The organism is Bacteroidota bacterium (genome assembly GCA_016699695.1).
Classification (GTDB): Bacteria; Bacteroidota; Bacteroidia; order Bacteroidales; family UBA10428; genus UBA10428.
The window spans coordinates 2,710,557-2,825,899 of the sequence record CP065006.1 but is presented as its reverse complement, the minus strand read 5'-3'; the positions used below and the strand labels follow the sequence as shown (position 1 = coordinate 2,825,899).

83 protein-coding genes, 5 tRNA genes, 2 other RNA genes and 1 pseudogene (2 of these 91 cut by a window edge) are annotated in these 115,343 nt (G+C 41.0%); 33 read left to right on the top strand and 58 right to left on the bottom strand.

Going from position 1 to position 115,343, the window contains the following annotated elements; all coding sequences use genetic code 11:
- From IPM71_11910 to fbaA, 23 genes are all read right to left on the bottom strand, one after another.
- Nucleotides 1-1,663, bottom strand: partial view of an acyl-CoA dehydrogenase family protein gene (locus IPM71_11910; protein ID QQS50281.1) — the 5' portion only. The gene continues 44 nt to the left of window position 1, outside the view; the window shows 1,663 of its 1,707 coding nt (coding positions 1-1,663); it begins with the start codon at nucleotides 1,661-1,663; its stop codon lies off the left edge, out of view.
- A gap of 39 nt (nucleotides 1,664-1,702) precedes the next feature.
- Entirely contained in the window at nucleotides 1,703-2,722 is a 1,020-nt protein-coding gene (locus IPM71_11905) for an electron transfer flavoprotein subunit alpha/FixB family protein (GenBank protein QQS50280.1), read from the bottom strand.
- Nucleotides 2,723-2,770: 48 nt separating this feature from the next.
- Complete coding sequence (locus IPM71_11900; GenBank protein ID QQS52833.1) at nucleotides 2,771-3,646, bottom strand: electron transfer flavoprotein subunit beta/FixA family protein; 876 nt, start codon at nucleotides 3,644-3,646, stop codon at nucleotides 2,771-2,773.
- A gap of 149 nt (nucleotides 3,647-3,795) precedes the next feature.
- On the bottom strand, nucleotides 3,796-4,113 hold the full coding sequence (locus tag IPM71_11895; protein ID QQS50279.1) for a DUF3467 domain-containing protein: 318 nt from the start codon (nucleotides 4,111-4,113) through the stop codon (nucleotides 3,796-3,798).
- Between the two features lie 26 nt (nucleotides 4,114-4,139).
- Entirely contained in the window at nucleotides 4,140-8,405 is a 4,266-nt protein-coding gene (rpoC, locus tag IPM71_11890; GenBank protein QQS50278.1) for a DNA-directed RNA polymerase subunit beta', read from the bottom strand.
- A gap of 42 nt (nucleotides 8,406-8,447) precedes the next feature.
- Complete coding sequence (gene rpoB, locus IPM71_11885; protein QQS50277.1) at nucleotides 8,448-12,263, bottom strand: DNA-directed RNA polymerase subunit beta; 3,816 nt, start codon at nucleotides 12,261-12,263, stop codon at nucleotides 8,448-8,450.
- A 123-nt stretch (nucleotides 12,264-12,386) separates the two neighbouring features.
- Nucleotides 12,387-12,764, bottom strand: a complete 378-nt coding sequence (rplL, locus tag IPM71_11880; protein QQS50276.1) for a 50S ribosomal protein L7/L12 — start codon at nucleotides 12,762-12,764, stop codon at nucleotides 12,387-12,389.
- Between the two features lie 26 nt (nucleotides 12,765-12,790).
- Nucleotides 12,791-13,312, bottom strand: a complete 522-nt coding sequence (locus IPM71_11875; GenBank protein QQS50275.1) for a 50S ribosomal protein L10 — start codon at nucleotides 13,310-13,312, stop codon at nucleotides 12,791-12,793.
- Between the two features lie 21 nt (nucleotides 13,313-13,333).
- Nucleotides 13,334-14,029 carry a 50S ribosomal protein L1 gene (locus IPM71_11870; protein ID QQS50274.1) on the bottom strand — a complete coding sequence of 232 codons (696 nt, stop codon included), beginning with the start codon at nucleotides 14,027-14,029 and terminating at the stop codon, nucleotides 13,334-13,336.
- A gap of 22 nt (nucleotides 14,030-14,051) precedes the next feature.
- Nucleotides 14,052-14,492 carry a 50S ribosomal protein L11 gene (rplK, locus tag IPM71_11865; protein QQS50273.1) on the bottom strand — a complete coding sequence of 147 codons (441 nt, stop codon included), beginning with the start codon at nucleotides 14,490-14,492 and terminating at the stop codon, nucleotides 14,052-14,054.
- Between the two features lie 86 nt (nucleotides 14,493-14,578).
- Nucleotides 14,579-15,124 carry a transcription termination/antitermination factor NusG gene (gene nusG / locus IPM71_11860; GenBank protein QQS50272.1) on the bottom strand — a complete coding sequence of 182 codons (546 nt, stop codon included), beginning with the start codon at nucleotides 15,122-15,124 and terminating at the stop codon, nucleotides 14,579-14,581.
- Between the two features lie 18 nt (nucleotides 15,125-15,142).
- Complete coding sequence (gene secE / locus IPM71_11855; protein QQS50271.1) at nucleotides 15,143-15,340, bottom strand: preprotein translocase subunit SecE; 198 nt, start codon at nucleotides 15,338-15,340, stop codon at nucleotides 15,143-15,145.
- Between the two features lie 14 nt (nucleotides 15,341-15,354).
- Nucleotides 15,355-15,427, bottom strand: a tRNA-Trp gene (locus IPM71_11850).
- Between the two features lie 104 nt (nucleotides 15,428-15,531).
- Complete coding sequence (tuf, locus tag IPM71_11845; GenBank protein QQS50270.1) at nucleotides 15,532-16,719, bottom strand: elongation factor Tu; 1,188 nt, start codon at nucleotides 16,717-16,719, stop codon at nucleotides 15,532-15,534.
- A gap of 50 nt (nucleotides 16,720-16,769) precedes the next feature.
- Nucleotides 16,770-16,841 (bottom strand) — tRNA-Thr (locus IPM71_11840).
- Between the two features lie 5 nt (nucleotides 16,842-16,846).
- Nucleotides 16,847-16,919: transfer RNA gene (locus IPM71_11835), tRNA-Gly, on the bottom strand.
- A 257-nt stretch (nucleotides 16,920-17,176) separates the two neighbouring features.
- Nucleotides 17,177-17,259, bottom strand: a tRNA-Tyr gene (locus IPM71_11830).
- A gap of 6 nt (nucleotides 17,260-17,265) precedes the next feature.
- A tRNA-Thr gene (locus tag IPM71_11825) sits at nucleotides 17,266-17,342 on the bottom strand.
- A 120-nt stretch (nucleotides 17,343-17,462) separates the two neighbouring features.
- Nucleotides 17,463-17,762: a ribosome-associated translation inhibitor RaiA gene (gene raiA / locus IPM71_11820; protein QQS50269.1), complete on the bottom strand. Its 300-nt coding sequence runs from the start codon at nucleotides 17,760-17,762 to the stop codon at nucleotides 17,463-17,465.
- Nucleotides 17,763-17,783: 21 nt separating this feature from the next.
- Nucleotides 17,784-18,668 (bottom strand): tyrosine-type recombinase/integrase, encoded by an 885-nt coding sequence (locus tag IPM71_11815; protein ID QQS50268.1) that lies wholly within the window; start codon nucleotides 18,666-18,668, stop codon nucleotides 17,784-17,786.
- A gap of 65 nt (nucleotides 18,669-18,733) precedes the next feature.
- The gene (locus IPM71_11810) at nucleotides 18,734-18,925 is read right to left on the bottom strand and encodes a 30S ribosomal protein S21 (GenBank protein QQS50267.1); all 192 of its coding nucleotides are present in this window, start codon (nucleotides 18,923-18,925) and stop codon (nucleotides 18,734-18,736) included.
- Nucleotides 18,926-19,128: 203 nt separating this feature from the next.
- On the bottom strand, nucleotides 19,129-20,007 hold the full coding sequence (locus IPM71_11805; GenBank protein ID QQS50266.1) for a helix-hairpin-helix domain-containing protein: 879 nt from the start codon (nucleotides 20,005-20,007) through the stop codon (nucleotides 19,129-19,131).
- An 81-nt stretch (nucleotides 20,008-20,088) separates the two neighbouring features.
- A complete protein-coding gene (fbaA, locus tag IPM71_11800) occupies nucleotides 20,089-21,153 on the bottom strand; it encodes a class II fructose-bisphosphate aldolase (GenBank protein QQS50265.1) in 1,065 nt (354 codons plus the stop codon).
- Nucleotides 21,154-21,184: 31 nt separating this feature from the next.
- Here fbaA and IPM71_11795 point away from each other — a divergent pair, with 31 nt between their 5' ends.
- Both IPM71_11795 and IPM71_11790 read left to right on the top strand, forming a co-directional pair.
- Nucleotides 21,185-21,370 (top strand): hypothetical protein, encoded by a 186-nt coding sequence (locus IPM71_11795; GenBank protein QQS50264.1) that lies wholly within the window; start codon nucleotides 21,185-21,187, stop codon nucleotides 21,368-21,370.
- Between the two features lie 282 nt (nucleotides 21,371-21,652).
- Nucleotides 21,653-22,867 (top strand): IS701 family transposase, encoded by a 1,215-nt coding sequence (locus IPM71_11790; protein ID QQS52832.1) that lies wholly within the window; start codon nucleotides 21,653-21,655, stop codon nucleotides 22,865-22,867.
- Nucleotides 22,868-22,883: 16 nt separating this feature from the next.
- Here the strand turns inward: IPM71_11790 and IPM71_11785 are convergent, their stop codons facing one another.
- The gene (locus IPM71_11785) at nucleotides 22,884-25,052 is read right to left on the bottom strand and encodes a BamA/TamA family outer membrane protein (protein QQS50263.1); all 2,169 of its coding nucleotides are present in this window, start codon (nucleotides 25,050-25,052) and stop codon (nucleotides 22,884-22,886) included.
- Between the two features lie 380 nt (nucleotides 25,053-25,432).
- Between IPM71_11785 and IPM71_11780 the strand changes: the two genes are divergently transcribed.
- On the top strand, nucleotides 25,433-26,107 hold the full coding sequence (locus IPM71_11780) for an RNA methyltransferase (protein ID QQS50262.1): 675 nt from the start codon (nucleotides 25,433-25,435) through the stop codon (nucleotides 26,105-26,107).
- Here IPM71_11780 and IPM71_11775 read toward each other — a convergent pair.
- The gene (locus tag IPM71_11775; protein ID QQS50261.1) at nucleotides 26,095-26,841 is read right to left on the bottom strand and encodes a PorT family protein; all 747 of its coding nucleotides are present in this window, start codon (nucleotides 26,839-26,841) and stop codon (nucleotides 26,095-26,097) included. The two genes, IPM71_11780 and IPM71_11775, sit on opposite strands and share 13 nt — an antisense overlap.
- Before the next feature lie 140 nt (nucleotides 26,842-26,981).
- On the opposite strand from IPM71_11775, the gene IPM71_11770 reads away from it, so the two are divergent.
- The 3 genes from IPM71_11770 to IPM71_11760 all read left to right on the top strand — a co-directional run bounded on the left by IPM71_11770 (nucleotide 26,982) and on the right by IPM71_11760 (nucleotide 35,064).
- Complete coding sequence (locus IPM71_11770; protein QQS50260.1) at nucleotides 26,982-28,058, top strand: Ldh family oxidoreductase; 1,077 nt, start codon at nucleotides 26,982-26,984, stop codon at nucleotides 28,056-28,058.
- A 183-nt stretch (nucleotides 28,059-28,241) separates the two neighbouring features.
- Nucleotides 28,242-31,613: a T9SS type A sorting domain-containing protein gene (locus tag IPM71_11765; protein ID QQS50259.1), complete on the top strand. Its 3,372-nt coding sequence runs from the start codon at nucleotides 28,242-28,244 to the stop codon at nucleotides 31,611-31,613.
- A gap of 88 nt (nucleotides 31,614-31,701) precedes the next feature.
- Nucleotides 31,702-35,064, top strand: coding sequence for a T9SS type A sorting domain-containing protein (locus tag IPM71_11760; GenBank protein ID QQS50258.1), 3,363 nt, complete (start codon nucleotides 31,702-31,704; stop codon nucleotides 35,062-35,064).
- Nucleotides 35,065-35,110: 46 nt separating this feature from the next.
- On the opposite strand, the gene IPM71_11755 is transcribed toward IPM71_11760, so the two are convergent.
- A complete protein-coding gene (locus IPM71_11755; protein ID QQS52831.1) occupies nucleotides 35,111-35,863 on the bottom strand; it encodes a nitroreductase family protein in 753 nt (250 codons plus the stop codon).
- A 482-nt stretch (nucleotides 35,864-36,345) separates the two neighbouring features.
- Here IPM71_11755 and IPM71_11750 point away from each other — a divergent pair, with 482 nt between their 5' ends.
- On the top strand, nucleotides 36,346-37,125 hold the full coding sequence (locus tag IPM71_11750) for a hypothetical protein (protein QQS50257.1): 780 nt from the start codon (nucleotides 36,346-36,348) through the stop codon (nucleotides 37,123-37,125).
- 167 nt (nucleotides 37,126-37,292) lie between these two features.
- The gene (gap, locus tag IPM71_11745; protein ID QQS50256.1) at nucleotides 37,293-38,300 is read left to right on the top strand and encodes a type I glyceraldehyde-3-phosphate dehydrogenase; all 1,008 of its coding nucleotides are present in this window, start codon (nucleotides 37,293-37,295) and stop codon (nucleotides 38,298-38,300) included.
- Between the two features lie 121 nt (nucleotides 38,301-38,421).
- Here gap and IPM71_11740 read toward each other — a convergent pair whose 3' ends face one another.
- Nucleotides 38,422-38,799: a DUF1987 domain-containing protein gene (locus IPM71_11740; GenBank protein ID QQS50255.1), complete on the bottom strand. Its 378-nt coding sequence runs from the start codon at nucleotides 38,797-38,799 to the stop codon at nucleotides 38,422-38,424.
- A gap of 192 nt (nucleotides 38,800-38,991) precedes the next feature.
- On the opposite strand from IPM71_11740, the gene IPM71_11735 reads away from it, so the two are divergent.
- The 5 genes from IPM71_11735 to IPM71_11715 all read left to right on the top strand — a co-directional run bounded on the left by IPM71_11735 (nucleotide 38,992) and on the right by IPM71_11715 (nucleotide 45,340).
- Nucleotides 38,992-41,253 carry an aconitate hydratase gene (locus IPM71_11735; protein QQS50254.1) on the top strand — a complete coding sequence of 754 codons (2,262 nt, stop codon included), beginning with the start codon at nucleotides 38,992-38,994 and terminating at the stop codon, nucleotides 41,251-41,253.
- A 166-nt stretch (nucleotides 41,254-41,419) separates the two neighbouring features.
- On the top strand, nucleotides 41,420-42,331 hold the full coding sequence (miaA, locus tag IPM71_11730; protein QQS50253.1) for a tRNA (adenosine(37)-N6)-dimethylallyltransferase MiaA: 912 nt from the start codon (nucleotides 41,420-41,422) through the stop codon (nucleotides 42,329-42,331).
- Between the two features lies 1 nt (nucleotide 42,332).
- Complete coding sequence (locus IPM71_11725) at nucleotides 42,333-42,785, top strand: NUDIX domain-containing protein (protein QQS50252.1); 453 nt, start codon at nucleotides 42,333-42,335, stop codon at nucleotides 42,783-42,785.
- Nucleotides 42,786-42,833: 48 nt separating this feature from the next.
- The gene (locus IPM71_11720) at nucleotides 42,834-43,928 is read left to right on the top strand and encodes an HAD-IIIA family hydrolase (protein QQS50251.1); all 1,095 of its coding nucleotides are present in this window, start codon (nucleotides 42,834-42,836) and stop codon (nucleotides 43,926-43,928) included.
- Between the two features lie 125 nt (nucleotides 43,929-44,053).
- The gene (locus tag IPM71_11715) at nucleotides 44,054-45,340 is read left to right on the top strand and encodes a carboxypeptidase-like regulatory domain-containing protein (protein QQS50250.1); all 1,287 of its coding nucleotides are present in this window, start codon (nucleotides 44,054-44,056) and stop codon (nucleotides 45,338-45,340) included.
- A gap of 37 nt (nucleotides 45,341-45,377) precedes the next feature.
- Here the strand turns inward: IPM71_11715 and IPM71_11710 are convergent, their stop codons facing one another.
- Nucleotides 45,378-45,806: a hypothetical protein gene (locus IPM71_11710; protein QQS50249.1), complete on the bottom strand. Its 429-nt coding sequence runs from the start codon at nucleotides 45,804-45,806 to the stop codon at nucleotides 45,378-45,380.
- 133 nt (nucleotides 45,807-45,939) lie between these two features.
- Here IPM71_11710 and IPM71_11705 point away from each other — a divergent pair, with 133 nt between their 5' ends.
- Nucleotides 45,940-48,225: an NADP-dependent malic enzyme gene (locus tag IPM71_11705; protein QQS50248.1), complete on the top strand. Its 2,286-nt coding sequence runs from the start codon at nucleotides 45,940-45,942 to the stop codon at nucleotides 48,223-48,225.
- Between the two features lie 89 nt (nucleotides 48,226-48,314).
- On the opposite strand, the gene IPM71_11700 is transcribed toward IPM71_11705, so the two are convergent.
- Nucleotides 48,315-50,204, bottom strand: a complete 1,890-nt coding sequence (locus IPM71_11700) for a PKD domain-containing protein (GenBank protein QQS50247.1) — start codon at nucleotides 50,202-50,204, stop codon at nucleotides 48,315-48,317.
- A 295-nt stretch (nucleotides 50,205-50,499) separates the two neighbouring features.
- Here IPM71_11700 and IPM71_11695 point away from each other — a divergent pair, with 295 nt between their 5' ends.
- A complete protein-coding gene (locus IPM71_11695) occupies nucleotides 50,500-51,453 on the top strand; it encodes a PorP/SprF family type IX secretion system membrane protein (protein ID QQS50246.1) in 954 nt (317 codons plus the stop codon).
- A complete protein-coding gene (locus IPM71_11690; protein ID QQS50245.1) occupies nucleotides 51,440-53,563 on the top strand; it encodes an OmpA family protein in 2,124 nt (707 codons plus the stop codon). Before IPM71_11695 ends, IPM71_11690 begins: the two co-directional genes overlap by 14 nt.
- An 85-nt stretch (nucleotides 53,564-53,648) precedes the next feature.
- Here the strand turns inward: IPM71_11690 and IPM71_11685 are convergent, their stop codons facing one another.
- Entirely contained in the window at nucleotides 53,649-54,659 is a 1,011-nt protein-coding gene (locus tag IPM71_11685) for a dihydroorotate dehydrogenase-like protein (protein QQS52830.1), read from the bottom strand.
- Nucleotides 54,660-54,806: 147 nt separating this feature from the next.
- Here IPM71_11685 and IPM71_11680 point away from each other — a divergent pair, with 147 nt between their 5' ends.
- The 3 genes from IPM71_11680 to IPM71_11670 all read left to right on the top strand — a co-directional run bounded on the left by IPM71_11680 (nucleotide 54,807) and on the right by IPM71_11670 (nucleotide 59,769).
- A complete protein-coding gene (locus tag IPM71_11680) occupies nucleotides 54,807-56,834 on the top strand; it encodes a ComEC/Rec2 family competence protein (protein ID QQS50244.1) in 2,028 nt (675 codons plus the stop codon).
- Nucleotides 56,835-56,968: 134 nt separating this feature from the next.
- Nucleotides 56,969-58,309, top strand: a complete 1,341-nt coding sequence (trkA, locus tag IPM71_11675) for a Trk system potassium transporter TrkA (protein ID QQS50243.1) — start codon at nucleotides 56,969-56,971, stop codon at nucleotides 58,307-58,309.
- A gap of 32 nt (nucleotides 58,310-58,341) precedes the next feature.
- Complete coding sequence (locus tag IPM71_11670; GenBank protein QQS52829.1) at nucleotides 58,342-59,769, top strand: TrkH family potassium uptake protein; 1,428 nt, start codon at nucleotides 58,342-58,344, stop codon at nucleotides 59,767-59,769.
- Between the two features lie 172 nt (nucleotides 59,770-59,941).
- On the opposite strand, the gene IPM71_11665 is transcribed toward IPM71_11670, so the two are convergent.
- From IPM71_11665 to IPM71_11655, 3 genes are all read right to left on the bottom strand, one after another.
- On the bottom strand, nucleotides 59,942-60,559 hold the full coding sequence (locus tag IPM71_11665) for a threonylcarbamoyl-AMP synthase (GenBank protein QQS50242.1): 618 nt from the start codon (nucleotides 60,557-60,559) through the stop codon (nucleotides 59,942-59,944).
- 16 nt (nucleotides 60,560-60,575) lie between these two features.
- The gene (locus IPM71_11660; GenBank protein QQS50241.1) at nucleotides 60,576-61,532 is read right to left on the bottom strand and encodes a hypothetical protein; all 957 of its coding nucleotides are present in this window, start codon (nucleotides 61,530-61,532) and stop codon (nucleotides 60,576-60,578) included.
- Between the two features lie 110 nt (nucleotides 61,533-61,642).
- Complete coding sequence (locus tag IPM71_11655; protein QQS50240.1) at nucleotides 61,643-62,302, bottom strand: rhomboid family intramembrane serine protease; 660 nt, start codon at nucleotides 62,300-62,302, stop codon at nucleotides 61,643-61,645.
- Between the two features lie 289 nt (nucleotides 62,303-62,591).
- On the opposite strand from IPM71_11655, the gene IPM71_11650 reads away from it, so the two are divergent.
- Both IPM71_11650 and ilvC read left to right on the top strand, forming a co-directional pair.
- The gene (locus IPM71_11650; GenBank protein ID QQS50239.1) at nucleotides 62,592-63,482 is read left to right on the top strand and encodes a helix-turn-helix domain-containing protein; all 891 of its coding nucleotides are present in this window, start codon (nucleotides 62,592-62,594) and stop codon (nucleotides 63,480-63,482) included.
- 125 nt (nucleotides 63,483-63,607) lie between these two features.
- Nucleotides 63,608-65,086 carry a ketol-acid reductoisomerase gene (gene ilvC / locus IPM71_11645; GenBank protein ID QQS50238.1) on the top strand — a complete coding sequence of 493 codons (1,479 nt, stop codon included), beginning with the start codon at nucleotides 63,608-63,610 and terminating at the stop codon, nucleotides 65,084-65,086.
- Between the two features lie 162 nt (nucleotides 65,087-65,248).
- On the opposite strand, the gene ilvN is transcribed toward ilvC, so the two are convergent.
- From ilvN to IPM71_11615, 6 genes are all read right to left on the bottom strand, one after another.
- A complete protein-coding gene (gene ilvN, locus IPM71_11640; protein ID QQS50237.1) occupies nucleotides 65,249-65,815 on the bottom strand; it encodes an acetolactate synthase small subunit in 567 nt (188 codons plus the stop codon).
- A gap of 19 nt (nucleotides 65,816-65,834) precedes the next feature.
- Nucleotides 65,835-67,532 carry a biosynthetic-type acetolactate synthase large subunit gene (gene ilvB, locus IPM71_11635; GenBank protein QQS50236.1) on the bottom strand — a complete coding sequence of 566 codons (1,698 nt, stop codon included), beginning with the start codon at nucleotides 67,530-67,532 and terminating at the stop codon, nucleotides 65,835-65,837.
- A gap of 90 nt (nucleotides 67,533-67,622) precedes the next feature.
- A complete protein-coding gene (gene ilvD / locus IPM71_11630; protein QQS50235.1) occupies nucleotides 67,623-69,449 on the bottom strand; it encodes a dihydroxy-acid dehydratase in 1,827 nt (608 codons plus the stop codon).
- 388 nt (nucleotides 69,450-69,837) lie between these two features.
- A complete protein-coding gene (locus IPM71_11625) occupies nucleotides 69,838-70,155 on the bottom strand; it encodes a nucleotidyltransferase domain-containing protein (protein QQS50234.1) in 318 nt (105 codons plus the stop codon).
- A complete protein-coding gene (locus IPM71_11620) occupies nucleotides 70,134-70,520 on the bottom strand; it encodes a HEPN domain-containing protein (protein ID QQS52828.1) in 387 nt (128 codons plus the stop codon). Before IPM71_11620 ends, IPM71_11625 begins: the two co-directional genes overlap by 22 nt.
- 134 nt (nucleotides 70,521-70,654) lie before the next feature.
- The gene (locus IPM71_11615; protein ID QQS50233.1) at nucleotides 70,655-71,416 is read right to left on the bottom strand and encodes a methyltransferase domain-containing protein; all 762 of its coding nucleotides are present in this window, start codon (nucleotides 71,414-71,416) and stop codon (nucleotides 70,655-70,657) included.
- A gap of 198 nt (nucleotides 71,417-71,614) precedes the next feature.
- Here IPM71_11615 and IPM71_11610 point away from each other — a divergent pair, with 198 nt between their 5' ends.
- Entirely contained in the window at nucleotides 71,615-72,073 is a 459-nt protein-coding gene (locus tag IPM71_11610) for a VOC family protein (protein QQS50232.1), read from the top strand.
- 3 nt (nucleotides 72,074-72,076) lie between these two features.
- Here the strand turns inward: IPM71_11610 and ffs are convergent.
- Nucleotides 72,077-72,176, bottom strand: an RNA gene (ffs, locus tag IPM71_11605) — signal recognition particle sRNA small type.
- 81 nt (nucleotides 72,177-72,257) lie between these two features.
- Here ffs and IPM71_11600 point away from each other — a divergent pair.
- Both IPM71_11600 and IPM71_11595 read left to right on the top strand, forming a co-directional pair.
- The gene (locus IPM71_11600) at nucleotides 72,258-72,770 is read left to right on the top strand and encodes a DUF4199 domain-containing protein (protein QQS50231.1); all 513 of its coding nucleotides are present in this window, start codon (nucleotides 72,258-72,260) and stop codon (nucleotides 72,768-72,770) included.
- Between the two features lie 12 nt (nucleotides 72,771-72,782).
- Nucleotides 72,783-73,733, top strand: coding sequence for a glycosyltransferase family 2 protein (locus IPM71_11595; protein ID QQS50230.1), 951 nt, complete (start codon nucleotides 72,783-72,785; stop codon nucleotides 73,731-73,733).
- A gap of 23 nt (nucleotides 73,734-73,756) precedes the next feature.
- On the opposite strand, the gene def is transcribed toward IPM71_11595, so the two are convergent.
- The 4 genes from def to rho form a co-directional block, all read right to left on the bottom strand.
- On the bottom strand, nucleotides 73,757-74,311 hold the full coding sequence (gene def / locus IPM71_11590; protein ID QQS50229.1) for a peptide deformylase: 555 nt from the start codon (nucleotides 74,309-74,311) through the stop codon (nucleotides 73,757-73,759).
- A gap of 4 nt (nucleotides 74,312-74,315) precedes the next feature.
- Nucleotides 74,316-74,744: a Holliday junction resolvase RuvX gene (gene ruvX / locus IPM71_11585; protein QQS50228.1), complete on the bottom strand. Its 429-nt coding sequence runs from the start codon at nucleotides 74,742-74,744 to the stop codon at nucleotides 74,316-74,318.
- Between the two features lie 78 nt (nucleotides 74,745-74,822).
- Nucleotides 74,823-78,365, bottom strand: coding sequence for a pyruvate:ferredoxin (flavodoxin) oxidoreductase (nifJ, locus tag IPM71_11580; protein QQS50227.1), 3,543 nt, complete (start codon nucleotides 78,363-78,365; stop codon nucleotides 74,823-74,825).
- Nucleotides 78,366-78,611: 246 nt separating this feature from the next.
- The gene (gene rho, locus IPM71_11575; GenBank protein ID QQS50226.1) at nucleotides 78,612-80,384 is read right to left on the bottom strand and encodes a transcription termination factor Rho; all 1,773 of its coding nucleotides are present in this window, start codon (nucleotides 80,382-80,384) and stop codon (nucleotides 78,612-78,614) included.
- Between the two features lie 312 nt (nucleotides 80,385-80,696).
- Here rho and IPM71_11570 point away from each other — a divergent pair, with 312 nt between their 5' ends.
- A complete protein-coding gene (locus IPM71_11570; protein ID QQS50225.1) occupies nucleotides 80,697-81,560 on the top strand; it encodes an RNA polymerase sigma factor RpoD/SigA in 864 nt (287 codons plus the stop codon).
- A gap of 236 nt (nucleotides 81,561-81,796) precedes the next feature.
- Nucleotides 81,797-82,447: a ribulose-phosphate 3-epimerase gene (rpe, locus tag IPM71_11565; GenBank protein QQS50224.1), complete on the top strand. Its 651-nt coding sequence runs from the start codon at nucleotides 81,797-81,799 to the stop codon at nucleotides 82,445-82,447.
- Between the two features lie 98 nt (nucleotides 82,448-82,545).
- Here the strand turns inward: rpe and IPM71_11560 are convergent, their stop codons facing one another.
- The 3 genes from IPM71_11560 to IPM71_11550 form a co-directional block, all read right to left on the bottom strand.
- On the bottom strand, nucleotides 82,546-85,281 hold the full coding sequence (locus IPM71_11560; protein ID QQS50223.1) for a cellulase family glycosylhydrolase: 2,736 nt from the start codon (nucleotides 85,279-85,281) through the stop codon (nucleotides 82,546-82,548).
- Nucleotides 85,282-85,301: 20 nt separating this feature from the next.
- Nucleotides 85,302-86,792, bottom strand: a complete 1,491-nt coding sequence (locus IPM71_11555) for a glycoside hydrolase family 30 protein (GenBank protein ID QQS50222.1) — start codon at nucleotides 86,790-86,792, stop codon at nucleotides 85,302-85,304.
- A gap of 145 nt (nucleotides 86,793-86,937) precedes the next feature.
- Entirely contained in the window at nucleotides 86,938-87,819 is an 882-nt protein-coding gene (locus IPM71_11550; GenBank protein ID QQS50221.1) for a T9SS type A sorting domain-containing protein, read from the bottom strand.
- A 396-nt stretch (nucleotides 87,820-88,215) separates the two neighbouring features.
- Between IPM71_11550 and IPM71_11545 the strand changes: the two genes are divergently transcribed.
- The gene (locus IPM71_11545; protein ID QQS50220.1) at nucleotides 88,216-89,655 is read left to right on the top strand and encodes a glucosylceramidase; all 1,440 of its coding nucleotides are present in this window, start codon (nucleotides 88,216-88,218) and stop codon (nucleotides 89,653-89,655) included.
- Nucleotides 89,656-89,730: 75 nt separating this feature from the next.
- Entirely contained in the window at nucleotides 89,731-91,593 is a 1,863-nt protein-coding gene (locus IPM71_11540; protein ID QQS50219.1) for a glycoside hydrolase family 3 C-terminal domain-containing protein, read from the top strand.
- 51 nt (nucleotides 91,594-91,644) lie between these two features.
- Here IPM71_11540 and IPM71_11535 read toward each other — a convergent pair whose 3' ends face one another.
- From IPM71_11535 to IPM71_11525, 3 genes are all read right to left on the bottom strand, one after another.
- Nucleotides 91,645-94,614, bottom strand: coding sequence for a hypothetical protein (locus tag IPM71_11535; protein ID QQS50218.1), 2,970 nt, complete (start codon nucleotides 94,612-94,614; stop codon nucleotides 91,645-91,647).
- Between the two features lie 216 nt (nucleotides 94,615-94,830).
- Entirely contained in the window at nucleotides 94,831-96,432 is a 1,602-nt protein-coding gene (locus IPM71_11530) for a RagB/SusD family nutrient uptake outer membrane protein (protein ID QQS50217.1), read from the bottom strand.
- Nucleotides 96,433-96,544: 112 nt separating this feature from the next.
- Nucleotides 96,545-99,616 (bottom strand): TonB-dependent receptor, encoded by a 3,072-nt coding sequence (locus tag IPM71_11525; GenBank protein ID QQS50216.1) that lies wholly within the window; start codon nucleotides 99,614-99,616, stop codon nucleotides 96,545-96,547.
- A 459-nt stretch (nucleotides 99,617-100,075) separates the two neighbouring features.
- On the opposite strand from IPM71_11525, the gene IPM71_11520 reads away from it, so the two are divergent.
- Nucleotides 100,076-101,344 (top strand): sugar MFS transporter, encoded by a 1,269-nt coding sequence (locus tag IPM71_11520; GenBank protein QQS50215.1) that lies wholly within the window; start codon nucleotides 100,076-100,078, stop codon nucleotides 101,342-101,344.
- A 132-nt stretch (nucleotides 101,345-101,476) separates the two neighbouring features.
- Nucleotides 101,477-101,877: a transfer-messenger RNA gene (gene ssrA, locus IPM71_11515) on the top strand.
- A gap of 316 nt (nucleotides 101,878-102,193) precedes the next feature.
- Here the strand turns inward: ssrA and IPM71_11510 are convergent.
- From IPM71_11510 to IPM71_11490, 5 genes are all read right to left on the bottom strand, one after another.
- A complete protein-coding gene (locus tag IPM71_11510) occupies nucleotides 102,194-102,499 on the bottom strand; it encodes a type II toxin-antitoxin system RelE/ParE family toxin (protein ID QQS50214.1) in 306 nt (101 codons plus the stop codon).
- Nucleotides 102,499-102,720: a hypothetical protein gene (locus IPM71_11505; protein QQS50213.1), complete on the bottom strand. Its 222-nt coding sequence runs from the start codon at nucleotides 102,718-102,720 to the stop codon at nucleotides 102,499-102,501. Before IPM71_11505 ends, IPM71_11510 begins: the two co-directional genes overlap by 1 nt.
- Nucleotides 102,721-102,827: 107 nt before the next feature.
- Complete coding sequence (locus IPM71_11500) at nucleotides 102,828-103,949, bottom strand: acyl-CoA desaturase (protein ID QQS50212.1); 1,122 nt, start codon at nucleotides 103,947-103,949, stop codon at nucleotides 102,828-102,830.
- A 152-nt stretch (nucleotides 103,950-104,101) separates the two neighbouring features.
- A complete protein-coding gene (locus IPM71_11495) occupies nucleotides 104,102-105,595 on the bottom strand; it encodes a B12-binding domain-containing radical SAM protein (protein ID QQS50211.1) in 1,494 nt (497 codons plus the stop codon).
- Between the two features lie 151 nt (nucleotides 105,596-105,746).
- Nucleotides 105,747-106,592 (bottom strand): LytTR family transcriptional regulator, encoded by an 846-nt coding sequence (locus IPM71_11490; protein ID QQS50210.1) that lies wholly within the window; start codon nucleotides 106,590-106,592, stop codon nucleotides 105,747-105,749.
- 485 nt (nucleotides 106,593-107,077) lie between these two features.
- Between IPM71_11490 and IPM71_11485 the strand changes: the two genes are divergently transcribed.
- The 3 genes and pseudogenes from IPM71_11485 (at nucleotide 107,078) to IPM71_11475 (ending at nucleotide 112,722) form a co-directional block, all read left to right on the top strand.
- A complete protein-coding gene (locus tag IPM71_11485) occupies nucleotides 107,078-108,883 on the top strand; it encodes an SLC13 family permease (GenBank protein ID QQS50209.1) in 1,806 nt (601 codons plus the stop codon).
- A gap of 167 nt (nucleotides 108,884-109,050) precedes the next feature.
- Nucleotides 109,051-111,817, top strand: a pseudogene (locus IPM71_11480) (phosphoenolpyruvate carboxylase).
- A 65-nt stretch (nucleotides 111,818-111,882) separates the two neighbouring features.
- Nucleotides 111,883-112,722 (top strand): class I SAM-dependent methyltransferase, encoded by an 840-nt coding sequence (locus IPM71_11475; protein ID QQS50208.1) that lies wholly within the window; start codon nucleotides 111,883-111,885, stop codon nucleotides 112,720-112,722.
- On the opposite strand, the gene IPM71_11470 is transcribed toward IPM71_11475, so the two are convergent.
- From IPM71_11470 to IPM71_11460, 3 genes are all read right to left on the bottom strand, one after another.
- On the bottom strand, nucleotides 112,723-113,781 hold the full coding sequence (locus IPM71_11470; protein ID QQS50207.1) for a carbohydrate porin: 1,059 nt from the start codon (nucleotides 113,779-113,781) through the stop codon (nucleotides 112,723-112,725).
- Nucleotides 113,782-114,044: 263 nt separating this feature from the next.
- Entirely contained in the window at nucleotides 114,045-114,470 is a 426-nt protein-coding gene (locus IPM71_11465; GenBank protein QQS50206.1) for a hemerythrin family protein, read from the bottom strand.
- 42 nt (nucleotides 114,471-114,512) lie between these two features.
- Nucleotides 114,513-115,343: the 3' portion of a HAMP domain-containing protein gene (locus IPM71_11460; protein ID QQS50205.1), read on the bottom strand. Its footprint extends 804 nt past the window's final position; only the last 831 of its 1,635 coding nucleotides appear in the window; the start codon falls outside the window, past its right edge — the gene reads right to left on this strand; its stop codon occupies nucleotides 114,513-114,515.

The following is a 115,343-nucleotide window of genomic DNA, read 5'->3' as shown; positions in this document are numbered from 1 at the left end:
GAATTACTTCAGCATTTGATTTATTCTCAGCCCTGGCTACTTTCAGGAATACTTCCAGCGACCGCCAGTATTTGGCATCACGGTTGGTATCGAGCACCAGCAGGTAACCCATTATAATGTTACCAGCCATTTCAACCATGCGACGGGCATGAAAATCGACATATTCGTTGTCGTTTAAGGAAGTAACCCTTTCAACGGCTTCTTCAAATTCTTCGGTCATTTGAATAAGGTTACGGCGATAGGTGTGTAATTCAGGTTTAATCTCAGTAAGCTCGTATTCGCGAATTTGTTTGAGGTAACCACCTGTTGTTACGCCACGAATAGCAGCTACCACCTGTAACTGGGTAGTACCCTCGTAAATGGAGGTGATACGCGCATCGCGGTAGATACGTTCGATGGGGTAATCTTTCATAAAACCTGAACCACCATGAATCTGTAACGAATCGTAAGCAAGCTGGTTGCAAACCTCCGATGACAAACCTTTTACCAGGGGAGTGTAAAAATCGGCCAGCTTCTGGTAGTGTTTCATTTCCTCGCGCTCTTCTTTCTCGAGGGTGCGCTCTTTGGCAATATGCTCATAAGCTTTGTACATATCAACAAAACGGGCTGTTTCATACAGAAGGGTACGGGTGGCATCGAGTTTGGCTTTGGAGCGCGAAATCATTTCGTACACTGCCGGGAATTTGATGATAGGCTTACCAAACTGTTCGCGCTCTTTGGCATAGTTTAAACCTTCGCGGTAAGCTGCTTCGGCAATACCTACCGATTGAGCTGCAATGCCCAGGCGAGCACCATTCATCAGCGACATTACATATTTAATAAGCCCAAGTTTGCGCTGACCAACCAGTTCGGCTGGTGCGTTTTTAAACACAAGCTCGCAAGTAGGAGAACCAATAATACCCAATTTATGTTCGATACGACGTACGCTAACACCACCACTTTTACGGTCGTAGATAAACATCGAAAGTCCTCGACCATCGTGGGTTCCTTCTTCAGAACGGGCAAGTACCAGAGAGATATGGCCATCGCCATTGGTAATAAAACGTTTTACTCCGTTTAAGTACCATTTACCATCTTTTTCGTTATAAGTAGCTTTCAGCTGCACAGCCTGCAAGTCAGATCCCGCATCGGGCTCAGTTAAGTCCATAGCCATGGTCTCGCCAGCCGATACACGAGTCAGGTAATGCATTTTCTGTGCATCGTCGGCAAATTCATGAATGGTTTCGGCACAATCCTGCAGACCCCACACATTCACGAAGCTGGCATCGGCACGCGAAACCATATCGGCTGCCATGGTATAGGGTACAATTGAAAAATTAAGTCCGTTGTATTCGCGCGGAAGGGTAATACCCATTAGGCCTGCCTTGATCAGGGCATCGAGGTTTTCCTGGGTGCCCCGGGCATAGATTACCTCACCATTTACCAGTTGGGGTCCTTCGGCATCGACACTTTCAGCATTAGGCCCAACAATATTGGCACAAATATCACCAACTATTTCAAGCACCTTGTCATAACTGTCCATCGCATCTTCGAAGTCGACGGGGGCATAATCGAATTTTTCTTTGTCCACAAAATTGCGCTCTTTCAGAGCTACAATTTTTTTCATCAGTGGATGGGTCAGGTGAAACTTCAAGTCGGGGTTATCTAGATAGAAATTATCCATTTTTTTGTTCTTTTAAAATTTTACTTTTCTGCCGGATACTTATTTGCTGTTCTTTTTGTAATATTTTATCATTTTGGGCACCACCTCATCGATGCTCCCGGTAATGATGTAATCAGCAATTTTGTTGATGGGCGCTTCCGGATCGTTGTTGATGGAAATAATCATCGACGATTCCTGCATACCTGCAAGGTGTTGCACCTGGCCGGAGATTCCGCAGGCTATGTATAACTTTGGACGCACAGTAACCCCAGTCTGACCGATCTGGCGGTCGTGGCTTGCAAAACCGGCATCAACTGCAGCACGCGAGGCACCTACTTCGGCATTGATCAGGTGGGCCAATTCGAAAAGAAGGTTAAAATTTTCTTTCGAACCAACACCATAGCCTCCGGCCACAATGATAGACGAGTTTTTAATGTTTACTTTCGAACTTTCCATGTGCCGCTCAATCACTTTTACCACGTAGTCGGCTTCTGAAGTGTATTTGTTCACATCGAGCTTAACCAACTCACCTTTGTAATTGGGGTCGAAAACTTCCTTTTTCATTACGCCCTCGCGCACCGTTGCCATTTGCGGCCTGTTGTCGGGGTTAATAATAGTGGCTATGATATTACCACCAAAGGCGGGCCTTATCTGATACAGCAGATTTTTATAATCCTTTCCGGCTTTTTTATCTTCGTGATCGCCAATTTCAAGCGAGGTACAATCGGCAGTTAAGCCGCTTACCAGTTGCGACGATACACGGGGCCCCAGGTCGCGGCCAAAAGTGCTGGCCCCTAAAAGGGCAATCTGAGGTTTTTCTTCCTGAAAAACTTTTACTGCAATGGCATTGTAAGGCAGGGTGGTATATACTTCGAGACGTGGATCGTCTGCTACCCATACCTTATCGGCTCCAAAAGGATACAATTCTTTCTCAATGCCCGATAGTTTGTGACCAATTACGAGTGCCTCCAGTTTGCATTTAAGCTCGTTGGCCAGTGAGCGGCCTTTGGTCATCAGTTCTAGGCTGACGTCGGCAATTTTGCCTTTTTCTATTTCGCAGATGACAAATATATTATTCACAATTTTCTGTTTTATTGTTTACACTTGGTTTGATAAATGTCCCCGCCATTAACCCAGGGTATGGTTGCTGATAAGTTCCTTCATCAGGGAGTCGATCTGGTCGTCGGCAGCGGTGATCACTTTGGATTCTTTAGCCTGAAAAACAACATTTTCAATCTTCTTAACCTTGGTAGGCGATCCGCTAAGTCCCAGTTGGTTAATATCTACTTCGATGTCGTTTACACTTAATTCACGAAGATTAAGATAGGGGCGTTCCGTAACCATGTCGATATAATCTTCCGAAGCCTCTTGTCTTTCGGTGGCAGTGCGGGCGTGTTTGAATTTCATGAGCGATTTGGCATTGCGAGGACGGCATTCAGGTGCAGAAGCATTTACTGTAATGACGCATGGAAGAGGACATTCCACAATTTCTATTCCGTTCTCCAGACGGCGCTTAATAACCAGGGATTTCTTTTTTATTTCCAGAATTTCCTCGGCATAGGTAACCTGAGGAAGACCAAGTTTTTCAGCAACTTGCGGACCTACCTGGGCGGTATCGCCATCGATTGCCTGCCGGCCTGCAATAATTATGTCAAACTCTTTTATTTTACGAATGGCGCAAGAAAGGGCATAGGAAGTAGCCAGGGTATCAGCACCAGCAAATGCCCTGTCAGTTAACAAATACCCACTGTCAGCGCCACGATACAATCCTTCACGAATGATTTCAGCAGCACGGCCTGGTCCCATGGTAAGCAAACTAACTGTGCTACCTTCAACCTTATCTTTTAATCGAAGAGCCTGCTCGAGTGCATTCAAATCTTCAGGATTAAAAATAGCAGGCAGGGCAGCCCTGTTCACCGTTCCATCGGCTTTCATGGCATCTTTGCCCACATTGCGTGTATCCGGCACCTGCTTGGCTAATACAATGATCTTTAAACCCTTCATCATAATATGTTTATTGTGTTTAAAATTACGGGGAGCAAATATAAGAGAAAATAGCTTTTACCAAAGGCACTGTGCTTATATAGAAAGATTTTAAAGAAGCATGGCAAGACAAAAAAAGGGTGCCTCATACGAAGCACCCTTTAACTTTTTTATGCCTGGGCTGTAGGTCCGCCAAAATTAAGTGGCAGTGTAGTTCCTCCACCTTCCAGGTCTTTTATACGGCCATGTACGGCCTCGTATTTAGCAAGATTGTCCTGTAGCGCCAATAAAAGTCGCTTGGCATGCTCGGGGGTTAAAATAATCCTCGATTTTACTTCGGCTTTTGGTACCCCAGGCATTACGCGCACAAAGTCAAGTACAAACTCAGAAGCCGAATGGGTAATAATAGCAAGGTTCGAATAAATGCCCTGTGCAATATCTTCCTTTAGCTCAATGTTTATCTTTCCTTTGTTTTTCTGATCGTCCATAATATACTTTTTCTATTTGCTGAATATTATTCCGGAAGCTCCAGCTTTTCGTAATCTTCCACCGGAGCAACTGTTATTTTATGGTATTTGCGTATACCTGTTCCCGCAGGAATAAGGTGACCCACAATCACATTCTCTTTCAAGCCTTCGAGTAAGTCAATTTTGCCTGAAATTGCTGCTTCGTTAAGTACCTTGGTTGTTTCCTGGAACGAAGCCGCAGACATGAAGCTTTTGGTTTGAAGGGCTGCTTTTGTAATCCCCTGCAAAATCTGCGACGATGTAGCAGGAATCGCATCGCGGGCTTCAACCAGTTTCATATCCTTACGTTTAAGCATGGAGTTTTCGTCGCGAAGTTTACGAGCGGTAATAATCTGGCCAGGACGTAGGTTTTGCGAATCGCCCTCATCCATGATCACTTTTTTACCATAAATCCAGTCGTTTTCATCCATAAACACCCATTTATCCACGATTTGTTTTTCGAGGAATTTGGTATCACCCGGATCGACAATTTCCACCTTACGCATCATTTGGCGCACGATAATTTCGAAGTGTTTGTCGTTGATTTTTACACCCTGCATCCGGTAAACCTCCTGAACTTCGTTCACGATATATTCCTGAACTTTGGTAGGTCCTTTGATATTCAAAATATCGGATGGGGTAATGGCACCATCAGAGAGAGGAATTCCTGCGCGTACATAATCGCTTTCCTGCACAAGTATTTGTTTCGAAAGCGGCACTAGGTATTTCTTCACCTGGCCTGTTTTGGAGGTAATCACAATTTCGCGGTTACCTCTTTTAATTTTACCAAACGATACCTCACCATCAATTTCCGATACTACTGCAGGGTTCGAAGGGTTACGTGCTTCGAATAATTCAGTAACACGTGGCAAACCACCGGTGATATCGCCCGATTTACCCACAGCACGTGGGATTTTCACAAGAATATCTCCGGTATTGATATTTTCTCCTTCGGTTACAGTAATATGCGCACCAACCGGAAGGTTATATACTTTTAATACATCGCCATCCACCGAAAGCACTTTGATGGTAGGGTTTTTGGTTTTATCACGCGTTTCGATAATTACTTTTTCGCGATAACCGGTTTGTTCGTCACTTTCTTCTTTAAAGGTTACACCTTCAATTACACTATCAAAAGCCACACTACCGGCCATTTCGGATATAATTACTGCGTTGTATGGATCCCAGTCGCATACAACAGTTCCTTTCTTCACATCTGCTTTGTCCTTCACATAAAGACGGGCACCATATGGTATGCTGTGTGTGGTAAGGGTAATTCCGGTGTTTTTATCGATTATTCTTAATTCGGCTAAACGTCCGATAACTACATCTACTTTTTGACCCGATTCTTCCTTACGGGTTACTGTCCGCAGTTCTTCAAATTCTGCTACACCATCGTATTTTGTTACTACGCTGGAGTCGGCAGTGATGTTCGAAGCAGTACCCCCTACGTGGAATGTACGGAGTGTAAGCTGCGTACCAGGTTCGCCGATTGATTGGGCAGCAATTACGCCAACAGCCTCACCATTTTGAACCATACGGTTTGTAGCCAGGTTGCGGCCATAACATTTGGCGCATATACCTTTTTTCGATTCGCAGGTTAATACCGAACGAATTTCGAGTTGTTCGATAGGCGAATCTTCAATCACTTTGGCAACTTCTTCGGTAATTTCTTCACCTGAGTGAATGATCAGCTTGCCTGTAAGCGGATGATACACATCGTGCACTGCTGTGCGGCCGAGTATACGTTCGAAGAGCGATTCAACCACCTCTTCGTTGTTTTTAATGGCATTGGCTACCAGACCTCTTAAGGTACCACAGTCTTCTTCCGATACAATCACATCTTGTGATACATCCACCAATCTACGGGTCAGATAACCCGCATCAGCTGTTTTAAGGGCTGTATCGGCTAGACCCTTGCGGGCACCGTGGGTAGAGATAAAATATTCCAGAACCGAAAGACCTTCTTTAAAATTCGAAAGAATTGGGTTCTCAATAATTTCTGATCCGACAGAACCTGATTTTTGTGGTTTTGCCATCAGACCCCTCATACCCGAAAGCTGGCGAATCTGTTCTTTCGAACCCCTTGCACCTGAATCAAGCATCATGTAAACGGCATTAAAACCTTGTCTGTCATTGATCAGCTTGGTCATTAATGTTTGGGTCAAACGGGCATTCGTATGCGTCCAGATATCGATAATCTGGTTGTAACGTTCGTTGTTGGTAATGAAACCCATGTTGTAGTTGTTCATTACTTCATCTACCTGGGCATAACCATCGGCTACAAGCTGTTCCTTATCATCAGGAACAATTACATCGTCGAGGTTAAAAGACAGTCCGCCTTTGAAAGCCATGTAATAGCCAAGATCTTTAATGTCATCAAGAAATTTGGCTGTTTTAGCTACCCCGGTTACTTTTAAAACACGACCGATAATTTCGCGAAGTGATTTTTTTGTTAGTACCTCGTTGATATAGCCTACCTCTTCAGGAACTGTTTCGTTGAAAAGGACCCTACCTACGGTGGTTTCTATAATTTTTACTACAGGATTTCCATCAACCCTGTCTTTTGTTCTTACTTTGATTTCGGCATGCAGATCAACCCGCTTTTCGTTATAGGCAATCTGCACTTCCTCTGGTGAATAGAAGGTCATTCCTTCGCCACGAACAGGAAATTCTTTGGTGCTTTTACGAGCCTTGGTAGTATAATACAGACCCAAAACCATATCCTGTGAGGGAACATTGATAGGTGCCCCGTTAGCAGGGTTCAGAATGTTATGGGCTGCCAGCATCAGAATCTGTGCCTCCAATACTGCTGCATGTCCTAAGGGAAGGTGAACAGCCATCTGGTCACCATCAAAGTCGGCGTTAAAAGCGGTACAAACCAATGGGTGCAACTGTATTGCCTTACCTTCGATTAGTTTTGGCTGAAAAGACTGTATACCCAGCCTGTGTAGCGTGGGGGCGCGGTTAAGCAATACGGGGTGTCCTTTCAGTACATTTTCCAGAATATCCCATACGACAGGGTCTTTCCTGTCGACAATTTTTTTGGCGGATTTTACTGTTTTCACAATACCTCTTTCGATAAGCTTGCGAATCACAAAAGGTTTGTAAAGTTCGGCGGCCATATCTTTTGGCAGACCACACTCGTGCAATTTCAACTCAGGACCCACCACAATTACCGAACGTGCCGAGTAGTCAACCCTTTTACCAAGCAAATTCTGACGGAAACGTCCCTGCTTTCCTTTCAAACTGTCGGAAAGCGATTTGAGAGGTCTGTTGGCATCGGTTTTTACTGCGTTCGATTTGCGTGAGTTATCGAATAAAGAATCGACCGCTTCCTGAAGCATGCGTTTTTCGTTACGCAAAATAACTTCAGGAGCCTTTATTTCAATCAGTCTTTTCAGACGGTTATTACGAATAATCACCCTGCGGTAAAGATCATTCAGGTCGGAAGTAGCAAACCTGCCACCATCAAGCGGAACAAGAGGACGCAATTCAGGTGGTATTACCGGTACGGTTTTCACAATCATCCATTCAGGTTTATTCACCCCTTTGGATGCCCTGAAGGCTTCTACCACCTGTAAGCGTTTGAGCGCTTCGCTCTTACGTTGTTGAGAGGTTTCGGTGCTGGCTTTGTAGCGCAATTGGAAAGAAAGCTCGTCGAGTTCGAGGCGTCCAAGCAATTTATAAAGTGCGTCGGCACCCATGTCCGCGATAAATTTATCCGGGTCGTTTTCGTCGAGAAACTGGTTTTCTTTTGGAAGGGTATCGAGAATATCGAGGTATTCCTCTTCGGTAAGAAAATCGAGGTACTTCACACCGTCTGCGGCTTTCACACCTGGGTTAATTACCACATAGCGCTCGTAATAAATAATCGAATCGAGTTTTTTCGAAGGCAAACCAAGCAGGTAACCTATTTTATTCGGAAGCGATTTAAAATACCAAATATGCGCTACAGGAACCACTAATGAGATGTGTCCCATGCGCTCGCGGCGTACTTTTTTCTCGGTTACCTCTACACCACAGCGATCGCAAACGATACCCTTGTAACGGATACGTTTGTACTTTCCACAGTGGCATTCATAATCCTTTACAGGTCCAAAAATGCGTTCGCAAAACAGTCCATCGCGTTCGGGTTTGTAGGTACGGTAGTTAATTGTTTCAGGTTTTAACACCTCCCCACTCGAATTTTCCAGAACCTCTTCCGGAGAAGCAAGACCGATGGCAATTTTGGTAAAACTGCTTTTTTGTTTTGTGTCTTTTCTGAATGACATATGCCGAATATATTTCTATCGTTAAGAAAAAAATTATAACTATTAAATCAGGTTCACGCTCAGTCCAAGACCTCTTAATTCGTGAAGCAATACGTTGAGAGATTCAGGAATACCTGGTTCGGGCATCGGTTCACCTTTCACAATTGCTTCATAAGTTTTGGCACGACCATTTACATCGTCTGATTTAACTGTGAGTATCTCCTGCAGAATGTGTGCAGCTCCAAAGGCCTCAAGTGCCCATACCTCCATCTCACCAAAACGCTGACCACCAAACTGGGCTTTACCACCAAGGGGTTGCTGGGTAATGAGTGAATAGGGTCCAATCGAACGGGCATGCATCTTGTCGTCGACCATGTGGCCCAGTTTAAGCATATAAATAATACCTACAGTGGCGGGTTGGTCGAAACGATCGCCTGTACCACCATCGCAAAGGTATGTTTTACCAAAACGGGGCACCCCAGCCTTTTCGGTATATTCATTGATTTCGTCGATTGTAGCACCATCGAAAATTGGGGTAGCAAACTTGATACCCATCTCCTTGCCTGCCCAACCCAATACAGTTTCATAAATCTGACCAAGGTTCATCCTTGATGGCACACCAAGTGGGTTCAGCACTATATCAACCGGGGTACCATCTTCGAGGAAAGGCATGTCTTCCTGGCGAACAATTTTGGCAACAATACCTTTGTTACCGTGACGTCCGGCCATTTTATCGCCCACCTTAAGTTTACGTTTCTGTGCAATATACACTTTTGCTAACTGCACAATACCTGCTGGGAGTTCATCGCCAATGGTAACGTTGTATTTTTTACGCTTGTAAATGGCATCCACTTCTTTGTACTTCAGAATGAAATTGTTGATCAATTGCTTGATCATGTCATTCTTAGGCTTTTCGGTAGTCCAGCGCAAGGGATTCACATTCATGTAATCGATATCCTGCAGCACACGAAGTGAGAATTTGGCACCTTTAGGAATCACATCGATACTCAGGTAGTCTTTCACACCCTGAGATGTTTTGCCATTAGTAAGAATAAAGAGTTTATCGATCAGTTTGGCTTTAAGCTGTGCTGAGTTGCGCTCAAATTCTTCTTCGATTTTATCGAGAATAGGCTTTGTAGCCGCTTTCAGTTTTCTGTCTTTCACCGAACGCGAGAAAAGTTTCTTGTCGATGACAGTACCAAACAGCGAAGGAGAAGCCTTGAGAGAGGCATCTTTGACATCGCCGGCTTTGTCGCCGAAAATAGCGCGAAGCAGTTTTTCTTCGGGTGATGGATCCGATTCACCTTTTGGGGTAATCTTACCAATTAAAATATCCCCCGGCACAATGTTGGCACCGATGCGGATAAGACCGTTTTCGTCGAGGTTTTTAGTAGCTTCTTCACTTACGTTTGGAATATCAGAAGTAAGTTCTTCGAGTCCGCGTTTGGTATCACGTACTTCAAGCATATGCTCGTCGATATGTATAGAAGTAAACACATCTTCGCGCACAACCTTGTCAGAGATCACAATCGCATCTTCAAAGTTGTAACCTTTCCATGGCATAAAAGCCACCATGAGGTTACGTCCAAGGGCTAATTCGCCGCTTTCGGTACCATAACCTTCGGTAAGTATTTGACCTTTTACAACTTTTTGTCCTTTACGCACAATGGGCTGCAAGTTGATACAAGTACCCTGGTTTGTTTTACGGTATTTCGGTAATTTATAACGTTTCGATTCTCCTTCGAAGCTCACGAATTTCTCGTCTTCTGTAAGCTCGTAGTGAACCACAATTTCGTTACTATCTACATATTCTATTACGCCATCGCCTTCGGCAACAACCAAAAGGCGGGAATGCTGAACGACCATTTGCTCTATGCCTGTGCCCACAATCGGAGCTTCAGGTTTCATTAGCGGAACAGCCTGGCGCATCATGTTCGAGCCCATCAAGGCACGGTTTGCATCATCATGTTCCAAAAAGGGAATAAGGGAGGCAGCAATGGAGGCAATCTGGTTTGGAGCAACGTCCATGAGGTGAACCTCTTTGGGGCCCACTACCGGATAATCGGCTTCGAGACGGGTTTTTACTCGTGTACGAACAAACTTCCCATTCGAATCAAGAGGGGCATTGGCTTGAGCTATGATAACGCCTTCTTCTTCCTCTGCAGAAAGGTATTTAATTCCCTCAAAAGTAAGATCTACCACACCATCAGCTACCTTGCGGTAAGGTGTTTCAATAAATCCAAGTTCATTGATTTTAGCAAATACGCAAAGCGAGGATATAAGTCCAATGTTTGGTCCTTCCGGCGTTTCTATAGGGCAAAGGCGGCCATAGTGGGTATAATGTACGTCGCGTACCTCAAAACCAGCGCGCTCACGCGAAAGTCCACCAGGTCCGAGTGCTGAAAGACGACGTTTATGGGTCATCTCCGAGAGCGGATTGGTCTGGTCCATAAACTGCGACAGCTGGTTGGTACCAAAAAATGAATTGATAACCGATGAAAGCGTTTTCGAATTGATCAGATCAATAGGTGTAAACACCTCATTGTCGCGCACATTCATACGCTCACGAATGGTGCGGGCCATACGTGCCAAACCAACTCCAAACTGGTTGTAGAGCTGCTCGCCTACGGTGCGCACACGACGGTTACTCAAGTGATCGATATCGTCAACATCCGTTTTGGAGTTGATGAGTTCGATCAGGTATTTTATAATCTCAATGATGTCTTCTTTGGTAAGAACCTTTACATCACTTGAGGTGTTGAGTTTCAATTTTTTGTTAATCCTGTAACGTCCAACCTCGCCGAGGTCGTAGCGTTTATCGGAAAAGAAAAGCTTGTCGATCACATCGCGGGCTGTAGCCTCATCGGGTGGTTCAGAATTCCGCAATTGACGATAGATGTACAATACCGCTTCTTTCTCCGAGTTACAAGGGTCTTTCTGAAGGGTGTTGTAGATGATCTCGTGATCAATCTGATTCAGGTTTTCTTTGTGCAAAAGAATGGTTTTCGCACCGGCATCGACAATTTCGTCGACATGGTCTTTCTCAAGCACAGTTTCGCGGTCGATAATGACTTCGTTCCGTTCAATCGATACCACTTCACCGGTATCTTCGTCCACAAAGTCTTCGACCCATGTTTTTAACACGCGGGCGGCAAGCCTGCGGCCAATTAATTTTTTTAGTACTGCTTTCGATACTTTAATCTCGTCAGCCAGATCAAAAATCTCAAGAATATCTTTATCGCTTTCGTAACCAATTGAGCGCAACAGAGTAGTCACGGGCAACTTTTTCTTACGATCGATGTAGGCATACATCACGTTGTTGATATCGGTAGCAAACTCAATCCACGAACCACGGAAAGGAATAATCCGCGCCGAGTAGAGTTTTGTGCCGTTGGCGTGAAGGCTTTGACCAAAGAAAACTCCGGGAGACCGGTGCAATTGGGAGACCACTACCCTTTCGGCACCATTGATAACGAATAACCCGCGTTCAGTCATGTAAGGAATAGTTCCCAGGTACACATCCTGAATTACAGTATCGAAATCTTCGTGTTCGGGGTCGGTGCAATAAAGCTTTAACTTTGCTTTAAGAGGCACGCTGTAGGTAAGGCCACGCTCTATACACTCGTCAATGGAGTATCGTGGTGGATCGATGAAATAATCGATAAATTCCAACACAAAATTGTTGCGTGTATCGGAAATGGGGAAATTCTCGTGAAATACTTTGCATAATCCTTCATTCCCTCGGTCTTCGGGGGTTGTATCGAGTTGGAAAAACTCTTTAAAAGATTTTAACTGTATTTCAAGAAAATCGGGGTATTCGAGTTGACTTTTGAGTGAAGCGAAAGATATCCTTTCGTTTACTGAATTTTTCGCTGACATTATCTGAAGAATAAAATTTCGGAACTTAAATTACTTTAAATGACAAAAGGGCTTAATCCCGATGTCCCGAAAAACTCGGGATCGGGACTAAACCACTAAGAGCTATATGTGTATCTTAATGTCTTATTTAAGTTCAACTTCAGCTCCTGCTTCTTCTAATTGTGCTTTTAATGCGTTAGCTTCATCTTTTGTAACACCTTCTTTGATGGGTGCAGGTGCCTTGTCAACTACTTCTTTAGCCTCTTTTAAGCCAAGGCCGGTAAGTTCTTTTACCAGTTTAACAATTTGTAATTTGGCTCCACCTGGCGATTTCAGAATTACATCGAAGGATGTTTTTTCTTCCACAGCAGCAGCGCCACCGCCTGCCGCAGGTGCAGCAACAGCTACAGCAGCAGCTGCAGGTTCGATACCGTACTCTTTTTTAAGAATTTCAGCTAGTTCGTTAACTTCTTTAACAGTAAGATTTACGAGCTGTTCAGCAAAAGCTTTCAAATCTGCCATTTTCGTATTATTTTTTACTATTTAAATTATGATTCTTTTTCTTGTAAAGTTTTTACAATTCCAGCGAGTTTGTTACCACCCGACTGTAGAGCAGAAATAACATTTTTGGTGGGCGATTGAAGCAGAGCCACAATGTCACCAATAAGTTCTTCCTTAGATTTAATGCTAGCAAGAGCATCCAATTGATTGTCGCCAATATATACCGATTCTTCTACATAAGCTCCTTTGAGAATGGGTTTCTCCCATTCGCGACGCAGCTCTTTAATAAGCTTGGCAGGTATGCTGCTTTGTTGAGTCAGCAAAATTGAGGTATTCTTTTTCAGAATTGGGAACAATTCTTCATAGTTACCTTCAGTTTTCTCCAGAGCTTTCTTAAGAAGGGTATTTTTAACAACGATCAATTTAATCTCTTTCTCAAAACATTTTCTCCTTAGCCTGCTTGATTGCTCAGCATTGAGCGCCTCAATATCGGCAAGGTAAAAGTGTTTCGACTCAGATAATTGTTGAGCAAGGTTATCTATTATCTGTTGTTTTTCGTCCCGTGTCATAAAAGTCTTCGATTTTTAAAATTAATCATCTATTCTTTTTGCATCGACTCGAACACCAGGACTCATGGTACTTGAAAGAGCGATGCTCCTGATATAAGTACCTTTTGCCGATGTGGGTTTAAGTTTTACGATCGTATGAATAAATTCGCGGGCATTTTCGGCGAGCTTTTCCGGGGTAAACGATGCCTTACCAATAGTGGTATGAACAATTCCGTATTTATCAACTTTGAAATCGATTTTACCGGCTTTTACTTCTTTCACAGCCTTACCAATTTCTACGGTAACGGTTCCACTTTTGGGGTTGGGCATCAAACCACGTGGACCTAGAATACGTCCAAGTTTACCTACTTTTCCCATTACAGATGGCATGGTGATGATTACATCCACATCAGTCCATCCTTTCTCGATTTTTTCAATAAAATCATCTAAACCTACATGGTCGGCACCAGCTTCTTTAGCCTCAGATTCCTTATCTGGAGTACACAATACCAATACCCGAGTGTCTTTACCAGTACCGTGGGGAAGTGTTACTACTCCACGAACCATCTGGTTTGCTTTACGGGGGTCTACACCCAAACGGATGTCGATGTCTACCGAAGCGTCAAATTTGGTAAAGGTAACTTCCTTCACCAGCGATGCAGCTTCCATTAGATGGTATTGCTTACCAGGCTCAATTTTCTCTAATGCAATCTTTTGATTTTTAGTCAATCTAGCCATTGTTGTTCCGACGTATTAAGTTTTAAAGTGTTGGAAATTGTCCTTTGACAGTTATTCCCATACTTCTCGCAGTGCCTGCTACCATTTGCATAGCCGATTTGACAGTAAATGCATTTAAATCTGGCATTTTGTCTTCAGCAATTGCTTTCACCTGATCCCAGGTTACCGATGCTACTTTAATCCGGTTTGGTTCGGCTGAACCACTTTTGATTTTAGCAACTTCGAGTAACTGTACCGCTACCGGAGGGGTTTTTACAATAAAGTCGAATGATTTATCCGCATATACTGTAATCACCACGGGCAGCAGTTTGCCAGCTTTATCTTGGGTACGGGCGTTGAACTGTTTACAGAACTCCATAATGTTCACGCCTTTAGAACCTAAGGCTGGTCCTACCGGGGGCGAAGGATTGGCAGCACCTCCACGAATCTGTAATTTGATTAATGCAGCAACTTCTTTTGCCATTTTACAGGTATTTCCGATTTATATATATTAATTACAAGATGTCGCCCAGGAAGCATTATTGGTTGTCGCGTACATCTGTCGTGTAACTACTCTTTTTCTACTTGCATAAAGCTTAATTCCAAAGGTGTTTTTCTACCGAAAATTTTCACCATTACTTTAAGCTTTTTCTTTTCTTCGTTTATTTCTTCAATCACACCAGTGAAACTATTAAAGGGTCCATCGATTACTTTTACCGACTCACCCACATAAAAAGGTGTGTTAAGTTCTTCGTCGCTGGCAACCAGTTCGTCGACTTTACCAAGTATCCGGTTTACTTCTGAAATACGCAGAGGTGTTGGTTCTTCTTCTCCTTGTTGTCCCAGAAAACCTATTACGTTTGGGATATTTTTTAATATATGAGGTATCTCTCCCACCAGGGCAGCTTCAATAAGCACATATCCTGGAAAATAGCTTCGCTCTTTGCTAATTTTTTTTCCATTTCGGATTTGGTAAACCTTTTCGGTTGGAATAAGTACCTGCGAAATATAATCCTGCAGGTTTAACCTGGCAACTTCATTTTCGATGTACTCCTGTGCTTTTTTTTCTTTACCACCAATTGCTCTAAGCACATACCACTTTTTTTCCTGCTCCATTTTCGACTTCTCCTTTGCTTATGCGTTATAAAAAAGTCCGTAAATTCCTTCCATAAGGTTTTTGAAAGAAACATCCATCAGTGCTATAACCAAAGCAAAAATTAAAGAGGCTATCATTACAACAATTGCACTTTCCTGCAGTTCATCCCAGGAAGGCCAGCTTACTTTGTTGATCAGCTCGTTGTAAGTATCTTTTAAGTAGGCTATAAATTTCATACGTACGTTGTTTGCACGGGAGGAGCGACTCGAACGCCCGACACCTGGTTTTGGAGACCAGTGCTCTACCAACTGAGCTACACCCGTATTTTAATTCAGTATTCCCTTATTGTAGGGGAAAATGCACCTATTAATGCCAGAAAAAAGGTAAGCCCTTCAGAGCTTACCTTTTTATCTTATTTTTAATTCAATTAGGAAACAATTTCAGTTACCTGACCAGCTCCTACTGTACGTCCACCTTCGCGGATAGCGAAACGAAGACCTTTATCCATAGCTACCGGAGTAATCAACTGAACAGTGATGGTGATATTATCACCTGGCATAATCATTTCAGTACCTTCTGGTAAAGTAATCTCGCCAGTTACATCCAATGTTCTGAGGTAAAACTGCGGACGGTATTTATTGTGAAATGGAGTGTGACGTCCACCTTCTTCTTTTTTCAGAATATATACCTCGGCTTTGAATGTAGTATGTGGAGTAATTGAACCTGGTTTAGCCAGTACCATACCCCTTTTGATTTCATTTTTATCTACACCACGAAGCAGCAAACCTACGTTATCGCCAGCTTCTCCTCTATCAAGAATTTTGCGGAACATCTCAACTCCTGTACATACAGTTTTACGGGCAGCGTCTCCAAGACCAATGATGGCAAGTTCATCACCAGTGTTTACCACACCAGTTTCGATACGGCCAGTAGCCACAGTACCACGTCCGGTAATTGAGAATACGTCTTCAACTGGCATCAGGAATGGTTTTTCCCTTTCGCGTGGAGGAATCGGAATCCAGGTATCCACAGCGTTCATCAAATCCATAATTTTATCAGTCCAATTGGGATCGCCATTCAAACCACCTAAGGCAGAACCTTGAATAACTGGGGTGTTGCTACCATCGAATTCGTAGAAGTCGAGCAATTCGCGTACTTCCATTTCAACGAGTTCGAGAAGTTCTGCATCATCCACCATATCAACCTTATTCAGGAAAACTACAATTTTAGGTACGTTTACCTGACGTGCCAGAAGAATGTGCTCGCGTGTTTGTGGCATAGGACCATCCGTAGCAGCAACTACCAGGATAGCACCGTCCATTTGCGCAGCACCTGTGATCATGTTTTTTACATAATCCGCGTGACCTGGACAGTCAACGTGTGCATAGTGACGACTTTCTGTTTGATATTCAACGTGGGCAGTATTAATTGTTATACCACGTTCTTTTTCTTCTGGTGCATTATCGATAGAATCAAAGTCTCTGATTTCAGATAGACCTTTTTCTGCCAATACTTTTGTGATTGCAGCAGTTAATGTAGTTTTACCGTGGTCAACATGGCCAATTGTACCAATGTTAACGTGTGGTTTCGACCTGTCAAATTTTTCCTTAGCCATAGTTAACTATTAATTAAATATTTACTTGTAATTTACTATCTTCTATTTTGAGCCAATGATGGGAATTGAACCCATGACCTCTTCCTTACCAAGGAAACGCTCTACCCCTGAGCTACATCGGCTTTTGAGCGGGAGACGAGGCTCGAACTCGCGACCCTAACCTTGGAAGGGTTATGCTCTACCAACTGAGCTACTCCCGCTTGATATACAAGCTTTTTGATTTTTTCAAAGCAGAAATATTTTCTGCCCTGAATAAATAAAAACTGCTTTCCAATTTCTTAGCCTAAGCAACAAAAGAACCTTTTTCAATTACCAGAAATCATTTTTGTAAATGATATCCCATAATCCTTTTTGTAAACCTTTGGTTAGGAGCAAAATCTATTATGGACCAGTAATCTGTTGTTCTATTTCATAAGAATAGAGCGTAGTATAAACTACTCGCTCACACAAAAAAAAGTGGGGAGAGCAGGATTCGAACCTACGAAGTCATTCGACAGCAGATTTACAGTCTGCCCCAGTTGGCCGCTTTGGTATCTCCCCTATTTTTGGAGCCGATGGAGGGATTCGAACCCCCGACCAGCTGATTACAAATCAGCTGCTCTGGCCAACTGAGCTACATCGGCATACTTATGAAAGAACAACCGATTTCGGCAGGTAAATTACCTTTCGAAATCGGTTCGCAAATGTATAAATATTTTATTTACCGCAAAACAAATTTTACATTTTTTTTATTGCGGTTAAAATCATTGTCCCCGGCGCTTTTCCTTGAATTTTGTAAGCTGCCGTTTCAAGGAGTCAACCGCCAGATCAGTGGCTTCTTCAAAGGTTTTACTTTGTTTTTTAATAAAAAGGTCATTCCCTGGAATATCCATCCGGATTTCTACTACCTTATTGTCCATTTCCTGCGCATTCTCGATTTTTAGAAAAACTTCTGCCCCAATAATCTCATCAGAATATTGACCAAGTTTCTTTACTTTTTCCTGAACAAAAGCTTCGAGTTTGCTGGTGGGAGAAACTCTTACAGAGTTAATTTTAATGTTCATAACATTTCCTCCTTGTTTAATTTAAGCCCTAGGATGGGCCTGGTTATAAATACTCTTCAATTTTTCGTAGGTATTGTGGGTGTAAATCTCGGTAGCAGCCAGATTGGCGTGCCCTAGTAGTTCCTTCACTGCATTGAGATCGGCTCCATGATTGAGCATGTGGGTGGCAAAACTGTGACGTAATTTATGCGGATGCTTCTTGTCGGCAGTAGTTACCTGTTCGAAATATTTGCTTACTATCCGTTGCACCATTCGGGCATACACAGGTGTTGCTTTGCTTGTGAGCATCAAATAACCCTGTGGATCGCCAGGTGAAAAGGCATCGCGCACAGTTAAATAGTGCTGAAGTTCTGCTAAAAAATTGTCGCTGAGGGGAATTTGCCGCTGCTTGTTTCGTTTGCCTGTTACTTTTATTTGTTTCAGGCCAAAATCAACATCCACAATGCGAAGGTTGACCAATTCAGACAACCTCATTCCTGTATAATAAAACAGATTTAAAATTATTTTATCACGTTGTCCTTCGTAGGTACTTTCGAAAAGAACAAAATCGAATAGATTAGTTAAATCACGTTCTGTAAAGAAATCTGGCAGCGAGTGCCGAGATTTGGGGGCAATTACACCTGCCACTGGATTTTTTGTCAGATAATTTTCGCGTAGCAAAAACTTATAAAAAGCCTTAAGGGATGAAATCTTACGCTTGATGGATCGGGCACCTACCTTATTTTCAGCAAGATAATGCATCCACTTTCTGACATCCGATGAGTTTGCTGAAAGTACAGCCTCGTCTGTATCAATTTTTCGAAAAATATAAAACGAACGAATATCGTCTCTGTATGCACGCTGAGTGTGAACAGAAAAACGCTTTTCGTTCGTTATATATTCAATAAAGAGTTGAAATGCATCCATGTACAGGGATTGATTGTTGAACAGGTTGGCACCTCAATAAATTTCAGACAATCCCTGATTAAGACTTACTCGTCGTTTTGCTGCATCTTTTGAACGTAAATAGCTTTTTTAACTTCCTCGCGGCGCACTACCGAAGGTTTTTCAAAAGCCTGACGCCCACGGAGTTCTTTTACAACTCCGGTTTTTTCAAATTTTCTCTTAAATTTTTTAAGAGCTCTTTCAATGTTTTCGCCTTCTTTTACAGGTACTATAATCATTATCCGTTTGAGTTAAATGAAACGAGGCGCAAATTTATTACTATAAATCTAAAACGCAAAAAATTAAATGATAAAATCTTAATTAGTCCAAAATTTATTTGTCAAGTGCCAACTACTAACAAATTCTATGCTTGTTCTGTTTACTTTAAATATAGGATTTTTATTCTAAAAGTTTTAGTGTTTTTTCTCTTATTTTTAAAATATTACCAATTCAGATATACCCTCAATTTATCAAGCTGGCGGGAACTAAGAATGCGATTGTCGACAAGTGTCTCAGGCCTAGTTATCGGCCCATCCAATTCGCGGAATTTTACAATTCCCTTTGCCTGGTAAGTGGTGATATAGGGATGTAAATCGAGTTCTTTTTCTGTACTCTTATTCAGGTTTATTTTCCTGATTAAGCTGGTATCGATAGAGATGTATTCTTTAAGATTGCTGTAACAACTCGAATCGATGCCATATACTTCTTTTAATTGATCTTGAGCGTAAAATCCACCCAACTTATCGCGATAAAGCAAAATTCTTTCACTTAAGGTCGGTCCAATGCAGGGTATTTTTTCCAACTCAATGGAAAGCGCATTGTTGATTTCTATTTTTGAAAGTGAAGCTGTTTTTTTTGTCTGAATAGTTTCAGGAGCAGGATATACCAGGTAATTACGTGCTAAAACCACAAAACTAGAATCAACGCCATATATCTTCATCAAATCGGCTTCCGATTCAAACCTCCCTCCCCTTTTTCTGTATTTCTCAACATTTCTTGCAGAAAATTCAGAAAAACCTAATTGAGTAAGCTCTGCCTGCGTGGCACTATTCGGATCAAGTTTGCCTTTAAATTGAATGTTAGGGGCTGTTGATTCTTTTGTCCACTCGTTCTTTTTCTGTGCAATACCTGAGGGGACCTCTTGCTCAGAATCAGGTTTGATTTGTTCGATTGTAATGACCATCGGCTCCTCCTCTGCCGTCTGAAAAACTGGCCAAAATATTTTGAGCAATACACTCAGAAATATCAGGATTATGAGCACCACCATACCCCGTTGCTCTTGCGGAGTAAATTCGAAATAGGGTTTTATTTTACCGAGCATTGTCATGGGCTCAAGTTAATAAAAAAACAAAAAGAGGTGGGTAAAATACCCACCTCGTAATTATTTCGGAGATCTTGTTTACTAGTTTCCGCAATTCAAGTCTTCATAGGCTTCTTTCAGCCTGGCAATCATCGCTTCTTCAGCTTTCCTGAGCCAAACGCGCGGATCGTACTTTTTCTTGTTCGGTTTGTCTTCACCTTCCGGATTACCAATTTGACCTTGCAGGTAACCACGGTTGGCTGCTTCATATTTACGAATACCATCCCAGAAAGCCCATTGCGTATCGGTATCGATGTTCATTTTAATTACTCCGTACGAAATGGCTTCGCGAATTTCCTCACGCGATGATCCCGAGCCACCATGGAATACAAAGTAAACGGGTTGTGGTCCTGTTTTATATTTATCCTGAATGTATTTCTGGCTGTTGTCGAGAATCTTAGGAGTCAATTTCACATTTCCTGGTTTGTATACGCCATGCACGTTGCCAAAAGAAGCAGCAATGGTAAAGCGATGACTAACTTTCGAAAGCTCCTCGTAAGCATAAGCTACTTCGCTGGGTTGTGTATAGAGAAGTGCATTGTCGACATCGGAGTTATCTACGCCATCTTCTTCGCCACCGGTAACGCCTAATTCAATTTCCAGAGTCATCTTCATTTTGCTCATGCGCTCGAGGTATTTTTTACATATCTCGATGTTTTCTTTGAGTGGCTCCTCAGAAAGATCTAACATATGCGAGCTGAAAAGCGGTTTTCCGTTGGCTTTGAAGAATTTCTCGCCTGCATCGAGCAAACCGTCGATCCAAGGAAGAAGACTTTTTGCGGCATGGTCGGTATGAAGTATAACGCGCACACCATAGAGCTCGGCCAATTTATGCACACCTTCGGCACCAATTACAGCACCCACAATGGCAGATGCCTGGTTGGCTGAAGGAGCTCCTTTTCCGGCATTAAAAACTGCACCGCCGTTTGAAAACTGAATAATGATGGGGTAATTCTGATTTTTGGCTGCTTCGAGCACAGCATTAATCGAGTTCGATCCCACCACATTCACTGCGGGAATTGCAAACTGGTTCTTTTTAGCGATATCAAACAGCAACTGAAGATCATCTCCGGTTACAACACCTGGTTTAATTTGATCGAAATTCATTCTATAAAGTTTAAGTTAATCAATCTGAAACATGGTATTTACTCCTGCATTTTATAGTTCAAGGTTGAAAGGACAAATGCAAAATTGTTTTGAAAACAAAGTGCAAAAAAACAAAAAAAATAGTTCAGCGCCTAATGAACCAAACAGAAAAGTGAATTTTTCAGTAGAAATCGTTCCGAAAAAAAATGATTGGCAGGAAACCAACCCAACACTTTAATTAAGATATACTTTAGTTCTACTTTAACAGATTAAACAAAACCCTTGTAAACATTGATATTTCAAGGAAATTCAGTATCTTCAATGCACAGAAAAACAGGCTTATCGTTCCGAAAAATGTTTAATACAACGTAAAAATAATAATCGATATGGAAAAACACTGACCTCTGTAATAGAGCGAGTTAGTGTTCACCTTAATGATTATCAGCATGTATTTTGTAATTCAACAAAGAAGTTCTTTGACAAAGCACAGCAATATTCATTAGGAATAATACAAAGTCAGATGCGCAATATTGAAAGAATAAGCGAAGATTTGGGAGCTAACTACCATCAAATGCAGCACTTTATAACTGAGTCTAACTGGGATCATCGAGTTTTGATAAATCAAGTAGCCCAGGAAGTAAGCCAGGTTTTACCCAAAAGAAAACTTACAGGATTGATTATTGATGAAAGTGGTTGGGTAAAAAAAGGCGACCATAGCGTAGGCGTTGGACATCAATATTGTGGGAATGTAGGGAAACTATCAAATAGTCAGGTTGCGGTATTTGCTTGTTTAAGTAATGGGGATTTTGCATCAATGGTTGATGCCCGACTATACCTTCCCAAGGCTTGGTGTGACGACAAGACAAGATGCGAAAAAGCAGGCGTTCCTGTAAAGCACCGAACATTTAAAACTAAGCTCGAACTGGCATTAGAAATTATTCGCCAGCAAGTAACCAATGGCATCATCTTCGATTTTATTGGAGGCGATGGTTATTATGGTAACGATGTGGATTTTGCCAGCAGCATAGATTTGCTTGGTTATCTGTACATGCTGGATATCCATAAAGACCAAAAAATATATTTGGAACGTCCTGACTTGGCTATTCCCGAGCGAAAAAGCAATAAGGGTCGTGAACCCAAGAAATTAAAAGCAACTACAGACGAATTAAGTGTATCAAAATATTTACAGACTTTAAATGACGAAAATTGGCAGCGTATTAGTGTTCGTAATACAGCCAAAGGAGTTCTTGTAGCTGACTATCATTTTATAAAGCTTTGGATAATCAATAACAGTAAAATGCAAGTAGAGCAAAGGTTACTGGTTATCCGTAAAACGAAAACCAAAGAAGGCAAGGACGAAATAAAATATTCTTTTACCAATGCTAATCTTGAACAATACACTAAGAAAGCTATAGCCTATATGCAAGCACAACGGTACTTTGTAGAACATTGCATAAAAGAATCAAAACAGATACTCGGGCTAGACCAGTTTCAGACACGAAAATGGCTTGCATGGCAACACCAGGTTGCATTAAACTTTTTGGTCTCGTCATTTATTTTAAAAGAAAAATTGCATTGCTTTGATGATTTACCTTTACTATCGGCTCGTGATATTAAAGAATTTATCACTTTTAAACTTTATAAACAGATGACCGAAGAACAAATGATTGATAGAATTTATGACCGGCATTTAAAACGACAGCGTGATATAAATTACTCATATTCAAAATTGTAAATCTGTTAAAGTAGAATTAGAAGGGATAACCAATTCCAAACTGAAAGGTGCTTTGCCAGAAATTTCTTTCAGGATTGCGGATCACCCATCGCGTGCCGGATGTAATGGATGGATCGTACATTTTAAAACCAATATCGACCCGAAGTAATACAAAAGAAAAATCAAAACGGGTTCCGAAACCAACTCCCAGTGCAATATCTTTATAAAAAGTATCAAGATGAAATCCAGATCCTGGATATTCCGGAATATCAGTGAGCAACCAGATATTTCCAGCATCGGCAAATAAGGCTCCCTCCAGCTTCCAGAACAACTTAAAACGATACTCAATGTTTCCTTCTAATTTAATGTCGCCCAGAGGTTCAGGTTTTTCTTCACCCGACTGATTTTTACCTCCATAACCAAAATAAGGACCTGGCCCCAGTGTGCGCTCGCCCCATGCACGGATACCATAGGGCCCACCTGCCCAATACATTTTTTCGAAAGGCATAGCATCAGAGTTGCCATACGGTAGACCGATTCCTGCAAAAATTCGATATACCACGCGGTTACGGGGTGTAATAATGTTGTAATTTCTGAAATCGATGTCTGTTTTGATATATTGAAAATAACCCACACCAAAAAATAAGGAGTCGCTACTCCAGTTTCCTAACTGGTTTGCCACATTCAACAAGAGGCCGGCCGATTCTATATTGTAACGCAGGTATACAAAACTATTGCCTCGTTTTAACTGCTGATTGTTAAATTCGAAACTGTAATTAATACCCAATATGGTGTGGTTAATGAAGCTGTTCTCTAACCTTGTATTACCGTAAACCGAGTCGATGTATTCCTGATTAATCCGGGGTAACTTCACCAGATAAAAATCGAAGGGCTTAAGCACATGCCGGTTGTACACATTGCCTTTCCAGTTGTAACCAAAAGAAGCATTCACGATGGTACGAATGTAGTTTGGCTGATTCTGATAATTGTAAGATGACTGTAATTGTGTGCGTGGTTTATATTTACGTTCGAAGTCTTCGGCATTAAAAGGTAGCAGAAACCGGGGTGTTTCGAACAAACCTGCCAGACCTATTTCGCGCATGGGTTCTGTTACATTCTGCCGGTTTTCAAGCGACTCCACAGAGCCTGTAGTACGTATCTGAAGATGCTCGCCATTTCTGAACAGATTGTAATTATTATAGGTAATACCTCCACTAATGCCGAAGTCGTAAGATGAATTGGTTACGTTAAACTCGAGGGCATACGACTGTTTTTTTCGCATATCGAGGTCGATGCGACAATCTAACAGGCCATATTGCCCTCTCGAATCGGATTCTTTCATACTCACATTCATGTATCGAAACAAACCCAAAGCAGTGAGATCGTTGTAGGTGCGTTCTACATTTTTCAGGCTATAAATACTGCCCGGTAAAATGTTATTGGCTGCCACAAGGGTTGGTGCCCTGAGCACAGGTCGGTTAAAATATACAATCTGATGCTGCTGATAAAACAGTGTATCGCTGCTAATTGCCTTCTCGGCCAATGAATAAGAGGGGTAAATTTCAACCGAGTTTACTTTAAATTGTCTGTGCTTTCTTACCTTGCTTACCGGATCGAAAGGACTGTCAATATCTTGCTTCACCACAAGCATTACAGAAACTTCATTGGGATTGGACAAAGGTTTAACTTCGTAATAAACATGTTCGCGTGTAAACCGATAATAGCCAAGGTTCTTCATTTGGGTCTCTATCCTAAGCCTTTCCTGCATCATCATAATCTTATCAAAGGGTTCATTCAACCTGATAAGTGAATTAAGAGTATCAGATAAAAAATGCTTTGCAACAGAGGTATCTTCGAGACGATATTGTAGCGATTTTATAAGTGTGGGCTCACCAGGATCAATTCGGTATACTGCCTTTACCTTCTTTTTTCGGCTTTTCATTTCACTTTCCACTTCTACCTGGCTATAACCTTTGTCGCTCAGGTAACTGGCAAAGTTTTTCCGCGTACTTGCTACCAAGGCTGAGTCGTATAATACCGGAGGCTCACCGATTTTTCTTAACCATGCATGAGGCCAGGTTTCCTTCCCGGGCTTGGCTATACTGTATAAGTAAAGGTGGAACCTTACACCCAGCACTGTTTTATTGGGCAACATGCGCTCGTATTTTCGCAAGGTAGTTTGATCCGTTACTTCTTTGTCTATCAAAACTTTACTCCGAATAAAGAGTTGCTCATCCTCTGCCAAACGACGGGTTGGTGCACAAGAAAAACAAATGAATAAACAGCAAAGGATGGCCGCCTGAGTGAAGGATGATTTTATATTTCTTCGGAAGGTGTTCAACAATATGGTATATTTGAATTTTTACGGAAGAAGTGTATGCCATTGAACCCTTCTGCCAGATTTTTCAGGTGAGCTCAAAAATAATACAGTGGCTTTGATTTATTGCTTTAAGAATGAAAAATAATTGAAGTTAACCTATTGCGATAATGCTGTCGACAAATAAAATAAAATTATATCGCTCTTTGCAGGAAAAAAAGTACCGCGATTTGGAGGGCCTATATATTGCGGAAGGAGCAAAAATGGTTTTGGAAGCAATCAAAAACAATTCGCAACAAATTTCTGCCATAATTTGCACCGATGCACAAGCAGAAAAGTATTCCTCTCTTTTGCCCGACAAAACATTTATAACCGACTATTCCAACCTCAAAAAAATATCGAGCCTTAAAACCCCACAGGAAGTGCTGGCTGTTTTAAATAAACCTGTGCATCCTGTAATGAATTTTAAAGGTATTGACACTTTGGTGCTTGCGCTTGAAGATATCAGAGATCCCGGAAACATGGGCACCATAATAAGATTGGCCGATTGGTTTGGTGTTAAGGACATCATTTGTTCCCAGCAATGTGTAGATTGTTTTAACCCAAAAAGTGTGCAGGCCACCATGGGCAGCATTTTTAGGGTGAGGATACATTATCTTGATTTGCCCTTGTATTTGAACCAACTGGACAGTAAAGTCGCCAAAATTTATGGAACTGCATTGGACGGCGAAAACATCTACACTCAAAAGCTTCAACAAGCTTCCATTGTAATAATGGGAAACGAATCAACTGGCCTTTCTGAGGATATCAGGAAAAAACTAAACGCACGTCTTTTAATTCCTCATGCCTCGACCAATAGCGATTTTAGCGAATCGTTAAATGTGTCGGTTGCTACTGCGCTGGTTTTAGGAGAATTTCGTCGACAGCAATTTTATTCGAAGTGAAAGGAAATTGTAAAAATATGCGACTTTAATTCGCTGAGCATATCGGTATAAACAGCATTTTCTTTCGGAGGAACTCCTGAAGGATTCGTACTTCTGAACAAGTTCGTCATGCCAACAGAGTATTTTAGTTCAAGCCCAAATTTGAAATAAGTAAGGTAAAAATCGAAACCAGTTCCTACTTCGAGGTAAAAATCCATGGGTTTTACCATAAAAAGCTGCTCTTTATAATCGTACTCTTTTTTAACTGCAAGGTCGTAGCGCAAATTGCCTCCGCCAATAAAATAGGGGCGGAAATTATTCATCCTTTTGGCTTTATACTTAAAAAGCAAAGGCAATTCAATAAAAGAAGATTCCATGCGGTAAGGCAAACCACCATACATCATACTATCTTCACGCCCATCGGGAGTATTGACTCCTAGCTTATAAAAATAAAAATTTCTTTCGCCAAAAGATATGCCGGGCAATGCACGGAAATCCCAATTTTCGGCCAGCCTAAGGTTGGATATAGCCTGAATGTTGATGCCTGGCTGCACACTTTTTATGCCTGCATAATAAGGCCCCGATAAAGCTTCGGGTGACTGATAAACCGAAAAATCCATAAAATTCAACCCCAGCGAAAAACCAAAATGTATGAGTTTATCGTCGTGAGTCGGATCGTTCTTCACACGCGGCTTTTGAGCTGAAAGCTCTGAAAGGCTCATCAAAAAGAAGAGAAAGAAAATAAAATTCTTCACGTCGAATAGGTTTTAGCTTAAAAACGCAATGTCCTCAAAAATAGTATTTTTTAGCGTACCGAAAAGACACATGACAGGATATACTAAACATATTGTTATTTTTGGTCGGCAAAAAAACAAACGATCCTAAACTTTAACTTATGTATACTTACGATTACCTGCTGAATTTTACTGCCGAAGTTTTTAAAAAAATGGGCTGCAGTGCCGACGATTCCATGAAAACAGCTAAAGTATTCATGGCAGCTGAGATGCGAGGTCTGCCCTCACACGGTATGATTCGCATCAAAGACTATTACGAATTATGGAAAGCCAACCGAATCAACATCCGGCCGAATATTCGTATAGTACACGAAACACCCAGCACAGCAGTGGTCGATGGAGATGGCGCTGTGGGCATGATAGCAGCCACCCGTTCTATGGAAATTGCCATGGAAAAAGCTGAAAAAGCAGGTACTGGCTGGGTTTCTACCCGGGGCTCTAACCACTATGGAATAGCTGGTTATTATGCCATGATGGCTCTCGAAAAAGACATGATTGGTATGTCGATGACCAATGCCAACCCACTGGTAGCCCCTGCCGGTTCAGTCAGCAAAATGATGGGTACCAACCCAATTGCCGTAGCAGTGCCTGCAGGCAGGTATCCTGCTTATGTAGCCGATTTTGCAACTACTCCAATTGCCCGTGGAAAACTTGCCGTGGCCGAGAAAAAGGGCGAAAAAGTATCGTTTGGCTATGTGCAGGATAAAGATGGAATGCCGAGCAACGACCCCACCATCTTAAAATCAGGCGGGTCGATGGTAACCCTGGGTGGCGACCTCGAACATGGAAGCCATAAAGGCTATTGCATGAGTACCATTGTCGATATTTTTTCATGCGTCTTCTCGGGTGCTAATTTTGGCCCTTTTTGTCCACCTTCTGTGGCCTATCTGCCGGTTCTCGATGAGAAGGTGGGCGAAGGCACCGGCCATTTCTTCGGTGCCATGCGCATCGATGCCTGGCAACCTAAACAAACTTTTTTAAACCAAATGGACAAATGGATTGAAACCTATAAAAGTGCCAAACCTGCGACAGGTGTTGATCGGGTGCGCATTCCGGGTGAACCCGAACGGGAAAAAGAAGAAAAGATTATGAAAGATGGCATCCCGATTATCCCTGCTATAGCTGCTGACCTTAAAGAAATTGCACTGGCACTAAAGATTGAATTCGATCTTAAATAAGCATTTTTTGTCCAAACTAATAAAGTCCTCGTCATAGATTTGCCGGGGACTTTTTTATTTCTATCAATTTTAAACCAACTTTCTTCAAAAAGCTATTGGTAATGGCAAAAAACATTTTTAACTTTCTGAAAATGCAGAAAAGTTGAATCATCTCTTTTAATCCATTAACAAAAATTATATCCTATGAAAAAAATCTACTTTTGTTCGGTATTCCTCATTATCATGCTATTAGGAGTACTTAACCCGAAAATCTATGCCCAGAATCTGGTGCCTGTTGATGTGTATCAGCAAGATTCTACTGTTTTTGCGGAAGATTTTGAAACCGGTGGTGCCGGATGGACGCTTACCGGAGAATTTGAAATTGGTACACCCACTTATGGCTGGGGCCCAATTCAGGGAAACAATTCGGCTGTAACCGACCTTGACAGTTACATCGATTGGGCAAGCAGTTACCTTTACTCACCTTTCTTTACCCTGCCTGCCGATGTGCAAGACATCAACCTGTCGTTTATCGAAAATTATTATTTTTATGGAGCCGACCTCTATATTTACATCGACAACGGATCGGGGTGGAATACACTCTCCTACCGTTCTCTTTATTACTGGCAAAGTATCTATAACAACAACCTGAATTTTGACCTATCTGCCTATGCCGGCCAATCTGTCAGGATAATTATTTATGTGTCTAGTTACAACCCTGGCCCGTATGGTGTTTATGGCTATTATGCCGATGTGTTTGAAGTCACCTGCAAGGCACCAATTGCCGAACCTGCCCCTACTGCAGTATTGCTCGATCCGGAAGGCAATTATGTACCCTCTGGTCAGGTAGTAACTGATTATTACTCCACTATAGAACCAGTAATCTACAATACTACCCTTGCCAATTTTGGGGTGGACACACTGTTGGTTATTGATTCAATTGTATCTGAATTTGGTTTTGTTACTGCTAGTTTCCTTGAAGATAGCATCCCTTATGCCTTCGGAACTCCTGTAACAGTAACTGTATTACCTACAGCAGTTGGTTTGTTCAGCGATACATTAAGGGTATTTAGTAACGACCCCAATTCGCCGTGGTACGTAGTCTTTAACGGAAGTGCAGCACCTGCAGCATTGGAACCTATGCCTGAGCTTTCTTACATGGGTGCCATTCAAAACCCCGACAACTTCTTTAACCCGTTAGTGGTGATTGATACATCATTGATACCCGAAACATCTACCAACGTATACTTCGACCTGCACCTCACTAATAAGGGCGCATCGCCACTCGATATTAACAATTACTATTTTAAATATGGTGGTGGACAGGCCTTTTGGATTGACAGCTGGTCTGACGATTTTATAGAATACGGCGATACCGCCATAATCACCATAGGGTTTGAAGCACAGCGCAGCCGTCAACAGGTATTTGCCCTGACCTACGAGTTTGAAACCCGCGATAACGACCTTGCACGCTGGTCGCATTGGTTTGCTGCCAACAGCAGTTTCGATGGCACCTACCTCGAAATCGATGGCCCCTGGTACTCTGCCGGTCCCGACAGCCTGGTGGTAGATTTTGGAACCGTAACCGTTGGTTCATCGGACTATCAGAACTACATCTGGCTCAAAAACCTGGGCAGTGTTCCACTAAACATTACTATGGAAATTGTTGGAAGTGACTTTAGCTTCATGGGAGAAAACCCCATCAACCTGAATCCCGGACAAGGCAACTATGAAGGGGAAGAAGGCATCCTCTTTACCCCTTCCGATTCTACCGGAATTATACAAGGCTTGCTGATCTTCCACCACAACGATACCACTACCGGCCAGATAGATACTGTTTACCTGCGTGGTAAAGGATATATTCCTGAGATACTTCAACCTGCCAGTTTTGTGATCTATTACGAAGGAACTGAAATTAACAGGGAAGATTATCTGAATATTGATCTTGGAACTGCCATAATTTATAACGAAACTAAAGAAGTTTCATTCAGCATCGTCAACACAGGAGAATCCGGAGGATATATCGACTGGAATTACCTGGGTAGTTATTTCTATTGGATCGACGAAAACGGATCAACCTGGAATTCGAGAAATAACATCTTCATTCCTGCCGGTGATACACTGAATTTCGGCATCATGTTCGATCCAGATTATGGCTATGTTTTCCAATATTCTACATCGATTTACCTCGAAGATGAATACAACTATTTAAACTTCCAGGTCAATGGTTTGGGTATCGAACGCCATGCCTTTAACCTGCGCGACAATTATGGATATGATGTAGATGAATACGATACTTATTATACCTACACATACGATGGCTACCTGGAAACCAGATTTTACACCTATACCAACCTGCACGAAAGCGCGGTTACACTCGATTCAGTAACCATGAGCGACAATGATCCCACCACTATGCTTCATGCAACAGGTCTGCCAGTTACCCTTGAACCCGGTGAGTCTTTTGAATACAATGTTACGTTTGACCCCAGTATACCTGATGGTCTACACGAAGCTACCATCAGGGTGTATAGCACTAACCTCATCGAACCGATTTATGTGTATTACCTCGAAAATATTGCGAATGGACAAGGTAATTTCGAGCTAGAGTTGCTAAATGAGGAAGATGAACTGGCCTTTTACGGCGATGAAATCGATTTCTGGACTGTTTCCTCTATTGATGGAACAAAAACTGCCAACATGCGCCTCTACTCAACCAATGGTTACAATGTTGAAATTGATTCGCTGCAGATCGAAGAACAGCCTACCTTCTTCAACATAGATGGAATTACCAATAATCTCGTTATACCTGCCGGTGATTCAGTTGATTTCGATGTAACATACGAGCCAAGGGGAAGCGAAGGAAATGAATACAACAATATATACCTGTTCTACTCCTACTCCGACTATCCTAATTTGTATGCAGAGTATTTTGACTTATACCTCGAAGGTGAGGCTGAACCTGATTATCCTCAGGCTGCTGTCTTGTCAGTTGTTGCCGGCAGCACCATCATCCCGAACGATGGAACCATTAGCTTTGGATCTGCACCAGCCAACGGTGGAGTGAAGAATCTTATAGTAAGTCTTAAAAACTCTGGTGTAGATTTAATTATGGTAGACACCATTACCTTTAGCAATCCTGCTTTCAGCATGATGGAATGGGAAGATATGTACAGCAATTTCTACGTATGGTATGAATATACCTCCGATCTTTTACTGTACTTCAACCCTGACGAAGCCGTGATTACGGATGGTACAATGACCATTGAGTCTAACGATCCAACTCATCCGACGTATGTTGTGAACCTTACTGGTACAGGTACAACCGGCATTGGAGAAGCCGAAATAGGCGCAACTGGTGTGTTCCCGAACCCTGCAACAGAGATAGTACGCATACTTACAGGAACCGATATGCTTTCGAAAGTATTGATCTATAATGCTGCAGGAGCAATTGTTTACAACGAAATGGTTGAGAATAACCAGTCAATTGACATTTCGGCATTCGAAAGCGGAATATATGTAGTAAACATTCAGAACGAACAAGGTAACTCAGTGTTAAAACTGATAAAACAATAAGACAACGGTAAGGTGGCAGTCAGACTGCCACTTTACCTTTTGGTTTATCATTTTTTTCGTTCAAAGAATAACAAAAAATAACAAATTTATGAAACACTACATACTTTTTTTACTCATCTCTTTTCTGCTGCCAATCAGCCAGACAGCCTTTTCGCAGGCACTGGTGCCTGTAGATACAATGGGCAGCGGAACCATTCTTTTCGAAGATTTCGAAACAGGAGCCCCCGGCTGGACAGCTTCGCCAGGATTTCAAATTGGAATTCCTACCTCCGGGCCCGGATTTGCCTATGCCGGAAGCAATGTGGCTGCCACCATATTAAATGGCAATTATTCCAATTCAATGACTTATTCATTAACTTCCGGTACGGTTGCCCTACCCTCTACGGCAAGCAGCATTACTCTTTCTTTTTATGAATACCATTACACCGAAAGTAATTATGACTATAGCTATGTTCAGGTATCGACCGATGGCACTAACTGGACAACCCTCCTGGGGGGTAGAAGCGGCAACTTTGGGGGATATAATCTACAAAACATTTCGCTCAATGCCTATGCCGGCCAAACCATTCAGGTAAGGTTTTATTTTACTACCGATGGATCTGTGGTGTATCCGGGATGGTATCTCGACAATGTAGCCATTGATGTGGTTGGCTTACCCAATCTGACAAGGGATGTGCCTACCTTGTACCTGTATGATGAAACAGAATTACTCAGAAACGACACGACCCTTTATAACAGATATTACTCAACCCTTCAATCCATTAGCGGTGATTTTGTATTAGCAAACTTCGGTCGCGATACACTCTTAATTATCGATACCATTTATACTTCAACAGCCGGTCTGGTAGTGAGTCAGGCTGCAGAAGACAGCATCCCAACAGCTTTTGGTACACCTATAAGTTATACCTATCAACCTTTGGCGGTAGGGTTGGTAAGCGATACCTTATTCATCGTATCGAACGACACAGCCTCGCCCTTCATGATTGTATTCGAAGGTGAAGCCGTTGATGCCCCGCTTGAAGTTATCCCTGAATTGTCGCTAGATGGAGTGATAATAGGTACCGATAATTTCTTTAATCCAAGAATGATCGTTGATACTTCCCTCATCCCGGAAACCTCCGCTAATGTTTACATCGATCTGGCACTTACCAATAAAGGTATGGTACCACTCGACGTCAGCAACTACTATTTTAAATACGGAGGAAATAATGCCTTCTGGGTTTATAGCTGGTCAAGTACGCTAATTGAATACGGCGATACTGCTATTGTAACCATTGGCTTCGGAGCAAATAGAAGTCGTCAGCAGGTTTTTGGTTTAACCTATGAGTTTGATAACCGCGATGGTGAAAACGTATCGCAAACACACTGGATGGCTGCTCAAAGCATGTTCGACGGTACTTATCTCGAAATCGATGGTCCCTGGTTTTCTGCCGGACCCGACAGCCTGGTGGTAGATTTTGGAACCATAAATGTTGGAACAACAGCCTATCAGAACTACATCTGGCTGAAAAACCTGGGTAGTGTTCCGCTGAACATCACCATGGAAATTGTTGGAAATGATTTTAGTTTCGTGGGCGAAAACCCCATCAACCTGAATCCCGGACAGGGTAATAGCGAAGGCGAAGAAGGTATCATCTTTACCCCTTCCGATTCTACCGGGATCACCCATGGATTGCTGATTTTCCACCACAACGATACCACAGCCGGCCGGACAGACACAATTTACTTGCGTGGTAAAGGTTTTATACCGGAAGTGGTCAATCCTCCGGTTTTCACTCTTTACTACCAGGGTGTGCCCGTAGATCGCGATGTATATCTTGAAATTGATATGGGCACTGCCATACGCAATAACGATTTTACAGAGGTAGATTTAATGGTCGTGAACAGTGGCGAAACAGGTGGCTATATCGATTGGAATTATGTAGGTAATTACTTTTACTGGATTGATGATGAAGGTGCAACTTATAGTTCACTTTCGAATATTTACATACCAGCAGGTGATACCCTTAATTTTGGAATAATGTTCGATCCCGATTATGGTTATCTGTTCGAAGAGTGGACCGAAATTTACTTTGAGGATGTTTATAATTGGGCTTATATTCATTTGCAAGGTGCTGGAATTGAAAGGCATGCATTTAACCTTCGCTACTATGGTTCGAACGATGTAAACGAGTATAATAATTACTATTTCTATAATTATGAGGGTTATTCCGAATCTGTGACTTTCGAATACACCAACCTGCACGAAAGCGCTGTTACCATCGATTCTGTTACCATAAGCGACAACGATGCAACCACAATGCTTAATGCTGCTGGGCTTCCGGTAACCCTGGCACCTGGAGAAAGTTATGCCTATAATACAATATTCGATCCTACCTTACCTGACGGTAGTCACGATGCAACCATCAAAATTTACAGCACCAATATGTTAGAGCCTATATTTGTGTATTACCTGGCCAATATTGCCGATGGAAATGCCGAATTTGAGGTTGAATTTGTAGAAGGTGAAGCCAATTTTAATTATGGCAATTTGAATTTCGGGGATGTATCGATGTTGGATGGCTCTAAAACTGCCACCTTGCAAATCGTATCGCAAAATGGTTATAACGTTGTGATTGATTCTTCGAGGTTCTACTTAAACACACCTGGATTCTTCACCGACCTTCCGGATAACCTGATTATACCAGCTGGCGATTCAGCCGACTTTTCGATAAGCTTTACACCACGCACAGATCCTGGTTATTTATCGGATGAGCTATATATGTATAATAAGTATAGTAATTATCCATTCATCGATACCTATATTTATGATCTCTACATCACCGGAATGGCTATTCCAGGAAGAAATCAGGCGGCTAACCTTATGGTTGTAGCTGGCACCGAGCATATTTCTTCCAGCGGACTGCTTGACTTTGGCGAAATTCCTCTGAATAATGGTCTCGTAAACATATTGCTTAGTCTTGAGAATACAGGCGTACAATACGTTACCATAGACAGTATAGTCTTCTCCAATTCTGCATTCAGTTTGCTCGAATGGGATGAAATGTACGATGAATTTGAAATCTGGTACGATGAGCCCGGCATGCTGGTAGTTTATTTTAACCCTACTATAGCCGATGTTGAAACAGGTACCATGACCATCTATTCCGATGATCCAGTTAATCCAGCTTACCTAGTCAACCTGAATGGCACAGGTACAACGGGAACCAGCAATACATCGATTACCCAATCCAGAGTATTTCCGAACCCGGGTTCCGAAACCATTTTTGTTGTAACTGCATTCGAAGATCCATCGATGGTGCAGATTTTCAATTCTGCCGGAAAATTAGTTTACCATTACTGGAATACCAATGGACAGGCTATTGATATATCTACCTTCGAAAAAGGATTCTACCTGGTAAGGGTCTCAAATAACTCAGAAACACAACAGCACAAGCTGATTGTAGAATAACCCTTTAAAATCAATAAAAAAAGGCAGCCCGAACAGCTGCCTTTTTTTATTCCTCATAATTCATAAACCCTTGCTTTTCGAGCACCCTGAGCAAGGCTTTGGAAAAAAAGACATTGTCTTTTTTGGTATAACGATTATCTGTAAAAACCTGCGCAAGGGTTTGCTTATTGTTCTCGGCCAGAAGCCTATGAGTAAGCTCTAAAGCCTCTTTTTCTTTATAAATGGTATCGATATCGACTGAAGTGTAATCCCGATAGGTTTCGAAATGAACTACACCCTGAAGAGGTAAGCGATCGGTTAATTCAGGCCATTTTTCCGGATAGCCAATCACAAGAGTAGTTACAGGTACCACAAACTTTGGAAGTTGCAGAATATCGATAATTTTTTCGGCCTGGTAGGTGGTAGTCCCAAGGTAGCAAATTCCAAGTCCTTCACTCTCAGCAGCAATAGCAACGTTTTGTGCCACAAGCAGTGCATCGATTGCCGCAGTAAAAAAGGATAAAAAATTATCGTAACCTGGCAATGCCTGGCGATGTTGGCACCATGTATTAAATCGATTAAAGTCGGCACAAAAGGTAATTACAATAGGAGCTTGTTTTACCATATTTTGTTTAAAATGCACCTCCCAAAGCCTTTCTTTCAGGGTTTCATTGCGGGTTACCACCATGCTGTAAACCTGCATATTACCAGTGGTAGAAGCCCTGGTTCCTGCTGTTAAAATATTTTGTAATGTTTCATCAGGTATTTCTTCCGCGCGATAATTTCGCACCGAACGATGCTGAAGAATAGAATCAGGTATCATGAATACTATTGTTAAAGTTTATCCGTTCAAATATACACAGAATGAATTTTGCAATCCATCAATTATTTTTATACTTTTATCAAAGCAAACTGAATGATTGCAAACTAAAAAGCATCTTTTGCGTACAAAATTTTAGATTTACTAACTAACTTCAAAAATAAGATGAAAAGGGTATCGATAATAATTGCTGCCGTTGTTGTATTAGCAGTTTTAAGTGTGTCTTGCAACAATTATGTGTGTCCGGCATATGCTGATAGCTCGGCAGATCAAGAACAGAACGACGATTCGAACAGCTAGTTTCTTCTTTAAGGAACTGCCTTCACATAACAATTTGTCATTGGGGCACACAATCAGGTGCGAGATTTTAATTTCACCTGGTTGTGTGCCTTTCTATTAGAATAAACTCCACTTTTTTTTCGAAAGAATTAAAACCTTTGTTCTCACTTAACTCGCTTGTTTTGTCTATTTTTGTTCAAAACATGAAGTTTTCTCTACTCATATGGTTACTAGTATGCTCAAGCCTAGCTTTTGCTCAGGGCGAGCTGGACGATCAGGATAAAATATTTTATCGAAACGAAAAGACCTATGCCTTTCTTTTAAATTCCAATGGTATTGGTGGTAACTACCGATATGCCAAGCGCATTGATGCTTTTAGAAAAACCCTTTATGAAATCGAATTCAACTACCTCAAACACCCCAAAGAAGCAAAAATAAGCACCTACAACAACCGAAACATTGTCTATGGTAAGCTAAACGCAGTGTACACCCTCAAAGGGGCCATAGGTTTCCAGAATGAAATGTTTCAGAAACGCGACCAGGGTGGTATATCGATACGTTTCTTCTACAATTTCGGCCCCAGCTTAGCTATCCTTAAACCCATTTATTACGAGTATATTATTAATGATGAGGTTGTTTACGATGTTTTTCAATTGCACACTTCGCCAAACATCATAGGCAAAGCACCTTTTGTGTATGGAATAGAAAATTTGAAAGTTCAGCCTGGTATCTTTGGAAAAATTGGTTATACTTTCGAATACAGTAAACTTGACGATGTTTTTCATGCCCTCGAACTTGGTCTTGCTTTCGATGCCTATATTGGAAAAGTTCCCATAATGGAAACAGAATCGAACAAATTACTGTTTGTATTGCCCGACGACCAATTTTACCTTACCTTATTTATAAGCTACCGTTTCGGAAAAGTTATCAGCACACCCTACGAGCAGAAAAAAACAAAAATCGATCAAATGCTTGCCGAATAGTAGGCATTGTTAAACAAAACAATCAGCACGAGTGGTTATTGTTATTTTTTTCACAATTAAAATCAAAAGCAAACCCACAAGGTTGTTCATTTTCAATTTATTTCTTAAATTCGCACCTCAATTTACAAACGAACAAGGAATTATTAATTTTTATAAACTTAAGTAATATGGGAAAAATTAAAATCGGGATTAACGGCTTCGGAAGAATTGGTCGCTTCGTGTTCCGCATCGCTATGGCTGACTCAAGTGTTGAGGTAGTTGCAGTCAATGACCTCATTGATGTTGATTACATGGCTTATATGTTGAAATACGATTCAACCCACGGACAATACAAAGGTACAGTAGCCGTAAAAGACGGTCAGCTGATTGTAGACGGTAAAACTATTCGCGTTACTGCAGAAAAAAATCCGGCTGACATTAAATGGGGAGCTGTAGGTGCTGACTATGTGGTAGAATCAACAGGTTTATTCCTTGAAAAAGCAAAATGTCAGGGTCATATCGATGCTGGTGCAAAAAAAGTGATCATGTCTGCTCCTTCTAAGGATGATACCCCCATGTTTGTAATGGGTGTAAACCACAAATCGTATACAAAAGACATGAACTTCGTGTCAAATGCTTCCTGCACAACAAACTGTCTTGCTCCAATTGCAAAAGTTCTTCACGATAACTTTGGCATTGTAGAAGGCTTAATGACTACCGTACATGCCACTACAGCTACTCAAAAAACTGTAGATGGTCCATCTGCAAAAGACTGGAGAGGTGGCCGTGGTGCTGGTCAGAACATTATTCCATCGTCGACTGGCGCTGCTAAAGCTGTTGGAAAAGTTATTCCTTCGCTGAACGGCAAACTTACAGGTATGGCTTTCCGTGTGCCAACTCCTGACGTTTCAGTGGTTGACTTAACCTGCCGCCTGGAAAAAGGTGCTTCGTATGCCGATATTTGCGCTGCCATGAAAAAAGCTTCTGAAGGCGAATTAAAAGGAATCTTGGGATACACTGAAGATGCAGTAGTTTCGAACGATTTTGTAGGTGATTTCCGCACTTCGATTTTCGATGCTGGAGCAGGTATTTCTTTATCTCCTAACTTTGTAAAAGTAGTATCATGGTACGACAACGAAATGGGTTATTCTGCAAAAGTTGTTGACCTGATTAAACACATGGATACTGTAAAATAATAGTGTACATCTTATAAAAAGAAAAAGCTGTTCTGGTTTCCCGAACAGCTTTTTTATTTTGACAAATTTACAAGTTAGTATCCTGTTTAATCGCTGATAAAGATTTACTTGAAAGCAAAGACTAAATGTATTGTACCAGGCGAAAAGGAATTCCGCTAGTAGTTTTATAATGCTCACCAAGACTTTCAATGGCTTCATCGTCTTCTTCGAAATACCAGGTAATCTCAATTTTGTGTCCGCGAAGGGTTGCTTCTCTTAATACTCTGAATAAGGTAAGCAAATATTTTGCAGAGCCACTGTTGACATATTCCAGATTAATGGCAAGGATAGTTAAAGGCAAGGGGTCTTTAAAATATTCCTTAAGCCACACAACAGGCTCATTAAAAAACTCGCTTGGATTTTCTGGAATTGCTCTGCCTTCGATTTTAAAAACACCTTCAGAGGGGTCAAAAACAACCTTGGGAGTACTGGAAGATGCCGCAATTTCAAGCTTATTCATTCGACTTAAGATTTAAATAAGAGTTCAGATAACGGATTTGGTATATCAAAAATAAAAGAAACGAACAAACCATCAAAAAACATGTTTAAACAATTCTAAAATTAGCTTCAATAGTAGTAGAAATGTATACAAACTTATTAACCGACAAAAGGTCAAAAATCGTAAATTAGGCCTACAAAAAAATACATTACCATGATATTCGATCTCGACATGATTAAAAAAGTCTATTCAGAATTAACAAAACGAATAGACCTAGCCAGAAAGGTAACCGGAAGGCCATTGAGCTTATCGGAAAAAATTTTGTATGCACACCTCGATCAACCAGTCGCAAAAGAATTTAAGAGGGGGACAGACTATGTTAATTTCAATCCCGACCGTGTAGCCATGCAGGATGCTACTGCCCAGATGGCATTGTTACAGTTTATGCAGGCCGGAAGGAATAAAACAGTAGTTCCGACCACAGTGCATTGCGATCACCTGATTCTTGCAAAAGAAGGCGCTTCGAAAGACTTATTGTCAGCCAAACAAACGAATGAGGAAGTATTTGACTTTTTAAGTTCTGTATCGAATAAATATGGCATTGGTTTCTGGAAACCAGGAGCAGGAATTATCCATCAGGTAGTGCTTGAGAATTATGCCTTCCCGGGAGGTATGATGATTGGAACCGACTCGCATACGGTAAATGCCGGAGGGCTGGGCATGATTGCAATTGGTGTGGGTGGTGCCGATGCGGTAGATGTAATGGTAGGTATGCCCTGGGAACTGAAATTTCCGAGATTAATAGGTGTAAAACTTACCGGCAAGCTTAACGGCTGGACTTCCGCGAAAGATGTTATACTTAGGGTAGCCGGCATTCTTACGGTGAAAGGTGGAACCGGTTGCATTGTAGAATATTTTGGGGAGGGAGCCAAAAATCTTTCAGCTACCGGCAAAGGCACCATTTGCAACATGGGTGCCGAAATTGGTGCCACCACTTCTACTTTTGGTTATGACGATTCGATGCGGAGATACCTTCATGCTACCGGTCGCAAAGAAGTAGCTGACCTGGCCGACAAAATTGCCTCTTACCTTACCGGCGATGAAGAAGTTTATGACCAACCTGAAAAATATTTCGATCAGCTTATTGAAATTAACCTTTCGGAACTGGAACCTCATCTCAATGGACCATTCTCTCCTGATATTGCAACCCCAATCGGAAAAATGAAAGAGATGGCTACAAAGAACGGCTGGCCTACCCATATTGAAGTTGGTCTGATAGGTTCGTGCACCAATTCATCTTACGAAGATATTTCACGGGCTGCATCTATTGCAAACGATGCTGTGAAAAAAAACCTGGTTGCCAAATCGGAATTTACTATCACACCCGGCTCGGAGCAAGTGCGTTATACCATAGAACGAGATGGTTTTATAGATACATTTAGTAAAATAGGCGGAAAGGTGTTTGCCAACGCCTGCGGCCCTTGCATCGGACAATGGTCGCGCATTGGAGCTGAGCAGCAGAAGAAAAATACCATTGTGCACTCATTCAACCGGAATTTCGCCAAAAGAGCCGATGGAAACCCCAATACCTATGCTTTTGTAGCATCGCCCGAATTGGTCACTGCTCTGGTCATTGCTGGCGATCTGACCTTCAACCCAATCACCGATACCCTGCTGAATAAAAAAGGTGAAAAAGTAAAACTCGAGGCCCCTGTTGGAGATGAATTGCCCATAAAAGGCTTTGATGTAGAAGATGCCGGTTACCAGGCTCCTGCTGCCGAAGGATCGAAAGTGCAAATATCTGTAAAACCAGGCTCAGACCGCCTTCAAGTGCTTGAGCCATTCAAAGCCTGGAATGGAAAAGACCTTACAGGACTCAAGCTACTTATTAAGGCTAAAGGGAAATGCACCACAGACCATATTTCGATGGCAGGCCCATGGCTAAAATACCGTGGCCACCTCGATAACATCTCGAACAATCTGCTCATTGGAGCCATGAACTTCTTTAACGAAAAAACCAACCAGGTAAGGAACCAGCTCACAGGCGAAATTATGGAAGTACCTGCAGCACAAAGAGCCTATCAGGCTGCTGGTATCAGCACCCTTATAGTTGGCGACGAGAATTATGGCGAGGGAAGCTCGCGCGAACATGCCGCCATGGAGCCTCGCCACCTTGGAGTAAAAGCGGTTTTGGTAAAATCATTTGCCCGTATCCACGAAACCAACCTCAAAAAACAGGGAATGCTGGCCTTGACCTTCAGCAATAAAGCCGATTATGACAAGATTCGTGAGGATGATACCATAGATATACTTGGACTAGAAAGTTTTGATCCTGAAAAAGCTTTTAGAGTAAGACTTTCTCATGCCGATGGCACAAAGGAGGAATTTGCAGTAAACCATACCTACAATCAAAACCAGTTTGAATGGTTTAAAGCAGGTTCGGCCCTTAACCTTATTAAAATTCAGCAGAAGTAGACTATTGCCCAATTGATTAATCTGGTCAGCACACCTGCTGGCCAGTTTTTTCCTTCACTATCTCATAAAATTCCTATGATAAAGCTGTATTTCCCTATCCAATGACAGGGTATTTCATTTTAGCGAATAAAGTATATTTGCATGAGCTGAAATATTAATATATCCTATGAAACCTTTGCTTGTTGTTATTGGTGGCCCCACAGGTATTGGAAAAACTCCGGTTTCAATTGCATTGGCACAGCATTTTAAAACCGAAATTGTCTCGGCCGACAGCCGTCAGTTTTTCAAGGAAATGACAATTGGTACTGCAGTTCCCTCGCCCTCTGATCTTGCAAAAGTAAAACACCACCTGGTACAAAACCTTAGTATAGATGAAGCCTACAACGCAAGCCGGTACGAAAGCGATGCACTGGCTTGCCTGGATGGTATTTTCAAACAAAACAATATCGCATTTCTGGTAGGTGGATCCGGTTTATATATCGATGCCATCTGCAAAGGAATTGATGATTTGCCCAGCATCAGTGCGGAAGTCAGGCAAAAACTCAATTGCTTTTTCGAAATCGAAGGTCTTGAAAGGCTCCAGGAAGAAGTGAACCGAATTGATCCTGAATACTTCGAAGTAGTGGATAAAAACAATCCCAAACGTTTGCTCAAAGCACTTGAAGTATTTGAAATGACCGGACTTCCCTATTCCCGTTTCCTGCTCAGAACCAGCAAGGAAAGGTCTTTTCATGTGATCAATCTCTTTCTTGATACCAACAGAACTGTATTGTACAACAGAATTAACCAGAGGGTCGACAAGATGGTTCAAGCTGGTTTGGTGGAAGAAGCTCGGAGTTTATGGCCAAAGAAGGGCCTTACCCCATTAAAAACCGTCGGCTATTCAGAGCTTTTTAGTTATTTCGAAGGAAATTTAAAGCTTGAAGAAGCCATTGAACAAATAAAAAACCATAGCCGCGCTTATGCCCGCAGGCAGCTCACTTGGTTCAGGCGATACAGTGAAAGCCATTGGTTTGATCCAGTTCAGTTGGAGGAAGTGAAAGCACTAATCCAAAGTAATATTGAATTTAGAAACTGATATGGCAGGTACTTTTAACATCAGGGTTTATGGACTAAGGTTGAACGAAAAAAAGGAAATATTGCTTTCGGACGAATTTGTATTAAATACTTACATGACCAAATTTCCCGGAGGCGGACTGAATTATGGCGAAGGCCCTGCCGATTGTTTGATGCGCGAAGCCATCGAAGAATATGGACAGGAAATCGTCCTTACAGGACATTTCTATACTACCCACTATTTTCAGCCTGCCATGTTTTATAAGAATGTGCAGCTAATCAGTATCTATTATTTTTTCGATTTTAAAGAAGAAATACGGTTTAAAATTTCTGAGAAGAAATTCGATTTTGAACCTCTGACCGAGGGCAGCCAATCATTTCGTTGGCAAAGTCTTGATACACTTACAAACGATGACCTTAGTTTTCCGGTTGACCGCTATGTTTTGCAGATGTTAAAAGAAAAAGTTTTGGAATGATTATCTTTCGGCCTTCACCCTTATACCATACCTGATAATATGAGTATCATGAATGTTTCTGCGCAAAAATCAATAGCTGTTTTCCTCGACCGCGACGGTGTGATGAACACAGAACGCAGTTACATTATTAAGCCCGAAGACCTTGAACTCTTCTGGTATACACCCAAAGCATTGAGCCTAATTGGCAATGCGGGGTATAAAACCATAGTGGTAACCAATCAATCGGCCATTGCGCGTGGCATGTTTACGCTTACCGACCTGGAAAACATCCATGAGCGCATGAGAATGGAATTAGAGAAAAAGGGTGCAAACCTCGATGCAATTTATTTATGTCCTCACATGCCGGTTGAAGCCAATACCACTCCTGAGAACGAATTCCAGACAGATTGTTCCTGCAGAAAACCCAAACCAGGCATGTTGTTGCAGGCTGCCCGCGATTGGAATATCGACCTAAAAAAATCCATTATGATTGGCGATACTGCCAGAGACATGGAAGCCGGAAAACAAGCAGGCTGCTACACCATAGGAGTAAGAACGGGTTATGGATTAAAGGATTATAAGCATACTCCAGACTTTCTAGCAGACAATCTGCTGGATGCAGCCCTGATAGTCACCAGCAAGGAATATGCAAATCTTTTTGATCACCTGCAGATTGAGCTCAACAAAATCGAAAAACCACTTATTATAGGAATTGGTGGAAATTCCCGCACAGGTAAAAGTAGCCTGGCCGCTTACCTGAAAATGCATTTTGAACTGCATGGAAATAAGACATTACTTATTCAGTCCGATCAAGGCACTAAAGTAAGTGAAGCACAAGCTTATGTTGAATTCAATCCGAAGTCCCATACGCCTGAATTCATGGTTTGCACATTGGCAGAAATACTGGATAAGACTGATCTGCCTGACATAATTTTGATAGAAGGAAAAACTGTTCTTACCCATGAGCCACTTTTGAAATTATTGCACTTAAAAATTCTTCTGGAAACCACTGAGAAAAAGCGTAAGCAGCGATTTAAAGAATACTTCTCCTGGCAAGAAATACCAGAGGATGAGCAGGAACTGCTTTTGAAACAAATAATTGAACAGGAATTTCTACTGGAAATATTGCCCGGCAACCATGCCGATTTTGTTATCCAAACATAATGCTCTCAGCATTAAATACCCATGTTGAACTTCAAAAAAGCCCTCCGTCGAATTAGCTTTTATTAACTTTTTATTCTTTAGGCACTTTCGTACTTTTCGTCTATTGCTAAAACAATAAAAAATCAATGAGAATTTTTCGGAAGATTCAGATCCTAACCATACTACTTGCATTAAATGTTCACTCCATATTTGCTCAAAACCAGCTGGTGATAGAGGGAGAAATCAAAGACGCATTAACAAAAAATTCCTTACCCTATGGTTCAATTGCTGTGGTAAATCAATACACAGGCACAGTTTCCAATTCAGAGGGCTTTTTTCGCCTATACCTGCCAGATTCCTTGCTGCGAGATAGCATTCAAATCAATTATCTTGGATACCATTCCTACAAAGCATCAGTAGCTGAGTTGCAAGGAAAAAAAACAACTTTTAGCCTAAAGCCTGCCCTTACACCAATTGAGGCTGTAACCATCAAACCATATAGTCCCGAAGAACTAATCAGGCTTGTAATGGAAAACCTTGAACAAAATTATTCTCAGGAGGCATTTATTACAAAAGGTTTTTACTTGCAGGAACTGGTTGAAAATGATCAATACATCGACTTTGTAGAAGCCTTCATCGATTTGTATACACCTCCCTTCCAGGATACTTCGCAATGCAAGGCACGACTAATACAAGGACGCAGCCGTGATGACTTGGGAGAGATTCAATTCATGAAAAGATTTGCCGAAAAGAAATCAAATAAAGAGCAAAAAAAAGCAACGCGAAAAGGTAAAGATCCTGATAGTGTAGCTGTTCAGGCAATACAGGTTAACTTTTCGGGACCCAATAGCCTGACTTCGATTGACAACATCAGGCAATTCCAGAAATACTATCAGCAAGGTTATTTGAAAAAGTTTAACCTTAAATTTGAGAAAAACACCAGCATCGGCGGACGTGAAACTTATGTTGTACGATGCATCAGCAAAAGACCCATTGATCATGTAAACGCCGATGTAAGGCTTTATATCGATAAAGCAAGTTATGCCCTTGTGATGTACAATTCAGAACTGGTTCCTGAAATACCAGTCATACTTAAACCCGTTTTTAAACTATATCGTCTAAGTGTAGAGGATTTGCGTGTTTTTGAAGAGACCGAATACAGACTAGTAAAAAATAAATGGTATCCAGCTAAAACCATTGTACAAGCCGAAGGTGAGGCCACTAAAAAATACAGTGGAAATTATACCGAGCATTCGAAGGGTTATGTGCGAAAAGCATTTGTAGTTACCGATGTAGAAACCAAAGACATTAAGCCATTTTCCAAGGAAGAATGCCTCACCAACGAACCATTCGATAAGCAACTGGGCGAATACAATCCGGAATTCTGGCAGAACCGAAACAAGATTGAATATGGTTCATTTGAGGCTAATTAGATGAAGAAAGCGTCAAGTTTCAACCAAGAATCCGGGCTTAATTAACAGATGGCAACTGTTTAAATACTAATGGAATATTATTGATTGATCTGATCATTTCTTCAGCTATTTCTTTTGAATCGACCCGATACACTTTGTAATTGGTACCGGCATTCTTATATGCCCGCTCAAACACCATGGCAGCAGAATAAGCATCAACAACCCGGAAAATTGCCTGTGGCTCATAAGAATCTATAAGTTTCATTATCCGCTGCAACATGATCCGTGAACTCCGGGGTCCACTTTGTAAACGAGAAATATCGCACACTATAAAAGAACCTTTCCCAAGTGTGGCCATTTTAACCCAAAAATCCTTTGCTGCTTCAAGCGTATCGTCCTGATTAAAAACATCTTCCAGTTCAACGTAAAGAATTTTCCTTTCCTTATCAATCTTCGATTTATACATCCCCTCTCTATCCTTTCTCACAAAACAAACTACTTTACGGGAAATGAATTGACTGGTTACATGAAAAATGTCACAAAAGGGTATATTAAACAATTGTCATATTTTTTCCCGCCAAATCGTAATAACTTTTACACTCAACTAAACACCTGTTATCATGGCTACATTTACACGCGAAGATGCATTGCGGTACCACTCCGAGGGACGTGCTGGTAAAATTGAGGTTGTTCCTACCAAACCATATAGCACACAGCTTGATTTATCGCTGGCTTATTCTCCTGGCGTAGCGGAACCGTGTAAAGAAATCGAAAAAAACCCCGACGATGCCTACTTGTATACAGCCAAAAACAACCTGGTGGCAGTGATGTCAAACGGAACAGCAGTGCTGGGCTTAGGAGATATAGGCGCCCTCGCAGGTAAACCTGTAATGGAAGGAAAAGGACTACTGTTTAAGGTATTTGCCGATGTAGATGTATTCGATATTGAAATTGACAAGCACACTATAGAAGAATTTGTGGATGTAGCCAAGGCAATTTCACCCACATTCGGAGGTATTAACCTAGAAGATATCAAAGCACCGGAATGTTTTGAAATTGAGGAGATACTTAAAAAAGAACTGAATATCCCTGTATTTCATGACGACCAGCATGGTACCGCCATTATTTCTTCGGCGGGTTTGCTCAATGCCCTCGAGATTACCGGAAAAGACATAAAAAAGATTAAAGTTGTAGTAAACGGAGCAGGTGCTTCGGCTATTTCATGTTCCAAATTGTATGTTCAGTTAGGTGTTAAAATACAGAATATCTATATGCTCGATACCAAGGGGCTTATTACCAAGTCCCGAACCGACCTGAACAAATACAAGAAGGACTTTGCACAGGATTCCAATCTAAATACCCTCGAAGAAGTTATCAAGGGAGCCGATGTATTCCTGGGCCTCTCGAAAGGAAATATCATGACCAAGGAAATGGTAAAATCGATGGCACCGGAAGCCATAGTATTTGCAATGGCCAATCCTGTGCCGGAAATTTCTTACGAGGATGCCATAACAGCGCGCAAAGATGTAATTGTGGCAACAGGTCGTTCCGATTATCCAAATCAAATTAACAACGTACTGGGTTTTCCGTTTATCTTCAGAGGTGCTCTTGATGTAAAAGCAAAACAGATAAACGAAGAAATGAAGATTGCCGCTGTTTATGCTCTGGCCAATCTGGCCAAACAGGAAGTGCCTGAAAAGGTGAATGCTGCCTACAAAACCAAAAATCTTTCCTTTGGCCGCGATTATATCATTCCAAAACCGCTCGATCCAAGACTTATCACTGAAGTGGCTCCTGCAGTAGCAAAAGCCGCAATGGATAGCGGAGTAGCACGCACCCCAATAACCGACTGGGAAGCCTATAAAATTAGCCTGATGAAACGTATGGGCCTTTACAACCAGCTGATTAACGATGTACACCTTAAAGCCAAACAAGTTAAAAAAAGAATATTGTTTGCCGATGCCGAACAATACCGGATACTAAAGGCGGTGTTGGTTGTTAAAGGCGAAGGCATTGCTGAACCTGTGCTTCTGGGGAATAAAAAGGAAATTGAACTTACTGCCAAGCAAAACCATTTGAACATCAATGGAATTGAAATAATCGATTTTCGCGATGGGCACGAGACAGACCGCAAGAAGAAATTTACTCAAATGGTTTTCGAACGTAGAAAACGCAAAGGTTTGACTTTAGAAGAAGCCACAAAAAAAATTGATGATCCCAACTATTTTGGTGCAATGATGGTAGACAATGGCGATGTAGATGGATTCCTGGCAGGATTCTCCACAAGCTATGCCAATACCATCAGACCCGCAATACAGTTGATAGGTACCAACAACAGCCAGCGCACCATTGCTGGTATGTACATTGTGCAAACGAAAAAGGGACCTTACTTTTTTGCCGACACCACAGTAAACATTGAACCCAATGGACGAACGCTTGCCGATATCACTTTGCTAACTGCACACGAAGTAAGAAAGTTTAATATTGAACCGGTAATTGCCATGGTTTCCTATTCTAATTTTGGAACTACACGCGATGGAAGCCCAAAAAAGGTGCAGGAAGCCATTGAAATTCTACATCAGGAGCACCCCAATTTACTTGTGGATGGTGAAATGCAGGCCAATTATGCTTTCGATAAGGAACTAAGGCAAAAGAAATTTCCATTCACCAAACTAGCAAACCGCGATGTGAATACCATCATCTTCCCGGGCTTAAGCTCAGGCAACATAGCCTATAAAATGATGAGTGAACTGGGTGACGCCGATATCATTGGCCCAATTTTGCTGGGAATGAAAAAACCCATACACATTTTACAAATGGAAAGTACCGTGCGGCAGATTATCAACATGGCCGCTATAACTGCTGTGGATGCTCAAACCAGCAGCGACAAGCTGATAAATCTGTGATTAGCAAGTGTAAACAATTAAAAATTACCGAAAAAGGATTCGAATCCTTTTTCGGTCTTTCACTTTATTAATCTCTTTGTCTGCTATGTTTAGCGGAAAAGACCAAAACTACCGCGCTTTTCAATAACCGTATCATTCAACATCTCGGCCTTTATAAAGTAGGTATAAGTATCAACCTTTTGAGGTTTTCCTTCGAAAGTGCCATCCCATCCCAAGTCCTCAAGATTATCGGTGGTAAACATTTTTTGGCCCCAGCGGTTGTAGACGCTGAATTCGACCAAACGACTAATTCCCCAACCATCAACCATAATGGTTTCATTAATCCCATCACCATTGGGTGTAAAGGCTTCGGAAAGGCCAATGCTATACAACTCTTCTGAAATTACTCGAACGGTGGTATCGATCGAAGCACATCCGATTTTATCCCAGACTGTAAGGGTATAGATGTAATCGCCTGGTACAAGTGGCTTGATAATCGGACTGGTACAGCTGGTGCAACTAATGTATTGGTCGGGAGACCAGAGGTAATTAAAATTAGGGTTTGAGTCGACCTGAATCGTAACACTTGCGCCCAGATAAATAGTAGTATCCACTACGTTGATGGTGGTTAAAATAGCTTCCGGAATAAGTACGGTAACGGTTTGAGCCACCGAACCCTGCACACTTCTACAATTGGTTATTGTATCGGTTACTACAGGTTCGTAGCGTGTGAGGGTATCGGGCGAAGCCAATGGCGTATAACTTTGGAAATTATTCAGGCCCGTAACAGGAGACCACACAATGGTATTCCCTCCGCTGGCAAAAAGTTGTGCCGTGCCTCCCTGGCAAATGGAAGTATCATTTCCTACTACAATGCTTGGTAGCGGATTGATTGTAAATTCTTCGGAAGCACTATCGGCACAACCAATCGAATTGTTCACCAGGAGTTTCACAGTATATTCACCTGCACTGTATGATTCCGTGGGCACATAACTAGTATCAAATTGTCCATTTCCCAGATCCCACAGGTAGGTTAATGCCGTATCGTCGCTCGAGGTAAGGTTTTTAAACGTAACATTGAGCCCATCGCAAAACACATTGCTTTGGTAACCTATACCAGCATCCACGTAATAAATGCGCAAGGTACTATCGGTAAGCTCGCAGGAACCATCCGGGCCACTTACCTGCAAAAGGGGCAGATAACTACTGGCAACATTATAGGGATGGCTATAAGGGTTGATGTTGGATACTTCCAGCCCTCCAATACCCTCTGGAAGCCATTTAAAACTTGTAATGTCCGCAGTATCGCCAAGTGCAAATACTACTGAATCACCTAAACAACCCTCATAGGTACTCATGGTAAAGTTGGCAAGTACACTTTTTACCGTAACAGTGTGGGTGATGGTATCGGCACATTGGCCAAGAAAAGCATATAAAATTACATCGTAAGTATCTCCCTCTGTATAGGTATGAAAAACAGGATTTTCTAGCGTACTTATTTGTGTTCCATCTCCAAAATCCCATCGCAAACTATCCAGTCGGGCATCAGAAGGGGTAAACTCAAAACGTACCGGCTCGCTGCGGCAAAACGATGGTTTGTTCACTGAAAAATCAACCTCAGGGGTTTCATCCACTTCTATGTCATGCGTAACGGCATCGGTTTCCATGGTTACCGTATTAGTTACGGTAAGAGTTACTGAGTATACTCCCCGCACCGAAAAAGTCTTCACAGGGTTCACAGCATTGCTGGTATCGGCAAATCCAAGTCCAAAATCCCAATAATAATAAAGATTCGAACCGGTGCTGCTGTTTTGGAATTCAACCGTAAGTGGAGAACAACCTCCTGTAGGTACAGCATCAAATATCGCTTCCACCTGAGCAAAACTCGAAGCAAGCGGAAAAAAAATAAAAGTTATAAACGCATAAAATATTTTCTTCCGGTTAATGATTCCAGAAAGTTGAAGCATTAGCTTATTGTGGGCACAAATTCGTATGAGCATATACTATGTTTTTATTGAATTCAAATAACAATAAATCAAGAACTTAATTAATGCTTTAAAAAACCGGAATGAACAAACTCAACCGATTGCACTTCTAAAAATATTATTTATTGAGTAATATTAAAAGAAAATTAGCGAAAGGCCGCAGCTTATTGTCAATAAATATGTTTCATATCCCATAAATAATGCTTATTTTTTGTGAAGTTTTTCATATTTACAACTTATGAAATTGTTCATAACTTTTCAATGCCAGTCAGCTAAGAGCTTATGCCTCAAAATCTTTTTCCTGATTCTGATGGCAGGATATATCCCAGCTAGTGCACAGGATACCAAACTTAGCACCTACAATTACAACCCATTGTTTTTAAACCCTGCTCATACAGGCAATTTCTATGGAAATTGGCGTGCTGCCATTAGTTATAGAAATCAATGGAAGGCCACCGGAGATGCCTTCACCACAGCAGTGGCCGCAGTGGATGTTCCCATGCAATTCAGAAACCATAATTATGGCTTAGGACTTCTGTTGGTCGACGATTATTCGAAAAATATTACACGAGATAAAATTGCCCTTTCGGCGAGTTATTTCTATAAGTTGAGCGACAACTTCTTTTCAGGTGGCCTACAAGTTGGATATGTTAGTAATACTTCAGGCAATGCCAACTGGAGAAACTACAACCCTCTTACAGACAAGCCCGATCTGCCGAGTGGCGAACCCGGTGCCATGGCTGAGCCTGGATACATCGACCTAGATCTGGGAATAATCTGGCGACGCACCTTTGGTAAATTAGAACCTGAGGTTGGTGTTTCATTTTCACATTTAAACCAACCCAATCAATCGTTTTACGGAGCTACCGAAAAAGTTCCTGTAAACACCACCCTTCATGGTTTGGTAAAAGCCAACCTCAACGACGAAATATATGTCCTTCCTACTTTTTTAATCAGTAGCAACAATAGCAATACCCTCACCATTCTAGGGGCACAAGCCGGTTACAGACTTCTTGGTAACCGTTCGAGCCTGAAAGAAGTGTTTGGAGGCCTTACAGTTCGTAATGGAATTAGTAGTCCACTCAGCGACATATCGATGTTAATTGGCGCCACAGTAGGCCGCCTCGATGTAGCATTGAGTTACGATATCAATGTAACCGGAATGAGCCAAAGCGCCAATGTATCGACCTTCGAAATTTCGTTGATATACAAAAGTATAAGTACAGTATTAAACAGTTATTCTATTCCCTGTGAAAGGTTTTAAACATACCATAGCCCTTTGTGCCATTCTATTGCTGGTGAGTTTATCCAGTAGCCAGGCGCAAATCAACAACATCGATCAGCTGTCGCCCGCGCAGCTTAAGAAGTTTGCAAAAACAGCAATTCGTTCCAACGATGCCTTCACTGCCATTGTGTTTCTCGAACGCTATCATAACCTGAAACCAAACGATCAGGAAGTAAACTATCAGTTGGCCGGATTGCATCGGAATGTCAGGAACTATCTTCAGGCACAGGAGCTTTATGCAGTCGTTTCGAAAGAAGCATTGGGAAAATATCCTTTATCGCAATTTTATTATGCCCAGATGCTTAAAGCAACTGGCAATTATGAAGAAGCTATTGCTGAGTTTAAAAAATTTAAGCGCGACTATCAGGGAAAAGACGAGCCGGTTTACAGCAAAATTGTGAAAAACGAGATTTCCGGTTGCGACAGTGCTAAGTTTATCATCGCTAATCCACTGGATATAAACATCGAAAAGCTTAATTCGAGCATCAACAGTCCGCATATCGAATTGTCGCCCATTCCGGTAAACGACAATGCTTTTATTTATGCCTCCCTGCGTATCGATTCTCTTGTGTTCTTTAGCGAAAGAAATGCCGATTCGGCTATGCCTGTGAGGCAGTTTTATATTGCCAAAAAAGAAGGAATGGACTGGAATGGCGGCGAACCACTACCAGGTACCATTAACATTCCCGGTGTGGAGACAGGCAATGGTGTAATTTCGCGCGACGGAAAGCGATTTTATTTCACACGGTCTACCCGAAACTGGCAGGGTCAGGTGATTAGTGCTATTTACCGTAGCACACGCGAAGGTGACCAATGGACAAGAATTGAAAAGCTACCACCAATTATCAACGATCCGAACTATACATCAACCCAGCCTGCCCTGGGAAGAACAGCCCAAAGTGACCGGGAGATTATTTTTTATGTATCGAACCAGCCGGAGGGAAAAGGTGGTCTGGATATCTGGTATACCGTATGGGACGATGAAAAAGACAGTTATAGTAAGCCTCAGAACTTAGGCAGCAGAATTAATACAGTAGGCGATGAAATGACTCCTTTCTATGACCTTACCACCCGCACATTGTATTTTAGTTCGACTGGACTTCCGGGTATTGGCGGGCTCGATATCTTTAGCGCCTTTGGCGAAAGAAGGAAATGGTCGAATGTGGTAAATGCGGGCTACCCGATTAACTCGAGCTATGACGATTTGTATTTTACCTTAAGTAGAAAAGGAGACAATGGCTTTCTGGTATCAAACCGCCCTGAATCAGATGATATAAATACCTGCTGTGATGATATTTTCTCTTACCGATGGAATGATTTTATCAGCATTACAGTAACAGGTACCATTTACCCATTTGAGCAAGACCGCTTTGGACGTAAAAAAGATATGTCGAATTTCGATTTCATGAACCCCGATGAATCGATGGAGCCGATGAAAGACGCAATCATTGCTCTTTATAAGCTCGACAAGGAGAATAATGAGTATGTGTTTATGGACAGGTATACAACTTCTGAAGACGGAAATTACTATTTCGCCCTGCAACCTAATCAGGAATATGAGTTTAAAATGGAAGGATTTCAATATTTCGATGAAAAAATGTTCCTCTCCACTGAATTTTTCAACTTTTCCGATACCATTACCATGCCGCCGACATGGGTTAATGTATTAACAGACAAACCAATTGTATTAGCAGATATTTACTACGAATTTAACAGCGCCGATTTGTCTGGAAGGGCTAAAAGTATTCTCGACACCACCCTTTTGGTATTGTTGAAAGAAGCCCCTGAATTTGTGGTAGAAATCGGATCGCATACGGATAGCGTGGGCGGTGAACAATACAACCTCGAATTGTCGCAAAAACGTGCCAACAGTGTAGTAACCTACCTTATAAGTAAAGGCATCCCTACCGATCGTCTTGTAGCAAAAGGTTATGGCAGCACCAATCCGGTGGCTCCTAACTCCAAACCAGATGGATCGGATAACCCCGAAGGCAGGGAAAAGAACCGTCGGACCGAATTTAGAATTGTTGGCACTGTAGGAGGTGCTGAAGAAGATGAAGTATTTATAGAAACGAATAAGCGCAAATAGCCAGAAAAAAAAGGGTCCTTTCGGGACCCTTTTTTATCTAGTTCAATTTTAACTATAAACCATGTTCTGCTCTAAAAAAGCTGATTTATAATACCGGGTATTTTTTAAAGATATCGTCCGATTTGAGAAGCAGGTCGATATATTGTGCCCTTTTATAAACGAATGGATCGTTTGTGTTTTTGTGTGAAAGCTTACCCTGGAAGTCTTTAATTGATTTATAGGATTTCTTTTCCATCCAGGCGGTAATATCTTCAAGCATGGTGCTAACATACTCTATTTTGTTCTTGTAAAGTGTGCTTACTACCTGCACACAATCTGCACCAGCAAGAATCATTTTAACTACATCGGCTCCGGTATAAATGCCTGTGTTGCTGCAAATGCTTGCCTTTACATTGCCATACAACAAACCGGCAAAGCGAAGCGGCAAACGATGGTCATCCGGGCTACTCAAGGTCAGGCTGGCAAGGTGAGACTCTTTTTCGATATCGATATCGGGCTGAAACAACCGGTTCAACAATACAAAACCATTGGCACCAGCTTTCTCGAGCATTGAAATAATGTGCAAGGGATTGGCGTAAAATGGACTCAATTTAACACTCACTGGTATTTTTACACTACTTTTTATTGCTTTTAATATCTCTACTTGTTCCTGCACAACCAAATGGCCATCGAGGTCGGATTTTTTCGGAACATAAAAGAAGTTAATTTCAATGGCATCCACACCTGTTTTTTCCATCTGCTGGGCATAATCAATCCACGACTCTTTTAATATAGCATTCAGGCTGGCAATTACAGGAATTTTAACATTTTGCTTTACACGGGCCAGGTTAAAAAGGTGCTCTTCTGGTCCGGCATGCTCGATATTCGGGAAGATACTGGTCATTTCTGCACCACGTTCGGCATACTCCTCAAGCTGATCATCCAACTGAGCGCGTTCGAGTTGAATCTGCTCTTCGAATAAAGATTTATATACAATGGCAGCCACACCACTTGCCTCTGCTCGTTTTACATTATCAAGGTTATTAACCAAATTACTTGCTCCCAATACAATAGGGTTCTTTAGCTCAATACCAAGGTAATTTGTTTTTAAATCGATCATTTTCTTATGTTTTTTATTTATTGTTTTAAATTACATTTTTTTTCAAAGCTATAAAAATTCCCTTTTAGTCATCTTTTCATTCAAATGAAAAGCAAATTGTATTTACGTAGAACACCTCTGGTCAGAGTACTAATTGCTTATATCATGGGCATCCTGCTCGCATTTTATGCCGGCAAATATCTTTCTGATCCTTCTGTAATCTTGTTTGTGAGCATTTCTACAGGTATTTTCATCATCATAGTTCAGCAAAATAAAACAAACCATCGCCTAATTTCCAGTACTATTTTATTCTTGCTGATAATGACAATTGCAATGTGCAACACGTTTTACAGCGTAAAAATACCTACAAAATTTGAAAATGAAGGTATCTGGCAAGGTATAATTTGCGAAAAGCCTCAACGAAAAAGCAATTCGACATTACTGCCTGTTTTGCTGATTAACGATAAGCAAGCTTCTTTTTTAAAAACAAGACCGGTAAAGGCGCTTCTCTATACCAACAAAGATAGTCTGCTTGCCGATACCACTCAAATAGGATCGAGGGTTTTCTTTAAAGCCACTTTAAAACCTATTAAGAACAATGGGAATCCCAACGAATGGAATGCAAGCCTCTATCAGGCACAAAGAGGCTATTTTTGCAAAGGATATGTATCGAAGGACTTTTTGGTCATAAAATCGGGGAAAAGATTCCCTGTCAAACGTCTGGCCACCAACATACAAGCAAGAGCCATGCAACAATTTGCCTCGATGTTGGAGGAGCCAAATGCCTTGGCCGTAGTAACAGCATTAACCCTTGGCAACCGCGATCTACTTTCGGACGAAATTGAAAAAAGCTATGCTAACACAGGCGTAATTCATGTTCTGGCGGTATCTGGCCTACATGTTGGAATACTCTACCTTTTTCTGAATTTTTTACTGGCAATATTGGATAAAAATCCTTGGACTAGACAAATAAAAACTGTTGTAATAGTTCTAATCATTTGGTTTTATGCACTCATCACCGGCCTTTCGCCTTCGGTAATCAGGGCAGCCATCATGTTTACAGTTTTCGCTTTAGGAAGATCGATTAAGCGCGAAATAAATATGTTTAATCTGTTAGCCCTGGCTGCTTTAATTATGCTTCTTATTAATCCGTTAATTTTGTTTCATGTTGGTTTTCAGTTGTCTTTTCTGGCCGTTGGCGGGATAGTGTTTTTTCAACCTCATTTTTATAAGTTGTTCGAGTTTAAATCTTATCTGGCCGATTATGTGTTCAAATTACTTACCGTTACTTTTGCCGCACAATTAATTACAGCTCCAGTTACCTTATATTATTTTAACCAGTTTCCTGTTTATTTCTGGTTAGCCAACCTGGTGTTGATCCCTTTGTTTGCTTTCGCTCTTGTTTTGGCAATAGCAGCTCTGGTTATTGCGGAAATACCCTTGTTGAGGGAAATTGTATCGTGGATACTGGAATTTTGCCTTCAAGTCGCTAATAAGTGGATAATATTTGTTGAGAAGTTACCTGGTTCTGTGATAGAGAATATACACTTTGACAGACCTGCTATACTGTTTTCCTTTGCGATTTTAATTTTGCTTTCCAAATGGCTTTTGGAAGCCAGGAATAAATTGCTACTAATGGCTTTGGCTATGTTTCTGCTTTGGTCAGGATATGCGTTTTACCAAACCCAAACACATAATCAGAATCGGAAACTCATTGCCTATGCCCAACCGGGTGCCGAAATGATTGGCATTTATGGTGACAATAAAAACTTCCTGATTGTAAGTAGCAGTGAGTCAAGGTTTGAAAGTTTGAAAAAATATTACCTGAAGAAACATTGGTTAAAAATGCGTATTCACGAACCTGTAGAAACTTTTCGCCTTTACAGCAGACATGAAAAGGACGGAACCACAGAGGCCCAAAATGGCTATACCCTTATCAGTGCTAACGATGAAATTGAACTGATAATGACAGAAAAATATCTGCCTTCAAAATTCACAAGTAATCACAAAAGCTACCTTTATGTCTTTGGAAAAGTTATGCCAAGTGCAAATTTTGAATGGACAGGCCCCATTATCCTTGGCAATACTTTAAGCAATTATGCGCGCGATAAGTGGGTAAAATTTGCCTTAACCAAAGAACTTGAAACAATAGATTTAGCCCAAAACGGTGCATTTACCATTCCCTTGTACTAACCAACACTTAACTTCAACAAAAAAGCCTTGCGAATTAAATTACACAGGAAGGGCAATTCATTGAAAAATGTCGGTTGTCATTGCGAATTAACCCGTAAACATGTTTATTTTGCAGCTTGAATTAATCACTAATAATGAAAATTGTAATTGCAGGAGCAGGGGCTGTAGGTTCTCATTTGGCAAAGATGCTAAGTGAAGAGAAACACGACATCATCCTGCTCGATCCGGATGAGGCAAAATTAAGGCAAGTAGGTTCGAATCTCGATGTAATGACACGCACAGGTTCTGCTATCTCCATTCCTGATTTATTGGACACAAACATCAAAAAAGTAGACCTATTTATATCCGTAGCGAAAACAGAAGAAATCAATATTACTGCTGCTATATTAAGCAAACGTTTAGGAGCAAAGAAAACCATTGCCCGTATCGACAACCAGGAATATTTGTATGCCAAATACCGTGATCATTTTGTAGAAATGGGTATCGATTACATGATCTATCCCGAAAAAATAGCAGCACGCGAAATAATTGGACTACTGGAACAAACAGGCAGCAAAGACATAGCAGACTTCTCCAAAGGTATGCTCGCGCTTTTTGCTATAAAACTCGAAGAAGATTCGCCGGTAATAGGCAAAAGCCTTAGCAGGATAATGAAGGAAACCAAAACCGACGATTACCGGGCAGTGGCCGTTACCCGAAGTGGGAAAACGATTATTCCAAATGGCAATCATGTATTCGAAGCAGGAGATCTGGTTTATGTGATTTCCACTGAAAAAGACAACAATGACCTTCTGGCCTACGCCGGAAAAGAACAATACGAAGTTCGGGATATCATGATTTTAGGCGGAAGCAAAATCGGAGCCCTTGCAGCCCACGAGCTTGGAAGTCATCATAATGTGAAGCTTATTGAAAAGGACCGCGAAAAAAGTTATACGCTTTCGAATCAGCTCAACAACACCCTGGTTATTAATGGCGATGGACGCGACTACAACCTGCTTATGGAGGAAGGTCTCAACAAAATGGATGCCTTTATTGCTGTTACCGGCGACAGCGAAGTAAATATTCTGGCCGCGATGTTAGCTAAAAGACTGGGGGTAAAAAAAACCATTGCCGAAGTTGAAAACATTGAATACATAGCCCTGGCAGAAAATATGGGAATTGACACCATTATCAATAAAAAAATCATTACGGCAAGCCGTATATTCAGGTTTACGACAAGTGAAAATGTAACAGCTGTACGCTGCCTGACAGGTACAGACGCTGAAGTGTTGGAGTTTATGGTTCCAATTGGGGCGAAGATTACTCAATCAATCCTGCAAAAGGTTGATTTTCCGAAAGATTGTATTATCGGAGGCATCATACGCGATGACAAAAGTTTTATTGGCAAAGGTTCTACCCAATTGCAGGAAGGCGATAAAGTAATAGTATTTGCCATGCCATCGGCCATAAGCAAAGCGGCAAAATTTTTTAGCTAAAAATGGTAAACATTAAAGTTGTTGGATATATCATGGGTATTTTACTCATCATTGAAGGTATATTCATCGCAACCGCCGTATCTGTCTCCCTAATCTATCACGAAGCTACCTGGAAATCAATTTTGTTATCTGCATTTATCACTTCTTTCTCTGGCACAGTAGTTTGGTGGTTCTTCAGAGATAAAAAGAAAAAATTGGGAAAAAGAGAAGGTTATCTGATTGTTACCTTTGGTTGGCTGCTTTTTTCAGCATTTGGTGCTCTTCCATTTGTTATTTCCGGCAGTATAGGGTCGTATACTGATGCCTTTTTTGAAACCATATCAGGTTTCACCACTACAGGTGCCTCCATACTATCGGCTCAGGAAATTGACCAATTACCATTGGGGCTGCATTTTTGGCGGAGCCTAATTCAATGGCTTGGTGGTATGGGAATCATTGTGTTGTCACTGGTTGTTTTGCCCACGTTAGGTATTGGTGGCATGCAACTATTTGTAGCAGAAGTTCCTGGCCCCACTCCTGATAAATTGCATCCACGTGTAAAAGAAACCGCCAAGATACTCTGGGGAGTTTATGCTGCAATTACACTCATTCAGGTTTTGCTGCTATGGGCAGGCGAAATGAACCTTTTCGATGCAGTTACCCATTCGTTTACAACCATGTCAACAGGGGGTTTCTCAACTAAAGGAGAAAACATCGCTTTCTTTCAGACAGGTTACACCCATTACATTATTTCTATTTTTATGATAATTGCCGGAATGAACTTCACACTGGCATATTTTGGTTTTCAGCTAAAATTCAGACCAATCTGGAAAAACGAAGAGTTACGGTGGTATCTGGGAATAATTTTGACATTTACAATTATAATTACTTCATTATTAATACTTTCAAATAATTCTTATTCTACCGAATCAGCCTTCAGGCATTCTCTTTTTCAAGTAGCCAGCATCATTACTACCACTGGATTCGCCACTCAGGATTACTTGAAATGGGTTCCTATAGCATGGGTTTTGCTCATGGTTTTGATGTTCATTGGAGGTTCAGCAGGTTCCACAGCCAGTAGTATTAAAGTCGTGCGCATAGTTCTATTAATTAAGAACGGGCTGCTGGAGCTTAAGAGAATTATTCACCCCAATGCGATCATCCCGGTGCGATTGGACAATCAAGCCATGCATCCAAAAATAATTTCCAGTGTACTGTCGTTTGTTACCGTATACATACTCACAGTGATTATAGGTATAGTGGTAATTTCGTTTTTAGGGTATGACCTCGAAACCTCGATAGGAGCTGTTGCTGCGACACTTGGAAATATTGGACCGGGTTTGGGCGAAGTAGGACCGGCAGGTAATTTTGGCCATTTTAGCATTTTTGGAAAATGGTTTTTCTCCTTTTTAATGCTAATTGGTCGTTTAGAACTCTTTACCGCTTTGATAATCCTTTCGCCAGCATTCTGGAAAAAATGAAGCTCCCCGCAGCAAGCTGACGGTTTATCTGCACAGGATTTTATTTTATTCGCCTCAAGAGGCGGGGTATTTACCCGCGCACCCGCTTTCAGTCCCGATGGATTTAAATCGGGATTCGACTATAAAATTTCATTTCGTGAACTCATGAAATTTAAGTCTCACGAATAAATCGCTAGATAAAATCGACATCACCAAGACCCTGACGAACCAGAATAACTTCATCGGTAGTACAATCTAATACGGTTGAAGGTACATTGTGACCAAATCCACCATCGAGCACTGCATCGACCAGGTGGCCAAAATTCTCCTGAATAAGCTGCGGATCGGTAGTATAATCGATAATTGTATCGCTATCGTGGATAGAAGTGGTGAGTATGGGGTTGCCTAATTCCTGAACAATAGCAAGAGGTATGTTATGCTTTGGAACGCGAATACCGATAGTCTTTTTCTTGTTCTTAAACGAACCTGGCAAGTTGTTATTGGCAGGAAGAATAAAAGTGTAAGGACCGGGCAGGCACTTCTTAAGCAGCCTGAAAATATTGTTGTTAATGGCGCGGGTAAAGTCCGAAAGATGACTGAGATCGGAGCAGATTATAGAAAAATTCGCCTTTTCAGGTTTTACGCCCTTGATGCGGGCAACCTTTTCTACTGCTTTTTGGTTGAAAATATCACACCCAAGTCCATACACTGTATCGGTTGGGTAAATAATTACGCCACCGGCCTTTAAAATTTCCACAACCTGTTTTATCTGACGTGGACCGGGGTTATCCGAATGAATGGGAATTAGCATGAATGATAAAAAGAGTCTAATAGAAGGTATACTCGTACCTGGTCATGAGTTTGTAGTTGGTTTTTGGATAATTCGTGTATTCTTCTACACAAACTCCTGAAGAACCATAAGTATACTTTTTCAGGTTATAGTCAGTTTCGGTTTTTCGCTTCCATTTATATACCGATACCCGACCCTGGGTGTCGTATTCGTAAAGTTTTTTGTCGTACTTATCGTTAGCCCCGGTATCTTCTGAAAGTTTAATCAAATCTCCATTTGCATTGTAAATATATTCCAGGCGATTGTTAAGTTTGCCGAGACGATATTTTTCCTCAAGCAAAACCTGACCCTTTGCATTGTACTGCAGTACGCGTCTTTCAAGCTCGGTTCCATCCAGACCTAATGTAGTTTCCTTTAAAATCTGACCTTTATCGTCAAATATCAACTGTATGGTCGATTTAGGGTCTTTTCCTTTGTGCAATACAGATACATTAGCATTTTTTCCGCTATAGCTATATACCCTTTTTTCATCCAGAAGATTATCTACATAGTACTTTATTTCCATTACCTTCCCACCCTTTTCGTAGGTATAGACAGTTTTAAACGAAGCAGATCCGTCATATCCGGCTTCCAGTATAATATTATCAACCATATCATACTCCGAAGTTTTTTTATATTCGCCAGATACGCTGTAGCGCTCATACAAAACACGGTTTCCGCGGGCATCATAGCCATAATATTCTTTGACAGTTGTATCACCTTTTGCATTAAAAGTAAAAGTCATCACCACTAGACCACTTCGGTTGTATTTACTCATGGAGGTTTTCACACCTTGTTTTTCCATTACACCATCTTTGTAGGGAAAATCATAGCTTATTCGCTCTTTCACCTGATACTTCTTAAACAACTCCCGTTCTTGTTCTTCTATAGTTTGTGCAGCAATAAAAGAAAAAGTAGTTGTGAGTAAAAGAAGAAAACTAAATATTTTTTTCATCTGTTTAAAACAATTTCGCAGTTGTTAAGTACTAATTTATCTACTTTTTTTATTTAATCAATGATATGGTGATCTAATAATGAATAGAAGTTCGAATTATTTATCTGTTATCAGGAAGCTTTTTCCTCCCCTTCCTGGTATTCTTCGAATTCAAAATCAGATTCTTCATCCTCCAAGTCATTTTCCTGAGTGGGTAAAACAGGTCCGGAATCTTTATAATAAACGGCAAGTATTATGCCAGCAATTAGTCCCATCAGATGCCCTTCCCACGAAACCTTCTCATCAACAGGTAAAATACCCCACACCATGCTTCCATACAAAAAGGCAACTAACAACGAAATAGCAAGCAAATGGCGATGCTTTAATAGAATTCCACTCACAAAAACAAAGGAGCCATAGCCATAGATTAACCCGCTGGCCCCAATATGGTATGCTTCGCGTGCAAAAAACCAAAGCCAGAATTGTGAGATGAAATAAATAAGAAAAAAAGCTTTCCATGCCACTTTGTGGTAAAAATAAAATACAGCCCAGCTTAAAAAGAACAAGGAAAAAGTATTGTTAAACAAATGTTTCCAGTCGCCATGCAACAAAGGACCAAATACAATTCCAGGAAGACCTTTGGCTTTTAAAGGATACAACCCCAATTGCACAAAACTTGTATCGGAGAGTGTTTCGATAAGTTTGACTACCCAAAGCAAAGCCACAAACAAGAGGGGAAATACCATGCTTACAAGCAATCGCCTTTTATCAATATCTTCAGCCAAGCTCATTTGTTGAATTTAAGTTTTGCGTAAAAAAAACAGGCCGCAAAAAAAGGAATAAAAAACCAGCTCTATAACCCGTAATTCTCCATTCGTATTTTCAGCCTGATAAAGATAAACACAAAGCCCCGAAACTGAAAGAGAAAAAAAAGGAAGAACCTATCAGCAATGCTTTGGATTTATTTGACCCACATTATACAAGTCCGCATTGATTTTTTAATCTAAAAATGCGATAAGCTTCGAACCAGTTATTTCAGATATTCGAAGGAACTATTGGTTTTTTTGTAATATTGCCCTTATGGTGTGGAACAAAAATATTCCGGTATACAGCCTCGATAAATTTCGTAAGGTCGATAAGCTAAATCAACTATTTCAGGTTGAAGTATTCGATGCCAACCGGCATTTTAATGTAAGCTATCCGCACCGACACGATTTTTACGAGATCCTTTATCTGAATAAAGGTTCCGGATTTCATATTATCGACCAAGAGAAATACGAGATAAGGCCTCCATGTGTATTTTTCTTATCACCAGGACAAACACACGCCCTCGAACTCTCACATGATATCGAAGGGTATATCTTACTTTTCACTGCTGAATTCTACCTGCTAGAGCAAAAAAATAAAAACAGGCTGCTGGAATATCCTTTTTTCTTCTCGGCAGAACAAAAGAATCCACCTCTTTATCTCTCAGACCATAGCGACAAAAGTTTTATTGAAACATTGTTTGTTCGGGCCTGCGAAGAAATAGCACTAAAAGAAAAATGTTCGAGCGAACTGATTCGTTCCATACTCGATCTTATTCTGCTTACCTGCGACAAGCATTACCCTGAGCAACTAAGAACTATTCTAATGAGCAAAGGGCACCTGCTTGTGAAGCGATTTCTGTTTCTTATCGAGGAAAATTACCAGAATAATTTGCGGGTAAACGATTATGCCCACATGCTGGCAATTACTCCAAACCACCTCACACAAATGGTGAAGCAGGTTACAGGCAAAACTTCCCTTGAACTGCTTCAAGATAAAATTACTGTTGAGGTTAAGCGACTTCTGATACACACCAACCTTTCCGTTTCGGAGATAGCCGAGAAAATGAAATTCCCCGATCAAAGTTATTTTACCAAATATTTCAAAAAAAGCACAGGAATTACCCCGCTTCAATATAGAAGAGAATCTATGAAAATTACCTAAAATACCTTTATTTTTTACAGGCACTTCAGAAATAAATGTTGTTCCTTTGTATCATAGAGTTATGCTCTGTTCAATTGTCTTAATTGCTTTCAGTACAAAACATATTCAAACTAAAAAATAAGAAAATGGCAAATTATTTTAATTCACTTCCTTTTCGTCTTCAGGTAGAAGAACTAGGCAAATGCGAATTTATGGACAGTTCGGAATTTGCAGATGGAGTTACCAAATTAAAAGGAAAAAAAATTGTAATTGTTGGTTGTGGCGCCCAGGGACTTGCCCAAGGTCTTAACATGCGCGATAGTGGTCTTGATGTGGCATATGCTTTACGTAAAGTGGAGATTGACGAAAACCAAATTTCTTATCAAAACGCTAAAAACGAAAAATTTACAATAGGCACTATTGAAGAAATGGTTCCGAAAGGTGACCTTGTTTTAAACCTGACACCAGACAAATACCACACTCCGGTAGTGAATCATATAATGCCCCTAATGAAAAAAGGTGCATGTCTTTCATATTCACACGGATTTAATATCGTCGAAGAAGGCATGCAAATCCGCAAGGACCTTACAGTAATTATGGTTGCTCCTAAATCGCCGGCCTCAGAAGTACGTGCTGAATTCCTTCGTGGCTTTGGTGTTCCTACCCTGATTGCTGTTCACCGCGAAAACGACCCCAATGGCGATGGCCTCGAAATTGCCAAAGCCTATTGCGTAGGTACTGGTGGTCATAAAGCAGGCGTGTTGCATTCAAGTTTTGTGGCTGAAGTAAAATCTGATCTTATGGGCGAGCAAACCATATTGTGCGGATTGCTTCAAACAGGCTCTATTCTCTCATTCAACAAAATGATTGAGAAAGGTATTGAGCCAGGATATGCCTCAAAATTGATTCAATATGGCTGGGAAGTTATTACCGAAGCACTCAAACTGGGTGGTATTACCCACATGATGGACCGCCTTTCGAATCCGGCAAAAGTTGAAGCTTTTAAACTGGCCGAAGAACTAAAAAGAATTATGCGCCCCTTGTTTCAAAAACACCAGGACGATATTCTTTCAGGTGAGTTCTCTAAAACCATGATGGTTGACTGGGCCAATGGCGATAAAAACCTGCTTACCTGGAGAGCAGCCACCGGTGAAACCGCTTTTGAAAAAACACCCGCAACCTCTGCTCCTATTGCCGAACAGGAATATTTTGATAACGGAACCCTTTTGGTTGCTTTTGTAAAGGCTGGCGTAGAACTGGCTTATGAAGTAATGACAGAGGCAGGCATGAAACCCGAATCAGCCTATTACGAATCGCTTCATGAAACTCCACTGATTGCCAATACCATTGCCCGCAAAAAGTTATTCGAAATGAATCGTGTAATTTCTGATACAGCCGAGTATGGTTGTTATTTGTTCGATCATGCCTGTAAGCCTCTGCTGGCAAACTTTATGAGCAAAATAGACACCAATGTAATTGGTAAAAATTACAATGCAAGTTTAAAAGACATGCATGTGGACAATTACGAATTAATTCAGATTAACGAAGAAATTCGTTACCACGACATTGAGATGGTTGGTGCCGAATTGCGCGAAGCAATGACCAACATGAAGGCTATAATTTAAGCTTTCGAATATTTCTGGATTGAACTGTATTATCAATTCAGTCTAAAATAACAAAGCCATTCTGCTAATGAAGTATCATTTTGCAGAATGGTTTTTTTTTTGTCTTTTATTTTTTACCCTAAATAGGGCATCAGGCAATCCTTGATAAGAACTTCGAATAAACTATTGTGAAGTTTCGTGTAATTGAGTCACCAGCTGAAGTTCCTTTTCGTCGAGTTCCTTCAGGTAGTTGGTTAGTAATTCTTCACTCAGGCGGGTAACAGCCACACGTCCTGAACGGGTAAACTGCCTTACACCAAATTCGGTAAGAATTTCGAATAGTTCTTGTGTTTCTTCGCAGTGCCCTGTTTTTTCAATCACCGTGTACTCGGGCATTACTTCGAGAATACGTGCATTGTGTTTGCGAATTATGCTTTCGAGGTTGTTGCTGGCCAACAAAGCTTCGGTGGGTACCTTGTAGAGAGCAATTTCCTGATAAACAATTTCTTCATTCGGATGGTAAAAAGCTTTTAGAACTTCTACCAGTTTATCGATCTGTTTTACAACCTTTTCTACCTTTTCCTGGGTTTCGATTACAACAATTGTAAACTTGGAGATGCCACGAATAGCCGATTCAGAAACTGTTAAACTATGAATATTCACATTGCGTCGGGTAAATATGATGGTAATGCGGTTTAGCAACCCGATATGGTTTTCAGAAAAAGCTGTAATGGTGTATGTATTTGTCATGATTGCAGTTTTTTTTCAGTTATTTTTTTGCCGGTTCCAGTATTACCTCTGCTACTGATGCACCAGTAGGAACCATTGGAAATACGTTATCTTCCTTCTCAATCGATACTTCTAAAAGGTAGGCTCCCGAGTGAGCCAACATCTCTTCCACCCCACCCACAAGATTGGGTCGGTCAAGAATCTTTTTACCCTTGATACCAAAAGCCTCTGCAAGTTTTATAAAATCAGGATTCATCATATAGGTTTGAGAGTACCTGCTATCGAAAAAGAGCTGTTGCCATTGCCTTACCATACCGAGGTATTTATTGTTCAGCAATACTATTTTTACAGCTGCCTCCGATTGCATGATTGTTCCCAGCTCCTGTATGGTCATTTGCAAACCTCCATCACCTACAATTAAGACTACTTCCTTTTCCGGGGCACCCATTTTAGCTCCAAAAGCAGCGGGAAGTCCAAAACCCATGGTTCCAAGCCCACCAGAAGTAATGAAAGAACGGCGCGACTGCCTTTTACAATAGCGTGAGGCAAACATCTGGTGCTGACCTACATCGGTAACGTAAACAACGTTATCTTTTGTTTTTTCATTTAATATTCTGATTACTTCGGCCATGGTAATGCCCTCCTTAGTCGGATACATCTCCAAGTCGATTACTTTCTCCTTTTCAATTTTATCGAGTTCTCTAAATTTAGCAACCCAGGCCGAATGGTCTCTTTTCTCGACCAGTTTAGTCAACATAGGTAGGGTATCCTTCACATCTCCGTGTATCGCTACATCGGCCTTTTTAATTTTATTTATTTCAGCCGAATCAATTTCGAGGTGTATAATTCTGGCTTGATTGGCATAACGCTTCAAATCGCCGGTTACGCGGTCATCGAAGCGCATTCCAACAGCGATAATCGTATCGCAATCGTTGGTTAAAATGTTGGTTGAGTAGTTGCCATGCATTCCGAGCATACCCATATTCAGAGGATGGTTTGTATCGAGTGCTGTTACACCCAATATAGTCCAGGCAGCAGGAATACCAGACTTCTCGACAAATGCCTTAAACTCCTCTTCGGCATTGCCAAGCACAATTCCTTGTCCAAAAAGTATGTATGGCTTCTTCGATTCATTAATCAGTTTAGCAGCCTCCGATACTGCCTCTTCATTAATAGTAGGCTTAGGAACATAGCTTCGTATATAGCTGCACTTTTTATAATGAAAATCAAGTGGTCCAAATTGGGCATCTTTGGCTATGTCAATAAGTACAGGTCCTGGACGCCCGGTGCTGGCAATGTAAAAGGCTTTGGCAATTGCCCATGGAATCTCTTCTGATTTGGTAACCAGGTAATTCCATTTAGTAACAGGCATTGAAATACCTACCACGTCTGTTTCCTGAAAGGCATCGGTGCCCAATAAGGGCGAACCCACCTGACCTGTGATGCATACCAAAGGGGTTGAATCAATCATGGCATCGGCAATGCCAGTAATCAGGTTGGTTGCACCAGGTCCGGAAGTAGCCATGCACACTCCTACCCTTCCGGTAACTCGTGCATAACCTTGAGCTGCATGAATGGCACCTTGCTCATGACGGGTTAGAATGTGTTTTATCTGATCCTGGTATTGCATCATGGCATCATAAACCGGCATGATTGCACCTCCGGGATATCCAAAAATGAACTCTGTTCCTTCTTCGATTAGCGATAGCAATACCGCCTGCGATCCAGTAATTTTCATAAGTCTGAAAGATGTTTATTGATACTAAACCTTTTTTACAATTTATCTAAGTCCTAAAAACAAGCACTTGTATTAGTAATTTTGAAGTCATTATAATTTTCGCACAGCACCCGTATCGGCAGATGTAACCATACTGGCATAGGCCTGCAGGGCTTTGGAAATAACCCGTTTGCGTGTTTTTGGTGTAAAAGCCTTTTCGCCACGTTGCTTTTCCTCGTTCCGTCGTTTCTCCATCTCATCTTTGGAAATAAGCACGTCGATTGAACGTTTGGGAATATTAATTTCGATGATATCCCCGTCATGTACCAGTCCGATTTCACCTCCTGCTGCTGCTTCCGGAGATACATGTCCTATGGATAGACCCGAAGTACCTCCTGAAAACCGACCATCGGTAACCAGGGCACATGCCTTGCCTAAACCTTTAGATTTAATATAAGATGTAGGATAAAGCATTTCCTGCATACCCGGACCACCTTTCGGGCCTTCGTAGCGGATAATGACAACCTCACCAGATTTTACCTTATCTCCCAGAATACCTTCAATGGCTGCGTCCTGCGATTCAAACACACGGGCAGGACCTTTAAAAAGGAAAATTGATTCATCTACCCCGGCAGTTTTTACCACGCATCCGTTTGTAGCAATGTTGCCAAACAATACAGCCAATCCACCTTCTTTGGTATAGCATTTTTCAATACTCCGGATACAACCTTTTTCGCGGTCGGAGTCGAATTCTTTGAAAAATACAGCCTGGCTGCCCATTTTAAGGTTTTTAATCCCGGCAGGGGCACTTTTATAAATATTCTCCGCTTCAGCATCGACCTTGTTTGAGGTGACTGAGTATTTCTGAATAGCTTCGCCCAGGCTAAGCCCATCCACCCGATGAACATCGAGTTTTAGCAAGTTGCCTTTGGCTAACTCGCCCAGAATGCCCAGAATACCTCCGGCACGGTTCACGTCTTCGATATGGTACAAAGGAGAATTGGGAGATACCTTGCAAAGCACTGGTACTTTTCGTGACAGTTCGTCGATGTCTTTCATGTTAAACTTCACTTCTGCCTCATGGGCAATTGCCAGTATATGCAGAATGGTATTGGTAGAGCCGCCCATAGCTATATCGAGCGCCATGGCATTTAAAAAAGCATCGCGAGTGGCTATATTGCGAGGCAAAACTTTGTTGTTACCCTCGAAATAATATTCATTGGTAATTTGAACAATGCGGGCAGCAGCTGTTTCGAAAAGACCCATACGGTTTTTGTGAGTAGCTACAATGGTTCCGTTACCAGGTAAAGCAAGGCCTATGGCCTCGTTGAGGCAGTTCATGGAATTGGCTGTAAACATACCCGAGCAGGAACCACAAGTGGGACAAGCCTCCTGCTCGACCAGTGCTATCTCTTTATCTGAAACTTTATCGTCAGCAGCCATTACCATGGCATCGACCAGGTCGTACTTCTTGTTTCCTACTTTTCCGGCCTCCATAGGACCACCTGATACAAAAACAGTAGGTATATTTAGACGCATGGCAGCCATGAGCATTCCGGGGGTGATTTTATCGCAATTGCTAATGCAGATCATGGCATCGGCCTTATGGGCATTTACCATATACTCTACACTGTCGGCAATTAAATCGCGCGAGGGCAAAGAATAAAGCATTCCATCGTGCCCCATGGCAATACCATCGTCAATGGCTATGGTATTAAACTCAGCTGCAAAACATCCGTGAGACTCGATAATAGCTTTTACCTGTTGGCCAATTGCGTGCAAGTGAGTATGACCAGGCACAAACTGAGTAAACGAGTTGACCACCGCAATAATGGGTTTGCCAATTTGTTCCTCTTTCATTCCCGATGCTCTCCAGAGGCTTCGTGCCCCTGCCATCAGACGACCTTGGGTAGTGGTGTTGCTGCGTAATGTTGGCATATTAAGTGTTTTAAAAAATTAACAAATGAAAAGAGCCATTCTCTGTGGTAAGAATGGCTCTACTATTTTTTATTAAGTACTATCCACTCTTACCTCACCGTGTACACGACGATAAGCACAAGAACTGATAGTATGACTAAGCTGATATTTATCATCCTTTTATGAATGTGAAGCAAATATAGCCAATATCTTGAAAAAGCTTATAAAATGAAGAATTTTTTTTACCCTTTTTAACTTATCGGTTGATGGTAAGGTTTCATGCGGGATTTCGAAGCTATTTCCTATCAGTTTACTACCTGCCTTTTTTACGAGCCACAAACGCCCTAAATCCTCTGAACCGACCAAAGGGAGTTCAGCGAAGCTAAACCCGCATGAAATCTACCATTTGTTAGGCCAGGTTGATTTTTATATCTTGCCCGTATTTAATAATCTCGTTTACTAATGGATTTGTTATATCAAAATCCTTTTCTCTAAATGGATGTGGCTCAATCCGACTATCAATTTTCCTTCTCAATCTCATCAAATCCACTTGTATGTCAATCAGATTATTATAGTCTTTTAAAATCACTGCAATATCAATGTCGCTATCCTCATTGTAGTTGCCTTTTGCGTAAGAACCAAAAAGTATTATTTTCACAAAATCATATTTTGATTTTACTGCATTTGCATATTTTACGGCTAAATCTAAAGCATCTCCTTTATCCATGTCCGAATAATTTTAATTTTCTCTATCCAGTTTTTGGTATAATCAGGAGTGCTCAGCTTGTAAAACTCCTTTTTATAATCATCATATCTGGCATTTAAGTTAAATGATGTAATTTCATCTAGCCAGTCAGAATATTCTTCTGACAGTTCTAATCCAATTAATTCTCCTAATCTGTATAAATTATGAATAAAAGGAGCATGCTCTTTAAATTTCTTTACATAGAGAGCTTTGAGTAATTTCTCAGTTGAGATGTGTCCAAGAAATAAAGACCAACCGAATGATTGTGAATTATATAAAGTCAGCATGGTATTGAAGTCATCATCCGATGTCTCAATCCAATGTTTTATAACCTTGTCAACATCAATATTTGATTTATTATCACTCATTAATCAGTTTTTTCAGTCTCAAAGATAGCAATTTAAAATCGGTAAATTATTGCCATTGTAGCTGTCGCTCAATGTGGCATAACTTTTTTATATACAGAATATTACAGGAGTAATTAAAGTGCTTTTTTACATGCAAACATAAATTCACTTACCTTCACACTATACCGTTCTTTCAATTCATCGCTTAACTCGTGGGTATAGCTTTCTTCGTCGATAATAAACCCTGCCCTGCGTAATAAATCCGGATAATCCCGCCCATAAACCCTCACATGGTCGTACTGACCAAAAATGCGGGCACGTTCCCTGGGGTCTGTAATACTCATATCTTCAAAAGTATGCTCGCGCGAAAAATTCACTGGTACCTGAAGTATGGCATATCCGCCGGGTTTGAGTACTCTTAGTATTTCAGACATTGCCAACTGATCATTATCGACATGCTCCAACACATGGTTGCAAATAACCAGGTCAAAATTTTCCTTTTCGAAAGGCAACTTTTGCACATCGCAACGGTAATCGGCCAAAGGAGAGAAGAGGTCGGCAGTAGAATAATCAAGGTTCTTCATCTTCCGGAAGCGCTTTAAAAACGATTGTTCTGGTGCAATATGCAATACTTTTTGTTTTTGACTAAAGAACTGCGTTTTGTTTTGCAGGTACAGCCACATCAGCCGGTGCCGCTCTAGCGACAAACAGCCAGGACACAAGGCATTGGCACGCAGGTTTCCATAGCCATAGGGCAGAAACTTACGAAATGTTCCCTTGCATACCGGACACTCGTATCTTTTGCCATAATAAAATAGTCGCGAAAAAGGTATGAACAGATAGCTCATCCGAATAAGCCATGGACGTGGTATAGTATTTAAAATTTGTTTAATCATGATTCATTGAAAAAATTGGGTTGGCAAGCAACAACATTACAGCCATTCCGAAACCTGATTCTATTCATTGGTATTGAAGCCAAAAGTAATAAAAACCCCTTTCGTAAATTAATTCCCCGTAAAGTTGAATTTATTTTTCTAAAAGCAATTTGATTTTTTTACATTCGCAGAGCTATTCAACAAATCACAATACACGCTATGAGACCCTTTAAAGTTTTAGGCATACAGCAAATTGCAATAGGCGGCGAAGATAAGAACAAACTTGCCAAATTCTGGATCGAAATTATGGGCTTATCAAAGGTTAAAACCTTTGTCAGTGAGCGCGAAAATGTCGACGAAGACGTGTTACAAATGGGCAAAGGAGTTTATGCCGTAGAAGTAGACATTATGCAACCCATCGATGTCAATAAAAAACCCCGTGTTGACGAACCAAAACTGAACCATATCGGCTTGTGGATCGACAACCTTCCAAAAGCAGTAGAATGGTTAACCGAGCAGGGAGTACGTTTTACACCCGGAGGTATAAGGCCTGGTGCAAGCGGACATGACATAGTATTTATTCATCCGAAAGGAAACGAAGAATTTCCTTTGTGCAGCGAAGGTGTATTGGTAGAATTGGTTCAGGCTCCTGAGGAAGTAATCAAAGCCCTCTCATAAAAAAGCGGGTAAGCTACTTACATCGCACCGCTACAACCGTCTACCCTTGCTACCTTCCGGTCCTGGGGGGGTTCAACAGGAGCTGGCCGTGTAAGACTTACCCGGGGCGACAAAAGTATAAACTTTATTTAATACTGCAAACAAAATAATTAAGTCCACAGATATCAAACTCATTTCTACACATATGAAGCCAATTTATAAACACGCTCTCACTTTTGGACTAAGTCTGGGAATCACCCTAAGCCTTTTTGAACTGCTAGGTTACTTCCTGGGAATAGTTATCAAGCCCATTATGTCGTTAATTTATATTGCCGTGGTGGTGTCGATGCTCATTATCGCCATTCGTAAATTTCGCGACCAAGCCGAGGGAGGTTTTCTCTCTTTTGGCAATGCCTTTTTGGTAAGTTTTTTTACCTGCCTCATTGCCGGTGCAATTTGGGCTGTTTACCGATTTGCCGAATATACCCTGGCTCCGGGCATCATCGAAGAAACACTTCTGACTTTGGAAGAGGAATTTCTGAAAAACAACATGAGCGAAGACCAGATTGAATCGATCATGAAACTTTACACCTTGTTTTTCACACCTGCTGTGGTAGCTGTAACCACTTTCGTTTTTAATATGGGGTTTGGTGGTGCTATTTTAAGCCTTATTTTTGCTGCCATCTACAAACGTGAAAAGAATCCGCTTACTGCCTGAAAAAAACACACTATGGATGTTTCTGTTGTAATACCCTTGTATAACGAGGCCGAATCGCTTCCTGAACTGGTAAGCTGGATTAAGCGAGTAATGGACGAAAACCATTACGCCTACGAGATAATCCTTATCGACGATGGCAGTACAGACGAATCATGGGAAGTAATTCAGCAACAGAAGCTTTCAAACTCCAATATCAGGGGTATTCGGTTTAGACGCAATTATGGAAAATCGGCTGCCCTCCAGACTGGCTTTTCGCATGCCAAAGGGCAGGTGGTAATGACTATGGATGCCGACCTGCAGGATAACCCCGAAGAAATTCCAGATTTCTATCAGATGATAACTCAAGAAGGCTACGACCTGGTATCGGGATGGAAAAAGAAACGCTACGATCCGGTTTTTTCGAAAAATCTGCCAAGTAAGTTTTTCAACTGGACAGCCAGACGGATGAGTGGAATTAGACTTCACGACTTTAATTGCGGCATCAAAGCCTATCGGTTGAAGGTAGTAAAGAGCATAGAAGTTTATGGCGACATGCATCGCTACATTCCTGTACTTGCTAAATGGGCCGGATTTAAAAAGATAGGAGAAAAGGTGGTTCAGCATCAAGAACGTAAATACGGAAACACCAAATTTGGCATCGAGCGCTTTATTCGCGGTCCACTGGATTTATTATCGGTGATGTTTATTTCCAAATTCAGTAAACGACCCATGCACCTTTTTGGAATTTGGGGAGCACTGATGTTCATTATAGGATTTGGCCTGGCAATATACCTTGGAATAAATAAATTATTTGCATTACTCCATCATATTCCTGCACGATTGGTAACCGACAGCCCGTTTTTTTACATTGCCCTTTCGTGCATGATACTCGGCACACAGCTGTTCCTTGCCGGTTTTCTTGGCGAGCTCATTTCACGAAGTGCTACGGACCGAAACAAATATTTAATCGAGGAAGAATTGTAAAATTACAAGATCTCGAATTTGCCTTACTTCAGCAATTTGGTCTTGTAAGCTGCCTGCACCTTACCTTTGGCGATATTTCCCAATTTACCTTTGATCAGTTTCTTTTTTAGAGGCGATACCTTATCGACAAAGAGCACCCCATCGAGGTGATCGTATTCGTGTTGAATGATACGGGCTTTCACCCCATCGTATGTTTCCTTATGATAAGTAAAATTTTCATCGTAGTATTCGAGGGTAACAATACCTGGCCTTAACACCTCTTCGCGCAACTCAGGTATACTCAGGCAACCTTCTACAAAAAGCCATTTGTCGCCCTTTTCTTCCAGAATACGGGGATTGATAAACACTTTACGGAAATCAGCCAGCGATGGATTCTCATCGGCCATAGGTGATGCATCGATGACAAACAAACGAATGGATTTTCCGATTTGCGGTGCTGCAAGCCCTACTCCATCTGAAACAACCATGGTTTCGAACATATCGCCAATAAGCTGACCGAGGTCAGGATAATCGGGACTAATATCTTCCGAAATCCTACGCAACAGAGGCGAACCATATACAACAATTGGATAAACCATAACTTTAACCCTGAGAATTTTTGCTTTTACTTTCTAAATACGACTGAAGTATAATTGTTGCGCTTACCTTATCGATAAGTGCTTTGTTTTTTCGCTGTGTCCTGGTAGCTCCTGCATCAATCATGGCCTGAAAAGCCATTTTCGAAGTAAAGCGCTCGTCGAACTTTACCAGGTCTTTTCCCGGGAAGGTTTTTAAAAACTTAACAATAAACCGATCAATGTGAGGAACAATCTCCGAAGGCTGATTGTTCATTTGAAGCGGATAGCCGATAACCACTTTATCGACAGGTTCCTTTACAAAATACCCTGAAAGAAATTCAAACAACCCTGCGGTAGGCAATGTATCCATGCCATTGGCAATCAATTGCAAGGTATCGGTTACAGCTATACCAGTGCGTTTGAGTCCATAATCGATTGCCAGTATTCTTCCCATTGAAAAAATTTCGACAAAGATAAATAAAAAAAGGTAGCCGAAACGACTACCTTTTCTATCTATCGCAAAGCTATTTTACTAGACGCTGGTGTAATCCATCAGGGAGCGACGCTTGTAGCTTTCATACCTCCATTTGGCATTCTTCTCAGCCGCCTCGAAAAGACGTGCCGCTTCGGCTGGGAATGCTTTAATAAGTGAAGTGTAACGTACTTCGCTTCGCAGAAAATCCTGAAATTTGGAAAAATCAGGTTCTTTTGAATCGAGCTGGAAGGGATTTTGACCTTCATTTTCGAGCATCGGGTTGAAACGATACAAATGCCAGTATCCTGAATCAACAGCTTTTTTCTCCTGTTCAATCGATTTACCCATTCCACCTTTTAAACCATGGTTGATACAAGGCGAGTAAGTAATAATAAGAGAAGGACCAGGATAGGCTTCAGCCTCTTTCAGGGCTTTCATATACTGATTCATGTTGGCTCCCATTGCAACCTGCGCCACATAGACATAACCATAAGTCATGGCCATGGCACCCAAATCTTTCTTACGGATTTGCTTACCTGCTGCGGCAAATTTTGCTACTGCCCCTACCGGTGTGGCTTTTGATGCCTGACCACCTGTATTGGAGTATACCTCGGTATCCATTACCAACACATTGATATCTTCGCCGGAAGCCAGCACATGGTCAAGACCTCCATAACCGATGTCATAGGCCCATCCGTCGCCACCAAATACCCAAATCGATTTTTTAATCAGGTATTGTTGCAGATCGAGTATTTCTTTTGCTACCGGAGACTTTTCTTTTTTCAATGATTCAATAACCTTTGCTGAGGCTTCTTTAGAGGCATCGCCATCTTCTCTTACCTCAATCCAGGTCTTAAATACCTCGATGGTGGCAGCCGATACCGATTGCTCAGCAATGGCAGCTTTCATGCGAAGTTCAATTCTGTCGCGCATTTTGTTCACTCCAGTAACCATACCGAAACCATATTCGGCATTGTCCTCGAAAAGAGAATTAGCCCAAGCGGGGCCTTTGCCTAAAGCATTCGTGGTATAGGGAGTTGATGGTGCAGAACCACCATAAATAGAGCTACATCCAGTAGCATTGGCTACCATCATGCGGTCGCCATAAAGTTGAGTAATAAGCTTGATATAGGCTGTTTCGCCACAACCGGCGCAAGCACCTGAAAATTCAAACAATGGCTGAGCAAACTGACTGTTTTTTATCGATGCCTTGGCATCAACAACGTCGGTCTTGTAACTTACATTCTTCGCCAGGTAGTTCCAATTGCTCTCTTCTACTTTTTGACTCTCCAGAGCACGCATGATAAGCGATTTTTCCTTCGAAGGACAAACCTCTACGCACACATTACAACCTGTACAATCGAGTGGGCTAACCTGAATACGGTATTTCAAAGTTTCAAAACCCTTACCCTTGGCCTCAACAAGTGTTGCTCCGTTGGGCATGCCGGCTGCTTCTTTTTCGTTTAATAAGAAAGGACGAATACAGGCATGTGGACACACGTAGGCACACTGGTTACACTGTATGCAATGCTCTGATTGCCACTCAGGTATATTGACAGCAATACCCCTTTTTTCGTACTGGGTTGTACCTGCAGGAAAAGTTCCGTCTTCGCGACCCAAAAAGGCGCTTACGGGCAGATCGTCACCCAAAAGGTTATTGATGGGTTGAACCACATTGCGAATGAATTCTGGAATGGAAGTATCTTCTGTGATCTTAGATTCAGGTTTTAATTTCGCCCATTCGGCCGGAACTGCAACTTTTTCTACTTCCCCGCCACGTTCCACAGCCAGGTGGTTCATCTTCACAATTTCTTCACCTTTTTTAGAGAAGTCTTTTGTGATGGCTTTTTTCATTTCGGCTACTGCTGTTTCGTAAGGAATTACGTTGCCAATTTTGAAAAATGAAGATTGCATGATGAAGTTGATACGGTTACCCAAACCAATTTCGCGGGCCAATTTAGTGGCATTAATGATATAGAAATTAATTTCTTTTTCAGCCAACACTTTTTTCACCGAGTTGGGAAGGTGGTTTATTGTTTCCTTTGCATCCCAGATACTGTTGAGTAGAAAAGTTCCTCCCTTTTTAATACCCCTAAGCATTTCATATTTACCCAAATAAGAAGGCACATGGCAAGCCACAAAATCGGGGGTATTTACGAGGTAAGATGAACGAATAGGCTTGTCGCCAAAACGTAAATGGGAGGTGGTAACACCACCTGATTTTTTTGAGTCGTAAGCAAAATAGGCCTGGGCATATTTTTCGGTGGTATCGCCAATAATTTTAATCGAGTTTTTATTGGCTCCCACAGTACCATCGGCACCAATACCATAAAATTTACCTTCGAAGGTACCTTTTTGCGAAATACTGACCTCTTCTTTAAGAGGTAGTGATTTGAATGTTACATCGTCAACAATACCCAGTGTAAAACCATTTTTAGGTTCTACCTGCTCAAGGTTTTCGTAAACGCTGATTATCTGTGTGGGGGTAGTATCTTTCGAGCTTAGTCCATAACGGCCACCCACAATCATAGGGGCATTCGGTTTTCCATAGAAAACCTCGCAAATGTCGAGGTAAAGAGGATCGCCATTGGCACCTGGTTCTTTTGTTCTATCAAGCACAGTGATTCTTTTCACCGACTTGGGCAATACCTTTAAAAGATATTTAGCGGAGAACGGGCGATAAAGGTGCACGGAAATTAATCCCACTTTTTTGCCCTGAGTGGCAAGGTAATCAATTGTTTCCTGAATGGTTGATGTTACTGAACCCATTGCCACGATGATATTTTCGGCGTCGGGTGCTCCGTAATAGGTAAACGGATGGTATTCTCTACCTGTAATTTTCGATAATTGCTGCATATAATCGTTTACCATGTCTGGAATGACATCGTAAAACTTGTTGGCAGCTTCGCGCGATTGGAAATAAATATCGGGGTTCTGGGCTGTACCTCTTGTAACAGGATGCTCCGGGTTCAGGGCCCGGTCGCGGAAATCCTGAAGAGCTTTCCAGTCGAGGAGTTCTTTCATTTGCTCAATAGAAGGAGCTTCTACTTTTTGTATTTCGTGCGAGGTGCGGAAACCGTCAAAGAAATGAAGAAATGGTACACGCGATTTGATGGCTGTAAGGTGAGCTACGGCTCCAATGTCCATAATTTCCTGCACACTTCCCGAAGCCAGCATAGCAAAACCTGTCTGGCGGGCACTCATCACATCGCTATGATCGCCAAAGATTGAAAGTGCCTGGGCTGCAAGACTTCTGGCAGAAACGTGAAATACGGCAGGAAGTAATTCACCTGCAATTTTGTACATATTCGGAATCATCAGCAGCAATCCCTGAGAAGCTGTATAAGTTGTGGTAAGAGCACCTGACTGCAGCGAACCATGAACGGCACCAGCTGCACCACCCTCTGATTGCATTTCAGTTACCTTCACTACTTCACCAAAAATATTCTTTCTTCCCTGAGCCGACCATTCATCGATGTATTCAGCCATTGTTGAGGAAGGTGTGATAGGATAAATGGCAGAGACCTCGCTAAACATGTATGCAATGTGCGAAGCTGCATAATTACCATCACAGGTTACAAATTTTTTGTCTTTAGCCATACTAATTCGCTTATAATAAAGATTTTACGTGATTTATTCTATCGAAAGCACAAAAATAATATAAAATTATCTATTTCTGAACCAAATAGCGTTCAGGTTCCTTATTCATTTTTATTACAAATAAGCATGAATATTGTCTGAGCCTGACTCATGCTTTGGTTTCTACTGTAGTTCAATACTTTGCTAAACAGCGGGTCGAACTTCGGTCCATACAAGAAAAAAAAGCGGATAAAAATCCGCCTTTCATTAATCACCATTCATGGTAAGTAAAAATTCTTCGTTTGTTTGAGATTTCAGCAAACGGTCTCGCAAAAACTCCATAGCTTCCACCGAGTTCATATCGGTTAAGTATTTGCGTAAAATCCAAATACGGCTTAACATATCTTTGTCTAAAAGCAGGTCTTCGCGGCGTGTGCTTGAGGCTGTAATGTCCACTGCAGGATAAATACGTCGGTTCGAAAGTTTGCGGTCGAGCTGAAGTTCCATGTTACCAGTGCCCTTAAATTCTTCGAAAATAACTTCGTCCATTTTAGAACCAGTTTCGGTAAGAGCTGTGGCAATAATGGTAAGGGAACCTCCATCTTCTATATTACGGGCTGCACCAAAAAAGCGTTTTGGTTTGTGCAACGCATTGGCATCCACACCCCCTGAGAGTACTTTTCCGGAGGCAGGAGAAACGGTGTTATAAGCTCTGGCCAAACGGGTAATGGAATCGAGCAAAATCACCACATCGTGTCCGCATTCAACCATACGCTTAGCTTTCTCAAGTACCAAATTGGCAACACGCACATGCCTTTCGGCAGGTTCGTCAAATGTAGAGGAGATCACCTCCCCGTTTACATTGCGTGCCATATCGGTCACCTCTTCGGGTCTTTCATCGATGAGCAGTATCATCAGATAAACCTCTGGATGATTTGCAGCAATTGCATTGGCTATATCTTGCAACAAAATTGTCTTACCGGTTTTCGGTTGGGCCACAATCAGACCGCGTTGTCCTTTACCAATCGGCGAAAACATGTCGACCACCCTGATAGAAAGATTACTGGTGGAAGGATTGCCCAGAAGTTGAAATTTTTCGTTCGGGAAGAGCGGTGTGAGGTAATCGAAGGGAACCCGGTCGCGAATAAAGGAAGGCTCGCGGCCATTGATCTGGTCAACCTTAATGAGCGGAAAATATTTTTCGCCTTCTTTCGGTGGACGAATAGTACCTTTAATAGTATCTCCGGTTTTAAGACCAAAGAGCTTTATCTGCGATTGCGAAACGTAAATATCGTCGGGAGAATTCAGGTAATTGTAATCGGCAGAACGTAAAAAGCCATACCCATCGGGCATAATTTCCAACACGCCCATATTGCTGATTACTCCATCGAAATCGTAGATAGTATCGGATTTTTTATCGTCGGCAAATTTTATTTTGATCTCGTTTGATTGATTATGATTTTGTTCTGAGCCTGGTGTCCTCTGCTCGTAGCGCTGGCCCTGCTTTTGATCGCGATATTGCTTCTGATAAGGTTTTTGTGTTCTTTCAATAGCAGGAGGGGCCATATCGGCTTCGCGGTCATTGATAACAGGTGGTACAGAACGATCTGCCATGTCAGAAACCGGAGGTACAATTGCCTCTGAATCGAAAAGCGGTTTTTCTGGCCGGCGGTTTTCGAAAGGCGCATTGGGTGAATCGACACGCTTACGGCGCATGCGGTTCTTTTTGTCAAACTGTCTTTCGGAATTTGGCCTTGGTGGATTTTGGTTTCGAACCACTTCCACTGGCTCTGACTTGATTGCAGGTTGGTCTGTATTCTTTGTTTCCTGGCTTACAATTGCCTGTGGTTTATTTTCTTGTTTTTCAGGTGCCGCTTTGGTCTGTTTCGATTTTTCGGTAGCCGAAATAGCCTGTTGATCAAGGATTTTGTAGATCAAATCCTGCTTGCGAAGTGCTTCAACGCGTTTAATATTCAAATCTTTGGCAACCTGGCGCAAATCGGTCACCAGCATTTGATTTAATTCAATAATATCATACATAAAAATAGGGGGAAATTACTTTATTAACTTTAAGTCAAAAAAAAGGGAAAAAATAGAATTTGGATTGAGTTCAATACAAAGGACGAAGCCCTGATGGAAATTCTTTGCAATAATAGGTATTTAAGATGCAACTACAAAATAAAAATACAAAATAATCTTATAGCCATAGAACAATACAAAATTTTACTATTTTTAACAGATGGTTCCTACAAACCTACTGTGAAAAGGATTATCGCGAAACCACCCATTAAATGGAAGGATAATAGTATAATTTCAGAGTTTGTTAACCATCGCCTAAATACCTAAGTCCGTATGAGACAGCTCAAAATCATCAAGCAGGTTACCAACCGCGATACACCTTCGCTCGATAAGTATCTACATGAAATTGGTAAAGAGGATTTAATCAATGCCGAAGAGGAAGTTGATCTGGCAAGACGCATACGAAAAGGCGATGCAGAAGCACTTGACAAGCTAATCAAAGCCAACCTTCGTTTTGTAGTATCGGTATCAAAGCAATATCAAAATCAAGGCCTTAGCCTCCCGGATCTGATTAACGAAGGAAATCTGGGCCTTATAAAGGCTGCACAACGCTTCGACGAAACCCGTGGGTTCAAATTTATTTCATACGCCGTTTGGTGGATCCGCCAATCGATATTACAGGCCCTGGCCGAACAAGCCAGAATTGTGAGGCTTCCTTTAAATAAAATAGGTTCGATCAATAAAATTAACCGCACCTTTTCTCAGCTTGAACAAATATACGAACGCGATCCTTCGGTTAACGAAATTGCCCAGGCACTCGAAATGGCTCCTGATGAGGTAAAGGAATCGTTAAAAAGTTCGGGGCGCCATGTGTCGATGGATGCCCCCATCACTTCTGAAGAAGAAGGTTCGATGTACGATATACTCACCAACAAAGACACTCCAAGTCCCGACCGCGGACTAATTACCGATTCCTTGCGAAAGGAAATTGAAAGAGCCCTCTCTACCCTTACCCACCGCGAAGCCAATATTGTGCGCCTGTATTTTGGACTAAACGGAAGGCACGCCCATACCCTTGAAGAAATTGGCGAAGAATTTAATCTGACCCGCGAACGAGTGAGGCAAATTAAAGAGAAAGCCATTAAAAGGCTGAAAAATGCAACCCGGTGCAGAAACTTAAAAGCTTATCTGGGATAAGGTGCAGAGTGAGAAAACGCTGTTTTGATCTTCATAATTATTTCAGCTGATATAAAACCAATCATTCAGTTTTGCTTCTCAATGGAGTTTGTCAATCTAATCCACCTTTCTAAATTCTTCTTAGTGCGGCATTCCAGGGTTCATTCTCTTTTACCTTTAATAGTAGCGGACTTTTAGGACTTAGAGTCCTCAGCTGCTTCACAAAAAACCTTAACTTTGCCAGAAATTTAAACTGCATGAACAGAATTATTGCCCCATCGCTATTGGCTGCAGATTTTAACAACCTGCAGAAAGAAGTTGAGATGATCAATAAAAGTAAGGCTGCCTGGCTGCATTGCGATGTAATGGATGGGGTTTTTGTACCCAACATATCTTTTGGTATCCCGGTTATTCAGAGCCTGAGCAAAATTTCTGAAAAAATTCTCGACGTGCACCTGATGATTGTAGAGCCCGACCGGCATATCGACAGTTTTATAGAAGCCGGAGCCAAAACCCTAACGGTACATTACGAAGCGGTAGCACACCTGCACCGCACAATCCAATATATTAAAAAGAAAGGGGCACTTGCAGGGGTGTCTTTAAACCCGCATACACCGGTGCATCTGCTTGAAGAAATTGCACCGGATCTAGATTTAGTGCTCATCATGAGTGTCAACCCCGGATTTGGCGGGCAGAAATTTATTCCTAACAGCATAGATAAAATAAGTCGTTTAAAAGACCTGCTTTTGCGCCGCCGATCCAACGCCCAAATACAAGTCGATGGTGGGGTGACACTGGAAAATGCTGGGTTGCTATTTCGTGCAGGTGCCGATAACCTGGTTGCAGGAACAACAGTTTTTAAATCGGCAAACCCGATAGAAACTATCGAACAATTATTGCAAGCATAAGACTTTTATCACACCTTCGGTCTCGCTGATCCTGGATCCCACACTAGATTTTCCGGTTTATAAGGTTATACAGTATACAAAAAAGAGATTAATACTGCCTATTCCACTATAATTTTCTTTGAATATACGGCGCCATCTAGTTTAAGTCTTAGAAAATAAATACCCGGCGATAAATGGTTAATGTGTATTTGTTCGTAATTCGCAATTCTTGTTACCGGACCTATTTGCTCACCCAAAATATTATAGATAGCCAAAGTAGCATCTTGCTCACCTACAAACTCAATATACAGAAAATCATCGACGGGATTTGGATAAACCTGCCAATCGGGTTCGTTCGAATGATTTATTAAAGATGTAACCTTGGAAAGTTCAAACCAGTCGAGATTATGTTCGCTGGCAAGTACATACAAACGAACAAAAAAGTACCCACTTTCAAGGTAAACCGGACCGCTTGATTGAGTTTCCCAGGTTGACCAACCACCGGTACTTGAAAATTGAATAGTATCCATAGATGAATAGTTTGATCCATCTCCTGTCTGGAATATTAATTGGGCATTCGAACGTTCAGTAGCTACTCTATAATTGATTTGATAATATCCTGAAGCTATCACACTCACACGATAGGTTAAATAATCGCCCGGGTTAGCAAAAGCAGAAGTTGTACCATTATTTTCGAAACTGAATCCATTATTTTCAACAAAATCCTCGACCTGAATTATGCCTGGAACCTCGTAATAAACTGCATCCAATTCAAGGGTTACAGGATTGTTAGAAAATGAGCTAAGGTTCTGTGTACCATGCTGCACCGATGAGCCTGAATAGGACACGGTAACATCGTTATCAGAAAAGACAGTTCCATCGTGTGCAAGAATCAGCACATAAGCTGATTCCGGACTAATACTAACTCCGGTAACGGTAACAGATTCTCCATCAATGGAGATATCAAAATCACTTGCCAGTATTTCCCCTTGTAAGGTTGTAATCTCCTTATTCAGATCAAGTAATATGCTATCGCCGGTTGAAGAGGTTTTGGCCGACATTAGCCTGAAATCAATTGCATCGGTAGATTTTGGATTGATAAAATTAAAATAGCTGAGATTGGAACCCCCTTTATCAAGGTAAAATTTAATCTGAATCTCACCGGATGGTATTATAATATCTTCGAAAGTAGTTGTTTGCCATGTCTTCCATCCACCGGTGCCCGGTAAACTCAACAAATCGGTAACCACAACACCGTTTACTTCCAGTTGAAAATCGCATCCACTGGCATTATTGGAAGCAGAACGGACTTCGAGGGTATAGGCTGCAGTTGAATCAGAGTTTAATGTGTAAAGCATCCACTCATCATCGTTTGTCCAGCCCAGGTTGAAACCGTTGGTTGTGTCAGCAGCGTCTTGGCATAGCTCGATGTCCACCCCATCGTTGCGGTAAGCCCAACCTGCATTCCATGTTACATAATTCCCTGTGCTAACATGATAATTTGCAGTATCGGTATCAAAATAGGCTACATTATTTCGACCCAAATCATAATCGGAAAAAAAGATTTCGTTACCTAGGGTGTGATTTTTGAAAGGAATAGCCTCATAACTATCTATTTGTCTCGTTAATGCATCAATTACATCGCGCTGAATAAAGCAATTTTCGATTTTGTGATTATCAGCCCACTTTAATACTGCCTGAAAAGCTTGTTCTTCTGTCATTGCCGGGGACCCACTTTTCCAAAAGCTCAATAGATCAGAGTAGTCTTCGTTTGTTGTTACATGCAGAACATTATTTATACCACTTTTTTTAACCGGCCACCAACTCCAGCCAATGTTGTTTTTATCGAAAAGCGCAGTAGCGTTGGTAAACCAGGTGTTGGAGTTTTCGCCCGATTCACTCATCCATAAAGGTACATTCAACGAATTGCGCATACCTATTATCCAGTCAACAGAACTCTGATCGTTGTAATTCCAGTATTTATGAAAAGTATATGCCAGATTGTCGTCAAGCGATGCTAAAGAGCTTAAGCCGTTGTAGTTATTACCCCAGCAATTTCCTGATACAAAAACCATATGGTTTGTATCCACTGCGCGAATGGCTGTAATTATTCGATCAAAAAGCTCTTTAATTGGCAGGTTTTGATTGCAATTGCATCCGTTTTCATTGCCGCTGTTTTCAAAGTCCCAATTAATTTCATTGATTAAATCGAATCCACCCACAAAAGGTTCATCCTTGTAGCGTTCAGCAATCTTTACCCACAAGGCAATTAATTTGGTTTTATTATGCTCGCTTTCCCATAATGAATAGTTGGAAGGGTTGTAATCCGATATGTCAGCATTCTTTCCCTGCCCGCCTGGTGCCCCATGCATGTCCAGGAAAACATACATTTCATTATCTGAACACCATTTAATCAATGAATCCAACATGGTAAATCCTTTGTCTAACCAGGTGTTTTCACCAGGCACAGCCTCTTCTTCAATGGGTAGTGTAAACCATTTATAATGCAAAGCAGGCCGCACTGAATTGAATCCCCATGCCTTCATTGAATCAACATCGGCACGGGTAAAATGGTTTGTAAGCCACACATTATAAAAACTATCGGTTTTTTCTACCCCGATGGTTTCTATAAGTTTTTCTCTGAATTGCCATTGGGTGTTAATTCCCGCGTCAGTTGATTTCATCATATAGCCTTCCTGGAGCATCCAGTTGCCAGTGCCTATGCTGCGCGCAATAAAGTTATCTCCCTGCCCATTCACAATATTTTTGCCATCGGCGTGCAAATATCCTTGTGCTGAAACAAGAATTGGAATAAAGGCAAGCGTAAGAAGAATTAGAATAGGCTTTCTCATCATTCGATATCTTTAAATTTGTATTAATTAAAAGTAATTGTTGAGATTGCATGAGCCGGTAAGCTCAGATCAATCCCCTTATTGTTAACATATATTTTATAATCAATTTGTTCCTCAGTAAGGTTGAGGGCTACCACAGCCAGGCTGCCATCTATATTGATCATAGCAGTAGCCAGCAGCTTATCGTAGTTAGAGGAGCATACGATTCTTTTCGCTCCGGGTTTGATAAATTTAGAGAAATGCCCCATGTAAAAATAGGAATTCATGTAAATGATCTCATTGGTTTGTGTATTTCCAATTAGAGGTGCATAACAAAAATTAGCTACATGGTTTGGTCCGCCGGTTTCATCAAGCAGGATGTTCCAATCGACCCAACCAACAGTGGAATTGTTTAAATCGTGCAGAATAGATTCGCCATATTGTTCACCCCAGCTCCATTCGTTTAATTTGGTGTAATCGAACGGAAAAACACAACCTTCTGTAAAAAGAACTTTTTTATCGGGGAATGCCTCCTGCACTAATTTTACATTGGCAAAATGATTTCCTGTGTACCAATGAAAGCCGGTACCCCAGATATACTTCGAAGCTTCAGGATCGTTAAAAGCTACCATGGCCCGTTGATACATTATACCACGGTTATGGTCCCAGATGATAATTTTTTTATCGCCCATTCCGGCTTTTTCGAGGGTGGATCCCAGATAATTTTTCACAAAATCTTTCTCTTCTTCGGCAGTAAAAATGCATGATTCCCAGGGTTGAACAGCCATAGGTTCGTTTTGTACAGTCAAGCCCCACATAGGAATGCCCATTGTCTGGTATTCTTCGAAGAAACGCACAAAATAATTGGCCCAGATCTGGTAATATTCTGGTTTTAGTTTTCCACCCTGCAACATATTGTTGTTGGTTTTCATCCAGGCAGGTGGACTCCATGGCGATGCAAAAAAGTTGAGGCTATTGTCTGAAACCTTCATGGCAGCTTGAATAAAGGGTATCCGGTATTGCTTATCCCTATCGATGGAAAAGTATTTTAAATCCACATCATTCTCAACTTCGGAATAAGCATAGCTTACACTGCTAAAATCGCATGAATTAATGTGCGTGCGACAAAGGGTGTAGCCAATACCCTCGATAGGATCGAAGTATGCTTTTAGAATTTCTTCTTGTTTGTCTTTCGAAAGTTTATAAAAAGTTTCAGCTGAGGCATCAGTAAGAGCCCCACCAAAACCGACAATAGTCTGAAACTGTTTTTGAGCATCGATTATTAAGGTTGGGAAATGCTCGTCTGGTTGCACAAAAGTTGTAAAATTTGGTTCCGCTATTTTCGATAACCTATAATCGGTGTCTTTTGCTGTTAAAAAAACAGAAGCTTTTTCCAGTCTAAGATTAACCGGGATTGGTTCAACTGAATAAGCTTGAGTAGCTTCAGGGTGTCCAAAATTGCAAGAATAAATTAATGCAAGTGATAAGCCAGTGAGTAGAGGATAGAAAAAAGTGTGTTTTCCAAATAATTTCATAATGGCAGATTTTTCTGGTATCTAAAAAAGTAGAAACGTATCTATTGTGGAAAAAAATGAATTAAAATAATACTTCCCCGCGATTTTGCGGAGAAGTATCTATCTAGGTGAATTATGCACCTACTTTACCCCAAAATCAATTTAACTATAATTTTATTGCTTTGGCTATTCCGGTTTTCTGATTTTCATCGGTTACAATCAGGTAATACATACCAGTCTTCAGGTCAGTAACATCTAATGTTACCCGGTAGTTATTTAAATGACTGAAACGGTTTACTTCCTGCCCAAGCATATTAACAATTTTAACTTCTTGAATATTATTTTCTATTTCAATGTTTAATTCATTACATAGCTGGGTTGGATAAACATTGATATTGCTTAAAGTAGTATTTTTAATCGCTGTAACTTGTTTCATAAGAGAAACATTGTCAATCAGAATGTTATAGGCAGCACCACCACCAACTTTTATTACTACTACTATTGTTGTATCACCCTCTCCTGGGTAATTAAGAACATCAATTACATTTTCATCGTCATTAGCATTAAGTAATTTTGCTCCACAGTTGTTTTCTGCAAAATCACCATCTACCTCAGTTACATCAGCACAATCCCAGGAATTTAAAGCCATATTTATTGGGAAACCTGTAATATACCCATCGTCTGCAGGAATAGCATCTGTAATAACTGCCTCAGCCCATGTTGACTCTACTACCAAATCAATGGTCTTGATCAACATAGAAAGCTTATAGTCCACACCTTTTTCTAGTGTAACTGATTGACAAACTGCAGCATTCCCCCAGTTGCCTGCTCCCGACATACTTAGGCAGCCGCCTGAACCGCCAGTAGGAATATCGCTCGTATAACCAAAAGTTTCGGTGTGTCCGTCGCCTGCAGCCAAATCAACAATTGTCCAATTGCTGGCATTTTCCATATCTCCGCCCACAATCATTTCTTGTGAGAAACTTATTAATGAACCTGTAAATAAAAGTCCGGTTAATAAAGTACTTAGCATGTAAAGTTTTTTCATAATGGTTAAGGTTTTTAGTGAAACATTAGAATTTGTTAACTGAACCAAAAATAGATGCTGGTAAACCTTCTACCATAATAATCTATCTCTTAAAAGCTCACATTCCTTTTGGAGGATATACTTAAAACCACTTAAACTTTAACCAAATTGTTTTATATAACTGTTTGTGTGCGCTTTAACCACATTAGCAATAATAAAACTCTTCTGAATTAAGAAGCTAAAAAGTGCAATTGGAAGGGTAGTTAACCAGAAAAAACGTCTATAAATTCATCATTGAGTAAAAAATAAAATAATAATGGGGGTAAGAAATATATTTAAGAGTTTTTAAGAATCAAGAAAAGTTTGCAATCTGCTTCTACAGGAGTATTATTGGTAATTCATAAAATCAATACTAAAATGAACACACTAAAAAAAATCTTAGCATTCCTGTTTTTAATACCCCTGCTAATTCTGTTATCCTTTACCTTGCAAAGGAAGGCGAATGTTACTGAATATGTGCTTAGCCAAAAGTGGCTTACCCATCCGGCTGACTCCATATTGTTTCAATCGGTAATGATACGACCGATGTCCGTGCCAAGCTTAAAGGAGCTTCCTGCAATCTCAGTTAGTGAATACGATCAATTTCAGAGTATGGATGGTTTTGGGTTTACACTTACGGGTGGAAGCGCCCGTTTAATAAATCAAATGAATGCAAGCAACAGAACCCAATTGCTGCAGGAATTATTTGATACAAATAGCGGAATTGGTATTAGCTACCTAAGGATAAGCATAGGGGCATCTGATTTGAGCGATTCGTCATACTCTTACAACGATTTATCTAGTGGCCAAACCGATATAAAACTGGAGCATTTTAGTATTGAAATGGAACGCGTCCACCTTATACCGGTATTGAAAGAAATTCTGAGTATAAATCCGGAAATAAAAATTATGGGGTCCCCCTGGTCTGCTCCAACCTGGATGAAAACAAACAATAGTTTTATTGGTGGTAGTTTAAGGCGCGAGTTTTTCGATGTGTATGCCAATTATCTGGTTCGCTTTATAAAAGAGATGGAAATTGAAGGTATTTTCATAGATGCCATCACTGTGCAAAATGAGCCCTTACACCCTGGCAATAACCCAAGTATGTTTATGGAAAGTGCAGATCAGGCCTTGTTTATTAAAAATAGCCTGGGGCCCGCGTTCAGAAAAGCGGCACTGAATACCAAAATAGTAATCTATGACCACAATGCCGACAGGATAGACTATCCCGAAGCCGTGTTAATGGACAAAGAAGCATACCCCTTTATTGATGGCACAGCATTTCATTTGTATGGAGGCCAAATAAATGATATCTCGAAGCTTCATGATGACTTTCCTGAAAAGAACCTTTATTTTACTGAACAATGGATTGGTGCACCCGGCCAGCTGCAGGAAGATTTAACCTGGCACACCGAGAACCTGATTATTGGAGCTACACGCAATTGGTGCAAAAATGTTTTAGAGTGGAATCTGGCAGCCGATAAAGACCTAAAGCCACATACCGATATGGGAGGTTGCACCCTTTGTTTGGGGGCAATTTCCATCGATGGAAATAGCATAACCCTCAACCCGGCCTATTATATAATTGCACATGCCTCCAAATTTGTTCGTCCAGGCTCGGTGCGCATCGCTTCCAACATGCCTGAGAACCTACCTAATGTTGCATTTAAAACAAAGACTGGAACAATTGTTTTAATAGTTTTAAACAAGGCAAACATGGTATCCGATTTTATAATTAATTTAGGAAATTCAACAATTTTAGAATCCCTTGAGGCTGGCGCAGTAGCAAGTTATATTTTAACACCTCAATATCGATAGCTATATGTTTTGAAAAACAAGTAAATAATAATTTCATTAAATAGAACAAGAATAGAACTACAACTGAACAATCAAATGAAAATAAAACAAGACAAAGTAAAAGCTGGAAATTATACACGTTCATTGTCAATATTAACAATTTCTCTTACTCTTTTGGTTCTACTTCTGAGTGTATCCTCATCCAATGAAGCGAGATATGACAGAAAAATTGAACGAAAAATAGAAAAGCTTCTGGCACAGATGACACTGGATGAAAAAATTGGCCAGATGACCCAAGTAAGGCATTTTGCAGATATTACCGACGAAGATATTGCTTCGAAATTTATAGGTTCTGTTATTCACACAGATGGACCCGCTCCAGGTGAAGATGCTGCCGGATGGCAGCAACGCTTTATTGAGTTGCAAAAGCAAGCCTTATCAACCCGACTTGGAATTCCACTATTATTTGGGGTGGATGCAGTTCATGGACAAAACACATTCGACGGTGCTGTTATTTTTCCACATAATATAGGGCTAGGAGCAACACGCAATCTGCAACTTGTTGAAGAAGTAGCGGCAATTACTGCCCTTGAAGTCCGGGCCACAGGAATCAATTGGGCGTTTTCGCCATGTATAGCTATTCCCTACAACGAAAAGTGGGGACGGGTATATGAAGCTTTTTCTGAGAATACTGAGCTGACCACCAAAATGGCAAAAGCTGCGGTGATAGGATTACAGGGTGATTTGAGGAATCCGACCAAGGTGCTAGCTACAGCTAAGCATTATGTAGGTGATGGTGCAACAGATTTTGGTATTGAAGGTGGCAATACATCACTTTCGATGCATGAGGTAAGTGAAAGACTCCTGCCTCCTTACAGAGAAGCTGTAAAACATGGAGTTGGATCTGTAATGGTATCATTTAATGCATATAACGGAATATCAATGCATGCCCATAAAGAATTGATAACCGACTCACTTAAAAATGGAATGGGCTTCAGCGGAATTGTGCTTACCGACTGGAAAGGCTATTCGCGATTTGGAAAAAGTGATATTATCAACGCTGGTGTAGATATGGTTATGGCCGTTGATGGGGATTTGGATCTTTTTCAGCAAGATATTAAAGCAAATATTGCATCAGGCCATGTTAAAATGGAAAGAATCGACGATGCAGTAAGAAGAATACTACGACAAAAGTTTCGTCTGGGATTATTTGAGAATCCTTTCCCCGATTCAACGCTGATTGGTAAAATCGGAGCCGAAGAGCACAGAGATATAGCACGCCAGGCGGTGAGAGAATCTTTAGTACTTCTAAAACGTAATGAAGGTATTCTGCCGATTCAAAAGACTACAAATAAAATTGTTGTAGTTGGTGAACATGCTGATAATTCTTCCCTTCAATCAGGTGGATGGACAATTCGTTGGCAAGGAAACTATAGTGGTTGGCGAGACCAGCCCATAAGTTATTCAGGTGCCACAACAATACTTGATGGAATAAAACAAAAAGCACTTCAACAGGTGGTATACGATACCACGGCTAAAACCCCTCAGTTAGATGCTGATGTAGCAATTATTGTGGTTGGAGAAACTCCATATGCTGAATTATTCGGAGATATCGGCGATGGGAAAGGAACCTATAAATTAACATTAAGCGATGAGCATAAAAGGTATATTGAAAGCTATGCAGGTAAAGGCCCTGAGGTAATTGTCGTCCTAATCAGTGGCAGGCCTCTTGTGGTTACTGAGCAAATAAATCAATCCGATGCGTTTATCGCTGCCTGGCTGCCCGGCTCCGAAGGGGATGGCATTGCTGAAGTATTGTTTGGCGAATATAATTTTAGTGGAACCCTTCCCCATTCCTGGCCAAAATCCGAGAATGATTTTAAAGGTAAATTCGGGCCTAATTATTGGGATACAACTATCACACCTTTGTTTGAATACGGGTATGGACTAAAATACTAATCTGCTGAATTATCGACGAACATTGTTTTTAGCAGAAATTATTATAATACCTTATAAATTGTTTAGGTATGCTTTAAGTGAATCATTGATATCCAGCCCAATTTTTTTTCTGAGCCTGTATCTGTCGTTCTCTATAGCCCTGGTAGTTTTGTGCATAAATTCCGATATTTCTTTAGTAGTAAGGTTCATGCGCAAATAAGCTGCAATTTTAATCTCTGAAAGACTTAAATCAGGGTGCTTTTCTTTTAGTCTGGAAACAAAGTTACTATACACTTTATCGAGTTGAGGTTCGATGTATTTCCAATCCTTATCATCACTTAACTCTTCATCCATTTTTGCAATAATATCTTGCAAACCAATGCGAACTGATTCCTTGGCTTTTGCAGACAATCCCAGGAGCCTGTTTTTCTGATCAATTAATTCGCGGTTTCGGTTGAGCACATGAAAGGTAAGCTTCTGAAGTTCACTATCAAGCTGCTCCTTTTCGAGTTCGATGATGCGTTTTTCCTGAATAAACTGTTTTTCGAGAAAATTATTACGAATAGAATTAAGGCGATACCTGTAGGCCAAATAGAGTAAAAACAGGAGAAGAAAAACAATTGTTGATTTAAACCAAATAGTCTGATAGAAAGGTGGCAGAATACGTACTTTAATTTCCCGGATATTATTCCCCCATTTCCCATCGTTATTGGAGGCCTTCACTTTAAAAGTATAAACTCCTGCTGGCAGATTGGTATAGGAAGCTGTTCGGTTATCTGACGAAATGCAAACCCAGTCATCATCGAACCCTTCCATTAAATAGGCATACTGACACTTTTCAGGCAAGGTATAATTGAGTGCTGCAAAACTTAAAGAGAATGACTTATCGCGGTAATTTAACGATATTTCTTTCGTGTAATTGATATCGGTGGCAAGTACTACTTTTTTGTTTATTGCTTGATGTACCTCAACTTCCTGATTGAGAATTTTAAAACTTGTAAAGACCAGATTAGGTAAAATCGGATTGGCAATAATTGCCTCGGGCTTAAAAACATCCAGTCCTTTGGTAGTTCCCGTCATAATTCTGCCGTCGTTAAGCATAATCATAACGCCCTGGTTGAAGATATTTCCGCTAAGTCCATCATCAGTCAGATAGGTTCTAAACATATTTGTATTGGGATCAAATACATTCAATCCGCGGCTGGTACCCATCCAGACAGAACCATGAGAGTCTTCAATAATACTTTCTATAATGTTGCTGGAGAGTCCGCTTTCATAGCTATATTGTTTTAGTTTCTGAGTTTTTTCGTTGTAAACAAAAACACCATTTCCTTCGGTTCCAATCCATATTTGCCCCCATTTATCCTGAAAAAAACATTTTATTAAGCTTTGGGCAATTACTTGCTGTAAACTATCGGAAGATAGTTTTCTGATTTTTGCTGTTTGTCTGTCAAGAATGTATACTCCTTTACCTTCAGTACCAAACCACAAATCACCATCGTTGCTTTCCATGATTGTCATTACATTCGGAAAATCAATTTTTTCATTGCTCACTGCCATTGGACCATAATTACTAAACTTTCGGGTGGCTGCATTATATAAATCAAGTCCCATGCCCAATAACCCTAACCAGATACGCGACTGACTATCGCGAAGGATATACCATATGCTATTGGATCCTAACTGACCTTGATTGATATCGCCTTGATAAATCCGTGTAAGAAAATTTGTTTCCGGATTAAGAATCATAAAACCACCAGCATAGGTTCCGAGTAATATGTTACCAAATTGATCCTCGTTAATGCTTTTTATTACTTCAGTCGAAAGTGAGTTTTCATTGCCTGGTTTGTAATGATATTCTTTGAGGATTCTATCTGGCTCTATTCGGTACAATCCATTGCCATCAGTACCAACCCAAATTCGGTTTTTCGAATCCTGAAAAATGCTCAAAACAGATTTCCCGCGAAAAAAATTTAAATCATTTGGTTGAAATAAGGAAGATGAAAATTTAAAGCGATCGGGATCAAAATAGTTCACACCTTCGTCGAAAGTTCCAATCCATATGAAGTTTTGGCTATCGAAATAAACAACGTAAACATGATTACTGGACAAACTCCATTCATTGGAGGTTTTGGTAATACTCGTATATTTTAAAGTGTTGGGATTAAAGACGGTTATTCCGGCCCCATCGGTACTTATCCATAAATTACCCTGTTTATCGAGAGAGGTGCTACCCATTAATATGTTAGTCGGTAAGCTACCATCAAATTGAGTATATATTTCTGATTGACCATTTTCTGGATTATAAGAACATAATCCATGTACATTCGCAGTAATCCAAAGTATACCGTTATTGTCTTCGACAATTGATTTTTTATAATTTGTTCCTAACCGATAATCGCGCTTGTAGCCAATATTCTCGAAACTATTTGTTCCTGGATTAAAGCGCTGTATCATTTGATGGTCGGTAGCTACATAAATTTCGCCTTTGCGTGTTTCGATAATGTCATAAAGAATCTCAGAATTTAACGATTCAGGATTTTGGGGTTGAGAATGAAAGTGTACAAAGCTATGATTAGCTGGAGTGTATTTTGCTAAGCCATTATTTGTACAGAACCAAATGCTGCTATCGGCAAACACTTTTATTTTATGGACATTACTTCCGCTAACAATTTGACTATAACGGGTTATTCGATTAGTTCGCTTATCGAGTTTATTCAATCCATTATTGTAGGTACCAATCCATAAATTACCCTGCTTATCTTCTGCAAGGCTCAAAATTCTATTTCCCGATAAGGAATTGGTGTCGGTTGGAGAAGATGAATAGGTTTTTACCTCATATCCATCGAACCGGCATAACCCGTTGCGAGTGCCAATCCAAACAAAGCCTTCCGAATCTTTTAAAATACATTCTACATTGTTATGAGCCAAACCTTTGTCAGAATTTAAATGTGAGAATTTAAGCTCTGTGTAATGAATAGAATCAAATGCAAAGGCAAAAACATTCAATAATAATAGAATTGTCAGAATAAAGACTCTCATTCGTATGATTAAATTATAAGAGTGTGATCGACTAAAGATATCAAATTTTCGTTTTAAACCTTCAAAATCCTATTTATACCAACTTGCTCTTTTTATATTTTACAATCAAACACCTTACTTATAAACTAGTCAAATAAAGCTGGATCTTGTCATGATGGAAATAACTAAAAAAAAGGAGCTGATTGTTACCAGCTCCTTTTTCTTGCAGCATTTCACCTATTTAAATGCCGGCACATGTTGCACCAACATGCCTTCATTCACAAGCCTAATTTCGCTTGCCGGTATTGGCAACATCCCCCAGGTATCGATAATAAATTCTCTTCCTTCGAAATCGGCCGGGCTTTCGGCAGTAGGCGGTATATCCCAGCTTAAATCGATTTGGGTTTTCGCATAGGATAAACCACGCCTTAGCAAGTCCCATTTACGATGACCTTCTCCAGCCAGTTCTACGCGCCGCTCGTGGTAAATATCGTCGATATTAATTGAGGCAAGTGCAGCTCCGGGACCCAAAGAGCGGGTGCGCACCTCGTTAAGGTAGCCAGTTGCCTTAACATTATCATTGTCCATAAATAGCTCGGCAGCAATTAACAGCACTTCGGCATAGCGCATATCCTTGAAATTTATGGGCCAGTTATGGTCACGTTCACCACCGTTAGCAGTAGGATCGAAAGCTGCCCGTGGCATGTATTTGTATTGAAAGTATCCGGTATTCTGAAATCCGCGGGTATAACCCGTCAAACTATCGCTGGCACTGTAAATAGTGGTATTTAAGCGTGGATCGCCTGATTCAAATTCATTGAACAACGACCACGTCACGGTGCCAAAGCTCCAACCATTAAGAATATCCGGATCGCCCTGTGGATCGCGAATACCATAAAAAACACTAGCGAAGTTTCCGTTAATATTCCAGCCACCCCAATCACTCGAAATTGCTTTTTCAGAGTATTGCCATTCGAAAATCGATTCTGCATTATTCTCATTTGCCCAATCGAAGACATCGTCGTAATTTGTTAAAAGAGAGTAACGGTTAGAAACAATAATGTTTTCCATCGCAGTTCTGACATATGCTTTGTCGATCAGGGTAGTTCCATCGGTTAAATCACCAAGACCCATAACAGGTTTGGCAAACCCTTCGTGAAAAAGAAAAATACGGGCAAGAAGAACCTCTGCTACATCCTGGGTAACTCTGCCTAATTCACCAGGTGGTATAGTTTCAGGCAGGTTCGGAATAGCAGCAAGCAAATCACGCACGATAAGCTCATACACCTTATCGGGGGTAGATTGAGGAATAGATTTATACGATTCCGGTTCGGGTAGATAGCTTTCGATGATAGGTACCCACCCAAAATGACGTACCAAATCCCAATAAAAATAAGCTCTCAACATTAATACTTCAGCATGCATGCGATTCCTTAATGCCTGATCTTTCCATTCAATGCCATCTTCTTTATAGAAATAAAAATTAGCACGGTATATTCCAGAATAACAACGATTCCATAAATCGCGTGCAGCTGAATTTTCAGCATCTAAAAGAGAGGTTTCCTGATCTTGCCATTGCCCCATACCTCCGCCAGGTTCACCCCCTGTGTAGGCATCATCGGAAAAGATATCAGATTGCAGGGGTACAAAGTTCCAATTATTCACATGTTGGGCATCGTAAACCGCGGTCATCGCCAGATATGCATCATGCTCTGTTTTATAGGCATTAGCCTCCAGAAGGCTTGTTTTTGGCTCTAGTTCCAGAAAATCATCGACACACGATTGTAAAGCAACCGTAATTCCAATTAGGAGCAAAACACTATATTTTATCGTTTTCATCCGTAAATAATTTTTTAATAAAGTCAGATGGAACTCGCATGATGAGTTTTCATCCTTGTATGTGTTTAACGAATCATGCCCGTTTTATTTCAAATTCTTTTAAGAATATAAATTAAAATCCAACCTGTAAACCAACTAAATAGGTTTTAGGTTGAGGGTACACACCCCGGTCGACACCTATATCAAGCGGGCCGCCACCCATCTCAACTTCCATACCCGAATATTTGGTAAAAGTCAATAAATTCTCCCCTGTAAGGTATATTCTAAACCGATCGATTTTAATAATTGATGACATACTCTTAGGAAGGGTATAACCAATTGTCAGGTTTTTTAATCTTAAAAAATCAGCATCTTCAAGAAAGAAATCGGAAGCTGTTTTATATGTTTTATTCGGATCGGCCAGAGTAACTCTTGGATAGGAATCAGAAGTTCCTTCCCCATTCCAACGCTCCAACACAGCTGTAGTATAATTAGCATATTGCAAATCGTACCTTCTGCTGGCATTATAAATCTGATGTCCAAGTGAGGTATACCAGAACATCGAAAAATCTATACCCTTCCACTCGAGGGTAAGGTTTAAGCCGGCAATAAATTTGGGATAAGGGGTACCCAAATTTACCCTGTCGCCATCATCGATACTACCACTTGAGTCAGCATCGACGAATTTTAAATCACCAGGCTTTGCCTGTGGCTGAATGCGTTTGCCATTGGCATCGGTGTAATTATTAATTTCTTCCTGAGTTTGAAATACTCCATCGGTTTTTACCAGGTGGAAATAACCAAGCGGCTCTTCCACTTCCAATCGTAAAATATTGCTTTGTCCGTGTATACCTCCTGCACCAAGAATATATCCATTTGAATTTTCGAGGCTTAGTATTTTACTTTGATTATGCGAACCGGTAAAGCTTACATTAATTAGCAAATCGCCTGCAATCTTCTGTTTGTAACCCAGTTCAATTTCCACACCCGAGTTTTTTACCTCTCCGGTATTGGTTACTGGTCCTACATTTCCAATAAGTAATGGATAGTTGGCATTAGATTCTTCAATTAACCAATCCTTGGTTTTCTTGTTATAAACATCTACTGCCAGGCTTATTTTATTTGACAGAAAAGCCAGGTCTGTTCCAATGGTAAACTGTTCGGAGGTTTCCCAGATTAAATCAGGATTGGGATAACGTGAGGGTTGAATACCATTTACCATGGTTTGCTGTGACCCGTAGAAATAAATATTGTTGGTATTGATAGTTGTGGTATAGGCAAAATCGGGTATGCCTTCGTTGCCATTCTGCCCCCAGCTCATGCGCAATTTAGCAAAGTTGAAAAAAGTCGTTTGAGGAAAGAAAGACTCCTGCGACAACACCCATCCTGCCGAAACAGCAGGGAAATAACCATAGCGGTTATTGGCTCCAAAGCGCGATGATCCATCTACCCTTAAAACAGCTTCGAGCAGGTATTTATCGGCATAGCTATAGTTTATCCGACCAAAATAGGATCCAAGCGTATGCTCTCCATAACCTCCGCTGGCCTCAGCATTTGGATTTTGAGCATTATTAAGGTAGGCCTTTTCAGGATCATCGAAAATAAGGTCTTGCTTTTTGGCCCATACATTCTCGTTATACTCTTTGAAAAGGGTTATGCCCACTATACCAGTAATAGAATGTTCATTGAATTCTTTTACATAACTCAGGTTGTTTTCCCAATTCCAACGCACATATTTGTTTACGGCAGCTGTGGCATAATCTAAACTGTCATTCACATGGTTGGCATCAATATAGTATAAAGGTGCATAAGAGTTATCCTGCACATAAGCTATTTCTCCTCCAAAATCGGTGCGAAATTTAAGTCCTTTAACTATTTCAAAAACGCCATAAATATTGCCTAGTGCCTTGTTGGTAGAAGATCGGCTGTTATGATATTCGAGCAAAGCAACAGGATTGGTAATTTCCTGCAATCCAACGCCAAAATCGGAAGGTGTTCCCCAAGTTCCATCTTCGTATTTAACCGGAACAATTGACTGCATGTTAATAGCTTGATTTAGTCCTAAACCATACATGTTGTTTCCTTCAATTCCGCGGCGCTTCAAATTAGCCAGGTTAATGTTGCTTCCTATTTCAAAATTACCTATGGTCCTTGATGTTCCTAGTCGGTAGGTAAAACGCTCGAAATTAGATTTACCGGGGGCTATAATACCCTCTTGCTTAAAATAGGAAAGCGAAGAGGAATAGGTATTGTCTTCGCCTCCCCCCATAAACGTAAGGGAATGGCTTGTTTTAACCGCATTTGCATTATAAATTTCTTTTTGCCAATCGGTGTCCCAACCATTGGTACGGATAAGATCAATTGTAGCATCATCAAATAATGGTGTACTGCGACCATCATTAGCCTGTGCTTCGTTCATAATCTCGATGTACTGTTCTGAGTTGAGCAGATCTTGTTTTTTCCAGGCATTTTGTACACCATAGAAACCATCGTATGTTACAGAAATCGAGGTGCCCTTTTTACCTTTCTTAGTTGTAATAATTATTACGCCATTTGCACCGCGTGTTCCATAAATAGCTGATGCCGATGCATCTTTTAGCACCTCTATTGACTCAATATCGGAAGTGTTAAGGTAATCCATGCCTTGACCTGTCATGGGCACACCATCGACAATATACAATGGATCGGCATTACGATAGGTTCCTACACCCCTGATACGGATGGTCAGGTTGTCGCCGGGTTGGCCGCTGTTATTCATCACCATAACTCCAGCAGCCTTGCCCTGAATGGCCTGTTCAATTCTTAAATCGGTTGATTTATCCAAATCTTCAGCACCAATTTTGGCAATTGACCCCGTTATTACGCTCTTCTTTTGAGTTCCATACCCTACCACATATACTTCATCCATGGAAAGAATATCAATAACCAGAGAAACATTCAATAAGGATTCGCTTCCAATGGTTTTTTCTTCTTCAAGATAGCCTACAAATGAAAAAATAAGAGTTTCTCCTTCGCTGACCAAAATTTCGTAATTACCATTTATATCGGTAATTACACCACGACTCGTTCCAATTACAAAAACATTCACACCCGGAAGAGGCTCGTTTAAATCGGCTGAGCTTACTTTTCCGGTTATCATTTTCTCCTGTCCCCAGGACATGATGAAAAGACTAAGCAGAAAAAAAATAGTAATAATTTTCTTCATAGATTTTATTTTTAATTAGTTAGGTTAATTCCGTTGCAAGGAAACTAAAGGATAAATGACCTGCAATGAAACAATCCCCTCAAATACTCTTGAGAATATAAGGGCGGTACTTAAAACCTCTTTTATAAAGAAATAGAATAAAGGAAGTGTAACAACTAGCCACGATTTAGCCATATTGCAAGGTCAATTAAAGCCTATGCCAGAAAGGTTGATGCATGTGACATCAGCAATAACAGCATTATTTTTTCTTTGAGAGGTTTTAAGCAGCTCTAATGGGCATCCAGTTTCTTCTATCTGGATACATTTGCAACAAATTCTATTCTGATTGAATTATGGTTAAAGCAAGATCATTATGGACTTTGCATTTTATTGAATCAATTTTAAAGAATTGAATTTTGGAAAATAATGCTTAACCTAACAATCTACTTATATTAACAACAGAAAAACTATTTAAAGAATATGGCAGCAAATATCTCAGTACCCAGCGCGCAAATAAACTCGACCACAGAATTGCGTAACACATTCCCTATGGTAATTTTAACTTCATTGTTTTTTCTTTGGGGCTTTATTACCTGCCTAAACGATATTCTTATTCCGCATTTAATGAATATTTTCAAGCTAGGGTACACAGAAGGTATGCTTGTACAGTTTGTATTTTTTACTGCCTATGCAGTGATGTCTTTACCATCGGGCTCGCTCGTCCGGCGAATTGGGTATAAACATGGTATCGTGTTAGGTTTAGTCGTTGCCGGACTGGGAGCTTTATTATTCTATCCTGCTGCCGGAACCAAATCGTATGGATTCTTCTTATTTGCTTTCTTTATACTGGCAACTGGCATAACCCTATTGCAGGTATCAGCCAATCCGTATGTATCTGTGCTTGGGACAGCCGAAACAGCATCGAGCCGGTTAACCTTAACCCAGGCATTTAATTCACTTGGTACCACGCTGGCTCCAATTTTTGGTTCTATTCTAATTTTGGCTGTAGCTATAGAAGGGGCTTCAGAAGCCCAACATGCCAGCGCAGTGCAGGGACCTTACCTTGGAATAGCCGCAGTATTATTTTTACTTGCCGCAACAATAGCAATAATTAAATTACCCATTATTTCCACCCATGAAAGTGCCAATAACCAGACTGACATCACAAATAATATAAAAACTCGACCTAAAACTGCCTGGGGCTACAAGCACTTAGTACTAGGTGCCATTGGTATTTTTGTGTATGTTGGGGCTGAGGTTTCGATTGGCAGCTTTTTAGTTAAGTTTTTAAGTTTACCGGAAATCGGAGGTATTACCGAGAAAGAAGGAGGAAAAATGATCTCCTATTATTGGGGTGGCGCCATGGTAGGACGATTTATTGGTGCAGCCATAATGCAAAAGTTTAATCCAGGCAAATTACTTGGTATAAATAGTTTGGTTGCTTTGTTACTGGTTTTGTTAACCATGATGACATCGGGCAATATATCTATGTGGTTTATCCTTTCTGTTGGGCTATTTAATTCCATTATGTTTCCAACCATTTTTACGCTTGCCATCAATAAACTGGGGTTGCAAACAGCTCAAGGTTCCGGCATTTTATGCATGGCCATTGCAGGGGGAGCAATTATACCGTTAATGCAGGGGCTCATTGCCGATTCAAGTATAGGTTTGCATCATTCTTTTATTCTGCCGGTATTATGCTATGCTTATATTGCCTTTTATGGCTTTAAAGGGCATAAGGTTATTTAGAATTTATAAAAACCATGCAACCATAAAAGTATACTGGGTAGACAATAAATTAAACCAGGGTTTATTTTGTTTTTATACTTTCAGTTCATTGCTGTTATGACCATTAATACTAACTTTGTGACTGAAACCTGAGGGGCTGAGTTGGTTTTGACAGCGAGTTCAACTGGTAAGTAAGCATGTCGGGCATCGCACATTATCCCGTAAATCTGTTGTGTAAACAATTAACTGGCGAAAACAATTACGCTCTCGCTGCCTAATCGAATTATAGTAGATTGTGGCTTTATTCCGGCATCAGATGCCGGAACGAGACATTCCACCTGCAGGTAAGGCCTGATTCCAGCGGGTATTCGGAGTGCTAACAATTTCGGGCTGGCCGGTATACTGCTTCAGTGTTCTGGCGAGAAAACAGAAGATAAGTTTTGGTTCGGGTGTTTGTTCCCAGGCCAAAATCGAAAACCAATAACAAAATAAACATGTAGAAAGCTTATGAGTGTCTTGTTTGGACCCGGGTTCGAATCCCGGCAGCTCCACCTAATCAGTGTAAGCATGTGATGCAAATGCGGAACATGCTCACGCTGATTTTTTTTATAACTTTTCGGCTAAACAGGGATTTGAATTCTATACCGAAATCAACCAATATAATACGATATATTCTACACCGCCAGGCCAACCTGAACTGGAACCGGCGCTTTTACAAGATCAATTTTACCTAAAAGCTTGAGCATACGGCCATGCTCAACTAAGGCTTTTAAGAAGCTTTTATAGACATAATAAGGCACATCATGTTTTTGCGCAGCTTTTTGTACCAGCCTTGCATGTTTGCTGACAAGGTGTTGTAAAACGTTGCTATTACCGAACCTCTTTCTTTACATTTTTGTGATCTTGTCTTGTATCAAATAACGTCACAATATTTATAAAATTCTTATCATAGCGGTAATATATTGTGGTCTGTTTTGTTATTACACACCGATGTAATCCTTTTACAATTGCTGTTTTCTCAAAACTATCAGGATTTCCTTGTATTAAGTTTAATGATCTATCAAGTTTTTTAATAAAATCTTTCTTTACCTTTTCAGACCATTCACTCTCAAGATACTCAAGTAGTTTTTCCAGCTTTCTAGTTGTCCTTTTGGATAGTTTTATGGTCCTATCCATCAGCGATATTTTTTGATAAAATCCTCGTAATCGACAACGTCTCCATTCTCAATCTGCTGCATTCCATGAAGAATGTCATCCTTTTGAGATTGTGGAATAGTTTCCCAGAAGTCCCTACTAGCTTGTTTCTTGAAAATCTTTTTAATGGAATCTAGTATACTTGGATTATCCGTCTCAAGTATCATTCTCATTATCTCCAATTTTTCAGCCTGAATATTCATCCTCTTTTTTTGACGAATTTACAAAATATATGCTTTTATCAATGTGCCAATTTCGCAGCCATGCTCTACAACATATAAATAAAAATCATTTAATAAAACGATACATTCTATACCGCCAGGCCAACCTGAACTGGAACCGGCGCTTTTACAAGATCAATTTTACCTAAAAGCTTGAGCATACGGCCATGCTCAACTAAAGCTTTAAAGAAGCTTTTATTGACATAATAAGGAACTCCGTGTTTCTGGGCAGCTTTTTGCACCAGCCCGGAAATAGCTTTATAATGAACATGACTGATATTCGGAAACAAGTGGTGTTCGATCTGGTAGTTTAAACCTCCGATATACCACGAGAGCAATTTGCTATCTGGGGCAAAATCAGCTGTGGTATGCAATTGATGTATGGCCCAGCTATTGTCCATTCGACCTTCGCCATCGGGTAAAGGATACTCCGAAGTTGGCACCACATGAGCAGTTTGAAAGATGATGGTAAGAATAAATCCTCCGGTTAAGTGCATAAGTAAAAAACCTGCCAGAATCCAATACCAGGCAAAAGGAATAATAATCAAGGGAAGGATCAGAAACAAAGTGTAATAAACCACTTTCGACAGCAACAACTCTGTAAACAGTTGGTTATAGCTTTTATCGCTCAAAGGAGCTTGCTGACTCTTATACTGCGAAAACCTTTTAAAGTCTTTGGCTGTAATCCACGATATAGTCATCAATGAATACAACAGCCAGGCATAAAGGTATTGATATTTATGCACTCCTTTTAAGGGTTGGTGTGGCGAAAAACGCAGGACACCCACATGAGCAATATCCTCATCCTGTCCATCGATATTGGTGTATCCGTGGTGAAGGGTATTGTGCTGAAAACGCCAATTTGGAGGAAAACCACCCAGCAGATACAGGGATTTACCCACCCATCGGTTTACATTTTTATTTCCGGAGAAGGAATTATGATTCGCATCGTGCATGGTTACCATACCAAGGCCTGCCATGCCAATGCCCATAAGAAACCAAGCCAGAAGAGACATCCACACCGAAGGTACCAGTCCGGAAACCATAAGGCCATAGGGTACAAAATACAAGACTGTCATTACCACAGATTTAATAATAATGCGGTAATTACCATATTGTTGAAGTTTATTTTTGGTAAAGTATTCCTTTACTTCTTTTCTAAGCTCCGTAATGAATTCGGTGTTTTCAGCGGAAAATTTATATGTTTTCATCCGTAAATAAATTTTTAATAAGGTTGGACGGAACTCGCATGATGAATTTTTATCCTTGTTTGTGTTTAACGAATCATGCTCGTTTCATCGTTTAATAATTTCGAATTGATGTTAAATTGAATAACTGTTGCAAGGCTAGCTAATTTTTTTGATTAATTCCCTGCTTTGCGCAAACCATAAATTGTGCGATAATGATATCCGTAAACTGTAAATACTACAGCATCTGTAAATAACTCAGGCTTTCTAAAGAGAGTCCAAAGCAGAAATTTCCAGTATTCGCCCCTGCCTTTATTGAAAATCCCTATAATAATTACTGATCGGAAAAATGCCATGATTCGAGTAATATCGAGTTTTACTTTTACTTTTTTCGCTGGTTTATAATTTCTAAAGAAAACCCTTATTCGTTTATAATATGGCTTTTCGGAATAAATATTTCGGATAATTCTATGATAGCCCTCCATTAAAACCAAATTATTCATCTTTGGTTTAAAATTCATAGTAAAATCGGTATTGCTTCCAGTGGCTTCTATGGTCAGGCGGTCTTCTTTTTCCATCTGACGGTAGAGGTTGGTGTTTTTGGGGGCATTGAGCAAACCCACCATTGCCGATACAATGCCGCTGTTTTGGATAAAATCGATCTGGCGCTGAAAAATAGATGGCGTGTCGCTGTCGAAACCTACAATAAAACCACCAGAAACCTGCAAGCCTGCGTTTTGGATTTTCTTTACATTCTGAATTAAATCTCTGTTTTCGTTTTGTACTTTATGGCATTGCTGAAGTGCCAATTCGTCTGGTGTTTCTATACCTATAAATGCAGATACAAAACCAGCTTGTCTTATTCTTTCAAGTAATAGCTCATCGTCAGCCAGTTCGATAGAGGATTGTGCACTAAACTGAAAAGGATACTTATGTGCTTTCATCCAATCGATCAGACCGGGTAAGAGCTCGTTTTTAATTACCGATTTGCGCCCTATAAAGTTGTCATCGACGACAGCAACTGTTCCTCTCCAATTCAAATTATAGAGTACTTCAAGTTCATCCAATAGTTGTCTGGTGCTTTTCATCCTGACTTTACGGCCAAGTAGTGCGGTTATTTCGCAAAAATCGCAGGCATAAGGGCAACCCCTCGACACTTGCACATTCATAAGGGCATAAGCCTTGAGGTTGAGCAATTGATAGTCCGGCACCGGCGATTGATGCATATCGGCATAACTGTCGGTTTGATAGATCCTATCGGGCTGCCTGCCAGTTTCAAGGTCGCGCAGAAATGGAGGCAGGGTTATCTCGGCCTCGTTTAGTATAAAATGATGTACCTGCGGATAATTCTGATATTCTTGCGTGAACAAAGGGCCCCCGGCCACTATTTTCACTTTGTGCCGCGTACAACGGTCAAGTACCAAATCGACCGATTCTTTTTGGACATACATGCTGCTGATAAACACATAGTCGGCCCAGTCAAGGTCTTTATCATTCAAGTTTTCTATGTTAAGGTCTACCAGCTTTTTATTCCAACCATTCGGTAGCATGGCCGAAACAGTAATCAAACCTAAAGGAGGCACGGCAGCTTTTTTCGAAATAAATTTCAATGCATGCTTGAAGCCCCAATAGGTATCAGGATACTTTGGATATACCAGTAATACATTCATGTTCAATATTTCTACAATATCGGTACAAATTTACAACAGCAATGAGCCTGGTAAAAATCGAAGGGATTAAGTCAACTGGATTTGAGGCTGAAAGGAAAACAATTTGGCCAATAACTCAAGGATTAGGCGAATCGCATTCGCCCCAAAACCCTCATAGCATGTCTTTTACCGACATTAAATATTGCCGGGAAACGGGTATTAACTCTTTGGTTTCCGATAGTATTAACCAAATAGAGTTCAACTTTTTTTGGATGCGTTCGATGTATTGCGCATTAACTATGCAGGTACGGTGAGTACGAATAAAATTTCCGTATTCTTTAAGTTGCTGTTCGAGAATTTTAAGGGTGGTGCGTAAAAGTTTTTTGCGAAGCTCTTCTCCCTCGAGATAACTGACTTCGACATAATTGTCGGCCGATTTAAGAAACACGATGGAAGATAGTTGAATGCGGAAATTATCAGAAATATTTTCCGAGATCAGCTCAACGTATTTGCTGGAAAAAGTATCGGACAACTGATTTAGTTTATTGTGAAGCACCTTGTTTTCAATGAGAAGGTTCCTGTATCGCGATTGAGTTTGAGAATAGGTTCTGCGGAAGTATAAAACCACAGCGCAACTCATGCAAATAAGTATAGCCTTGATAGTGAGAATGAATGTAATGGGTACTTGTCCCACATAGCGAAGATAAAATAGAAATGCAAGACTTGTAGAAGCGAATAGGCTAAAGTGGTAAAAGTAAATAAGTATAGAATTTTCAACCTGGGCATCTCTGTCTTGTGCGAAAAGCGATTGAAAAACAGCCAGAAGGACGATAAGAAAAATAAAAACAATGAAACCGAAACCCGTATAAAACAATAAAATATTTTCAAAATCAAAAACCTCGACTTCAAAAGGTTGAAAGAAAAGTATAAAAAGAAATACCGAAAGACCTATGCTCAGGTAAAGCTTAAAATGCTCTCTGGCAAGAGTGGTAAAACGGTCGATTGTATTATCTGACATCAATTGCTGGGGCTAGGTATTTATCCAGAATCATTTATAATTAATGGGTCAGCTGCCTGAACCAGTCTCCTTTTTGTAAGTATTAAATTTACTCCTGCAAACAGCTCACTGGAATTGAAGAGTATAATAACCAGTTCAAACTTAATTAAAAAGCGATACTTTGACAGCTTTAAAATAAGTGACGAAATAAAATAGCAAACTTTAGTATTGTTTCGCCAATAAAAAATATTGAATCAAAGGTAGCTGAAAAATAATAGTTCAGAAAGTTTGCAGGCAAATTTCTCCCTACTGGGGCACCTTAATAATCAATTCGCACATAATTTTTTCGAAACAGCCAGTTTCCCATCACCATAAATAAAAAGCTGCAAGCTTAAAAATTGAGTAGTAAGCATGAAAAAAATACGTTTAAATACTTAGCTTATTTACACACAAAAAATAAAAGCCAATATTCAAATTTTGATATCTTCGGCAGTTCAATCTATGCTATGGATTTTCAGTGGATTATTGTATTAGCGGTTATACTGGCCATGCTTTATTTCCTGGCCAGAGAGCACCTGCGTCCTGGAATTATTTTGTTCTCAGCGCTAACCGTGTTAATTGCCACAGGAATAATAAGCCCCGAAGAAGCCCTGGTGGGTTTTTCGAACAAAGGAATGCTTACTGTATTTGTACTTTTCTTTGTTTCGGAAGGTATACGTCAGACCGGAGCACTCAACCTTTTAGTACGCTACTTTTTACCGAAAAAGAAAGGACTAATCCCCTTCTTACTCTTAAAAATGATGTTGCCGATTGCGGCTATATCGGCCTTTCTGAATAACACACCAATAGTGGTAATTTTTGCCCCAGTAATTAAAAAGTGGTCCGAAAAACTTCGTCTGCCTCCCTCAAAATTTCTTATTCCGCTTTCGTATGCCACCATACTGGGGGGCATGTGCACCCTTATTGGCACCTCTACCAACCTGGTAGTGCATGGTTTGATGCTCGAAAACGGATTTGGTGGTTTAAGTATGTTTGAACTTGGTAAAATCGGAGTGTTTGTAACCCTTTTTGGAATTATTTACATTGCTTTTGCTGCACCCTTTCTTTTACCCGGAAAACGGCTCAGCAAAAAGGAGTTTGAGAGTGCAAAGAAAAACTACTATTACAATGTCATCATTCCTGCGGGAAGTCCGTTTATCGGAAAAAAGATAGTAAACGGCCATTTCCCCGAACACAGGGAGATATTTGTAACCATGGTCGAGCATAAGGGCACATCGAACGAAGCAACCTCTGGCGAAACAAAACTGAATGCCGGAGATAAGCTGGTGATTATGGGAGGTGAGAACATCATGGAAACGCTCATTTCCCTGCCCGGAGTGGATATTGAAGATTATGAAAATATCGACATCCATTTCCGTAGCCGCAAACTTATGAAGATAGAAGCTGTAGTATCGGAAAGCTCTCCGCTGACCGGACTAAGCCTCAAAGAATTTGACTTTTTTAAGTATTACCGCGGCATAGTAGCTGCCATTAACCGCAACGGCGAAAAAATAACCACCCATACCGGTGATGTGGTGATACAATCGGGCGATTGCCTGGTAATAATTGCTACACCGGTATTTCTCGATCGTTGGCAAGGTTCGAACGATTTTTACCTGCTGTCGGAGAAAGGTGAGTTGGAAGTTCCTCAAAGCAAACTAAAAATCTGGTTTGCCACAGGGTTAACAATAGCCATGATTTTAGGTGCCACGCTCAGCGATAAAATTCCGGCACTCAATGGTACCAAGATCGATATGTTTTTTATGGCAGCCCTGGTAGCCATGATCATGTTCTGGACCAAAATAATGTCGGCGCGCAACTATACCGGAGTAGTAAGCTGGGATGTGCTCATTACCATTGCCTGTGCATTTGGAATCAGTAAGGGTGTGCAAAATTCTGGACTAGCAGATGGCATTGCCAACCAGATGATTGGTCTTACAAAGGACATTGGCCCGATTACGGTAATGGCTGCTATCTATCTGCTTACTACAATTTTTACCGAGATCATTACCAACAATGCGGCAGTAGCCTTAATGTTCCCCATTGCCATGTCGGCAGCCATACAAATGAATGTAAATGCACATCCGTTTTTTATTGCCATTGCCATTGCGGCATCGGCAAGCTTTGCAACCCCCATAGGTTACCAGACGAACATGATTGTGCAAGGTATTGGTGAATATAAGTTCAAGGATTTCTTACGAATTGGTATTCCTTTGAATATCATCGTAATGATCATTAGCATTTTTCTTATTCCTGTTTTCTGGAAATTCTAGCTCTTATCGGAGATACTATTCTGCTTCTGAATTACTCAACACAGTAAATATTTAGGAATTCCTTGTTCCTTCAAATGCAAAATACAATAAACATTTCCACTACCTTTGTGCTACAACATGTAAAGGTGGAGAAAGAATTCAGCCTATAAGCCTAACACGCATAAGTAATGAACACGCTGCTAGAAAAAATACAAACCGAACTAGGCAAACCTTACCGCGACCTTCAGTTTTTGCTGGAGTGCCTCGCTGAAGTGCTGGTGGAGAATAACGAATCCAACCTTGCCCAATGTATCCCATGGATAGGCAAAGGAGTAAGCGATATAAAAAACTCACAACCTGATCAGGTGCTGCATCTGTACTCCATTTGTTTTCAGTTACTAAACCTTACCGAAGTAAACGGAGCTGTACAAAACCGCCGCATAAAACTGGAAAAAGAAGGTATTTCGAGTGTAAACGGACTGTGGGGCAGCGTGCTGGCCGACCTTAAGGAAAAAGGCGCACACGAAGAAGATATAGCCAAACACTTGCCTAATATTTTTGTGGAACCAGTTCTTACAGCCCACCCAACCGAGGCTAAACGTCCGGTGAGCCTGAGTCTGTACCGTGAGCTCTATCTTCTGCTGGTAAAACGCGAAAATCCGATATATACCAGCTTCGAGCGCGAAGAAATTAAATACGAGATAAAGCAAATATTGCATAAACTCTGGTTTATTGGCGAAATATTCATCGAAAAACCCGAGGTAGAATCGGAGCTTGAAAATGTGCTTTACTATTTTTATAAGGTGTTTCCGGAAGTACTTCCCTACCTCGATTTTAAATTCAAACAAGCCTGGGAAAAAACAGGTTTCGACCCTGCTTTTATACAGGACACCAACCTTTACCCAAGTCTTACCTTTGGCAACTGGGTCGGTGGCGATCGCGACGGTCATCCATTGGTTACTGCCGGTGTTACAGAACATACACTTAAAGTTTTCAGGTTGCACGCCTTCAAACTGATTAAAAAACACCTCGACAGCCTTTCGGAAAATCTCAGTATATACTGCGATGAAGATTATCTTTTGCCCTTGTTTAGAGACCGCCTGAAACAACTTGAAAATGAATTAAATTGGAAAAAAGATAGCTTAAACTCAGAACCTTTTACCCGTTTTCTGGCACTTCTCAAACGCAAACTTCCCATTTCTGAAAAGGATGGCGGCAACATCGAACTGCTCGATACATCCAATTCCTATAAAGCTTCTGCTGAACTGGAGGCAGACCTGCTGATTATGCAGCATGCACTGATAGATTTTGGGGCTAAATCGCTCGCCAATAACGATGTGCAAAAACTTTTGCGTCATATCCGTATCTTTGGTTTTCACCTCACCCACCTCGATATCAGACAAAACAGCAAATATTACGAAGATGCCTTGTTGGAAATAATTAAATCCAGTCTTCCGGTTAAGTATAAATCCCTGGAGCATGGCAAACTTCGCCTCGACCAGCTAATATTGGAGGAACTGGAGAATAACCGGCCCTTTATTAACCGGGTAGACCATCTTGTATCAGAACAGGCCCGTGAGGTGGTAAGTACATTTTTCACACTTTCGGAATACATCAGCAAATATTCAGAGCGCGTGCTGGGTTCGTTCATAGTAAGCATGACACGCAATGTTTCTGACTTATTTTCTGTATACTTATTTATGCGCGAAGCCGGACTTTCGCATAATTCCTCCAAAGGCCTCGTATGCACACTGCCGGTAACCCCTTTATTCGAAACCATCGAGGACCTTATCAACAGTCCTCAGATTCTCGATACTTTCCTTAGCCATCAGGTTACTAAAAACAGCCTGGAATACGTGCGAAAAAAAACGTCGCTGGCACATGCCCGTGCAGGAGGTAATGATAGGTTACAGCGACAGCAACAAAGACGGCGGTATTTTGGCCAGTGCATGGCAGCTATATTTTACCCAACTGCAACTTACCGAAGTAGGAAAAAAACACGGTGTCAATATCCGCTTTTTTCATGGCAAGGGCGGTACCATCAGCCGGGGTGCAGGACCTACCAATTGGTTTTTAAAGTCATTGCCCGAAGGTACCCTCGATGGTTTTATAAGAATTACCGAACAGGGCGAAACCATTGAGCGCAAGTATGCCAACAAAGTAAATGCGGCCTACAACCTCGAATTGCTCCTTGCTGGCACCACACATCAGACAGTACTCAACAGTTTGAACCAAACCCATACCGATCAGAAACTTTACGATCTGTTTTCGTTTTTGTCGGAGCAAAGTTTTAAATCTTTCAAGTCCCTGACCAGCAACCCTTCGTTTGTAGAATATTACGAACAGGCCACTCCCATCGATGCCATTGAGTCGAGCAAAATAGGCTCCAGGCCAGCGCGGCGAAGCGGGAAAAGAACCCTGAACGACCTGCGCGCCATACCCTGGGTATTTAGCTGGACCCAGTCGCGCACTCTTATTTCTGGTTGGTATGGCTTTGGCACAACACTAAAGCTACTGAAAGAGCAACAACCTACAAGGTACGACGATCTTAAAAAATATGCCAAATCCAATAACTTTGTCAGGTACCTGCTCACCAACATCGATACCAGTCTTGCCTCTGCAAATGAAGAGATTATTACCCTTTACAGCAGCCTTGTGAAAAAAGAAAGCACCCGAAAGGAAATACTCGGGTTATTGCTAAATGAGCTTAGTCTTTCTAAAAATATGATGTTGGACCTGTTGGAAAAACCCATGTCTGAGCGTCGCAAGAACCATCATCTTTCTACCCTTCTTCGCGCCAGTGCCCTGATTCCACTGCATAAAGAACAAGTCCGCCTGCTCGCCATGTGGCGTAAGGCTAAAAGTGAAGGATTGGTTGATGAAGCTGAACACCTTTTATACAATCTGCTCCGAAGCATCAATGCCATTGCCAATGCCATGGGCACCACAGGTTGATACCAGAGATTTTCCATTATTTAGCTTCTAATCTTAAAAACAAATCTCTGTCAACGGAAATTGAAATGGGTACTTTTCAGCAATTCTTCGATCTTTTTCTTGCCGAACTTGAACAAAACAGTCAGATCAGGCATTACCACCGCCTATTGAACAATAAAAAAAGCTATGCTTTCCGCCGGGCTTATTACCAGCAGCGTCTTGAATACGTGGTAAAATCAGTTACTAAACCTGGCTCCAAAATTCTCGACGTAGGGTGCGGATACGGCACCACCTCGCTTATGCTGGCATTTATGGGACATAAAGTTACCGGCACCACACTCGAATATTATTTTTCGGAAATTGAAAACCGACTCGATTATTGGGCTCCTTACCTCGATAAAAGCCTGGTAGAATTTAAATACGAAAATATATTACGTTCAAATTATGCTCCCGGCACCTTCGACTACATTGTGGCGCAGGATACCCTGCACCATATCGAACCCATTGACCAGGCCATGAAGGTGTTTTACACCATCCTTCAACCCGAGGGCAAACTTATTGTCAGCGAAGAAAACGGCAATAACCTCATCAACAACCTCAAACGTTTCAAAGAAAGAGGGTATAATCGCATAGTTGAAGTGTATGATGAGACCCTGGGCGAAAATATTCTATTTGGCAACGAAAATACCCGCAGCCTCAAGGCATGGAAAGGTATTTTTGCGAACCGTAATTTTAAAATAGATCCGCAGCAGATTGAATACATCCGGGTTTACCCGCCTTTTCTGTTTAACAAAAAACCCATGGAAGTGATTATCGAAAAGGAAAAGGTTCTGGCGCAAAAAAGTCGCATTTTACGTGAGTATTTCTTCTTTGGTATCAACTTTACAGCAAGTAAAACACAAAAAGCAGAAAAGTGTGCCGGGTGATTAGTTTGTAACCACAAACCGAAGAAAGAATGCCACAGCATTTTCGAGCTCACTATTCACGCCCGGATTAATGATGTATTGAAAATCGGGATGGATGCTGAAATGCTTTCCTAATAAAAGGGTGTAATTGACTTCGATTGCCAATTCAAACGGATCGAAAGGATAAATCTCCAGCACCTTCCGGTTAATTTTAGCATGCGTAAATGCCAGCCCCAATTGGTCGTTGGCAGCTCTTGAAAACAGGCCGGTAAGGCATAAGCCGGCAATGGTATTCAAACTGTTCAAACTTTTCTGCTGATCGGGAGCATAACCAAGCCGAAAAAAGGCATCGAGTTTTCCTTTTTCGCCTTCAGGTTTCGGTATTAAAGTGTTTTCTGCTATCAGATGCAAGGCATAGTTACCCACACCCTGCCGAAGAGTATCGACCTGGTAATTAAAACGGCCCGAATGATATACTCCCCCCAGTTTAATACTTCCCTGATAGGCAGTCGCAAAGCTATATTGATAATGGCTTTCGAAAGCATATAAAAAGCCATCGTTGTTACTGATATTCCATTCGATGTTATAACGATTGTTCTCATAATCGCCCGGATTACCATCATAAATGGCGGCCTTTAGGGCAAGTTTTTCTGAAACTGAATAGTCGGCCAGCAAACCCAATGCAGTGAGCGGAAAAATTGGCGCAGGCATATTAAGTGGCATTGTAGAAAGGACTCCAAAAGAGCTGTTCAGAAAATTACCAGCGGATTCGGATACTACAAAATCACTGTTCAGATCCATGAGCCCCGCACGCAAACGAAGCCTTTCGAATTGATGTTGGTACCATAATTCGTACAAATAGGTAAAATCGCCATTATCGATATTGGAAGCCACTTGCAGGTCGCCCAGGTAGTTGGCTGAGGGAGAACCTCCATGGGTATTTTCGATAAGGGCAAAGAACTCACCCTGTTTCCATAGACCCAGATGGTTTGTATTCAATCTTACACCAAAATCGAGCAGCCCCTGATAGGTTCGGCCGGTTTTAATGCCCCCCGAAAGATTAGAAAAATATTCTCCCACATAACATGCTTCAACCATGAGTCCCTCATCCTGAGCTGAAGCACTCGGAAAAATAATACATGAAAAAACGAAAAGAAAAGGCCGCATTATAAAAAGGCGGGAAACATTGGAATGATAGTGCTGCCAACACCTTAAAGAAAAAAATCGTTGCAAAACAAACCAAATCATTTTAAAAGTACTTCTAAGTTATACAGGGCTGCAAGGTAAATTGATGCCATCATTTCCCACATCCCAATAATTAGGTATTTTTTGCAGCTTCAGGGTTATGATACTTCCAAACCAACCTCATAGCGCAATAAGGCTGTGAGCTCGACTTTATCGATACCCAGAATATGGTTTTTAATCCAGTTCTTCAGGTAATCAATTAGTTCGGGCACTACCATCCGGTTATCTGATACATAATCGAACTTTAATTCATTAATTCTTCGGGTAAATTCTTTATGCTCTTTAAGATGTTCGTGGGTTGGATAATGTTCCATGCGAGACAACAGCGTTTCTTCTTCGAGAAAATGAAAATGTGCATAATCCTCTAACTCAAAAAGTATTTTGGTGATAACAGCTTTCTCGTTACTAAGTGAATAAGCCGTAATAAGTGAATTGAGCAAATCAACAAGTTTGCGATGCTGGCTATCAATGACAGTATGGCCGGTATAAAGAATTTCTTCCCAATTAAAGGTATGAGGTATCATAAAAAACAGATTAATTGTGAAAAAATCATTAGGGTCTGCGTACTAAAAGTTTTCAAAGTCTGCATCATTTTCTTTTGGCGACAACACAATTTTGGCTCCAGTACTTTTGGGATGTTTGGCTGAGGTTTGTAAAAAACCAGATCTTCCGGCTGGCTGAAACAACTTGTTTTTCGAACCAGCTTTCGATTGGTTATCCGTTTTAAAGAAACTGATTATCTCGGTAAGAGTTTGCACCTGACCGGCCATCTCTTCGGCACTGGTGGCAAGCTCTTCGCTGGCAGCAGCCGTTTGCTGGGTAACGTTATTGAGCTGCTGAATGGCATTATTAACCTGGGTAGCACCATTGCTCTGTTCTGCACTGGAGGCGCTAATCTCCTGCACAAGCTTAGTGGTATTTTCAATTTTCGGAATGGTATTCATCATAACCGATCCGGCACCCTGGGCCAGTTCCAAACTATTTCCAGCAAGGTTAACGATCTCTTCGGCCGCAAGCTTGCTGCGTTCGGCTAGTTTACGAACTTCGGCAGCTACCACAGCAAAGCCTCTGCCATGTTCACCAGCCCTGGCAGCTTCTACCGCTGCATTAAGGGCAAGAATATTCGTTTGAAAAGCTATATCGTTTACGACAGTAATTTTAGTTGCAATTTCTTTATTCGCCATAACTGCCCGCGAAGCCCTGTCGGCTACTTCTTTAATTCCATTATTGGCCTCAATCGAAATTTTCTCGGTTTGTTGAGAGTTTTCTGTGTTCTGATAAATGTTCGAGGCAATTTCTTCCATGGTTGAAGAAACCTCTTCTATTGAAGAAGCCTGTTCGCTGGCTCCCTGCGATAATACCTGGGCTGTACTGCTTAATTGCTGGCTGGCAGCAGC

Excerpts from the sequence above, each read along its gene's own strand:
- nusG (QQS50272.1), bottom strand. The coding sequence starts at position 15,124 with ATGGAGCAGGAAAAAAAGTGGTATGTGCTTAGAGCAATTGGTGGTAAA.
- IPM71_11750 (QQS50257.1), top strand. The coding sequence starts at position 36,346 with ATGAAGTTTTCTCTACTCATATGGTTACTAGTATGCTCAAGCCTAGCT.
- IPM71_11510 (QQS50214.1), bottom strand. The coding sequence starts at position 102,499 with ATGGATAGGACCATAAAACTATCCAAAAGGACAACTAGAAAGCTGGAA.
- IPM71_11490 (QQS50210.1), bottom strand. The coding sequence starts at position 106,592 with ATGTCAGATAATACAATCGACCGTTTTACCACTCTTGCCAGAGAGCAT.
- IPM71_11610 (QQS50232.1), top strand. The coding sequence starts at position 71,615 with ATGAGACCCTTTAAAGTTTTAGGCATACAGCAAATTGCAATAGGCGGC.
- IPM71_11600 (QQS50231.1), top strand. The coding sequence starts at position 72,258 with ATGAAGCCAATTTATAAACACGCTCTCACTTTTGGACTAAGTCTGGGA.
- IPM71_11570 (QQS50225.1), top strand. The coding sequence starts at position 80,697 with ATGAGACAGCTCAAAATCATCAAGCAGGTTACCAACCGCGATACACCT.
- rplK (QQS50273.1), bottom strand. The coding sequence starts at position 14,492 with ATGGCAAAAGAAGTTGCTGCATTAATCAAATTACAGATTCGTGGAGGT.
- IPM71_11560 (QQS50223.1), bottom strand. The coding sequence starts at position 85,281 with ATGATGAGAAAGCCTATTCTAATTCTTCTTACGCTTGCCTTTATTCCA.
- rpe (QQS50224.1), top strand. The coding sequence starts at position 81,797 with ATGAACAGAATTATTGCCCCATCGCTATTGGCTGCAGATTTTAACAAC.
- IPM71_11500 (QQS50212.1), bottom strand. The coding sequence starts at position 103,949 with ATGAAAACATATAAATTTTCCGCTGAAAACACCGAATTCATTACGGAG.
- IPM71_11740 (QQS50255.1), bottom strand. The coding sequence starts at position 38,799 with ATGAATAAGCTTGAAATTGCGGCATCTTCCAGTACTCCCAAGGTTGTT.
- IPM71_11665 (QQS50242.1), bottom strand. The coding sequence starts at position 60,559 with ATGCTAATTCCCATTCATTCGGATAACCCCGGTCCACGTCAGATAAAA.
- IPM71_11495 (QQS50211.1), bottom strand. The coding sequence starts at position 105,595 with ATGAATGTATTACTGGTATATCCAAAGTATCCTGATACCTATTGGGGC.
- IPM71_11790 (QQS52832.1), top strand. The coding sequence starts at position 21,653 with ATGCGCAATATTGAAAGAATAAGCGAAGATTTGGGAGCTAACTACCAT.
- nifJ (QQS50227.1), bottom strand. The coding sequence starts at position 78,365 with ATGGCTAAAGACAAAAAATTTGTAACCTGTGATGGTAATTATGCAGCT.
- IPM71_11615 (QQS50233.1), bottom strand. The coding sequence starts at position 71,416 with ATGATTAAACAAATTTTAAATACTATACCACGTCCATGGCTTATTCGG.
- IPM71_11550 (QQS50221.1), bottom strand. The coding sequence starts at position 87,819 with ATGAAAAAACTTTACATGCTAAGTACTTTATTAACCGGACTTTTATTT.
- IPM71_11485 (QQS50209.1), top strand. The coding sequence starts at position 107,078 with ATGGATTTTCAGTGGATTATTGTATTAGCGGTTATACTGGCCATGCTT.
- IPM71_11700 (QQS50247.1), bottom strand. The coding sequence starts at position 50,204 with ATGCTCATACGAATTTGTGCCCACAATAAGCTAATGCTTCAACTTTCT.
- IPM71_11805 (QQS50266.1), bottom strand. The coding sequence starts at position 20,007 with ATGCTCGGTAAAATAAAACCCTATTTCGAATTTACTCCGCAAGAGCAA.
- IPM71_11760 (QQS50258.1), top strand. The coding sequence starts at position 31,702 with ATGAAACACTACATACTTTTTTTACTCATCTCTTTTCTGCTGCCAATC.
- ilvN (QQS50237.1), bottom strand. The coding sequence starts at position 65,815 with ATGACAAATACATACACCATTACAGCTTTTTCTGAAAACCATATCGGG.
- IPM71_11625 (QQS50234.1), bottom strand. The coding sequence starts at position 70,155 with ATGGATAAAGGAGATGCTTTAGATTTAGCCGTAAAATATGCAAATGCA.
- IPM71_11770 (QQS50260.1), top strand. The coding sequence starts at position 26,982 with ATGTATACTTACGATTACCTGCTGAATTTTACTGCCGAAGTTTTTAAA.
- IPM71_11655 (QQS50240.1), bottom strand. The coding sequence starts at position 62,302 with ATGAGCTTGGCTGAAGATATTGATAAAAGGCGATTGCTTGTAAGCATG.
- IPM71_11595 (QQS50230.1), top strand. The coding sequence starts at position 72,783 with ATGGATGTTTCTGTTGTAATACCCTTGTATAACGAGGCCGAATCGCTT.
- rho (QQS50226.1), bottom strand. The coding sequence starts at position 80,384 with ATGTATGATATTATTGAATTAAATCAAATGCTGGTGACCGATTTGCGC.
- tuf (QQS50270.1), bottom strand. The coding sequence starts at position 16,719 with ATGGCTAAGGAAAAATTTGACAGGTCGAAACCACACGTTAACATTGGT.
- IPM71_11535 (QQS50218.1), bottom strand. The coding sequence starts at position 94,614 with ATGAGAGTCTTTATTCTGACAATTCTATTATTATTGAATGTTTTTGCC.
- ilvC (QQS50238.1), top strand. The coding sequence starts at position 63,608 with ATGGCAAATTATTTTAATTCACTTCCTTTTCGTCTTCAGGTAGAAGAA.
- IPM71_11795 (QQS50264.1), top strand. The coding sequence starts at position 21,185 with ATGGTATTTACTCCTGCATTTTATAGTTCAAGGTTGAAAGGACAAATG.
- IPM71_11810 (QQS50267.1), bottom strand. The coding sequence starts at position 18,925 with ATGATTATAGTACCTGTAAAAGAAGGCGAAAACATTGAAAGAGCTCTT.
- secE (QQS50271.1), bottom strand. The coding sequence starts at position 15,340 with ATGAAATTTATAGCCTACTTAAAAGATACTTACAACGAGCTGATCAAC.
- ilvB (QQS50236.1), bottom strand. The coding sequence starts at position 67,532 with ATGAAAATTACTGGATCGCAGGCGGTATTGCTATCGCTAATCGAAGAA.
- IPM71_11870 (QQS50274.1), bottom strand. The coding sequence starts at position 14,029 with ATGGCTAGATTGACTAAAAATCAAAAGATTGCATTAGAGAAAATTGAG.
- IPM71_11475 (QQS50208.1), top strand. The coding sequence starts at position 111,883 with ATGGGTACTTTTCAGCAATTCTTCGATCTTTTTCTTGCCGAACTTGAA.
- IPM71_11650 (QQS50239.1), top strand. The coding sequence starts at position 62,592 with ATGGTGTGGAACAAAAATATTCCGGTATACAGCCTCGATAAATTTCGT.
- def (QQS50229.1), bottom strand. The coding sequence starts at position 74,311 with ATGGTTTATCCAATTGTTGTATATGGTTCGCCTCTGTTGCGTAGGATT.
- IPM71_11815 (QQS50268.1), bottom strand. The coding sequence starts at position 18,668 with ATGGATGCATTTCAACTCTTTATTGAATATATAACGAACGAAAAGCGT.
- IPM71_11715 (QQS50250.1), top strand. The coding sequence starts at position 44,054 with ATGAGAATTTTTCGGAAGATTCAGATCCTAACCATACTACTTGCATTA.
- trkA (QQS50243.1), top strand. The coding sequence starts at position 56,969 with ATGAAAATTGTAATTGCAGGAGCAGGGGCTGTAGGTTCTCATTTGGCA.
- miaA (QQS50253.1), top strand. The coding sequence starts at position 41,420 with ATGAAACCTTTGCTTGTTGTTATTGGTGGCCCCACAGGTATTGGAAAA.
- IPM71_11900 (QQS52833.1), bottom strand. The coding sequence starts at position 3,646 with ATGAAGGGTTTAAAGATCATTGTATTAGCCAAGCAGGTGCCGGATACA.
- rpoC (QQS50278.1), bottom strand. The coding sequence starts at position 8,405 with ATGTCATTCAGAAAAGACACAAAACAAAAAAGCAGTTTTACCAAAATT.
- IPM71_11660 (QQS50241.1), bottom strand. The coding sequence starts at position 61,532 with ATGAAAAAAATATTTAGTTTTCTTCTTTTACTCACAACTACTTTTTCT.
- IPM71_11465 (QQS50206.1), bottom strand. The coding sequence starts at position 114,470 with ATGATACCTCATACCTTTAATTGGGAAGAAATTCTTTATACCGGCCAT.
- IPM71_11765 (QQS50259.1), top strand. The coding sequence starts at position 28,242 with ATGAAAAAAATCTACTTTTGTTCGGTATTCCTCATTATCATGCTATTA.
- rplL (QQS50276.1), bottom strand. The coding sequence starts at position 12,764 with ATGGCAGATTTGAAAGCTTTTGCTGAACAGCTCGTAAATCTTACTGTT.
- IPM71_11720 (QQS50251.1), top strand. The coding sequence starts at position 42,834 with ATGAATGTTTCTGCGCAAAAATCAATAGCTGTTTTCCTCGACCGCGAC.
- IPM71_11680 (QQS50244.1), top strand. The coding sequence starts at position 54,807 with ATGGGCATCCTGCTCGCATTTTATGCCGGCAAATATCTTTCTGATCCT.
- IPM71_11525 (QQS50216.1), bottom strand. The coding sequence starts at position 99,616 with ATGAAGAAAATTATTACTATTTTTTTTCTGCTTAGTCTTTTCATCATG.
- IPM71_11875 (QQS50275.1), bottom strand. The coding sequence starts at position 13,312 with ATGACACGGGACGAAAAACAACAGATAATAGATAACCTTGCTCAACAA.
- IPM71_11670 (QQS52829.1), top strand. The coding sequence starts at position 58,342 with ATGGGTATTTTACTCATCATTGAAGGTATATTCATCGCAACCGCCGTA.
- IPM71_11505 (QQS50213.1), bottom strand. The coding sequence starts at position 102,720 with ATGAATATTCAGGCTGAAAAATTGGAGATAATGAGAATGATACTTGAG.
- fbaA (QQS50265.1), bottom strand. The coding sequence starts at position 21,153 with ATGAATTTCGATCAAATTAAACCAGGTGTTGTAACCGGAGATGATCTT.
- IPM71_11735 (QQS50254.1), top strand. The coding sequence starts at position 38,992 with ATGATATTCGATCTCGACATGATTAAAAAAGTCTATTCAGAATTAACA.
- IPM71_11545 (QQS50220.1), top strand. The coding sequence starts at position 88,216 with ATGAACACACTAAAAAAAATCTTAGCATTCCTGTTTTTAATACCCCTG.
- IPM71_11695 (QQS50246.1), top strand. The coding sequence starts at position 50,500 with ATGGCAGGATATATCCCAGCTAGTGCACAGGATACCAAACTTAGCACC.
- IPM71_11520 (QQS50215.1), top strand. The coding sequence starts at position 100,076 with ATGGCAGCAAATATCTCAGTACCCAGCGCGCAAATAAACTCGACCACA.
- rpoB (QQS50277.1), bottom strand. The coding sequence starts at position 12,263 with ATGTCAGCGAAAAATTCAGTAAACGAAAGGATATCTTTCGCTTCACTC.
- IPM71_11540 (QQS50219.1), top strand. The coding sequence starts at position 89,731 with ATGAAAATAAAACAAGACAAAGTAAAAGCTGGAAATTATACACGTTCA.
- IPM71_11530 (QQS50217.1), bottom strand. The coding sequence starts at position 96,432 with ATGAAAACGATAAAATATAGTGTTTTGCTCCTAATTGGAATTACGGTT.
- IPM71_11725 (QQS50252.1), top strand. The coding sequence starts at position 42,333 with ATGGCAGGTACTTTTAACATCAGGGTTTATGGACTAAGGTTGAACGAA.
- ilvD (QQS50235.1), bottom strand. The coding sequence starts at position 69,449 with ATGCCAACATTACGCAGCAACACCACTACCCAAGGTCGTCTGATGGCA.
- IPM71_11895 (QQS50279.1), bottom strand. The coding sequence starts at position 4,113 with ATGGACGATCAGAAAAACAAAGGAAAGATAAACATTGAGCTAAAGGAA.
- gap (QQS50256.1), top strand. The coding sequence starts at position 37,293 with ATGGGAAAAATTAAAATCGGGATTAACGGCTTCGGAAGAATTGGTCGC.
- raiA (QQS50269.1), bottom strand. The coding sequence starts at position 17,762 with ATGAACATTAAAATTAACTCTGTAAGAGTTTCTCCCACCAGCAAACTC.
- IPM71_11555 (QQS50222.1), bottom strand. The coding sequence starts at position 86,792 with ATGAAATTATTTGGAAAACACACTTTTTTCTATCCTCTACTCACTGGC.
- ruvX (QQS50228.1), bottom strand. The coding sequence starts at position 74,744 with ATGGGAAGAATACTGGCAATCGATTATGGACTCAAACGCACTGGTATA.
- IPM71_11705 (QQS50248.1), top strand. The coding sequence starts at position 45,940 with ATGGCTACATTTACACGCGAAGATGCATTGCGGTACCACTCCGAGGGA.